Below are 115,343 nucleotides of genomic sequence, written 5' to 3'. Positions count from 1 at the left end.
GCAGCCTATCGCACCAGGCAAGGATAGCGGTGTGCTGTCTGTGGCTATTCAGCCGGACGGCAAAATTCTCGCAGCCGGCAACGTTGTTGTGAATGATACTGGCGGTACGAATTTCAGCCTCGCTCGCTATAACACGGATGGCAGCCTGGATAACGGTTTTGCGGGTGATGGTACAGTGATCACAGCGGTAGGCGCAAATAGCTCTGCTGCGGCGTTCGCTGTTGTTGTCCAGGGGGATGGCAAGATCCTTGCCGCAGGGGTGGCCTCAAATGGTAAGAACGGTGATTTTGCCATGGTTCGCTATCGCGCGAATGGCTCGCCGGATAACAGTTTTGGATTGGGGGGAGGGGTGATTGCGCCCGTGGGTTCCGGGGAGGACATGGCATTTGCGATAGCGATCCAGCCAACACCAGATAACAAGATCATTATGGCGGGCAGAAGCATGAATGCCACCACTGGATTTTATGACTTCGCCTTGGTCCGTTATTGGCCTTGAACGCGCCAGTTGACTGCTTTTTTGGGCGGTTAAAGTGCTGCTGGAGTCAGGGTCGCTGGGGGCAAGTCTTGCGTTTTGCCATTCCCAGCCCGATAGTTTCCTATCCCTGATGAATTATTAGGGTCTGTTGTACCCGCCGGTTTTTTGTGGCGGGTGATGCTTATAAGTACACTTGTTTTGAGATGCCGCTCCACCCTACTGTCTACTGCACTATTAGGCATAATATCGGCGAGGGTCTTTTTATCGAGCACGGCAATGAAGGCGTGTTGCGCTTCGTATAACACGACTTTCAGGCTGCACGCTGCAGCGATCGGACAGGTGTTTCGCTCCAGATCAAAACACTCTGCCAGATTGAAATTCATCTCGGTGTGCCGCACCACGTTGCCAACGACGATTTCCTCGGGTGGCCGCGACAGCGCAATCCCACCACCGCGACCACGGGTGGTCTGGATGAAACCATGGATGGAAAGATTGTGCACCACCTTCACCAGATGATTACGCGAGATTTGATAGACGTCGGCGATTTCGGCGATGGTCGCAGTGCGCCCCGGTACCCGCCCGAGATAGAGCAAGACGCGTAACGAATAATCGGTGTAAAGTGTCAGTTGCATGAAATATTCCCCACATGCTGGCGCTCGATCAGGGGGCGTGGCGCGCGCACTATGCACGAATCATTGACAGCGACGATGCCCATGATGAAAGCCCTTGACCATGTTCCAGCGCAGTGGCCGTTCACGCAGCGTTACTCTTGTTATCGTTTTTCTCATCATCAGTAACTTCCTCTGGAATAGATAACCAAGGACGAGCGCAGCTCTTGGCCTTGAAGTAATCACCTCCCTTGTACAGATCATCATCAGTTCCCCAATGGATTTCCCTATCAAGTTTTTTAAGCAGAGGAATATGCTTGGAAGAATGAATATAGGCTTCTTCAACATGGATGAATACCCAGCGCTCTGGTTTTTGTCTGTCAGGTAAATGAATGGTTTGCTTCATCGCATCCGGCAATGTCTCTTGCCGACAAAGATCGTCATTTTCAACAATCCGGGCTGTTCCGTTGATATGCAGGCCGACAGTGCTGCGGAAGAAATCGATAAAGACCATCCCGATGTGTGGATTCTCAGAGATGTTGCCCAAACTGGCCAAAACACTATTGCCACGGTATTCCGGATACGCTAAGAGATTGTTTTCTATCACGTGAATGAAGCCGGGCAGGCCGGCCCGGAACGAGCAGTCACATTCACCTTTTGCGTCAGAGCTTGCAATAAAAACCATTTCCTGTTGAGTGATGAATTCGCACATAGATGGATTCAGGTAATTCAGCATCTGTTTTTTGTAGAATGCTGCAGCCTTCTTACTGGTGCCGTATATTTCTTGTAACGTGTGCTCGGCATGGGAGCCTGGAATGGTCATGGCGGATTCCTTGTCTTTTTCAAGATCAAGATAGCGGCCACGATCTTACAGATGGCTTACATAATCGTAATAAAATCCCTGTTTCCCCGGTGATGACGTCATCGTGCGAGAAACAGCAAGCCCGGATGCAGCGTAGCGAAATCCGGGGAACAACCGCCATAACATCAGTGACCAGTCCAACAGCCGTGTTTATCTGACACCGTGATCCCGGTATGCTAGCTGCATTTCACGTTATGAAGCAGGATCGATAATATTCCAGTGTCCGCTCTGGTAAGCCTCCAGCGGGCGGTACTGGCTTTTATAGCGCATTTTGGGCGATTCCTTGATCCAATAACCCAGATAGACCCATGACAGGCCGAGGCGTTGGGCTTCCGCGATCTGCCACAATACGGCATACACCCCCAGGCTGCGCGCAGTGTGGTCCGGGTCGAAGAAGGTATAGACCGCCGACAGTCCCTGTTCGAGATGGTCGACTACGGCCACGGCTAGCAACTGGTCATGCACGCGGAACTCATAAAAGGCGGTGTCGATCCGGGGATGTGTGAAAAAAGACAGATAATTCTCCGGGTCGGGGTCGTCCATGCCACCGCCAGGGTGGCGGGTGGCGAGATAGCGCCGGTAGAGCGCGAAGTGCTCCTCACTGCGCGTGGCCGCCACACGACTTACTTGAAGGTCTTCATTGCGTCGCCAGGTGCGTTTCTGTGCGCGGCTGGGTTGAAATGCGGTGACGGGAACCCGCACCGGGATGCAGGCGTTGCAACTTTGGCAGTGGGGGCGGTAGATGTGCTCGCCGCTACGCCGGAAGCCGTGATCAATAAGCTGGCTGTATAGGTGTGCATCAACAGCCACGCGCGGATCGGGAAACAGTGTCGTTGCCGTGTACCCTGGCAAGTAGCTGCAAGGGTGTGGCGTGCCGCTGTATAAGGCCAACGTGCGGGTAGTCATGTCATAGGGGCTCGCATTCAATTCGCCATGGCGCAGCATGGCCCGTTACGTCGCGCCATTGTTTCAATAGCGTGTTGAAATCGGCACGGCTGATATCTTCGGCCCCCAGACTCTGCAAATGGCTGGAGCCTACCTGGCAGTCAATCACGGCATAGCCCCAGCGCTCCAGCTGGCGCACCAGGTGGACAAATGCCACTTTGGAGGCATCCGTGACACGGCTGAACATGGATTCGCCGAAAAATACCCTGCCGATGGCGACACCATAGAGTCCGCCCACCAGCTCATCTCCGCGCCAGGCCTCCACGGAGTGGGCGATACCCAGTTCATGCAAACGGCAATAGGCATCGAGCATCTCATCGGTGATCCATGTGCCCCCGTCGACCGCCATGGATGGCGGAAGTGCCGGAAACGCAGGAGCGGTTTTCCGGCCATGGGTGCGCGGTGCGGCGCAGGCTTGCATCACTTGGCGGAAGGCGGTATCCAGCGTTACATTGAATTCTCTCTTTTTGAGCGTCTTGCGCAGGCTGCGCGATACTTTCAGGTGCGATGGGAAAAGCACAACGCGGGGGTCGGGGGACCACCAGAGGATGGGTTGCCCTTCGTTGTACCAAGGGAAAATGCCGCTGCGGTAGGCAGTGATCAGGCGCGCTGGCGCGAGATCGCCCCCCGCCGCGAGCAGGCCGTTCGGTTCGCGGAAGGCATATTCGACGGGAGGGAATGAATGCGTGCCGTCAGCTGGATTTATCCAGAATAACGTGCTCATGCCAGAATGCCGGTTCGTGGGGCACATTCCCAACCATATGAAGTTAATGTAATTATTTCAATCAACTGGATTTGATCCCGATATCTTGAGACAATTGTAAAAGATGTCATCCCAATCCTCTCAAAAAAATCCCTCCCCCCCTCTTGGTCGTAGCTGGTTTGCTCGCGGCTGGGGCAGCCCTGCAGTCAGGTATGCGCTGCTCATGGTGCTGCTGGCGGTGGTGGGCTATATCGCCTATCTTGATCATACCGTGCGCAGCCAGTTCGAGGGTAATCGGTGGGCGCTGCCGGCGCAGGTTTATGCACGCCCGCTCGAACTTGTCCCTGATGCCCGACTAAGCAGCGCGCAATTCGCGGAAGAGTTGCAGATGCTGGGGTATCGCCAGACCGGGGGTGAAAGGCTCACAGGCAGTTATGCGCGCAATGGGGACGAATTTCGGGTGGTGACGCGCCCCTTTACCTTCGGCGACGGCAGGGAAAATTCGGTTGCCTTGCGGGCGGTATTTTCCGGTGGCCGTCTGGTGAGTCTGCAACACCTGGGCAGCGGCAAGCCCCTGTCGCTGGTGCGTTTCGATCCTGTGCTGATCGGCAAAATCTATCCGGCGCACAACGAGGATCGAGTTTTTGTGCGCCTTAAAGAGGTGCCCGCGCCCCTCATCAAGGGCCTGCTTGCAGTGGAAGACCGCAATTTCCGTGAACATCACGGCGTTGACCCCCTCGCCGTGGCGCGCGCCCTGTGGGTCGATGTGCGGGCGCGGGAGATGGTGCAGGGCGGTAGCACCCTGACCCAGCAGTTGGTGAAGAACTTTTTCCTCAGCAATGAGCGTACCATGACGCGCAAGCTCAAAGAGGCCATCATGTCATGGCAGCTTGAGTGGCATTATGAGAAAGAAGAGATCCTTGAAGCATATTGCAATGAAATCTATCTTGGGCAGTCCGGTAAGCACGCAATACACGGTTTTGGGCGCGCTAGCTGGTTCTATTTCCGCCGCCCGCTGAGCGATCTGCAACTGCCTGAGTTGGCCCTGTTGGTGGGATTGGTGCGCGGGCCGTCTTATTATGACCCGCGCCGTCATCCCGAACGTGCTCTTGCCCGGCGCAATCAGGTGCTGCAAATATTGGCAGGGCAGGGCGGCATTACCGAAGCCCAGGCACGCACCGCGCAGGCCGCACCGCTGGGTGTGACAGCCAAGGCGGCAAGCAGCGCAGCGCTTTCTCCGGCTTTCATAGATCTGGTGCGCCGCCAGTTGCGGCGCGATTATCAGGAGCAAGACCTGAATTCGGCCGGTTTGCAAATCCTTACCACGCTCGACCCGCTGGTGCAAAACGCTGTAACCAGCGCGATTAAAGGCCGTGTTGAAAGTTTGGAAAAACAGCAGCGTTTGCCTGCGGGCAGCCTTGAAGGGGCGGCGATTGTCACCAGCAGTGACGGTGGAGAAGTACTGGCGGTGGCGGGTGGGCGCGATGCCGACTCCACCGGTTTTAACCGGGTGCTGGATGCCCGGCGTCCTATCGGATCGCTGGTCAAACCCGCCGTCTATCTCACTGCACTGGCCGATCCCAAGAAATACACGCTGATCAGCCTGCTCGACGATGGTCCGCTGACGCTCAAGAATCCGGGTGGGAAGCCCTGGAGGCCGTACAATTACGATCGGCAGTTTCATGGCTGGGTGCCTCTCAAAACCGCGTTGGCACGCTCCTACAACCTCGCCACCGTGCGGCTGGGCATGGGCGTTGGCGTAAAAAATGTGCTGCATACGATGGCAAGCCTCGGCGTGAAGGAGAAGCTCAAACCTTATCCATCCGTGTTACTTGGGGCCGCCGAACTGACGCCTTTTGAGGTCACTCAAATGTATCAGACGCTGGCCAGTGGTGGCTTCAACACCCCGTTGCGCGCTATCCGCGAGGTATTGAGCGTGGATGGCAAACCATTGCGGAGCTATGATGTGACCGTCAAGCAGGCCTTCGATCCCGCCCCGGTCTACTTGCTTAATCGCGCACTGCAGGATGTCATGCATAGCGGCACCGGGGTGTCCCTGTACTCGCGCGTGCCGTGGTCATGGTCAGTGGCGGGAAAAACTGGCACCACCGATGATATGCGTGACAGCTGGTTCGCGGGGTTTACCGGCGACCGTCTGGCGGTGGTATGGATGGGTCGTGATGATAACCGTTCGACGGGACTGAGCGGCGCCACCGGCGCATTACAGGCGTGGGGTGATGTCATGGTGCGCATCGGAGCGCAACCGTTGCGCCTGGAGGCGCCAAAAGGCATTGAGTGGGTCTGGATTGATCAGCAGACGCGCTTGCGCAGTATGCAGGGATGTGCGGGCGCTACGCAGATGCCGTTTATGCGCGGCTCGGCCCCTGTAGCGATGGCGCCTTGCTTTGAGAATCCCGCTGCTCCTGCCGATGTTATTGGCGATACACTAAACAATGCGGTAGACAAAGCTGTTGACTGGCTCGACGAGGTATTGCAATGAAAATGAATATGAGTAATCAGATCAAGTCTGCCATGACTGGGGTAGCCGCCGCGTTGTTGCTGGCAGGTTGTGCCTCGCAGATGAGCAAGGATAAGCCCGCCGCTGTTCCCAAAGAGCCGTCTCCCGTTGCCAGGGAGCAGAAAGTCACGCCCACACCTAAAGAAGAAAACGCTAGCCCACCTCCTGCCGCGTCATCCCCTCCGGCATCACACGCGGTTGCGCCGGCAGCCTCTCAGGCGACCAGTCCGGCCGTCGCCGATATGCTCAAGAAGGCGGAACGGCTAGTAAAAGCAAAGAAATTAGGCGCAGCCGTCGCCACGCTGGAAAGGGCGCTGCGCCTGGAACCGAAAAACCCTGTGGTTTGGCATCGCCTGGCATTAGTTCGCCAGCAGCAGGGACGTCTGGCGCAGGCGGCGGATCTGGCGGCCAAATCCAATGCCTTGCTGGGGGAGAACGACCCCCTGCGCGCCCAAAATGATAGCCTTGTCGCCAAAGTGCTCAAGAAATAGTCCAAAATGTCAGGGCGCTGTATGCGCCTTGATGTGTTGCTGTATTTTCTAAATAAATCGTGGCACATGTAGAGTGCGCCCCACGCACTCTACATGTGCGCGCGGCAGCTTTTGGATTCCTCAGAGACCCGCCAACAGGTTATAATATCCCGCTTTGCCTTATTTCCATATAACCGAAAGAAATCATCCATGAGTGACAAAGAACTGCGGGAGCGCGTCAGGCTGTTTGGCAATCTGTTGGGCAATATTCTCCATGCCCAGGCCGGAGAGCGGGTGTTTGTTGCTGTGGAAACCTTGCGTAAAGGCTACCTTACCCTGCACGGCAAGGAAAATGTGCGCAAAAGGCAGCAGCTTGCTGAATTTATCAGTGAACTGGACCCGGAGACGCTGACGCATGTGGTGCGCGCCTTCAGCACCTATTTTAGTCTGGTGAATATCGCAGAAGAGGCTTATCAGCATCGTCAGCGCCGCCTTCAGGTGCGCGCGGGTGGGCCGCTGTGGACGGGGTCGTTTGATGCGACGCTGCGCGAGTTTTACGACCAGGACATCACTGCATCGCAGTTGCAGGCGGTCCTCGAGCGGCTTGCCTATATCCCCGTGATTACCGCACATCCCACGGAATCGAAGCGCCGCACCATCATGGAGGCGTTGCGGCGCATCTTTGTTACCAGTGAACGTCTGGATGACCCGCGTGTAGGCCCCAACGAGCGTGACGAAATCATCGAATTGCTGGAGGACCAGATCCAGATCCTGTGGAAGACCGATGAGGTGCGTATCCATCGGCCTACGGTGCCTGACGAAATCAAAAACGGCATTTACTATTTTCAGGAATGCCTGTTCCAGGCGGTGCCGATTACTTATCGTTACCTGGAAAAGGCCATCAAAAAGACCTATGGCGCCGATCCATCCAATGGCAGGGCGATTGCCGCGCCGAGCTTGCTGCGCTTTGGGTCGTGGATCGGCGGTGATCGGGACGGAAATCCCAACGTCACCCCGGAGACAACGGTGCTTGCGCTACGCCTTCAGGCGCGCGCCATACTGCTGGAATATATCAGCCGGGTAACACAGCTTAGCTATGTTCTGACGCACTCCGTGCTGTTGTGTCAGCCGTCCCTGGCGTTTCTGGCCAGCCTGAAGCGGGATGATCACTTCCTGGACAAGGCCTTGCGCGATGCGCCTACCCGGTTCGCCAATGAGCCTTACCGGCGCAAGCTGTACGTGATGCGTTATCGTCTGGAGGCCAACCTCCTGCTGGTCAAAAAGCGTATCGACAATAAAGAGGCGAATGATCCAGGGACGGGTTATGACTCCGAGGAGGAATTACTCACCGATCTTTATTTGATGCACGATTCTTTGGTCAGTCACGGTGATGCCAGTGTCGCCGAAGGCGATCTTAAGGATTTGATACGGTTGGTGGAGACCTTTGGCTTTTTCCTGATGCATCTGGATGTGCGTCAGGAATCATCGCGCCATACTGCGGCTGTTGCGGAATTGCTGGCTCAGCAGCCGGAAACTGTTAATTATTTTGCGTTGTCCGAAGTGGAACGCATGGCGCTGTTATCTGCGGTTATCGCTGAAGATCGTCCGCTGATGGCCGATGCGAGTGTGTTGAGCCCCGCCACGCTTGAAACCCTGGAGGTGTTCACGGTAATGGCGCGTATGCGCCGTGAAATCAGCCCCAAGGCCTTCGGCAGCTATGTTATTTCAATGACCCATGCCGCCAGCCACATCATGGAAGTGATGCTGCTGGCGCGTCAGGCGGGGCTGGCCGGTTGCAATGATGAGGGGTGGTTCTGCAATATTCATGTCGCACCCCTGTTTGAAACTATCAACGATCTGGCGCATATCGATCAGGTGTTGACGGCGCTACTCGATAATCCCACCTATGCCGCACTGCTCAAGGTATCGGGCAACAAGCAGGAGGTGATGCTGGGATACTCCGATTCCTGCAAGGACGGCGGGATTATAACCTCTTCGTGGTATCTCTACGAGGCGCAGAAAAAGATCACCGCCATCACTGCCTCACGCGGTATCGAGTGCCGCCTTTTCCATGGGCGGGGTGGTACGGTGGGGCGCGGCGGTGGTCCTACGCACGAGTCCATTCTTTCTCAGCCCGCGGGCACGGTGTTCGGCCAGATCAAATTCACCGAGCAGGGCGAGATGATCTCGTACAAGTATAGCAACACGGAAACGGCGGTCTATGAACTTTCCATGGGCATCACCGGTCTCCTCAAGGCGAGCCGCGGACTGATCCAGACGCCTGCTGCAGAGCAACGTGAGCATCTTGATACTATGGCTCAGTTGTCACAGGCCGGAGAGGCAGCCTACCGGAACTTGACGAACCATACCGCCGGTTTTCTCGACTATTTTTATGAGGCCACGCCCGTTAGCGAAATCGGCTTGCTCAACATCGGCTCCCGCCCGTCACACCGTAACAAGGCGGATCGCTCGAAGAATTCAGTGCGCGCGATTGCCTGGGTATTTGGCTGGGGCCAGTCGCGTCACACACTGCCGGCATGGTACGGCATCGGCACTGCGCTGGCGAGCTGGCGAAAAAAAACGCCGGAGCGCTTTTCCCAGCTCCAGTCCATGTACAAGGAATGGCCGTTTTTCCGCGCTATGTTGAGCAATACCCAGATGGCACTGTTCAAGGCGGATATGTCGATCGCACAGGAATATGCAGAGCTGTGCAATGATGAGGATGCGCGGCAGTGCGTCTATAACCTGATCCGCGATGAATATGAACAGACAGTGAGCCAGATTCTGGATGTGGCTGGAATAGAGTCGCTGGTCGAGGAAAATCCTCTACTGGCACTCTCCATGCGCCGCCGCAATCCTTACCTGGATCCGCTTAATCATATCCAGGTGACCCTGCTCAAACGCTACCGCGACACCTCTCTCAGCGACGCGGAACGCGCAGCCTGGCTGGACCCGTTATTGCGTTCCATCAACGCGATTGCTGCGGGTATGCGGAATACGGGGTAAGGCTGCTGGCTATTTCAGAGCGTCAATAGTTATGTAGGGCGCGCCCCACGCACCACAATCATAGGTGCGTGGGGCGCACCCTACGATTCCACTAAGGAACGGAAACGGAAAAATCAAAAGAACGCGGAGGGAAAGTCAGGGACAGGATGGGTGATTGCGCATATGTAGAATACGTGAGTCGCATAGTTATGGGGCGGTCCATCCCATAGATAGGCATTTAAGATAACTGAAAGGAGTTCTTTGGCGTAATTTTTTCCCATGACGGGCGGGGCAGGATGGAATGAAGCAATTTCCATGGCGTGCTCGACAGGAACATCGAGCCGTGCATTGATCACGGAATCAAACCCAATCATGGCTTCGGCAAAGCAATGCTCTTCTATCGTCTGAATAGTGGGCACCTCGTCAGCGAGTGATATAGTGGCAACATGCAGCAAGAATGCACCCGTACCAAGCATAGCGATTCGAGACTTCATGGCTCGCTCCTTCCGCGCCGCTTGTGCGCGAATTTACTGTTTCGCCATCCCTATTTTTTCTAGAATGCTATTGTGTCCGCGCGCTTTTTCATGTCCTTCGAAACCATTTTCACCACGTGACTAATGAACCATATTCAGAACATTTCTTCTGTGACAAAGTTACACAAGACTGGCGCTGGCTACAGTCTTACATCAGCCTGTCATCAAACAGTGATTAAGGTGATATAGGGGAAGGCATGCTCTGGGCTGAGCTTGCCTCCGGCGGGAGGGGAGATATGGTTTTAAATATAATAGGTTGTTAGGTCGCAGCCTGTGTCGCTGCAAGTCAGCACACTTCCTTGATGATACCAATCGCCAAGCACGGTGCGCTGCGCGGTTTTGCCGTCTACCGTAATTTTATGCGTGGCTGGGCGGTGAGTGTGGCCGTGGATCATGCTAATCACACCGTGTTCGCGCAAGGTGTTTTCCACCGCCTGTGGATTTACATCCATGATTTCCTGCGCCTTCTGGCTGGATTTCTCGCGGCTCTGCGCGCGATAATCCATGGCGATGGCGGCGCGCTGTTGCGGGGGTAATGAGAGAAATTGCTGCTGCCGCGCTGGATCACGTACTTGGCTGCGGAAACGCTGGTATTCGATGTCATCGGTACACAGCGTATCGCCGTGCATGAGCAGTGTTGGTTCGCCATACAGATCGATAATGGTGGGGTCGGGAATGATGCGACTGCCGCTGGCCTCCTCAAAACCCTTTGCCATCAAGAAATCCCGGTTACCGTGCATCACATAGACAGGGGTGCCGCTGCCCACCAGATGCCGCAGACCTTCAATGACCGTGCGATATTCGGATACGGAGGCATCATCGCCTATCCACACTTCGAACAAATCGCCGAGAATATACAGCGCATCGGCCTGGGCAGCCTCATTGCGCAGAAACTCTAAAAAAAGGTGGGTAATTTCGGGCCGCTCGGTGCTTAGATGCAGGTCGGAAATAAATAGCGTGCTCATAAAATTGAAGAGGCCTTTTCAGCTATACAGGGAAGGGTGGCCTGCTTTTCTCGGGAAATAAGCAGGGGCGGGATGGAGATCCGCCCCTGCTCAGCCTGACCGGCAACGGCTGTCCCGTCAGGTGATTATTTTGCTTTAGCGGCGCCGACCAGCGAGACCTTTTTGATAACTACGGAAACTTTGGGGACATCGGTAGGGAAGGGGCCGCCAGAACCGGTAGAAACGGCGCGAATCTTGTCCACCACTTCCATACCCTCGACCACTTTGCCGAATACCGCATAACCCCAGCCGCGCGGGTTGGGTGCGCTGTGATTCAGAAAGTCATTATCGACGGTGTTGATGAAAAACTGCGCGGTGGCCGAATGGGGGTCGCCGGTGCGTGCCATGGCAATGGTGCCGCGCATGTTCTGGAGGCCATTGTCGGCTTCGTTGTTAATGGGCGCGCGGACTGGTTTTTGCGCATAGTCTGAGGTGAATCCGCCGCCCTGAATCATGAAGTTGCTGATGACGCGGTGAAAGATGGTGCCGTCGTAAAAGCCGTCCTGCACGTACTTGATGAAATTCTCCACCGATTTTGGGGCCTTGGCGCGGTCCAGTTCCAGCACGATATTGCCCAGGCTGGTTTCCATGAGTACATGTGGATGAGCGTCGGCAACCGGCGCAGCAGTCGTCTGTGCGCTAACCACCATAAGGGTGCCAAGGGTCAGGGATTTCAGCAGGTATTTCATTGCGATATTGATTCCATTGTTGGTTGTAAACAGTGTGCTGCAAGTGTAAATGAGACGCGCGGCAAAACCAAGCCATCAATACCTACTATCAACGATTGTTCCTATGTCCTTTGTTTTTAATCGCATCTTCATAAAGCGGCATAACAATCGGCATCAGTGCTTCGATATCCTGAATCCGCGATTCAGGGGCGGGGTGGGTGCTCAGGAACTGAGGCGGGCCGGAGCCATCCGCCGCCAGCATCTTTTTCCACACACTGATGCCAGCACGCGGGTTAAAGCCGGCGCGGGCAGCCAGCTCAAGGCCGATACGGTCAGCTTCCCGTTCATCTTTTCGTGAATGCGGTAAAGTTAGCCCAACCTCTGAGGCTTGTTGCAACACATTGAGCTGCGTGGCATTCATCCCAGTGAAAATAGACAGCCCTGCGAATATGGCTTGTTGCCCGAGTGCCTGGGACATCTGTTCACGCGAGTGTTCACGCAGCGCATGAGCGATTTCATGCCCCATCACGACGGCTATCTCATCGTCCGTAAGTTTGAGTTTGTTGATCAGGCCGCTATAAACCCCAATTTTTCCACCCGGCATGCAAAAAGCGTTGATCTCATCGCTATTGAACAGGCTGATTTCCCATTTCCAGCTTAGTGCGTCGGAACGGAATACGGCAGTTTGAGGTATGATGTTGTTGGCTATTGCAACCAGGCGGTCATATTGTTTTTTATCGCTGTTGAGTGCGCCGCGTGCCGTGGCCTGCTGCTTTAACTGCGCGTATTGGGCGCTTCCGGCACGCTGTGCATCTTCTTCTGAAACGATCATAAACTGTTTGCGGTCAGCGCCCACCGCCCCGGACTGTGTCGTGCTTTCTATGGCGCAGCCGGTCATCATGGCGGCGCCCATGCAGGCGATCAGTAATGTCTTTATATGCATGGTTTGTTTTGTCGTCACTGTATGAAATTCCTTCATATCTATATACCGCATATGCCATGGTGGTTACGATTATAATGGCAATCAGAAGTGTCCGGTAATTTAATTGAATAGATTCAATTGGTTATTGTCTTTCTGCATGCTCATTTGCGTCTCCGCATTTTTAAGTAATTGATCGAGTGGCGTTTTCTCGAAAAGAGTCAGGCTCAAAATCTGTAGGATTGTGTAAAGCGAAGCCTCGGTATTGAGCCGCTTTTTCACGATGGCGACCACGACGTAAACCGCGATGGCGATCCATATTTGCGTCTTGACTGCATTCTCGGTGGTGCCATAGAACCGCTTGATTCGAAGATGCTGTTTGATCCACTTGAAGAATAGCTCGACCTGCCAGCGGCAACGATAAAGCTGAGCGATGGTCAGCGCAGGCAGGTCGAAGTTGTTGGTCAGAAAGACCAGAAACCTGTCGTGTTCGGCATCGTAGAACTTGATGCGTCGCAGGTGCTGCGGGTAATCCTTGCTGGCCTTGCGAGCAGTCAATGCAATGGTCTGGTCGCAGCGCAGTCCAGTGGACTTGTCCACGGTGCGAGAGTAGACGCGACGAAAGAGCAGATTGGATTTGCCACGGATGACAAAGAACGCCTGTGCTTGATGCAGGGTGAACCAGCGAGCGAAGTCGGTGAAGCCACGATCCATGATGTAAAAGCTGCCGGCTTCGGGTATCAGGATATCGAGCACATTGACCTCGTGCATCTTGCCATCGCTGATGTGGATGAAGGTTGGAATGTTGCCGCGCAGGTCGAGCAGCGTATGCATCTTGACGGCAGCTTTGGTGGAGCGGAAGCGTGCCCACGGAAAGACGCTCAAGCACAGGTCGATGGTCGTGGTATCGAGTGCGTAGACCGTCTGTTCCAGTTCGACCGCAAAGCTGTCGCTGGCGTAAAGCTTTCTGGCGGTCTGGATTAAGCTCATCGCGAAATCCGCGTAGATGCGACGGTCGCGTTGCTCGTTGGCATCGGCCAGCGTGCTCTTGGCGATGTTGCCTCGTATGCCCAAGTGATAGAGCTTGGCTTGGTGGGCGCGCAGACAGGTTTCGATGTCGCGCAGGCTTTCGCGGTAAGTCAGCTGCGCGAACGCCATGCAGAGAAATTGATCGAGATGCGAAAAAGTCTTGGTGGGATATTTGGAAGGGTAGCGCTGCACGCAGCGACGGAATGTGTGAAGGGGCAAATGCTCCATGAGTTGTGCGAACACCAACTGGCCTGAATACATGACGGAAACTCCTGGGGGGAAAGCCCCAGTTTCCCAAAAAATTCACGTTCAAGTCGGTGACACCCCTAAACACACACTTTCCTATTCAACATCATCATGTTATATAGCCGTCTTTGCGAAATTGCCGGACACTTCTGAATGGCAATTATAACTTAGAACCCGTTCATGTATGCGCTGCCTGCCCAGATGCAGCGTCGAATCCACGGCAACATTAAAAGTGACCTATGGCCCTTAAAGCAACTATTTTTAAAGCCGAATTGCAAATCGTCGACATGGATCGTAACTATTACCATGATCACGTTCTTACCATCGCCCAGCATTCATCGGAAACCGACGAGCGCATGATGGTGCGCTTATTGGCCTTTGTGCAGCACGCTCACGAGGCATTGGCGTTTGGCAAGGGGTTAAGCGCTGATGATGAGCCCGATCTCTGGCAGAAGGATTTAACCGGCGCCATCGAAACCTGGATAGACGTGGGTTTGCCCGACGAAAAACGGGTTCGCAAAGCCTGTGGCCGCGCCCGGCACGTATTCATTTATAATTATGGCGGGCGTAGCGCCGATATCTGGTGGGATCAAAACAGCAGCAATCTTGGAAGGCTGAAAAATCTCACAGTGATAAACCTGTCAATGGCCGTAAGCCAAGCCTTGGCGAAGTTGGCGCAGCGCAATATGCAGTTGCTATGTACCGTTCAGGATGGGCAGATTTGGCTGGCCGATAAGGACGACACAGTGCAGGTAGACTTGGTTATGTTAAAAACCCCGTAGTCCCATTGACATTGATAAACCGAAAAGATTATGACAAATATTATTGTTGCCGCCTTATACAAATTCGCCAAGCTGCCTGACTACCGGGACATGCAACCTGGCATGCTCGATTTTTGCGTTGCGCAAGGGCTAAAGGGAACGCTTTTGCTTGCCGCGGAAGGCATTAACGGTACCGTCGCGGGCACGCGCTCAGGGATTGATGCCCTGATCTCATTTCTGCGTGCGGATGCACGACTTGCGGACCTGGAACACAAAGAGTCTTATGCCGATGAAATGCCTTTTTACCGGATGAAGGTTCGCCTGAAAAAGGAAATCGTCACGCTGGGTGTGCCGGGCGTTGATCCAAACGAAAAGGTAGGTATCCGCGTCGCCCCGGAAGATTGGAATGCCCTGATCTCCGATTCGGATGTGGTGCTGATTGATACACGCAATGGCTATGAATACGATATTGGCACTTTTCGCGGTGCGATTGACCCCGGCACGGATACGTTCCGTGAGTTTCCGGACTACGTCAGCAAAAACCTCGACCCCGCAAAACATAAAAAAGTCGCCATGTTTTGCACCGGCGGCATTCGCTGTGAAAAAGCCACATCTTTCATGTTGGAGCAGGGATTCGAGGAGGTCTACCACCTGCAAGGCGGTATTCTAAAATATTTGGAAAAGATCCCCGCTGAAAAAAGCCTGTGGCAAGGCGAATGTTTCGTATTTGACCAGCGGGTGGCTGTCGGGCATGGCCTGGCATTGGGTGAATACGAACAATGCCACGCCTGCCGTTATGCCATATCACCCCAAGACAAAGCCTCGCCAAAATACCAGGAGGGCATATCCTGTCCGCACTGTTTCGACTCTCTGACGGAAGAAAAGCGTGTCAGCTCGGCGGAGCGGCAAAAGCAAGTCGAATTGGCACTCAAGCGGGGTACGGTACACATAGGGTCACCGCAGAAAAAGCGAGACCCTTTATTAGGATGAGCAATTTACTGTAATGTGGCGCGCCCATTCCGGCGGTGTTGCGGCATAATCCTCCATCTCCGGTTGTTCGTTAAAAGGATGTTGGAGCAATCTCAACAAGCGGTCTACTTCTGAAAAATCGCGCCCCTGTTCGGCCTTGTTGATGGCAGTCTGCGCCAAATGATTGCGTAAAATGTACTTTGGATTGACCTTGTTCATGCGTGTTTTGCGTTCCGCATCCGAGCCTTGCTCCCTTTGTAAGCGGTCGCGATAAGATGCGCTCCAGGTGTCGAACGCTGTGCGGTCGATGAATTGATCGCGCAACGCAGCGTTTTTCTCTCCGGGTGCCGACTTGAAATGGCTTAAACTGCGGAACAGGTTGGTGTAGTCGGCGTGGCTGGTGTGCATCATGTCCAATAGCGTATTAACCAGCGAAGCATCGTCTTTGCTTGCGTGAGTCAGGCCCAGTTTCTGTCCCATTAATGCCGTATAGCGCTCGGCGTAGGTCGAACGATAGCTTTGAAGGGCTGCTTCCGCATCTTCCGTCGAGATGATCGGCGTCAAGGCCTGTGCCAGGCAGGCGAGATTCCATAGGCCGATTTGTGGCTGCTGATTATAGGCGTAGCGCCCGGCAGGGTCGGAATGGTTACAAATCAGAAGTGTCCGGCAATTTCGCAAAGACGGCTATATAACATGATGATGTTGAATAGGAAAGTGTGTGTTTAGGGGTGTCACCGACTTGAACGTGAATTTTTTGGGAAACTGGGGCTTTCCCCCCAGGAGTTTCCGTCATGTATTCAGGCCAGTTGGTGTTCGCACAACTCATGGAGCATTTGCCCCTTCACACATTCCGTCGCTGCGTGCAGCGCTACCCTTCCAAATATCCCACCAAGACTTTTTCGCATCTCGATCAATTTCTCTGCATGGCGTTCGCGCAGCTGACTTACCGCGAAAGCCTGCGCGACATCGAAACCTGTCTGCGCGCCCACCAAGCCAAGCTCTATCACTTGGGCATACGAGGCAACATCGCCAAGAGCACGCTGGCCGATGCCAACGAGCAACGCGACTGTCGCATCTACGCGGATTTCGCGATGAGCTTAATCCAGACCGCCAGAAAGCTTTACGCCAGCGACAGCTTTGCGGTCGAACTGGAACAGACGGTCTACGCACTCGATACCACGACCATCGACCTGTGCTTGAGCGTCTTTCCGTGGGCACGCTTCCGCTCCACCAAAGCTGCCGTCAAGATGCATACGCTGCTCGACCTGCGCGGCAACATTCCAACCTTCATCCACATCAGCGATGGCAAGATGCACGAGGTCAATGTGCTCGATATCCTGATACCCGAAGCCGGCAGCTTTTACATCATGGATCGTGGCTTCACCGACTTCGCTCGCTGGTTCACCCTGCATCAAGCACAGGCGTTCTTTGTCATCCGTGGCAAATCCAATCTGCTCTTTCGTCGCGTCTACTCTCGCACCGTGGACAAGTCCACTGGACTGCGCTGCGACCAGACCATTGCATTGACTGCTCGCAAGGCCAGCAAGGATTACCCGCAGCACCTGCGACGCATCAAGTTCTACGATGCCGAACACGACAGGTTTCTGGTCTTTCTGACCAACAACTTCGACCTGCCTGCGCTGACCATCGCTCAGCTTTATCGTTGCCGCTGGCAGGTCGAGCTATTCTTCAAGTGGATCAAACAGCATCTTCGAATCAAGCGGTTCTATGGCACCACCGAGAATGCAGTCAAGACGCAAATATGGATCGCCATCGCGGTTTACGTCGTGGTCGCCATCGTGAAAAAGCGGCTCAATACCGAGGCTTCGCTTTACACAATCCTACAGATTTTGAGCCTGACTCTTTTCGAGAAAACGCCACTCGATCAATTACTTAAAAATGCGGAGACGCAAATGAGCATGCAGAAAGACAATAACCAATTGAATCTATTCAATTAAATTACCGGACACTTCTGGTTACAAATATAACCGGGATCGTAATTTTCCATAAAGCCGAACGGGCCATAATCAAAGGTGAGGCCCAGGATAGATATGTTGTCGGTGTTCATGACACCGTGGGAAAATCCCACCGCTTGCCATTGGGCCATCAGGGTTGCGGTGCGTGTTACGACTTCGTTGAGAAAACGTGGGTATTTGTCCGGTGCTTCAGTCAAGCGCGGAAAATGCCTGGCGATGACGTAATCGGCAAGCATGGCAAGAGGCTGGTTCTGTCCGCGATAGAAAAACACTTCAAACGAGCCAAAACGCACGTGCGAGGGCGCGATGCGTGTAACTACCGCAGCGGTTTCAACCTGCTCGCGGTAAACCCTGTGATCGCTGCCCACGATACACAAGGCGCGCGACGTAGGTATGCCCAGACCATGCATGGCCTCCGAACACAAATATTCGCGGATGCTGGAACGCAGCACGGCACGGCCATCGCCATTGCGTGAGTAAGGGGTGCGCCCGGCGCCTTTGAGCTGGACATCCCAGTATTCCCCCGCGCTATTCTTGACTTCACCAAGCAATACCGCGCGCCCATCCCCCAGTTGCGGCACATAGTGGCCAAACTGGTGCCCGGCATAGAGCATCGCCAGTGGCTCGCAACCGGGCAGCAAACGGTTGCCAATGAAATATTCAGCGAAGTCAGCGCGCTGGGTTTCGGCACTGTCCAAGTCAATCAATGGGGCGGCGTTCGCGTTGAAGCTGACCAGATAAGGCTCAGGTAGCGGGGTAGGGTGGAGACGGCTGTGAAATATGTCCGGCAGGCGGGCAAACGTATTGTCAAAATCAAGCTGTTCAAGTTTTCGCATTGCGCAATTGTAACAGGAGAATTATTGTTGAAAGCATCAAATATTTTTTGATGCTTTCGAGAATAATTGAAAACGTTGAAGAAATTAAGACAATGGAGCGGTGAGGTGTTGGCGTTCACTTCATCCAGTACAGCCTTGGCGGGTTAGGCTCGTTGTATTGACGATGGGATGAAGATGCACTGGAATTTTACAATCAGCGCACACTTTGTTTATCTGATCCATTTCGGATGGGTCGGTCTGGCCATCCGCCTTGGCCAGCTGCAACATTGTTTGCACAAACCCCGCCGCCTCTTCGTCCGTTTTGAAGAGATCGGAAAAACGGATCACTTCGCGGATTTTTTTCCATATCTCGCTCAGCAGGGTGGGTGGTGGCTCCTCAAGCTCCCGCCCCAATGAGACCTTCAAATCGGCAGGCAGGTGAGGACACAAGAGTATGTAGCGATATAGAAAAAGCTTCTCCTCCGCATGGAACGAGCCGTCGCGGTGGGCCAGCGCCTTCAAGATGGCGATCTTCTTAACCGCTCTCTCCTGCGCCTCATCGTCAACGTCGCCTAGCCTCTCTTCAAGGCGCTTGATCTTACCGCCCGTTGTTATTTTGTGATAAACATGCGCCGCGCCAGCGCCGACGAGCGCGCCTCCCGCCGCAGCGGCAGCAGTGACGGTTTTATCTAAACCAAGAAAGCCGAACATCGCCATTTCAAATCACCCATCCTACGAACTTAATCTTACCTTAATCTGGGTCTATCCCACATATGACTAATTGCGTCAATTTGTTCCTGCTCTTCGAGATTCTCTACGGAAAGGTCTTTAACAAAGTAATGATCAGCGAGGTTATGTATTTTCACTAGACGTTCCGCTGGTCGCACCACTTCAAACACAACAGACGTAAATAGTTTTTGTAGGTATACGGCTTGTTTCTCGATTCGCTCCGTGTAGGTCTTATGGTGCAGATTGTAGGAAGCCACTAGAAAATCTAATGCAATGTTTCGATACCCGCGGTACGCAGGGGGCTTTTCTGCGCCATAGCCATCAGGGTCTATGTTTGGAAAATAGAATCGGCCTTGCTCAATTAACGCAGATAACCGTACCAGCAATGAGCGCCTTTCTTCGTCCTTATTGTTCTTGGCGCTGTTACGTAGCGCGACTAATAGCTCAACGACAGTCGCATGCCATGCCAACAACTGATTTGCATGCTCGCTTTCGATGGAAAACTTCACATGCCTCCTATCTCTGATGTAGAAGACCGCAAGTGCGATTGAAACAATTAGCGAAATGCACGCCATGACGTTCGAGAACGCGTCAGCCCCTAAGTTCATTTCTCTCCTCCTGTCACAATTTCGATGTACGCAACGTTTTAATTAAGGAACACACCAACGATGAGGCCAGAGCAACAAATTATGGTGTCAAGCAACAAACTATTTTGTCAGGTCTTGCAATGCAACACTCTTTGTGAAATTAACAACAGCAAGAGCAGGGGCTATGCGTTAACGCAAGACCTGACACCAAGCTTTCTGACACCAAGCTTTCTTTGCAGCCATTGTAGCGGAAACCGCCGGATTTCTTCGGCAGGCCTTTCCAGATCATTTTTTCCATCGTACTTCATATCGGCACTCCGTGTGATGTGAAGTACGATGGCGCTTGGTGCCCCCAGAACACTTTATCAACATGCCAATAAAGTCCGTATGTTCGAATCATAGTCTTTGAATCCCATAACCTCGGATCAATCAGTACAGGTACACCGCGCCAGCGCCGCTCGCCGAATTGTCCGCCTGGTTGCCGTTGATGCCAGTGGCGTTGCTGTCCTCATCGACGGCACCCACAGCCAGGGTGTTGCCATCGCCGCTGAGGGCAACGGCGGTTCCGAACAGGTCAGATGCGTTTGTGTTCGAGGCCTTCACATAGGCCTGCTGTGACCAGACCCCAGCGCTGCGCGTGTATACGTACACCGCGCCGGCGTGGATCGCCAAACTGGACCACAGCTGGTTGCCGTTGATGCCGGTGGCGTTGCTGGACTCCCGGTGGGCACCCACCGCCAGGGCGTTGCCATCACTGCTGAGGGCAACGGCAAAGCCGAACTCGCCACCAGTTGGGCTTGTGATCGATGCCTTCACATAGGCCTGCTGTGACCAAGCCCCGGCGCTGCGTGTGTAAACGTACACCGCGCCCGCATCGCTCGCCGAATTGTCCAAATGGTTACCGTTGATGCCGGTGGCGTTGCTGTCCTCCCGGTGGGCACCCACAGCCAGGGTGTTGCCATCGCCGCTGAGGGCAACAGCGAAGCCGAACATATCGCCGAGCACGGTATATGCGTTTGTGTCCGAGGCCTTCACATAGGCCTGCTGTGACCAAATCCCAGCGCTGCGCGTGTAGACATACACCGCACCGGCTTCGCTCACCGAATTGTCAGCCTGGTTGCCATTGATGCCGGTGGCGTTGCTGTCCTCAAAGGGGGCACCCACCGCCAGGGTGTTGCCATCGCCACTGAGGGCAACGGCGCGTCCGAAATCGTCACCTGCGTTTGTGTTCGATGCCTTCACATAGGCCTGCTGTGGCCAGACCCCGGCGCTGCGCGTGTAGACATACACCGCGCCGGCGTCAGTCGCCGAATTATCCGCTTGGTTGCCATTGATGCCGGTGGCGTTGCTGTCCTCAAAGGGGGCACCCACCGCCAGGGTGTTGCCATCACTGCTGAGGGCAACGGCGGTTTCGAACCAGTCAGTTAAGTTTGCGTTCGATGCCTGCGCATAGCCCGAAGATGACCAAACCCCAGCGCTGCGCGTGTATACGTTCACCTGGCCGCTGGATCCCGCCGCAGGGGCACCCACCGCCAAGGTGTTGCCATCGCTGCTGAGGGCAACGGCGTATCCGAAGAAGCTAACACTTGTACCCGAGCCCTTCACATAGGCCTGCTGTAACCAGACCCCCGCACTGCGCGTGTATACGTACACCGCGCCGGCGAAGCTCGCCGAATTATCCGCCTGGTTGCCGTTGATGAGTTCGGCGTTGCTGTCCTCACGGTAGGCAGCCACCGCCAGGGTGTTGCCATCGATGCTGAGGGCAACGGCGGTTCCGAACCAGTCACCTGCGTTTGTGTTCGAGGCTTTGAAATAACCGATGGACTGGGTCAGGCCGACGGACACATATACCGCAGGGGAGGCCGTGCAGCCCGCGCTGTTGCAGGCCTGCACAAAGTAAGAGGCATTGACGCGGCGATACAGCACGATGCCGTGGTTATAACTGGTGGCGGTCAGGTCAGCGCCGACCTGGCTATAGCCAGAGACACCGTCGGGGTTCTCGAACACGCGATAATAGGTAGTGCCGCTGATAGCGGACCACGCGAACTGGAGTTGTTTGATGCCGAACCCGAGCGTGACGGTGGGTGCCGCCGGTGCCGCGAGCACGCAGCTCACGCTGACATTGGTGACATTCGCCGCAAGTGTGCCGGCGCCATTCAATACGGTGCAGCTCTGACTAACTGGCTGGGTCGCAACCGTCACGTTATACGCAGTGCCAGCGGCGAAGGCCGTACTAAAGATGAAGGCGCCATTGGAGCTGAGAGCGAGATCGTTACCGCCGTTGTTGCGCAGCACGAGCGAACCTTGCAGGCCAGACACACTGCCGCCGACGGTGGTGGGGTTGCTGGTGTCGACCACTCCTACCGCAATGGTCGTAAAGCTCCAGGAATAGTTCGCCGCCAACGCATTACCGGCCGCATCCTGCGCGCCGGTGGTGATCGTCGCGGTATAGGTCGCGCTATTGGCAAGTGCGGCCGTGGGTGAGAAGATGGCGGTGTTGCCGGTGTAACTGACTGTGCCGGAGACGGCCCCGCTGGGGCCGGTGAGCGTGAAGGTGCTGGTGCTGATGGTCGAGGCATTCATGGCCTCGGAGAAGGTGGCGGATACAGTGGGGTTTACGGTGATCTCCGTCGCGCCGTTGGTCGGGGTTATGGAAGCCAGGGTGGGTGGTGTGATGTCACCGCCGCCACCATTGCCGCCAGGATCAGACCCTCCACCCCCCGCCCCCGCAAGCGGCCAAGGCGAGTATCGAGGCCAGCGTGAGCGCGGGGGTGAGGGAGCGAAAGAGTAAGCGGATCATGGGCGGGCCTTTCTCAGTTGTTTGTGCCGGGGGGCATTGGGTGTGCCTGGTGTTCGGCAAAGACCGCATACATCGCGCCGGCCGGGATTTACGCATCACCCGTGCGCTATGTGTATCGGCCCGCAGGGCGGGAACTTTAGAGAGGTGTTGTTTTTTTGAAGGTGAGACTGGCGGAAGCGTTATAGCGAACAGCCGCTGGGTTCCACCCACCATCTGCTCATCCTGCAAACGGGTGCGGGAATTATCCTAAGCCGGAACCAAGAACCAAGCAGGTGATGAGCGAATTTGAGGCAACAGAAAACACTCGGTTGTGCGAGTAAATTTGGACGATCCACCGATTCACGTCCGCCCAATTTGTTCCTGCGCAATGCAGGTGTATTTGATGAAACCCTTGTGGGTTCAGGCCATAGCGGCAATGTTAATGTTGGCGTGTCTGGATGGCTGTCGCACTAAATTCTGCTCAAAAAATGCTCTATAATGCCCATCAATCTTGAGGTGAACGCGAATCGAGGAAATGCATATGCCGACGAAGAAATCACAACCCAACAACGATAAGCTGGACCGGATTGTAGCCGAGGCCCAGCGCAACAAGACACAGCGGGAGTTGGGCTATCGGGAGAAATCGCTCAAGCTTTACCCTTGGATATGTGGGCGGTGCATGCGCGAGTTCAGCCGGGAAAATCTTCGTGAGCTCACTGTCCATCACCGGGATCACAACCACGACAATAATCCATCCGATGGCAGTAACTGGGAGTTGCTGTGCATTTATTGTCACGACAATGAACACTCGCGGTATCTGGAAGCCGCTGGGCAGGGGGCGGTGACCCCAGGAGGAATGCAAGAGACCTCAGCCCAATTCAAGCCGTTCGCCGATCTCAAGGCGCTGTTGAAGAAGTAAAGGGTGGCCGTTCGCAGTACCTGCTATGCCACTCTGCCGTAGGGCGGGGAGGGTGGCTGATCGTGGTCGGCAGCTCTGCCTGTTTGGATCATCCGCAGCATGTGCAAGGCCTCCCGTGCGCTGTGTGACACATTCATTGGGTTTGTGGAAACCCCGGCGACTTGCCCGCTGGGGTCGATAATGAAGGTGGCATACTCGGCCATGCCCTCTTCCCCGGAGAGCACCCCAAAGCGTCTGGCGAGCTGGCGCGTGGCATCGCCGATGAGGGGGAAGCCGATTTTTCCCAGGCCGTTGGTGGTCCAGGCGCGATGCGCATAAACGCTGTCCACGCTTGCGCCGAGCAATATTGCGTCGCTTTCCGTGAATTGCCTGACCAGATCGTGGTAGGCGCGGATGTTCATAAGGCAGGTGAAGGTGAAGTCCCACTGCCAGAAAAACAGCACCTTCCATCGGCTGCGCTGTTCGCCCAGGTTGATGATGCGATAGTCGCCATGGGGCGTAAGGGCTTCGACGTCGATGGCAGGGATGGTTTGTCCGATGGTTAGCATGGCCGTGTCTCCTTCGTGGCGGTTTAATAATGGGCTTCGTCAGAATCAATTTTCCGTTGCTGGTGAGGCGCAGGTGGTGTTCCTTGCTTGCTTGTTCGATTTAGCTACCATCAATTGAGAATGATTATCATTTGCAATTGATGGTAATGTCAAGTAGCCGGGATGGATTTTTCTGATTTTGTCTTTCTTGATGGGGTGAATTAGACTCTGATTGCGAGCGCGAGGGTGTTGCTGGTGATTGATCTGTTTGTTGAACGCGGGCAGTTAAAACGGAGAGTGGGATGATCCGCTTACGTTCCTGCCGCCAGACTGAAGTGAGGTGAGGCATGAATGCGATTGTAATTGAGCATGTAAAGGTGGACGATCTGCCCCAGGATTGGCGCGAGCGGTTGCACGCAAAGAGCAATGCGCGGGTGACTGTGCGCATCGAGGAAGAGGCGGAGCAGACTGCCGCGAATCAGGCAGAACCCTTTGTCACCAACGATCCTGCATTCGGCATTTGGCGTGATCGCGAAGACATGGCGGACGTGGACGCTTATCTGCACAAGCTGCGCGCGCCACGCTTCTCACGCGAACAGGAGCCGTAAATGCTGGTGGATACCGATGTATTGATCTGGCATCTGCGCGGCCTACCACAAGCAACACGGCGGCTCGATCAGTTGCCGAACCTGACCATTTCAGCGGTCACGTGGCTTGAGTTGTTGCAGGGCTTTCGCAGCAAAGCGGAGATGGCCGCAGTGCAAAAAAGTTTCGAGATGCGCAGAACGCAACGCCTGCCGCTGACACCTGCAATTACCGAACGCGCGACCGCCTTGATGGAGGCATTGTCTTTGAGTGACGGATTGCAGTTGGGTGATGCGCTCATCGCCGCCACCGCGTTGGAACATAATCTCATCTTACTCACCGGCAACATCAAGCATTTCGTGCCTATCGAGTCACTCAAAATCGAGCGCTTTGAACGGTGAGCGAGCGCAGCGTTGTATGTGCGAACAACCCACAAGAGCGGTTATCGTCGCCAACACATGGCCAATCCACCAGATGGGTGCCCACGAGTCCGTGCAAAAGTCGCTTGCTCTAATCCCAATATTACAATGTGATTTTTCCGCTTTTGCCTTTCCCGGTTGGGTGAATTAGACTCTCAAATCAACTAAAAACACCGACATAGCTTTAAAAGAGGAATTCATGATCAAAGTAGCCATTACCGGCGCGGCAGGGCGTATGGGGCGCAGTCTTATCGAGGCCTGCCAGCAGAATTCCGGGTTTTGTTTGGCGGTAGCGCTTGAGCGCCCTGGCAGCTCAGTGATCGGGGTGGATGCGGGTGAGATGGCGGGTATCGGTAAGCTGGGGGTGCCGGTGACTGATGATTTAAACGCGTCGACAGGTGATTTCGATGTGTTGATCGATTTTACCCGGCCCGAGGTTACGCTGGCTAATCTCAAGATATGCCGCACCGCAGGGCGGCGCATGGTGATCGGTACCACTGGATTTACTCCCGAGCAGCGTCAGCAGATACTCGATGCGGCTAATGATGTCGCGATTGTTATGGCGCCGAACATGAGTGTGGGTGTTAATCTGTGCTTCAAACTGCTGGAAATGGCGGCGCAGGTGCTGGGCGATGAGGTGGATATCGAAATCATCGAGGCTCATCATCGTCATAAAGTGGATGCCCCCTCCGGTACAGCATTGCGCATGGGTGAGGTGGTGGCCAATGCATTAGGCCGTGATCTCAAATCGTGTGCAGTTTACGGGCGCGAGGGCGTTACTGGTGAGCGCGATCGCAAGACCATCGGATTTGCCACCGTGCGAGCGGGGGATATTGTAGGTGATCACACCGTGCTGTTCGCCGGGCTGGGCGAGCGGGTGGAGATTACACATAAGGCCTCCAGCCGCATGACCTTCGCCAATGGCGCCGTCCGTGCCGCAGGCTGGTTGGTGCAGCAGGAGCGCGGACTGTTTGATATGCAGGATGTATTGGGATTGAGATAGTCCTACTGTGTCACAAAGCGCTGAGGGGCGCATTGCGGCGTTAAAATCAGGCTCAAAATGCTCATTTACTCCGTGTAAACTCCGCTTTTTCGCCCGATTTTGCCTTGCACTGCATCCCCTGATCGCGTTGTGACACAGTAGGATAGTTGATGGCCATGTTGTGAGGCGGGAAAAACGCGATGAAGCAAGAAGGCGGCAATCAGCAGGATTTCGAGCAGTGGCGTCAGAAGTATTATGATTCCCTGGAGAAGCTTGAGCAAAAGCAGGAGCAGTGGGAAGGTTTGGAAAAAACCCTGCGCCGCTGCATCTCCCGTTTGGCACTGGCGGCTGACGGTATCCATCCCGAGATTGATGTTCAGCTGGAGAGTCTACGCAAGGCGATCCGGGATGGCGTGGGTGCCGTGGGATTACAGGATCGTATCGAAGGGATCTCCCAAGCGTTGCTAAAGCTGGATCAGCGACCGGCGCCAAAGCCAGCACCCACGGAAACGGCGGCTGTGGAAAACCGCGCTGAAACGGCGCCGGGATTTTTGGGGAAATTGCTGGGTGGGCTTTCCTCAAAGGGCGCCCGCGAGACGCCGGTGGTTGCGGAAGTTGCTCAACCAAGAGGCATTCCCTCCGATGTTCACGAAGCCCTTGCCCAGCTATTGGAGCGTTTGGCCCTGCAACCCGAGATGACCGAGCAGGTGGAAGTGCTCAAGCAGCAGCTTGGCGAGGACACTGATCCGAGCGCACTTTCGTCATCATTGCAATCAATTGCGGTGCTGGTGGCCGATGCCCTGGATAAGATCCGTAGCGAAAAAAGCGATCTTGAGGCCTTCCTGCTTCAGCTCACCGAGCGTTTGCAGGAAATAGATCAGCGCTTGTCTGATAATGCGATAACGCAGCAGGCGTCGCAGCAAAACCAGCACCAGTTGGATATTGCGGTGCATGCCCAGGTCGAGGGTATCGAGACCACCATGAAAGAGGTCTCCGATATCGGCCAGTTAAAGCAGGTGATTCAGCGGCGTCTGGATGGCATACGCGAGCATATGGACACCTTCCGGCAGGATGAAACGCAGCGTCAGGTTGATTCAAAGCATCAGGTTGATGTGTTGACATCCCGTCTGCGTGACATGGAAAAAGAAATCAGCCGGTTGCACAGCAGGGTGCGCAAGGAGCAGGAAAACGCCCTGCAGGACGCCTTGACGGGCATTCCCAACCGGATGGCCTATGAGAAGCGCGTCGCAGATGAGTACGCACGCTGGCGACGCTACCATGCGCCGCTGTCGATGATCGTTATCGACATTGATCATTTCAAACGCGTTAACGATCTGTATGGGCACCAGGCGGGGGATAAGGTGATCAGGGTCATTGCTCAGGAGCTGTGCAAACACCTGCGTGACGTGGATTTCATGGCCCGCTATGGCGGGGAGGAATTCGTCATCTTGTTGCCGGAGACCAATATTCAAAGCGCCGGTATCGTGGCGGATAAGCTTTGCGCGGGTGTGCGCGGCTGTGAATTCCAGCACAGCGGATCACGCGTGCCCATTACCGTGAGCGGTGGCGTCGCCCAGTTTGGAGGCGTCGACACAGTGGCCCAGGTATTCGAGCGCGCCGATGCAGCGCTGTATCGCAGCAAACATAAAGGGAGAGACCAATGGAGCGTCGAGGAGTAGGGCGCGCCATCGCACTGTGGTTGTTGTCGGCTGTTTTGTTGCTGGCTGTAGGGCTGCACCCTGCGGTGGCCGGTGCGAATGACCAACACCAGTTGGCTTTTAATTTTTTTGGTGATAACGCAGCCAAGCCGCAAGGTTTGGGCGTTATTGTCGCCAGCGATCTTCCTCCTGAAGCGCGCGAGACGCTGAAACTCATCCAGCAGGGTGGGCCATTCCCCTATGGCAAGGACGGCTCGACCTTCGGTAACCGGGAAAGGCGCCTGCCCTCGCGTGAGCGCGGCTATTACAAGGAATATACTGTCAAGACGCCCGGTTCCCGCGACCGTGGCGCCCGGCGCATTATCGCCGGGATGGGTGGTGAGCTTTACTATACAAGTGATCACTACAGCACTTTCAGGCGGATCAAGGAGTAGTTTATGAACGGCTTGTCATTGTTTTTGCGTGATAGTGAAGCTGCCGGGATGTATTTGCTTGATACGGCGATAGCTGTGGTGGATATTGAAAAAGAAGTTGAGCGTTGTGGCTACGCTTTTTTTTACCTGGAAGGAGAGGGCGTCCTTGGCAAAGAGCAATTTCTGGGTCAGATTGCCCGCGCCATGGATTTCCCTGATTATTTCGGCGGTAACTGGGACGCGCTGGAAGACTGTCTCACCGACCTTTCCTGGCGTGAAGCGCCAGGTTACGTGATTTTGTACGATCATTTCGATGTTTTTGCCGAACAGGTCCCGGATCAGTTCGAGACCGCTCTGGAAATTCTGGATGCGTCTGTGGAGTTCTGGCGCACACAGGGCAGGCCGCTGTTTGTAATGTTGCGCGGAAAGGGTGGGCCGGAGTGGGGGTTGAAGCTGCTCAGCTTCTGAGAAGACTGGGTGAATGTCATAGACAGCAAGGGGCCTGGTAAAGTAGAATTCATCCGATTAATAATAGTAATTATTGCAGCGGTGGGAGGGGTTTTAGCCTGGTCTCCCCCCGTTTCGCGCGTCTGATGTGGAGGTAGTTTTGCGGCATCAAGCCCTGTTAGCCCTGGAAGATGGCAGCCTGTTTTGGGGTGAGTCCATTGGTATTGAGGGGCAGTCGACGGGGGAGGTGGTATTCAATACCGCCATCACCGGCTATCAGGAAATTCTCACCGATCCCTCTTATTGTAAACAGATCGTCACTCTCACCTATCCGCACATTGGCAACACCGGCGCCAACAGTGAGGATGAAGAGTCCTCGAAAGTGATGGCCAGCGGCCTGGTAATACGCGATCTGCCGCTGCTGGCGAGCAGTTGGCGCTCTCAGGAGGCACTGGATGCCTACCTGCGCAGACAGCAGGTGGTTGGCATTGCGGGTATCGACACCCGGCGTTTGACGCGCTTGCTTCGTGAAAAGGGCGCCTTGAGCGGCTGCATCATGGCGGGGGATGCCAACGAAGCGGCAGCGCTCGATGCCGCGCGCGCTTTCCCGGGAATGAACGGCCTGGATTTGGCCAAGGTGGTCACTACCGAGGTGCCTTATCGCTGGGAGCGTGGAAGCTGGACTCTAGGCGGCGCATCCGCTATTCCCGAGGCGCGTTTCCATGTGGTGGCCTATGATTATGGCGTCAAGTACAACATACTGCGCATGCTGGTGGATCGCGGATGCCGTGTCACAGTGGTGCCGGCACAGACCCCCGCGTTTGAAGTGCTGGCCATGAAGCCGGACGGTGTGTTTCTCTCCAACGGGCCGGGCGATCCGGCGCCGTGCGATTACGCCATTGCTGCGATTCAGGTGATTGTCGAAACAGGTGTGCCGGTATTTGGTATCTGTCTCGGGCACCAACTGCTGGCCCTGGCCTGCGGCGCAAAAACCCTGAAAATGAAATTTGGCCACCATGGCGCCAACCACCCGGTGCAGGATCTGGCTACCGGGCGGGTGATGATCACCAGCCAGAATCACGGTTTCGCAGTGGACGACGCCAGCCTGCCCCCCACGTTGCGCGCTACGCACCGCTCGCTGTTCGATGGCTCTCTACAGGGCATCCATCACACCGACAGGCCCGTCTTCAGTTTTCAAGGACACCCCGAGGCAAGTCCTGGCCCGCACGATGCTGCACCGCTGTTCGACTACTTTATTGATCTCATGAGAGGTAACAAGTGACAAGTTTCAAGTTGCAAGTTACAAGTAAAAACCACATCGTTTTCCTCTTGCTACTCGTTACTTGACCTTGTAACTGATTTTCTATGCCAAAACGTACTGACATCAAGACGATTTTAATCATCGGCGCCGGACCCATCGTGATCGGTCAGGCTTGCGAGTTCGATTATTCCGGCGCTCAGGCCTGCAAGGCATTGCGCGAGGAAGGTTACCGCGTGGTGTTGATCAACTCCAACCCGGCCACCATCATGACCGATCCGGAGACGGCCGACGCCACCTATATCGAGCCCATCACCTGGCAGGTGGTTGCCCGCATCATTGAAAAGGAACGCCCCGACGCGCTATTGCCCACCATGGGCGGGCAGACTGCTCTCAACTGCGCACTCGACCTAGTGCGCGAGGGCGTGCTGGAAAAATACGGCGTGGAGATGATCGGCGCCTCACGCGACGCCATTGATATGGCCGAAGACCGCGACCGCTTCCGCCACGCCATGCGCGACATCGGCCTCAACAGTGCGCGTGCTGCGATTGCTCACAGCATGGAAGAGGCATTGCAGGTGCAAGCGCAGATCGGCTTCCCCACCATCATCCGTCCCTCGTTCACGATGGGTGGTAGTGGCGGCGGCATCGCCTATAACCGCGAGGAATTTGTCGAGATCTGCGAGCGTGGGCTGGACCTTTCACCGACCAAAGAGCTGCTCATCGAGGAATCGCTGCTCGGCTGGAAGGAGTTCGAGATGGAGGTGGTGCGTGACCGCAAGGACAACTGCATCATCATCTGTTCCATCGAGAACTTCGATCCGATGGGTGTGCATACGGGTGATTCCATCACCGTTGCCCCCGCCCAGACCTTGACTGACAAGGAATATCAGCTGCTGCGCGATGCCTCCATCGCCGTGCTGCGCAAGATCGGCGTCGATACCGGTGGTTCCAATGTGCAGTTCGCCATTAATCCCCACGACGGGCGCATGATCGTCATCGAGATGAACCCGCGCGTATCGCGTTCCTCGGCGCTGGCCTCCAAGGCCACCGGTTTCCCTATCGCCAAGGTGGCAGCCAAGCTCGCGGTGGGTTACACCCTGGATGAGTTGCGCAATGAGATCACTGGCGGCGCCACCCCGGCGTCGTTCGAGCCATCCATCGACTATGTTGTAACCAAAGTGCCGCGTTTCACCTTCGAAAAATTTCCCAAGGCCGACCAGCGCCTCACCACCCAGATGAAGTCGGTGGGCGAGGTGATGGCGATAGGCCGCACCTTCCAGGAATCGCTGCAAAAGGCGCTACGCGGACTGGAGACCGGGGCGGACGGGTTGAACGAAAAACTTGATCTTACCTTTCCGGAGTCCATTGACCGCATCCGTAACGAGCTGCGCACGCCGGGACCGGATCGCATCTGGTTTGTGGGTGACGCCTTCCGTGCCGGCTTGTCCTCTGAGGAGATCCATGAGCTGAGCCAGATTGACCCCTGGTTCCTTGCGCAGATTGAGGATCTAATCAAGGCCGAGGCGGAGGTGCGTGCTTCGGGGCAATCAAGGCTTGATAAGGCGCGTGTCTTCGCGCTCAAGCGCAAGGGTTTTTCCGACCGCCGTCTGGCTGCGCTGCTGGGTGTCAGCGAGAACGAGTTCCGCGCGCGGCGTCATGCGCTGGGCGTGCGTCCGGTATACAAACGTGTGGATTCCTGCGCTGCTGAATTTGCCTCGGCCACGGCGTACATGTATTCCACTTATGAGGAAGAGTGCGAGGCCGCACCCACTTCCCGAGACAAGATCATGGTGCTCGGTGGCGGACCCAACCGCATCGGGCAGGGCATCGAATTTGACTATTGTTGCGTCCACGCCGCGTTCGCCCTGCGCGAGGATGGCTATGAAACCATCATGGTGAACTGCAACCCCGAGACCGTCTCTACCGATTACGACACCTCGGACCGCCTGTACTTCGAGCCGCTTACCTTAGAAGATGTGCTTGAAATCATCGCCGTGGAAAAGCCCAAGGGCGTGATCGTGCAATACGGCGGGCAGACGCCGCTCAAGCTGGCGCGCGCCCTGGAGGCTGCCGGCGCCCCAATAATCGGCACCACGCCGGATTGCATCGACATTGCCGAAGATCGTGAGCGCTTCCAGCAGATGATCAACACGCTGGGGCTGCGCCAGCCGCCGAACCGCACTGCTCGCCATCCCGAGGCGGCAGTGGAGTTGGCAAAGCAGATCGGCTATCCGCTGGTGGTGCGGCCTTCCTATGTATTGGGCGGACGCGCCATGGAGATTGTCTACAACGAAGACGACCTGCGCCGGTACATGCGCGACGCCGTGAAGGTCTCCAACGATTCCCCCGTGCTGCTCGACCGCTTCCTGGATGATGCCACTGAGGTGGATGTGGATGCCATCAGCGACGGGGTGGACGTGCTGATCGGCGGCATCATGGAGCATATCGAGCAGGCCGGCGTGCATTCCGGTGACTCGGCGTGCTCGCTGCCACCCTATAGCCTGGGTGCCGAAATTCAGGATGAGCTGCGCGAACAGATCCGCCAGATGGCCTCCGCGCTCGGCGTGGTGGGTCTGATGAATGTTCAATTCGCCATTCAGGGAGGCAAGGTTTTCGTCCTCGAGGTTAACCCGCGCGCTTCCCGTACCGTCCCTTATGTCTCCAAGGCGACAGGTTTGCCCCTGGCCAAAATCGCAGCGCGCTGTATGGTAGGGCGCAGTCTGGTCAGCCAAGGGGTTACCAAGGAAGTGATTCCAGATTACTATTCCGTCAAAGAGGCGGTGTTCCCATTCATCAAATTCCCTGGCGTCGATCCGATTCTGGGGCCGGAAATGAAATCCACGGGCGAGGTGATGGGCATAGGACGCAGTTTCGCCGAAGCGTTCGCCAAGTCACAGGAGGCGGCGGGCATTACCCTGCCGCGCGGTGGCCGTGCTTTTATCAGCGTGCGTGAGGCCGACAAGCCTCGCGTGGCGGCAGTGGCGCGCGACCTCGTGGCGCTTGGTTTCAAGGTGCTCGCTACCCGCGGCACAGCGAAGATCCTGGAAGGCGAGGGCGTACCTTGCATTAAAGTAAACAAGGTTGCCGAGGGTCGACCTCACATTGTCGATATGATTAAAAACGACGAAATCAGCCTTATTATCAACACTACTGAAGGCAAGCAGGCGATTGCGGATTCCTATGAAATTCGCCGCGCCGCGTTGCAGCACAAGGTCACCCACAGCACCACGCTGGCCGGTGCCTGGGCGACTTGTCTGGCCTTGCAACAGCCGGATGATCGAGCGGTGAATCGTTTACAGGATCTGCATCAGGAATTACTCGGGAGAAATATAACAGCATGAGCAAAGTACCGATGACAGCGAAAGGCGCGCAGCAATTGCGCGAAGAGCTGCAGGAATTGAAGAGCGTTGCAAGGCCGCGCGTTATCCAGGCCATCGCCGAGGCCCGCGCGCACGGTGACCTGAAGGAAAACGCCGAATATGCCGCCGCCAAGGAGCAGCAAAGTTTTATTGAAGGGCGCATCTCCGAAATTGACGGCCAGCTTTCCAACGCCCAGATCATTGATGTTGCGACAGTGAATGCCAATGGCAGGATCGTTTTCGGCACCACGGTGGGCCTGGTGAATGTCAAAACCAGCGACGAAGTGACTTACCAGATTGTGGGTGATCTGGAGGCCGACATCAAGCAAGGCAAGATATCGATCAGCTCTCCCATCGCCCGCGCCCTGATTGGCAAGGAAGAGGGCGACATCGCCGTGGTGCGTGCGCCCGGCGGTGAAATCGAGTATGAGATTGCGGCCGTAAAATATATATGAGCCGCGCGGCGCGTTTTGCACTCGTCGGTGAAAAAATTATGCTGACCCTGTGGGTCGGCGGCCTGTGGGCCATCGGTTACCTGGCCGTGCCGGTGTTGTTTAACATGTTGAATGACCGGCAGCTGGCAGGTGAGCTTGCCGGAAAAATGTTCAGCATCATCAGCATGATAGGTTTGGTGCTCGGTGTTTTATTGCTGATCGGTGCAGTGTACCGGGCGGGTGACAAATGGCTGCGTGCCTGGCGGGTGTGGATGTTGTCCGCCATGCTGGTGTTTATTGCCGTGAGCTTCTTTGTTCTGCAGCCGATGATGCAGGATCTCAAAGCCCATGGTCTGGTTGAAGGCAGCGCCCAGACAGCGAGCTTTGGGCGATTGCACGGCATTTCATCAATACTGTATATGGCGACCAGCCTGCTGGGGTTGGGGCTGGTGATCGCAGGTCCAGGTGGCAGGCGGCCCTCCAGGTATACCCTTTAACGTGATACGGCGAAGAGTAAGCCAAAATGCCCGGTGGGTTTGCGCAATCCACCAGGCACCCTATCTTCAGGTGACGGTGATAAGCGGCTTGTCTTTATTGCGCAGATAAATCAGTGCAATATGGCCGATGCGTTGAATCAGCGTGGCGTGTGTGCTGCTACAGATTTCATCTATCATATGGTCACGGGCGGCGCGGTCGGCAGCGTTCACCCGGATCTTGATTAGCTCATGATGGTTCAGAGCCAGCCCGGTTTCCTTGAGCACGGCCTCCGTCAGACCGGCATTTCCAATGATAATCACCGGCTTTAATTTATGGCCGAGTGTCCGCAAATAACGTTTGTTTTTCTCAGTAAGTGACATATAAAGTATCGATGGCCAAAGATAATAATAAGCGGAGCAGTATATCACAACGCAGAAGCGGCTTCATGGTGGCGCCCAGCCCGATGAATGCCGTAAAGCTTGAGTTGGCAGTCATATGCTGCGTCGGTGTGCTACTGTGGCTGGCGCAGGGGCGAATCACGGCCAACCCGATGGCCCAGCTCCTTCTGATGGGTGGGTATGGGTGCGTAGGGATGGTGTGGATTGTTTTCCGCACGCGGCGTGTGCTGACCAGGGTGCAATCCAATCAATATAATGAACGCCGGAATTATGGCCAGGAGTAAAAGCAGCAGCCGCTGGCTGAAAGAGCATTTTGTTGACGCCTACGTCAAGAAATCGTGGCAGGATGGCTATCGTTCCCGAGCAGCTTATAAGCTGCTCGAAATCAACGAGCGCGACCACATACTGCGGCCAGGGATGACGGTAGTCGACCTGGGAGCGGCGCCGGGGGGCTGGTCGCAAATAGCCGTGAAAGCTGTAGGGGATAAGGGCAAGGTGATTGCCACGGACATCCTGTTGATGGAAGCCCTAGCTGGCGTTGATTTTCTGCAAGGTGATTTTCGTGAGCAGGAGGTATTTGACAAGCTGCTCGAAATGGTCGAAGGCCGTAACGTGGGGCTTGTAATTTCCGATATGGCGCCTAATATAACTGGTATGGCTTCGGTTGATCAGCCGCGTGCGATGTATCTTGCCGAGCTGGCATTGGATATGGCGCGTAAAGTTCTGGCCCCAGGGGGGGATTTCTTGGTGAAGGTGTTTCAGGGCAGCGGTTTTGATGCCTTCCATAAGGAGATTCAGCCCTTGTTTCAAAAAGTGCTGATCCGCAAACCCAAAGCGTCGCGGCCCGGTAGCCGCGAAGTGTATGTGCTGGCGAGGAACTATCTTGGCTGAAATGGTTCTTATAAAAAGGCATAACAGATCGCCAGATTAGTGGCGAAAAACGCATGGTCTGATAAATGCATTATGGCCAGTGTTAGGTTGATATATACTGTATTTCTCTTAAAGCAGAGGCGCACACGTGAGTGATATGGCAAAGAATATAATCTTATGGGTGGTGATTGCCGTCATCCTGGTGTCGGTGTTTAACAATTTTGGCCCACCTCAGGTTGCCTCGGCGCAGCTTGCCTATTCGCAGTTTATCGCGGATGTAAAGCAGGGTAATGTCCAGAAGGTCGTGATCGAAGGGCGCACTATCCAGGGTATATATCAGAGTGGCGAGAAATTCGTCACCTATAGCCCCGGCGACCCCGGCCTGGTTGGTGATTTGCTCAACAAGGGCGTAGTCATCCAGGCCCGTCCGCAAGAGCAGCAGGGTGTGCTCATGCAGATGTTTATCTCCTGGTTCCCGATGTTGCTGCTGATTGGCGTGTGGATTTTCTTTATGCGCCAGATGCAGGGTGGCGGCGGTGGCGGCCGTGGCGCCATGTCATTCGGTCGCAGCCGCGCTCGGATGATGGGTGAAGATCAGGTCAAAGTAACCTTCGCGGATGTCGCGGGCGTGGAAGAGGCCAAGGAAGAAGTGGCTGAGCTGGTCGAGTTTTTGCGCGACCCCAGCAAGTTCCAGAAGCTCGGTGGAAAGATCCCACGCGGCGTGTTGATGGTAGGTTCGCCCGGTACTGGTAAGACGCTGCTGGCCAAGGCTATCGCAGGCGAGGCCAAGGTGCCGTTCTTCTCGATTTCCGGTTCGGACTTCGTGGAGATGTTCGTCGGTGTCGGCGCGGCGCGAGTGCGCGACATGTTCGAGCAGGGCAAGAAACATGCGCCGTGCATCATCTTCATCGACGAAATTGATGCTGTGGGCCGTCATCGCGGCGCCGGTTTGGGTGGCGGGCATGACGAGCGCGAGCAGACCCTTAATCAGTTGTTGGTTGAAATGGATGGTTTCGAAGGCAGTGAGGGCGTGATCGTGATCGCTGCCACCAACCGCCCAGACGTGCTGGATCCCGCTTTGCTGCGTCCCGGCCGCTTCGACCGCCAGGTGGTGGTGCCGTTGCCCGATGTGCGTGGCCGCGAGCAGGTGCTTAAAGTGCATATGCGCAAGGTGCCGATTGATGATGATGTCAAACCGGCGATCATTGCGCGTGGCACGCCGGGCTTCTCCGGCGCCGATCTTGCCAACCTGGTGAATGAGGCTGCTCTGTTTGCGGCGCGCTCCAATCGCCGCACCGTGGGTATGAACGACTTCGAGAAGGCCAAAGACAAAATCATGATGGGTGCGGAACGCCGCTCCATGGTGATGAACGACGAAGAGAAAAAGCTCACTGCCTATCACGAGGCAGGCCATGCCATCGTGGGCTTGAGTGTGCCCGCCCATGACCCCGTGCATAAAGTGAGCATCATTCCACGCGGCCGGGCTTTGGGTGTAACCATGTTCCTGCCGACCGAGGATCGTTACAGCTATAGCAAACAACGCCTGGAAAGTCAGATTTCCAGCATGTTCGGCGGGCGGGTTGCCGAGGAATTGATCTTCGGGTCGGAGGCGGTTACGACCGGCGCCAGCAATGATATTCAGCGTACTACCGAACTTGCCCGCAGCATGGTGACCAAGTGGGGCCTGTCCGAGAAGCTTGGTCCGTTGACGTATGCCGAGGAAGAAGGCGAGGTGTTCTTGGGTCGTTCCGTAACGCAGCACAAAGGGGTCTCGGATGAAACCGCGCATACCATCGACGGGGAAATTCGCATGATTGTCGACCGCAACTACGAGCGTGCCAGACGGATACTCACCGAAAATATGGACAAGCTGCATGCCATGGCTGCCGCGCTGATCAAGTACGAGACCATTGATGCCGAGCAGATTGGCGATATCATGGCAGGCAAAGAGCCGCGTGCGCCGAAGGACTGGGGTGAAGACTCCGGGTCTAGTTCCGGGCGTGGTGCCAGTGCGGAAGCTTCCAGCGAGGGTGGCAAGCCCGCGGATGGCACGATAGGCGGGCCGGCAGGCCAACATTAGTCTCAGTGTGGGGGCAGGTTTGAAACTTGCCCCCGCGCCAAAGCCTGTTTATACAATGGATTTTACCGGGAAGCTGCTCGATCTCAATCAGCCCCAGGTGATGGGAATACTCAATGTCACCCCCGATTCCTTCTCGGACGGGGGTATTTTTTTGTCCGCGCAAACTGCACTCGCCGGGGCGCGGCGGATGGTCGAAGAGGGTGCGGCGATTATCGACGTGGGCGGCGAATCGACCCGTCCTGGTGCTGCTCCCGTTTCTGTTCAGGAAGAGTTGGATCGGGTTATTCCTGTCATTGAAATTATTTCACGAGAACTCCCGATTATTGTATCCATAGATACCAGCAAGCCCGAAGTTATGCGTGCGGCGGTGGCCGCAGGGGCCGGTTTGATCAATGATGTCCGAGCGCTTAGAGAAGAAGGTGCGCTACAGGCTGCGGCGCAAGCCTGCGTGCCGGTATGCCTGATGCATATGCAGGGCGAGCCGCGCGTCATGCAGCACTGCCCTCACTATAACGATGTGGTCGCAGAGGTGGGGTCCTTTTTGGTCGAACGGATCCATGCCTGTGTGGCGGCGGGTATTCCCCGCGCGCGGCTTTTGGTCGATCCGGGTTTTGGGTTTGGCAAGGCTTTGGGGCATAATCTGCGCCTGTTTAAACATTTGGACGCTCTCCGTGATCTGGCGTTGCCCCTGGTTGTGGGTGTATCGCGAAAATCCATGATTGGAGCGGTGCTAGGCAAGCCGGTGGAGCAACGTCTCCATGGCAGTGTTGCCCTGGCGGCGCTTGCGGTTTGGCAGGGGGCCTCTATTATCCGTACCCATGATGTGCAGGCCACTGCGGATGCTATAAAAATGGTGTGGGCTGTCAAGCAGGCGTAGGCGTGTGTTCAGAATAGATGGGCCAACCGCCCCTGCTATCGGAAGAAACATGGACTTAAAAGGGTGATAACAATGAGCAAGGGCCAGCAGAGAAAATATTTTGGCACGGACGGTATTCGCGGGCTGGTCGGGGAAACACCGATCACTGCGGAATTCGTTCTTAAGCTGGGCTGGGCGGCCGGGCGCGTGCTGACCAAGGGCGGGCGCGGCAAGGTGCTGATCGGTAAAGACACCCGCATCTCAGGTTATATGCTTGAATCCGCGCTTCAGGCAGGATTGTCTTCCGCAGGCGTCGATATTCACCTGCTTGGTCCTATGCCGACACCTGCCATAGCGTATTTGACCCGCACGCTGCATGCACAGGCGGGCATTGTCATCAGCGCGTCACACAATCCTTTCCAGGATAACGGCATCAAGTTTTTTTCCGCGCGCGGGGAGAAGCTCCCTGACGAGGTCGAGCTGGCCATAGAAGCGGAGCTTGATAAACCCATGCACACAGTGGATTCCTCGTTGCTGGGCAAGGCTGAGCGTGTGCGCGATGCCGCAGGGCGGTACATTGAGTTTTGTAAAAGCACCATACCGGGCAATGTCGAGCTGCGTGGCATGAAGCTGGTGGTGGATTGCGCACATGGTGCGACATACCATGTCGCGCCGCATGTGTTCGAGGAGCTGGGCGCAGAAGTTATCCGGCTGGGCGTGCAGCCCAATGGGCTGAATATCAACAAAGGCTGTGGTTCCACGCATCCGGAAGCTGTGCAGGCCGCCGTGCTTGAACACAAGGCGGACTTGGGGATTGCGCTGGACGGCGACGGTGACCGGCTGATTATGGTGGATCACAAGGGCGAACTGGTGGACGGCGATGAACTGCTGTTTATCATCGCCCAATCGCGGCGCGAAGCCGGTAATCTCAAGGGCGCGGTGATAGGTACGGTAATGAGTAACTTGGGTCTGGAACACGCGTTGTGCGCCATTGGGGTGGACTTCCGGCGCGCGGCGGTGGGTGATCGTTACGTGATGGACCTGCTCCGCAAGGAAGGCGGGACATTGGGCGGGGAGTCGTCTGGCCATATCATCTGCCTGGACTGCACTACCACCGGCGACGGTATTGTGTCGGCATTGCAGGTATTGGCGGCGCTTATGCAGTCCGGGCGTTCCTTGCATGAATTGAAATCAGGGATGGCAAAGTACCCGCAGTGCCTGGTCAATGTGCGCACCGATAAAAAATTCGATTTTGCCGCATCCAGCCATGTGCAGGATGCGCTGCGCGAAGTGGAGTCGCAGTTGGCGAGCAAAGGCCGGGTGTTGCTGCGTGCCTCTGGCACTGAGCCCTTGATACGTGTGATGATCGAAGGCGTTGACGCGCAACAGGTCGAGTCGCTGGCAAATTATTTGGCGGCAGCGGTTCGTCAGGCTTACGAAATCGCAAACTGATTTTTCCGCAGTGCTAAAAATGTTTAGTGGCGCAATCCCACAGCCAACCAAAAAATGCGCCAGATGTTAGCGTATAATGGCGAATTTATACACTTTACCAAGGCGCAAGGTCGGTTGTGAGTGAATTTTGGCGGAAGGTTGAGAAAACACTAGCTTATCATAGCCGCAGGACATTAAACGCTGCGCGAAGCGTGGCCTGGGAGGTGAGGCGCCATGTGGCGCAACGCCCCATTTTTATTTTGGGGTGCAGCCGTGCGGGCACTACCTTGGTGTACAAAACATTCTCCGAATCCCTGGAAATTGGCTCCTTGCAGCGCGAAACCCATGACTTTTGGGTTGATTTACATCCTTTACAGGAAAAAAACTGGGATACCCATGCGTTGGACGCCCAGGATGCCAGCCCGCAAGACCGTGACGCCGTTTCGCGCTATTTCTATAGCAACACAGGAAAACACCGTTTTGTAGACAAAAACAATCAGAACGGATTGTGTGTGCCCTACCTTTATGCTCTTTTCCCTGATGCGCATTTTGTTTATGTCAAGCGCAGCCCCGGCGACAACATCAACTCGCTGATAGAGGGGTGGGGTAAGGCGGACGAATTCGCCACTTGGTCAAACGATCTGCCCGAAACCGTTGCTGTTGATGATGGCCGCTATGCGCGCTGGTGTTTTTTTCTTGCCGAAGGATGGCGAAATTATCTGCGCGCCCCTGTTGAAGAAGTCTGCGCATTTCAATATAGAGCTATTAACCAGGCGATCATCGAGGGGCGCAAGCTCGTCCCCCCCGCGCAGTGGAATGAAATATTTTACGAAGACTTGGTCAAGGATCCGGTCGCGGGATTTCGACGATCTTTTGAATCATGTCGCCTTGCATTCACGCCAGCGCTGGAAAGACATTGCGCGGAGGTGCTGGATATCCCTTACAACGCCTTTTCCGAAATCCGCCTCGACAAATGGCGGGATGGACGCAATCATGAGCGCATCGAGCGTATTATGCCCTCGGTTACCGATGTGGCGCGCGCGATGGGGTATGACTTTTAAAGCCTATCCAAAATAATGCAGCTTTTAGTCGCAATATTGCTTTTATGGTTCACGGCAGGGGCAGCGCTGGTTTGGCGCTATCGTCGCGAGTTGCTGTCTTTATGGCGCGAGCCGGTGTTGCGCCGTCCTGTGCTGATTATCGAAAGCGATGACTGGGGGCCTGGACCCAAGGCGGATGCGCAGCAATTGCATCGCATTGCCAAGGTGTTGTCGCGCTATAAGGATAGCGAGGGACACCCTCCCGTGATGACGCTGGGGGTGGTGTTGGCTGTGCCTGATGCAGAGCTTATGCGACAGGAAGGCTGCCAGCGCTATCACCGCGTTTTGCTTTCCCACTCTCAGTACCCGGCGATGCGCGACGTTATTCAGCGTGGTGTTGCATCCGGTGTGTTCGCGCTGCAATTACATGGCATGGAACATTTCTGGCCTCCTGCGTTGATGACTGCTGCGGGCCTCGATGCCGGTATCAGGCGCTGGCTTACCAGCGATGATTCAAGAACGGAAGGTCTGCCATCACACCTGCAAAGCCGCTGGATTGATGCCTCAAGCCTGCCTTCCAGTCCGATTCCGGAAAGCCAAATCAAGGCCGCCGTGACCGAAGAAGTTGAAGCATTCATTGCAATTTTTGGCTGCCCTCCGCGTGTTGTGGTGCCGCCCACTTTTGTATGGAATCCAGTGGTTGAGAAGGCGTGGGCCGACGCGGGTGTGCATGTCATCGTCACGCCAGGGCAGTGCTATGAGGCGCGCGATCATGTGGGAGCCTTGATCGCCTCTGGCGGCCCCATCCTGAATGGCCAAACGGGCGCCGGTGGTGTGATGTACGTGGTGCGCGACGATTATTTTGAACCGGCACTCGGCCACATGGCCGAAAAAGGGCTGGCAGCGATGCAAATAAAGTCCCGCATGGGCCGGCCAACCCTGCTGGAGACGCATCGCTTTAACTTTGTTGATGACCCGGATGTGGCGGATGCCGCGATCAGCGAACTTGATGGGTTACTCGCCGGAGCATTGCAGCGTTTCCCGGATGTAATCTTTACGTCTACGGAGCATCTTGCGCACCGTATGGGCATTGCTGACGCAAGCCTGGTGGAAATTAATACGATGCGCCGCATAGCCGTGTGGCTGCTGCGGTTGCGCGAAGTGCCCCGGTTGTGGAAGCTGGCGTGGCTGACGGGCGCCATAGTCCCTGCTGCGCTGTTATTTTTCACGGCGCGTCTTTTTTGCGGGGGCGTGAAGGACAATGGGTAAGCCCGCTTTTTCCGTTATTATCGCCGTATACAATGGTGCAAACACTATTCGCCGCGCCATTGAATCGGTATTGTCGCAAACCTATCCCGCGCTTGAATTGATTGTGGTGGATGACGGCTCCACTGATACAACAGCCGCGGAGGTGGCGCAATTTGGCGGGCATGTGCGTTATGTGCATCAATCGAACGCCGGGGTTTCCGCCGCGCGTAATGCTGGGGCACAGCTTGCGACAGGCGAGTGGCTGGCATTTCTCGACGCGGATGATTGGTATTATCCTGATCGGTTGCGGCTGCATGCAGAATGGATAGAGCGTGATCCCGCACTGGATTTTCTAACTGGTGATTACGATTATATTCGCTCCGACGGCAGCCGGATCAGCCGGTCCATGGAAAAAACCGAGGCAGGCTCCATGATTTTGAGAAGGGCCGCAGGGCGCCGCGAAGTCCTCATGGAAGAGGACGAAATCAGCCTCTTTATTGAAAATCATTTTGGGGACACACACACCTTGAGTGTGCCACGCAAAACCTTTCTGGAGTTGGGTGGTTACCCGCTGGGCCGCAGGGTATGCGAGGACGTCAATTTTCTGATCCGCCTCTGCGCCCAGAGCAAGCGTATCGGGGTGGTGTGTGAGCCGATGGCCGTCTATTTTATACACGGCAACAGCGTGACGCGCTCGGATCCGTTGCGTGCCCAGCAGCTTACCGTGGAGGCGCTGCTTCCCCTGAAAAATACGTTGGCCAACGCCCCCACGTTGATAAAACGCGGCTGGCGAGGCCGCTTGCGGCGCGCCCGGTTGAATCTGGCCTACGTACTGCTTCGGCAGGGCAGGCAGGGCGAGGCGATCCGCGCTGTTCTCCCTTCTCTCGTTGCAAGCCCCGGTTTTACAACCCTGCGTGATTTGCTCTCGATAATGCGCGGTGTCAGTAAGGGAAAAAACCATGGATAAGCCGCATCGCTATCTGGTAATTACAGAGTTGTTCCTGCCTACCAAAGGAGGGACGGCGGTGTGGTTTGACGAGGTTTACAAACGCATTGGCGGCAAGGAGATTCATATTGTAACGGCGGATGTAAACGGTGCCGGAGCGTATGACGCGCATCATCCGAACAGCATTCATCGCATCTCATTGCGCCGCCATTGGTGGCTGAGGCCGGAATCCCTGGCAATGTATGGCAAGCTATTAGCTAAGTCACTGAAACTTGCGCTGCAGAATAAATTCGATGCCATTCATGCCGGGCGCGTACTGCCAGAAGGTTTAGTGGGTTTGGTGGTGGCGCGGCTGGTTCGCCGTCCGTTGGTGGTTTATGCCCACGGCGAAGAAATCACTACCTGGCGTCAGCCAGGGAAATTCCAGGCAATGGTGTTTACCTATAAGCACGCGGATCGAGTTATTGCCAACAGCGATTTCACTCGTGACGAGTTACTCAAGCTTGGCGTTCGGGCGGATAAAATCTCGCTTATTTCTCCTGGTGTGGATATTGATCGCTTCCATCCCGGTTTGGCGGTTGCGGATTTGCGTGCATCCATCGGGCTGGCGGAAAATCAAAAGTTGATCCTGTCCGTGGGCCGCTTGAGCCGCCGCAAGGGGTTTGACCAGGTCATCAAGGCGCTGCCGATCTTGTCGACGCAGGGCATCGACGTTCATTATGCGATTGTTGGCGTCGGTGAAGATCGTGATTATCTGATCTCTTTGGCGCGCGATGCCGGCGTATCAGAGCGGGTGCATTTATTGGGGCATGTTATCCCGGATGATCTCCCTCGCTGGTATAATGCCGCAGATGTATTCGCCATGCCCAATCGTGAAATAAACGGTGATAATGAAGGGTTTGGCATGGTATTTTTGGAAGCATCGGCGTGTGGCAAGCCTGTTTTGGCGGGGCAGGCGGGTGGTACCGGCGCGGCGGTGCTTGATGGTGTGACCGGCGTGAGAGTTGATGGGGCGTCAACCGAGGCTGTTGCCACGGGAATGATCAGCTTGCTCGGCTCCCCGGAATTCGCCCGTCAGCTTGGCGCGCAAGGCTGCAACAGAGCGTTCGCCGAATTCGCCTGGGAAAAGGTGGCTGAAAAAACGCTGAGCATTGCATAACTTTTAATGCAGACTTGATTTTCGTAAAGGGTCCATATGGAAAAATTTATTCGATTGACAGGTATTGCGGCGCCCTTGGACCGTCCCAACGTGGACACGGATGCGATCATTCCCAAGCAATTCCTGAAATCCATCAAACGTACCGGTTTTGGGCCGAACCTGTTTGACGAGTGGCGTTATCTGGATCATGGCGAGCCAGACCAAGATAACAGCGCGCGCCCATTGAACCCCGATTTCGTGCTCAACCAGCCGCGTTATCAGGGCGCGAGGATCTTGCTGGCACGCGCCAATTTCGGCTGCGGTTCGTCGCGTGAACATGCCCCTTGGGCGCTGCAGGATTATGGTTTCCGTGTGATTATCGCCCCCAGTTTCGCTGACATCTTTTACAATAACTGTTTTAAAAATGGTTTGTTGCCTCTTGTGCTCGATGCCGGCAGCGTAGACAGGCTGTTCAATGAAGTTGAAGCGCAGCCGGGGTATATGCTGACGGTGGATCTGGAGCAGCAAACGGTGGCAACACCTGGCGGCGAACTGTTTACGTTTGAAGTCGATGCGTTCCGCAAGCATTGCCTGCTCAATGGGCTGGACGATATCGGCCTGACGCTGCAATATGTGGACGACATCAAGACTTATGAAAAGAAGCGCGGCGCTGAGGCACCTTGGTTGTTTGGCAGGCAGGATTAGGATCGATGACTAAAAAAATTGCGGTATTGCCCGGTGATGGCATTGGTACTGAGATCGTTGCAGAGGCGGTGAAGGTGCTGGAAGCATTGCGTCGGGACTTTGGGTTGGATGTCGAGATGGAGCAGGCGCTGGTGGGCGGCGCGGCCTATGACGCCGCCGGCCATCCACTGCCGGAGCAGACCTTGACCCTGGCCAAAGCGGCCGATGCGGTGTTGTTGGGGGCCGTGGGCGGTTACAAGTGGGAGTCGCTCGATATTGCGCTGCGCCCCGAAAAGGGTCTGCTGGGATTGCGTTCGGAGCTGGGGCTGTTTTCCAATCTCCGCCCAGCTATCTTGTACCCCCAGTTGGCGAATGCCTCGACGCTTAAGCCCGAAGTTGTCTCTGGTCTGGATATCATGATCGTTCGCGAGCTGACTGGCGATATCTATTTTGGCAAGCCGCGCGGCATCCGCGTCCTGGAAAACGGCGAGCGCGAAGGCTTTAATACCATGGTGTACCGCGAATCAGAGATTGAGCGCATTGGCCGCTCCGCGTTTGACATCGCCATGCGCCGCGATAGACGCGTGTGTTCGGTGGACAAGGCCAATGTTCTGGAATGCACAGAGCTATGGCGCGAGGTGATGACTCGTGTCGCCAAGGACTACCCGGAAGTGACACTGAGCCATATGTATGTGGATAACGCCGCCATGCAGTTGGTGCGCGCGCCCAAGCAGTTTGATGTAATGGTTACCGGCAATATGTTTGGTGATATCCTGTCCGATTGTGCGGCAATGCTGACAGGCTCGATTGGCATGTTGCCTTCGGCGTCGCTGGATGCCTCCGGCAAGGGTATGTATGAGCCGATACATGGTTCGGCACCGGATATCGCCGGTAAAGGCATCGCCAATCCAGTGGCGACCATCCTGTCGGTGGCGATGATGCTGCGCTACTCACTGAGCCAGCCGGAATTGGCCGGGCGCGTCGAATCGGCAGTCAACAAGGTGCTGGATCAAGGGCTGCGCACTGCGGACATTTACACGCCGGGCATGCATAAGGCAGGCACGGCTGAAATGGGTGATGCGGTGGTGAATGCGCTAAGGTAGGGTGCGCTGTGCGCACCGGAATTTGGCGCATAAACGCATCCTGCATAGGAGCTAGAAACCGAATGTTCAATTTCAAGGTATGACATGAGCAAAAAGTACGATGTAGCGGTAGTGGGTGCCACCGGCGCGGTGGGTGAGACTATAATATCCATCCTTGAGGAGCGTAACTTTCCTGTCGGTACGCTTTATCCTCTGGCGAGCAGTCGCTCTGCGGGTAGCCGGGTGCAGTTCAGGGGTGAGTATCTGAGGGTGCAGGATCTCGCGGAATTCGATTTCTCCAAGGTGCAGATTGGCCTGTTTTCGGCGGGTGGTGAGGTTTCCGCGATATACGCTCCCAAGGCGGCAGAGGCGGGGTGTGTGGTCATCGACAACACCGCGCATTTTCGTTACGAGGCGGATATTCCCCTGGTCGTGCCTGAGGTTAACCCTCACGCGATTGCGCAGTACCGTGTGCGCAACATCATTGCCAATCCCAACTGTTCTACCATCCAGATGCTGGTAGCGCTAAAGCCTATCTACGACGCGGTAGGAATAGAACGCATCAATGTCTGCACCTATCAATCGGTGTCGGGCACCGGCAAGGAGGCTATCGAGGAACTGGCGGGGCAGACGGCCGCGCTACTTAACGTCCAGCCGATAGCGCCGCGTGTCTATCCCAAGCAGATTGCGTTTAATGTGTTGCCGCATATTGATGTCTTCCTGGAGAATGGCTACACCAAGGAAGAGATGAAGATGGTGTGGGAAACACGCAAAATATTTGAGGATGATGCCATTCAGGTTAATCCCACTGCTGCGCGGGTGCCGGTGTTTTATGGTCACTCCGAGGCGGTGCATATCGAGACCCGCGACAAAATCAGTGCGGAGCAGGCGCGTGCGCTGCTGGAAAAGGCGCCGGGTGTCGTGGTGCTTGATGAGCGTAAGCCGGGCGGTTATCCAACCGCCGTCACCGAGGCCGTGGGTACGGATCCTGTCTATGTCGGGCGCATCCGCGAAGACATCTCGCACCCCCGGGGTTTAGATTTGTGGATAGTGGCCGATAACGTTCGCAAGGGTGCGGCCTTGAATAGTGTTCAGATAGCCGAGATTTTGATAAAAGACTATTTGGATTGATAGCTTGCCTGCCGCGGGATAATACGCTGGCCGCCCCTGCGTTTTTAATATACCGCGATGCTTGGCAGTAAGGACGTAGCGAAGACTGGAGAAATAGATGCGCAAGCTGGCTCTGACGTTGGTTCCGCTGGTGTTGTTGCAAGCCTCGGGCGCTTATGCGCTGGGGGTAGGGGATATCGAACTGCATTCGGCGCTCAATCAGCCGCTGAATGCCGAGATCAGGCTGCTGTCTGCGACACCCGCCGAGTTGCAAGGTCTGACCGTGGCACTTGCTCCCGAGGCGGCCTTTGCTGGCGCGGGGGTGGAGCGGCTGGGGTTGTTGACCCAGCTCAGATTCAATGTTATCCAGAAGTCGGATGGCTCTCACGTCATCAAGGTGACATCCAGCCAGCCAATCCGCGAACCTTTTCTCGATTTTCTCGTTGAGGTCAACTGGTCGAGCGGGCGCTTTGTGCGCGAATATACCGTGCTGCTCGATTTTCCGGTATCGGATGGTGGCAAGCCTGCCCCGATAGAGGTACCTGTTTCCACGCCTTCTCCCCCCGTTGCTCCACGTCTTGAAGCCTCTCCGGCAGCGCATCCTCAATCCCAGGTCGAACCCTCAGCGCCATCCCCATCTCCCATGGCTGGCAACGGCACCAGGAAAGTAGCCGTGCGTGAAAGATCCTCCACTGCCGGATCGAGTTATGGACCTACAACAAGAACCGATACTTTATGGAAAGTCGCAAAGGAGATGCGCCCGGATAATTCCGTCAGTATTTCACAGGTGATGCTGGCATTGGCGAAGAACAATCCGCACGCGTTTTCCACGAGTAATGTGAATACTCTGATGGCGGGTTATATCCTGCGCCTGCCTCCCATGGACGCAATCCACGCCGTTCCCCAGCAGGAAGCCGCACACGAAGTCGCCATGCAATATCAGCAGTGGTTAGGCGGGCAAAAGGGTGAGGTTTCCCCCGTGCGCACTGAGAGTACGCCCGCAGTGGAAAAGGGCGGCGGTGGCGCGCAATTGAAGTTGATTACGCCTGATGGCGGCAAAACGGCCGTGACTACAGGCGGTGGCGCAAAGGCCGGCGCACCGGATGCCAACGACCTGGCATCATTGCGTAAGGACTTGGCTGTGGCGCTAGAGTCGGTGGATACCACTCGCCAGGAAAATGAGGAGCTGCGTACCCGCCTGACGATGCTGGAGCAGCAAATCTCCTCCATGCAGCGCCTGATGAATCTCAAGAGCGGCGATCTTGCGGCCTTGCAAAATAAGGCGGGTTCAGCAACCGCCACTGAGGCAGCGGCTGCGAAATCTGTAGTATCGGCGCCGGCGGTAAGCAGCAAGCCTTCCGTCAAACCGCAGCCTGTTAAGGCTCCAGAAGCAGAGCAACCGGTTGCAACGGATGCAATAACTGAAATCACCAATAATCCCCAGCAATTGGGCATGATCCTGGGTGGATTTTTGCTTGTATCAGCATTGTTGTGGACCCTTGTGCGTCGGCGTCGGCAAGCCGCGATAGATATCCAGGAAGGGGCTTTTGCACCACAAGGACGTGATAAGTTCGCCTCTAGAGCGGCAAGTGCGTCTACCCCGGCAATTGCTCCCGCGAGCGTCGAAGGTGATGATAAAGCAGTACCGGAAGCGGCCATGGGTCTGGGTGATGCCCATGTCATCCATGCTGATGAGGACGTGATTGATCCCCTTGCCGAGGCTGATGTGTACTTGGCCTACAGGCGGTACGATCAGGCCGAATCGTTAATCAAAGAGGCCATGCGTCAAGACCCCGGTAGGCATGAACTTGCGCTGAAGCTGCTGGAGATTTATCACGCGACCAAAAATGCCGATGCCTTTGAGACGCAGGCCGAGACACTGTATGCCACTCTGGGTGGCGAGGGTCATCCCCTGTGGCACAAAGTGGTGGAAATGGGTAAACAGGTCTGCCCCGGGCATCCTTTGTTTGGTAAAGCAGCGCCCGAGGATATGCCGGATGGGGCAGTGATTGCCGGAATCGCTGGTGTCGGCGCGGCTGCCATAGCTGGCGCGGATGCGTTCTATCCAGATCAAAATGCTTCGGCTCAGCATCTAAGCGATTTTTCGCTGCCCGACGCGCAAGCCGAAGGGTCATACGATAGTTCCGCTGCCGGCGAGATGGATTTTTCTGAGTTAGAGCTAGGCATGCCCGCCGGGCAGGACGCAGTTCTGGAGGCTGCGGTGCAACCCGCCAGTGCCGATAATTCCATCGATTTTGATTTTGGATTTAGTGAGCAGGCAAGTGTTGATGCGGCGCCGAGTCAGATGGAAGAGCACCTGCCTGCTGACGCGCTGCTGGATAACTCCCTGGACTTCGATCTTAGCCTGAGCGGGGCGATCAACAACCTGAGCCAAGAGGTCAACAGCAATTCCGTGGTTGACGATGTTCAGGAGGTGGCGGAAAACGCTTCGAGTGTATTCCTGCTTGATGAGCAGGATACGAGCGAAGCGAGTAATACCATTACAAGCATGGGGATGGAAGAAAACCTTGACGCTGAGCTTGAAGCTATACAGCTCGCTACCGCTGAAGAACCAGCGTCTATCCTGGAAACCGCATCGGATCTCGCCTTTAATCTTGAAGGCAACAGCTCGGTCGATCATGACTTTGGCCTTCTGGCCCAGGAAACCGGTGAAGCAGCGGAGGCGGTGGTTTCCAAAGAGCCCGCCGATGATTGGGATCTGGAGGCCGCGTTATCTGCTTTTGACGGCACCGCCCCCGAGGATGTGCCGACGCAAGAAGCTGATGATGACCTGTTTGCCGGGATCGACATGGTAGGCACCAAGCTGGATCTCGCCAAGGCATATATCGACATGGAAGATCAGGAAGGCGCGAGAGTGCTGCTGAACGAAGTGCTGGATGAAGGAGATGATTCGCAAAAGCAGGAAGCTCAGGAGCTAATGCAACAGATTGCTTGATCGGCAATGATGGCAATCCATCCAGTCATCCGCGTTGTGAGTTTTATTGTCATGGCAGGGTTTCTTTCACTCGGTGATTTGAATCCCCTGCTGATGGCCGCTACGGTCCTCGTGATTCTCTATGGCATGGCTGGTGGCGTTCATCTTAAGCCAGCTATGTTAATGCTGCGGCGTATGCGCTGGCTGTTTCTTTCCCTGGTGATCATTTACTTCTGGTTCACCCCCGGCGAACCGCCTCTCTTATTATCGCCCGCATTGTCCGTCTGGCTGCCCACCCTCGAAGGAATGGAGGAGGGGGCGATACGTATCGTTTCTCTGATTGCATTAGTGCTGGCGGTTAATCTCCTGTTGCAAACCACATCCCGCGAGCAATTGTTGAGCGCCATTCACTGGCTGGCCAGGCCATTACGGCTGCTGGGTGTTTCCCATGACAGATTGGCGGTGCGCATGGCCCTGGTGCTTGAGACGGTGCCCAAGGTGCAGGCGTTAACCCTGAAGGGCACAAGTACCCTGAAGGGCAGCGCGCAGCCTCCCCTCCGGGGGGCAAGGGCGGCCCAACCTGTCACTGCCACACCACAGAGCCGGACTGTTGACCGGATAGGCGATGCCGCTGCGGTGCTGTACCAGCAGGTATTAGTGCGCGCTGATGACGAGATCTGCCATGCTGTCGAAATCCCTGAGAATGGACGCCCTGCTGTCAGGCAATGGCTGTACCCGGCGGCGCTGGGTGTGGCGCTTTGGCTGGCTCATCTACCCTGAAGGCATTGCGCCCTTGCGGGTGGCACAAGATGCGGGCCAAGTTGGCGCGTAGGGGAGCGCTTCGCGCAACCTGACCTGTCACCTGCTAATACGGGAGGGGTAGGATCATCCAGAGCATCCCGGCCCCTTTGGTTGCGGCGCCATCGTACAGAAACCCTGTGCTTCCACACCCAGGGCCGCGTTAAACTTGCTCGACATGTTCTGAAATGCGATGAGCCCGGTCAGCTCGACGATCGCGTCGTCATCGAAGTGGCGGCGCAGGCGCGCGAAATGCTCGGCCGTGGACTGCCGGTCCGAATGGGTGATCGCCTCGGCATAGGCGAGCGCCGCCTTCTCGCGCTCGCTGAACAGCGTACTGGTTTCGAAGCGGTGCAGCTCGGCCAGTTTGTCCAGATTGCCACCGCGCTTCAGCGCCAGCGCCGAGTTGATGTCCACGCAAAAGGCGCACCAGTTGATCTGCGAAACACGCACCGTAATGAAAGAACGCAGCGTGGACTCGATGGGCGATGAGCGCCGGTCGAGGGCGCCAAACAGCAGCGCCAGCGCGGCGAATACCTTGGGGCTACGGCCCCACAGCCGGGCCGGTTCGAGCACCTTACCGTAACGGCGTCGCTGGTTCCAGAAGAACAGGCGCACATACCACGGGAAGCGATAATTCGCAGGAGTGGCAATGATGGGCATGGGTGTTACCTCGTTGTTGTTTTATCGTCTTCGCGGCGTGGTGCGCGTCTTGGAAACACGCACCATCCTAAAGCCGCACGCGGTTGAGGCGCAGTGCATTGGTAATCACTGATACGGAACTGAAACTCATCGCCGCCGCCGCGATGATGGGCGAGAGCAGCAGTCCGAAGAACGGGTACAGCACGCCCGCCGCAACGGGGATGCCGAGCACGTTGTAGATGAAGGCAAAAAACAGGTTTTGCCGGATGTTGCGCATGGTGGCGCGGCTCAAACGCACGGTGCGCACGATGCCGTGCAGGTCACCCTTGACCAGGGTAATGCCCGCGCTTTCCATCGCTACGTCGGTGCCAGTACCCATGGCGATGCCTACCTGGGCCTGGGCCAGCGCCGGTGCATCGTTGATGCCGTCGCCCGCCATCGCAACGAAGCGGCCCTGCGCTTGCAGTTGTTTTACGATGGATGCCTTCTGTTCGGGCAGCACTTCCGCCTCGACACGGTCTATTCCCAGCTTGCGCGCCACCGCCTCGGCCGTGGTGCGGTTGTCGCCGGTGAGCATGATCACTTGCACGCCTTCCTCATGGAGGGCGCGGATCGCATCCAGTGTGGAATCTTTGATCGGATCAGCCACGCCGATCAGTCCCGCCGCTCTGCCGTCAATCGCCAGCAACATCACTGTCTGACCGTCACCGCGGAGCGCTTCGGCACGGACGGGCAATTCGCCTGCGGCTATGCGCAATTCTTCGAACAACTTGAGGTTGCCCAGCGCGACCGCGCGCCCCTCGACCATTCCCGCCACGCCCTTGCCGGGGTATGAACGGAAATCGTTGACTGCCGCGAGTGTTAACCCTTTTTCTTGCGCGCCGTTCACGATCGCCGCCGCCAGCGGATGCTCGCTGGCGCGCTCCAGACTGGCGCCTAGCCGCAGCACTTCGCCTTCGTCGAATCCGGCGAGCGGCATGACCGACATCAGCTTAGGTTTGCCTTCAGTCAGCGTGCCGGTCTTGTCCACCACAAGCGTGTCCACCTTCTCCATGGTTTCCAGTGCCTCGGCATTCTTGATCAGCACGCCGACCAGCGCGCCGCGCCCGGTGCCGACCATGATCGACATCGGTGTGGCCAGTCCCAGCGCGCAAGGGCAGGCGATGATGAGCACCGCCACGGCGTTGACGATGGCATGTGCCAGGCGCGGCTCCGGTCCCCAGAGGCTCCACACCACCAGCGTGGCGAGCGCAACTAGCACTACCGCCGGCACGAAATAACCCGCAGTGACATCGGCCAGGCGTTGGATCGGCGCGCGTGAACGCTGCGCCTCGCTCACCATGTGCACGATCTGCGCGAGAAGCGTGTCGGAGCCGACGCGCTCGGCGCGCATCACCAAGCTGCCGGTGCCGTTCACCGTGGCACCGATCAGGCGCGCGCCGGCGATTTTTTCCACTGGAATGGATTCGCCGGTGACCATGGATTCATCCAGTGCGCTCGTGCCTTCCAGCACCACGCCATCCACCGGCACCTTCTCGCCGGGACGTACGCGCAGTACATCGCCCGGTTGTACCTGCTCCAGCGGGATGTCTTCCTCGCTGCCGTTAGCGCGGATGATGCGCGCAGTCTTGGGCGCAAGACCCAACAGCAGTTTGATCGCGGCGCTGGTCTGGCTGCGTGCGCGCAGTTCCATCACCTGGCCGAGCAGCACTAGCGCCATGATCACTGCTGCAGCTTCAAAATACACCGGCACCGTGTCACCCATGCTACGCATCGTGGGCGGGAAGATGCCCGGAAGCAGCATCGCTATCACGCTATAGCTCCAAGCCACGCCGACGCCGAGCGAGATCAGGCTGAACATATTGAGGCTGCGATTGACCATGGATGCCCAGCCACGCTGGAAGACCGGCCAGCCGCCCCACAGTACCACTGGCGTAGCTAGGACGAATTCCAGCCATTGCAGCAACACTGGCGTGAGCGCATCCGGTATTGCGGACGGGAGAAGATCGGACACTGTCGCCACCAAAAAGACCGGCAACGCCAGCGCCGCGCTCATCCGAAATCGGCGCGTCATGTCGCGCAACTCCGCGTTGTCTTCCGCCGGGGCGTTGCGCGGCTCTAGAGCCATGCCGCATATTGGGCAGTTTCCAGGTTTGCTGCGCACTACCTCGGGATGCATGGGGCAGGTGTATTCGACCGTTCCCAGAACTCCCGGAGATTCAGGCTCCAAGGCCATGCCGCACTTCGGACAATTGCCTGGTGCAGGTTGGCGGATTTCCGGGTGCATCGGACAGGTGTACCACCCGGTAACTTGGGCTGATTGGGTGGCCTGAGCTGCGGCCGCTACATCCGGCTTGACATATCCGGCGGGATTTGCAAAGAATTTTTCCTGGCAGCGTTGTGAACAGAAATAATACCGTTCGCCCGCATGCTCCGCGTAATGTTGTGAATCGATACCGACCTTCATGCCGCATACCGGATCAGTGCTGGCGTTCATGAACTATTCCTTTCAAGTGCGTGAATCAAGTGGTTCGTTCCACCGGGAATATCAAGATTGTTCGGTTGCATGCACTTAGCTGCTACCATTTCGCGTGGTGCCGGAGATGCCGGTGACGAGAGCACCCAGCAGCAACCCCATGACGAGGTTCTTCTTGTCGTTGATTTTGAGTGCAAATATTTTTTCTTCTCCTTGCCGGACAATACTGCAACCCGTGACCGGACTGGTGATGACATGGTTTGGTGAGAATGCACGGATGCCAAGAATGCAACGTGGCAATGCCTGGAGCCGCACGGCGACACAGGCACGCGCCGAGGTGAGAATCCGGGTATCAGCCGCTCAGGTGGGAGAAGAGAGTGGAGGTCGGAGTTTGGGAGGGATGGGCGTGCCGACGAGACGGCAGGGAACCTCTGCGCCCGGCATGTCCGGCGCCGGCAAGGCGAGGGTGAAGCCGGGCATGAGGGCCATGCAGCAATTCGCTCCACCAGCGCAGTGACTGGCGTCGCAACCGCAGGGCTTGGCCTTCTTGGCAAGGTCATGTGCCGCGACATCATGGGACTTGTCGGCGTGCTGCACACCATGCGCATCCATATGATGTGCATGAGCGGGAGAGGTATGGGTATGTCCCGCATGAGCCGCACAGGCCTTGATGCACGCAAGCTGGGCATGGGCCGGCATCGTCACGAGATGCAGCACAACAAATAGCAACAGAGACTGTCTTGCGAGTCGGCGCATGATAATTTGGCCATTAAAGGTCACGTGAGTTTATTAAGAGCGTGTTCGAGTCATTTGTCAAGCCGAAGAATTTTGAATGTGCTGCTGACTTTATCACTTACCGAAATCGTATTGTAATTGGCCACGTAAATTTGGACAGTCTCTTAGGTTCTGTTGACGTTTCGCGGTTTTGGTAGAATCCGCCGTTTTAGGTTGGGCGGTTTCAATGACCAAGTGCAAAAAGCGCAGCGTGATGCTGCCTGAAATCGAAAGAGTCTGGTGTAAACAACTCGGCTGGGCATTTGAAGCCCAGTGACTTGCGTGGTCGGGTATTGAGTTGCCAGGCAATCGCATCCAGCTCCTCCTGCGTGAAACCACTCAAGTCACTCCCCTTGGGCAGGTACTGCCGCAACAGACCATTGGTATTCTCGTTGATGCCGCGCTGCCAGGGGCTGTGTGGATCGGCAAAATATACTTTCACCCCTGTGGTTTCTGTCAGCCGTTGGTGTGCCGCCATTTCCCTGCCTTGATCGTACGTCAACGAGAGGCGCTTTTGCGCATCAATGCGGTTGAGCACATGACTGAAGCCGGTCAACGTCGCCTCAGCAGTGGCATTTTCCATTTTTGCCAGTACCGTGAACAGCGTGGTCCGTTCCACCAGCGTACCGACAGATGAGCGATTATGCGCGCCCTTGATGAAGTCACCCTCCCAGTGGCCCGGGATCAACCGCTCTTCAATCTCAGGCGGACGGTCATGAATGCTGACCATGTCAGGAATCCGTCCGCGCCGGTCTTCGCCACGCGCACGGGGACGGCGCTTGGCATGGCCGAAACGCAACCAGCCAATCACTTCCGTGCGCAGTTCGCCACGCGGCATGGCGTAGATGGCGGTGTAGATGGTCTCATGGGAAACCTGCAAGGTAGGGGTATCTGGATGCACAAGCGCCAGTGTGCCAGCAATCTGCTCCGGTGAGTAGCCTGCTTTCAGGTGGCGCATGACTGAATCCCACAGCGTGGTTCCCAGTCGCAGGCGACCCTCAACACGCGGCTTGATCGTGCAGCCATGCGCACGTTTGTGGGCTGCCTCGGCACGATAGCCTCCCGCCACAGCCGGTCGTCCAGGGCCGCGAGGCGTTTTCGGGCGGCTCCAGCCATTGCGCCGAAGTTCACGTGAGACGGTAGAGGCTGACCGGGTTATGGACTTGGCAATTGCGGCAGGTTTGACCCCCATCTCCAGTTGCGTTTGTATCATTGCCCGCTCTTCAATACTCAATTGATCGTAGTTTTTTCCCATGCAACATTATCCCCTAAAAATGTTGCACTTGGTTTTTGAGCGCGCCTTGGCATGGACAGAACCAAAATAAGCGATAGTGAGTGGGTGCGTATATTGTCACACTTAACTAAATTGACGGGCGTGCATCTCGGATCGCCCGATAAATGCAGGCGATTTATGGGCGCATCATTGTGGATACTGCGCACCGGCGCGCAGTGGCGGACGCTGCCGCCAGAGCATGGCAAATGGAATAGCGTCTTCAAGCGATACTCACGTTGGTGTGCGAATGGCGCATGGGATAGATTGCTCACTTATTTTTCCGAAGATGCTGATTTACAAGATGTTTCTATTGATGGAACGGTGACAAGAGCGCACGCCTGTGCCGCAGGCGCGGCGGGCAGTTCGGCTGAAAAAGAAGCGCTGGGGCGCTCCAAAGGTGGGTTTAGCTGTAAGATTCATGCGGCCTGTGATGCACTTGGCATGCCGATTGAATTCATTCTGACGGGTGGCCAAACGGCGGAGTGCACGGTCGCAATACCGCTGCTGGAAGGCATCCAAACATCAGCACTTCTGGCGGATAAAGGCTACGACACAAACGAGCTGCGCGCGTGGTTAAAGGCGCGTGGGATAGAGGTTGTGATTCCGCCGAAGTCGAACCGAAAAGAGAAAATTGACTGTGATTATTGGCTTTATAAGGAGCGACATGCCGTCGAATGCATGTTTGGCAAGCTCAAGCATTATCGCCGGATTGCTACTCGATATGAGAAAAAAGCTGTTAATTACATGGGAATGCTATCTTTTGCGGCGGTACTTTTGTGGCTGAGATGAAACGTCAACAGAACCTAAGACGTATTTAAAAACTCTCATCCATTAGCCCCAGAAATCCCCCGCCATATTTTCGGCAGAGTCTCCCCCTTTTCCTGTCAATTTGCTGACATCATTTCTTGATCAAATCATAACCGCATGATTGTTTAATGATAAATTCTTTTTCCGTGTATGGCATGGCGCTTGCTTTGATCATATCAAGAAATACTTGGTTGATCAGAAAGGGCCCAGCGCAATGGCGGTCGAAAAATTGGACAAAGACGATAGTGCGGATGATAAGAAACCGGCGAAGAAAAAATCTCCGGTTGTGAAAATTGTCCTTATTGTTGTCGGTGCACTGGTTCTAGCAGGAGGTGGCGCCGGGGCTGCAATATTCATGAGCGGAGGGGGTGGCCACGGCAAAAGTGCATCAGAAGGGCACAAGGAAGCCGGTGGCGATAAACATAACAAAGCGCCGGCAGTTTATTTCGCCCTTGATCCGGCATTTGTTGTGAATTTCCAGGATGAATCTTCCGTGCGATTTTTGCAGATTACCGTGGAGGTAATGGCGCGTGATCCGCTCGTGATCGAGGCCGTCAAAACACATACGCCATTGATACGCAACAATCTCGTTATGTTGTTTGGCACCCAGACGCCCGAAAGCGTCAGCACACGTCAAGGAAAGGAAAAGATTCGCGCCGATGCCTTGAAGGAAATCCAGAAGATCATGAAAGAGCAAACAGGATCCACCGGTGTGGAAGCAGTTTATTTCACCAGTTTTGTGATGCAATAACGGCCATGTCAGTCACAGATATTCTTTCCCAGGATGAAATTGATGCGCTGTTGCATGGTGTCGATAGCGGGGACGTCGAGACCGATGGAGGCGATCTTGCGTCGGATGGGACGGCGCGCAACTATAATTTTGCCAGCCAGGATCGCATTGTGCGTGGGCGACTTCCCACTCTGGAGATGATCAATGAAAGATTTGCCCGTCACTTTCGCATCAGCCTTTTCAACATGCTGCGCCGCTCTCCTGAAATTTCCGTAAGCGGTGTGCAAATGCTCAAGTTTGCGGAATATGTACACAGCTTGTTTGTTCCTACCAGCTTGAACCTTGTTCGCGTTAACCCGCTGAGGGGGACAGCGCTATTCATCTTTGATCCAAAATTGGTTTTTATTGTAGTAGACAATTTTTTTGGGGGAGAGGGGCGGTTTTACACGAGGATCGAGGGGAGAGAATTCACGCCAACCGAGATGCGCGTCATTCAGATGGTTCTGCAGCAGGTATTCAAGGATCTCAAAGAAGCCTGGATGCCGGTGATGCCCGTTGATTTTGAATATATCAACTCGGAAGTGAATCCGCAGTTTGCCAATATTGTTAGTCCTACTGAGGTGGTTGTTGTCAGCACCTTCCATATTGAGCTTGATGGAGGAGGGGGAGATCTGCACGTAACATTTCCCTATTCGATGATCGAGCCTATCCGTGATGTGCTCGATGCGGGAATGCAAAGTGACCGCTCCGATGTTGACGAGCGCTGGTTGGTTGCGCTACGGGATGAAATAAAGGAAGCCAAGGTGGAGATCAGCAGCGTTCTGACAGAAACCAATATTAGTTTGAGAGATTTGCTTAAAATGAAAGCAGGCGATGTGATCCCCGTGGAGATTCCTGAAACGGTAATGTTGCGTGCTGAAGATATTCCAGTGTTCCGTGGCAGGTTTGGAGTATCAGAAGGGTACAGTGCGATCAAGATAGTGGAGTCTATAAAACATCAAGGGTCATCCCAGTCGGGTCAAAGTAAATAGACCAGGAGAATGTTATGAGCGAGGACGGTGGCACGATGGATGTTGATATAGCGGATGAATGGGCCGCAGCGCTGGCGGAACAGGAGGCCACGCCAATCCCGGCGCAGTCCAATGGTGGAGGAGCGTCCGGCTCCGGAAATACGGACTATTCCCGTGCGCAATTCCATGAGTTGCAGCCGGAGACCTCCTTTTCGGGGTCGCCGGGAGAAGTGAACATGGATGTGATTTTGGATGTTCCTGTTACCCTTTCGATGGAGATTGGACGCACCCTGATCAGTATCCGCCACTTGTTGCAGCTCAATCAGGGTTCTGTCGTTGAGCTCGACCGTTTAGCGGGTGAACCGATGGATGTTATGGTCAATGGGACATTGATTGCACACGGCGAGGTGGTCGTGGTCAATGAGAAATTCGGGATACGTTTAACTGATGTTATTAGCCCCGCTGAACGCGTAAAAAAGTTGAGATAATGAAGAGTAAATATCTTGCGTGTGGCGGTTTTCTTCTGGCTGGGAGTTTGTTATGGCCAGCCATGTCCTTCGCCGTGGAAAAGGTGGGTCCTGCCGGCGGTGGATCCGTTCCGGCAGGTGTTTCCACCGGGAGTTTATTGCAAGTAACACTGGGATTGCTGGTGGTTTTGCTGGTTATTGTTGGCATTGCATGGATGCTGCGTCGCTATGGCCGTTTTCAATCCTCGGCGAGTGGATCTCTAAAAATTCTGGGCGGCCTGTCTGTTGGCCCCCGTGAGCGGGTCGTGTTGTTGCAGGTGGGAGAAGAGCAATTGTTGATCGGGGTGGCTCCGGGACGGGTGCAAGCGCTGCATCGCCTGGAGCATCCAGTGCGATTGACGCCATCCTCACCAAATGAATCGCCAGATAATCTGTTCGGAAAACTGGTGGCGGGTGATGCAAGAGGCTTTGCCGAACGGCTGAGCCTGGCAATCAAGCAGCGAAAACAGTCATGAAGCACGGCCTGTTCGTGATTCTTGCCATGCTCGTGCCGCTGGGATCAGCCATGGCGGCACCAGGGCTGGATGTGGCTACAGTAACGGCTGGTGCCAACGGTGCGCAGACCTATACCGTGAGCATCCAGACACTGTTGTTCATGACGCTGCTGTCCATGTTGCCGGCAGCATTACTCATGATGACATCGTTTACGCGCATCATCATTGTGCTGGCAATTCTGCGCCAGGCATTAGGTACGGGCGCGACACCGACCAATCAAACCCTGCTTGGCCTGGCATTGTTTCTGACATTTTTCATCATGGCGCCGGTATTCGACAAGGTGAATCAGGAAGCGCTGACTCCCTATATGGATGAAAAAATATCCGCCCAGGAGGCGATTAACATCGCCAGGGCACCTTTCCGGGACTTCATGCTTGGGCAAACCCGCGATAGCGACCTTGAATTGTTTACACACATTTCAGGCCGGGATGGCATTGAATCACCCGAGGCTGTGCCGTTTTCCCTGCTTGTGCCGGCATTCGTTACCAGCGAATTAAAGACGGCCTTCCAGATTGGATTTCTGATTTTTATTCCATTTTTGATTATTGATCTGGTGGTTGCCAGTGTGTTGATGGCAATGGGTATGATGATGTTATCGCCGATGGTGATCTCCTTGCCGTTCAAAATCATGTTGTTTGTGCTTGTCGATGGCTGGGCGTTGATTATCGGGACGCTGGCGGCAAGCTTTAATTAATCGGAATTGTGTCATGACCCCAGAAACAGTTGTCACCGTAGGAAAGGAGGCTCTGGAAGTCTGTGTGCTGTTGCTTGCGGTTTTGCTGCTTCCCGCACTGGCGGTTGGTTTGCTGGTGAGCATGTTCCAGGCGGCAACCCAAATCAACGAAGTCACGCTCAGCTTTGTGCCGAAACTTCTTGTCACATTGCTGACATTCGTAATAGCCGGGCCATGGCTGTTGGAGCGATTGGTGGATTATATGCGGCGCTTGATAGAGAGTATTCCTGTATTGATAGGCTGAGTAGGGACGGGTTTGAATCCCGCTCCGCGCCCCCCACGAGTGGTTTCTTACCATGCAATTTACCAGCGCTGAAATCGCCTCATGGATCGGCATGTATCTCTGGCCCTTGTTCCGCGTTATGGCATTGGTGGCAATGGCTCCGGTGTTTGGAGCGCAAAGCGTGCCGGTGCGCATCCGCGTGGGATTTTCCGTAGCGTTGACACTGGTGATCGCCCCAGTGCTGCCTCCTGTTCCGGTGGTTGATCCTCTCAGCTCTGCGGGATTGATGATTGTGATTCAGCAGGTGTTGATTGGCCTGGCAATGGGGTTTTCCTTGAAGCTGGTTTTTGGTGCTTTTGTATTGGCCGGGCAGTTGATCGGGCAATCCATGGGGTTGGGCTTTGCTTCAATGGTGGATCCACTGAATGGCGTCCAGGTGCCGGTAGTGAGCCAGTTTTACCAGGTGTTGGTGACACTGATATTTCTTGGCTTCAACGGCCATTTGGTATTGCTTGAAGTGCTCGCCGATAGTTTTCGTACCTTGCCTGTCGGTCCGACTGGATTGGCGATGAGTGGCGTGTGGGATCTCGTCATCTGGGGTGGTCATATGTTTTCCGGCGCAGTGCTTATTTCCCTGCCTGCTGTTACCGCGTTGCTGGTGGCGAACATTGCCTTCGGCGTCATGACGCGCGCTTCTCCTCAACTGAATATTTTTTCGATTGGATTCCCGATCACGCTATTGCTGGGCATCGTTGTCATGCTTGTGACGTTGCCGGTTATTTCTCCTCAATTAAATAATCTCATGAGCGATGTCTTTGCCCTGATGCAGAAAATGGTAGCGGGAGGTACGTAAGTCATGGCAGAGAAAGACAGCGGCCAGGAACGCACTGAACAGGCGACTCCCAAGCGCCTCCAGGAGGCGCGAGAAAAGGGGCAAATCGCCCGTTCCCTGGATCTCAACTCGACGGTAATGTTACTGGCCTCCGCCGGTGGATTCCTGGTGCTGGGTGGCCGGATAACATCGGGGCTGCTGGACTCCATGCGCCACAATTTCCATATCAGCCGGGAAAATGTATTTAACCCTGGCGCCATGTTGCAGCTTCTTGAGCAATCCGTGGCGGACGCCCTGACTGCTTTGGCGCCTTTCCTTGTTCTGATGATAGTGGCCGCATTGCTTGCACCGCTGGCACTGGGCGGCTGGTCATTCAGCAGCGAGGCCTTGGGGTTTAAATGGGAAAAACTTAGTCCGCTATCCGGCCTGAAACGTATCTTTGGGCCGCATGGTTTGATGGAGCTGGTGAAGGCGTTTGCGAAGTTCATAGTGTTGGGCGCTGCTGCCGTAGTGCTGTTATGGAACATGGCGGGGGATTTTGTCGGTCTGGGTGATGAGCCTTTGCCTAATGCCCTGGGCCATGTAGCGAGCTTGCTGGGATGGTCATTTCTTGCGTTAAGCGGCACGATGGTGCTGATAGCTGCGGTTGATGTGCCGTTCCAGATTTGGGATCACTCCCGAAAGCTCAAGATGACCCATCAGGAAATCAAGGAAGAATTCAAGGAAACGGACGGAAATCCAGAGGTCAAGGGACGCATTCGTAGTCAGCAGCGCGAGATGGCGCGCCGCCGCATGATGGCGGAAATTCCAAAAGCCGATGTAATCGTTACCAACCCGACTCACTATGCCGTGGCGTTGCGTTATGACCCGGATAAAATGCGCTCACCGGTGGTGGTGGCCAAAGGCGCTGATCTCATCGCTCTGCAGATACGTACGGTCGCCGTCACGCATCGTATCCCAATACTCTCCGCCCCTCCTCTGGCACGGGCACTGCATCACAGTACGGAATTGAATCATGCCATTCCCGCCGGGCTGTATTTGGCGGTGGCGCAAGTGCTGGCGTATGTTTATCAGCTGAAACAGCGTCAACACTCTGGCGCTCAATATGATGAAACACCGCTAACGATGGCGGAATTACCAATACCGGATGAATTGCGGCGTGATGAGTAAGGCCGTTGCCTCATGCCGCCATTTTGAGGCTTAACAACGGATAAGTAATAGATGAACCAAACCATGATTTTACAAAGCTTGCGTGACTTTAGCCGTCGCGGTTTAGGCGTTCCACTGTTCCTGATGATGCTTCTGGCTATGATGGTGGTGCCCCTCCCACCACTGATGCTAGATACATTTTTCACCTTCAGCATCGCTCTTTCACTGGTCGTGTTGCTGACTGGGGTGTATGTGCAGAAACCGCTGGATTTCGCGGCATTTCCCACAGTATTGCTGCTGGCTACGTTATTGAGGCTTGCGCTGAATATTGCCTCCACTCGTGTGATATTGATGGAAGGACACACCGGGACCGGCGCGGCGGGTCACGTCATTGAAGCATTCGGCGACTTCGTGGTGGGGGGTAATTACGCGGTTGGCCTGGTTGTGTTTGCAATTTTGGTGATCATTAATTTTATTGTTGTCACCAAGGGCGCCGGACGTATTTCAGAAGTAAGCGCACGCTTTACCCTGGATGCCATGCCGGGAAAGCAAATGGCGATAGATGCCGATCTCAATGCTGGTTTGATCACGCAGGATGAAGCCAGGGCACGCCGTGCCGAAGGAGTTCAGGAGGCGGATTTTTATGGCTCTATGGATGGCGCCAGCAAGTTTGTGCGCGGTGATGCCATCGCCGGAATATTGATTCTCTTCGTGAATGTTATTGGTGGATTTGTGATCGGCGTGCTTCAGCATGGTATGCCATTAAGCGAGGCATTGCACAACTATACCCTGCTGACCATCGGCGATGGCTTGGTAACACAAATTCCCGCGCTGCTATTGTCCGTTGCCGCCGCGATCATGGTGACGCGTGTCTCCAGTGCCCAGGATATGGGCAAGCAGATTCTGAAGCAGTTGTTTGATAGTCCACGTGCATTGGCTGTAACTGCGGCTGTCATAGGATCCATAGGCTTGGTGCCTGGGATGCCCAATGTTGCGTTTCTGTCATTGGCGGCGGCGGCGGGAGCGATGTCTTATATGATTGCGCAGCGCCAAAAAACTGCGCAAGCGCTGCCTGTGGTAGCGGAAAGGCTGACCGAAAGCGCACCCGAATCACGAGATTTGAGTTGGGATGATATCGTCCCCGTCGACCCCATCGGCCTTGAAGTAGGTTATCGCTTGATTCCCATGGTGGACAAGAATCAGGGCGGGCAACTCATGGGGCGCATCAAGGGTGTGCGCAAGAAGTTGACCCAGGATCTCGGTTTTCTCGTGCCACCGGTACATATTCGCGACAATCTCGACCTGGCGCCGAATGCTTATCGCATCACTTTGCTGGGAGCCACCATCGGCGAGGCGGAGATTCACCCGGAGCGCGATCTTGCGATCAATCCAGGGCAAGTTTTCGGCACATTGCAGGGGATGCCCGGCAAAGATCCAGCCTTTGGGCTGGAGGCTGTATGGATAGATCCATCGCAACGTGATCATGCCCAGACGCTGGGATATACCGTCGTTGATTCCGGCACCGTCGTGGCAACGCATCTCAGTCAAATTTTGCAAGGTCACGCGCAGGAGTTGCTGGGGCGCGAAGAGGTACAGCAGCTCCTCAATAGCCTTGCCAAAACCGCTCCCAAACTGGTTGAGGATTTGGTGCCGAATACGGTGTCTCTGGGTGTGGTTCTGAAAGTATTGCAAAACCTTTTGGAAGAGCGCATTCCGATCCGAGATATTCGAACGATTGCCGAAACATTGGCAGGGCACACGCCAAAAAGTCAGGATCCCGCCGTATTGACTGCCGCCGCACGCGTCGCACTGAGCAGGTTAATTGTTCAACAAATCAATGGGGTGGCTCCAGAGCTTGCGGTTATTACGTTGGATCCGGATTTGGAACAGATATTGCAAAACTCATTACAAGCACCGGGCTCAGCAGGAATGGGTTTAGAGCCGGGTCTGGCAGAAAGGATGCATTCTGCGCTGGAGCAAAGCGCGCAACGTCAGGAGCTTGCAGGACAGCCTGCGGTGTTGTTGGTGTCAATGCCATTGCGACTGCCTCTGTCTCGCTTGGTGAGGCATTCGATTCCAGGCTTGCATGTGTTGTCGTACAACGAAATTCCCGACAGCAAGCAGATCAGGGTCGTGGCGAGTGTGGGCAAGTAATGCAGGGCCGAATTGATTTTCGCCCTACAACTATACGGCTGGTTAGTGCGAAAGAATTTGCACCCACCGATCTTATAATAAAAGGCATGTGGAATGAAAATGAAACGCTTTTTCGCTCCTGACATACGCCAGGCGATACGCAAAGTACGCGATGAGCTTGGGCCGGATGCAGTGATACTTTCCAATCGGCGGGTCGAAGGTGGGGTGGAAATAGTCTCTGCCATCGACTACGACGAAGCCATGGTGAGCAATGCCGATCTGTTTTCCACAGGGTCAAATGTGTCGAAGAATGTTGAGCGGTCTCATCCTGTTGTAGGGCCGCATCGTGGCACTTCACGGTCAGCACAATCACAAAAAACATTTTATGAAGCCGCTGCCGCTTTGTCCTCGGAGAAAGATGATGAAAATGAAGAGATAAGCCTGGATTTTATGCAAGAACAGGCTGTTAAGGAATCTTACGAAAAAGATCACAAAAGTGATGTTTATTCATCCATTGCCCCAAGGCCAGCACTGGATGACATGTGGGCTGAGCTCAGGAACTTGCGAGGCTTGCTGGAAAACCAATTATCCGGTCTGGCGTGGGGCGATCTTGAGCGACGTCATCCTCAGCAGGCTGCATTATTTCAACGTCTGATGAGGCTGGGTCTAAGCGCGACACTGTGTCGCCAGGTGGTCGATGAAATCCCCCTGGAAATCGCACAGGCACCGCAGATTGAGTTGTTATGGCGACGGGCGCTGGGAGTTCTGGCTCACCAAGTGAAGGTAACAGATGATGACATTCTTACCCAGGGTGGCATCGTTGCATTGGTCGGTCCCACCGGAGTCGGTAAGACCACAACAGTGGCCAAGCTGGCGGCGCATTATGCCTTGCGGCATGGATCGCGCCATGTTGCACTGGTGACAACCGATAACTACCGTATCGGCGCACATGAGCATCTTAAGTCTTACGGAAGGATATTGAATATTCCTGTGCGTGTGGCCGGCGATAGAGCCGAGTTGCAACAGATATTAGCGGAGCTGAGTGACAGGCGCCTCATACTGATCGATACCGCCGGGATGGGCCAGCGTGATGTGCGGCTATCCGCGCAATTTGCTGTTCTCAATGGCAGTGGTGGCCGTATGCCACTCATTAAAAAATATCTGGTGCTGTCTACCACGACACGATTGTCGGGATTGGATGAAACCATTCGCGCATTTCAAGGGATGGCTCTGGATGGCTGCATTTTCACAAAGCTGGATGAAGCCACCAGCCTTGGCAGCGCATTGAGTGTCACCATTCAGCACGACCTTCCCGTTTCCTACATCAGCGATGGTCAGCGTGTTCCGGAAGATTTGCATAATGCTCGTGCGCATACCTTGGTGAGCCGCAGTGTGGCCATCATGCAACAGGCTGCTTCTTCTCTTGAGGATGAGGCGTTATCAGTGCCGGTCGAAAAGGTGGCAGCACATGCTCATGTCTGACGTGCATCGTGATTTGATCGGGGATCAGGCCGAGGGGTTGCGCCGTATGGCACATCACAGGCCCGTGCGTGTTATCGCAGTTACCAGTGGAAAAGGCGGCGTCGGAAAAACCAATGTGTCCGTGAATCTCGGCCTTGCGATGGCCAATGAAGGAAAGTCAGTGCTGCTGATGGATGCGGATATGGGGCTGGCAAACGTTGATGTATTGCTGGGATTGCACCCCATTTACAATCTTTCCCATGTCATTAGTGGCGAACGTACCCTGGAAGAAGTCATTCTTCCAGCATCTAACGGACTATCAATTGTTCCCGCGTCTTCCGGCCTGAAAAGCATGGCGGAACTCAGTGCCACACAACATGCCGGTGTCATACGCGCTTTCAGCGAGTTGAGCCAAACCCTGGATGTATTGCTGATCGACACCGCTGCCGGTATTTCAGAAAGTGTGGTCAGCTTCAGCCGGGCTGCGCAGGAAGTCATCGTGGTAGTGTGTGACGAACCGGCGTCCCTGACCGACGCTTATGCCTTGATAAAACTTCTTAATCGCGATTATGGGATGCATCGTTTTCGTATCCTGGCCAACATGGTGCATAGTCTTCAGGAGGGGCGTGATGTGTATAACAAAATAGTCAAGGTTGTGGATCGTTATCTCGATGCTACAGTGGATTTCATGGGCGTAGTTCCCTACGACGACTATTTGCGCAAAGCAGTCCAAAAGCAGCGTCCGGTAGTCGATGCATATCCGCGCAGTAAGTCTGCAATGGCATTCAAGAAACTGGCGCAGAAGGCCGATAATTGGCCTGTGACGGTAGCAGCTGGAGGGCATCTCGAATTTTTCGTCGAGCGGCTGATTCAGACCAACCAAAACTATAGGATGATGTCGCTATGAATGGACTCGCTATGTATGCCCGTACTAACGCCGATGACAGAGATGATACCGTTGCGCAACACGCTCCTCTGGTGAAGAGGATCGCTTATCACCTGATGAGCCGACTACCACCCAGTGTCCAGGCCGATGATCTGATACAGGCCGGCATGATCGGTCTTTTGGAGGCATCACGTAACTATGATGCGACACAGGGAGCAAGCTTTGAAACATATGCTGGTATTCGCATTCGTGGTGCAATGCTAGATGAGATCCGAAAAAATGACTGGGCACCACGCTCCGTGCATCGCAAGGCAAGAAAAGTGGCGGAAGCCGTGCGCATGATAGAAAACATCAAGGGACGTGATGCTCGCGACAGCGAGGTGGCGGAGATTCTGGAAATGTCCCTCGATGAATATCACCAGATGCTTCAGGATGCGAGCGGCTATTTGGTAATGAGTTTCGAGGATATGGGGGTGGATGATGAGGCCGTAGCTTCACAGTTTGCTGATAAAAACTCGGGAATACTCGAAGGTTTGCAAAGAGATGATTTCAAAAAGAGCCTATCAGAGGCGGTTTCTGGATTGCCGGAAAGGGAGCGTCTTGTTATGGCACTTTATTATGACGAAGAACTCAATTTGCGTGAGATTGGGGCTGTTCTTGGTGTAAGCGAGTCGAGAGTGAGTCAGATTCATAGCCAGGCTCTGATACGTTTACAGGCCCGTCTCAGCCAATGGAGAGCGGAAAACTAAGGAAGATCTATGGTTGGCGAAATCATTAATCTCTCTTTGAGCTAGGATTGGAGGTTGCTTTGGACAAGAATATGAAAATTCTCATTGTGGATGATTTCTCCACAATGAGGCGCATCATTAAAAATTTGATGCGTGATCTTGGCTTTAATAATACCAGTGAAGCCGATGATGGTAAAACGGCTCTTCCTATGTTGCAGGCGGGCGGGTTTGATTTCCTTATTACAGACTGGAACATGCCTGGAATGCAGGGGATCGACCTTCTTAAGGCGGTGCGCGCCGATCCAAAGCTGACAACGCTTCCAGTGCTGATGGTTACTGCCGAAGCAAAGCGCGAACAAATAATCGAGGCAGCACAGGCTGGAGTTAATGGTTATGTTGTAAAGCCATTCACGGCAGCAACCCTGAAAGAAAAGATAGACAAGATATTTGAGAGAATAGAATCGGCAAAATGAATCGATCTGTTGATTTCATAATAACACCAGCAAGGATTAGTAATGAGCGAAATGATCAATAATACGGACAAATGCCTATCTATGGCTAGAGCTCTTGCCGAATCAATCGAGGATGGCAATGAAGAAGAAGTTGATCGTCTTATTGATGAAATCACAAAATTACGTGAGTCATCTCTCTTTCAGGAGGTCGGCAAGCTGACAAGGCAGCTTCATGAGACATTAAACAGCTTCCAGGTTGATTCTCGCATTTTGTCGTTGGCTGAGAGTGATATTCCTGACGCCAAGGAAAGACTTAACTATGTCATAACGATGACTGAGCAATCCGCGAATAGAACGCTTAATGCAGTTGAAAAAGCCCTTCCAATCTCTGAGCAATTGAAGGAGAAGTCATCAACCTTAGAGATGAAGTGGGACCGTTTCAGGCAGCGCCAAATGCCGGTCAATGAGTTTAGAGAATTGAGTGGAGAAATCGGAGAATTTATGGTTTGGACGGCGCGCAACGCCGAGCATCTCCATGAGCATTTGTCAGATGTGATGATGGCCCAGGATTTTCAGGATCTGACAGGTCAAATCATTCGCCGGGTTATTAATATGGTACAGGAGGTTGAGAGCGGTCTGGTTGAGCTTATTCGCATCTCAGGTCAAAGAATGATTACGGTGGAAAAAACGGGTGTAAATAAAAACACTGTTGAAGGTGATGGACCACGCATTCCTGGCTGTGAAAGTCACAAGGACAGAGTGTCCGGCCAGGATGACGTTGATGACTTGCTCTCCAGTCTTGGATTCTGAGGTTTTCAAAGATGGCGATTGACACAGACGATGACATTCTTCAGGATTTTCTGGTAGAGGCCGGCGAAATTATTGAGAAACTGGGCGAGCAACTAGTTGATCTTGAGAGGCGCCCACGTGACAGTGATCTTCTTAACGCGGTGTTTAGAGGGTTTCATACGGTCAAAGGCGGTGCCGGATTTCTAAATCTGACTGCATTAGTTGCCGTGTGTCATCGTGCTGAGGATGTTTTTAATACTCTCCGGCAGGGAAAGCGGCTGGTTGATGCCCAGCTCATGGATGTTATTTTAACTGTCCTTGACCTTGTTAAGGTCATGATGGAGCAAGTGCGATCTGGTGAGGATCCCTCGCCAGCCGATCCCTCATTGCTCAAGAATTTGGATGTTCTGGCACAGCCTCAGAGCGAGAACGAAGCTGTAAGCGTCATGCCAGGCGCATTTCCTGAGCCTGTTGCGGAGCCAATCGTTGAAGTCATGATGGATGATGCCGTTGAAGCCGCCTTACCCGTACATGCGCCGGGGAAAACGCCAGTAGCCGCCGGCAGTGATGATATTACTGATGACGAATTCGAGGCTCTTCTCGATCAATTGCATGGGCAGGCTGCTCATGCCGGCTCACCATCAAAGAATGTCACGGAGACTCCAGCTTCATTGCCTTCATCCGACATGATTACGGACGAAGAATTCGAAGCGTTACTAGATAATATCAATGCCACCTCGGGAAAGGCACAGGATAAACCAGTAGCCTCCCTGATTTCTGAACCTCCTCCTATAGAGGCTCAAAAAACCAAGACGGAAGACAAACCAGCGGCAAGTCAGCCATCCGCTACCGGCAAGGATGCAGCGCAGCCGCCTGCGGATACGACAGTGCGTGTTGATACGAAACGCCTGGATGACATCATGAACCTGGTGGGAGAGCTGGTGCTGGTGCGCAATCGGCTTGCCACCCTCAAGTCATCCATGATTAATGAGGAAATGGCCCAAGTCGTAGGGAACCTCGATCTGGTGACATCGGATTTGCAGAATGCTGTCATGAAGACACGCATGCAGCCGATAAAGAAGGTATTTGGCCGTTTTCCGAGGGTTGTCCGTGATTTGGCACGCAGCCTGAATAAAGAAGTGATATTAGAGCTGCATGGTGAGGAGACTGATCTAGACAAGAATCTGGTAGAGGCACTCGCCGATCCGCTGGTCCATCTTGTGCGAAATGCCGTTGATCACGGCATTGAAACCCCTGATGTACGGTTAGCGGCTGGAAAGCCGCGTGCCGGCACCGTGACTCTTTCTGCCCAACAGGAAGGGGATCATATCCTGCTGTCAATAGAAGAGGACGGAGCCGGCATGGATGCCGAAGTGTTGCGTCGCAAGGCGGTAGAAAAAGGATTGCTGGATACCGAGGCTGCGGCTCGCCTTGATGATACCGGTTGTTACAACCTGATTTTTCTACCAGGATTTTCCACCAAGACGCAGATTTCGGATGTTTCCGGGCGTGGTGTGGGAATGGATGTGGTGAAAACCCGCATTGCGCAACTTAACGGTGTTGTTGAAATTGAATCAAAGTTAGGGAAAGGGAGCCGTTTCATTATCAAGGTGCCATTGACGCTGGCGATTATGCCGACATTGATGGTAATGCTTGGCCAGCAAATATTTGCAATGCCTCTGGTTAATGTCAGTGAGATATTCAACCTTGATGAGGCGCGTACCAATATAGTTGATGGTCGATTGGTTGTGATCGTGCGAAACAAGGCAATCCCGTTATTTTATCTGCACGACTGGCTAGTGAAAGACGCTGATTCTTATAATCATCGTTCAGCAGGATATGTTGTTGTAGTCAGCGTTGGGTCGCAGCGCATTGGGTGTGTTGTTGAGAATCTCATTGGGCAAGAAGAAGTGGTAATAAAGCCCTTAGGGTCATTGCTGCATGGTACGCGGGGATTATCAGGGGCAACAATTACCGGAAACGGCCGCATTGCGCTTATTCTCGACTTCCCCGGACTTATGGATGCCTACGGTCATAGGTAAGACACCTCGTTGATAGGAGTTCATGATGAAGGTTCGTGTGTTGGTTGTCGATGACTCCGGTTTTTTCCGCAGGCGGGTGACAGAGATTTTAGGTGGTGACGCTCATCTTGAAGTTGTTGGAACAGCATCAAACGGGGTGGAGGCGATTGAAAAGACCGTCCAGCTCAAGCCCGATGTTATTACCATGGATATAGAGATGCCGGTGATGGATGGTATTACTGCTGTGCGTCGCATCATGGCTTCTAATCCTACTCCAGTGCTGATGTTTTCATCACTTACTACCGATGGGGCACAAGCTACTCTGGATGCTCTGGATGCGGGTGCCGTGGATTTCCTCCCCAAGCGATTTGAAGATCTCTCTCAAGATCGTGAAGAAGCAAAGCGTTTGTTGTGTTCCCGTGTGCGTACAGTTGGAACGAAAGGAATGGCTCTGCGCCAAGGAGCATTAAAGAAAGCACCTGTTTTATCCGAGGCGCCAAAAACTGCTCGAGTTAAAGAAGAAAATTTTTCATCCAGAGAGGCCATAGGTGCTTCTGTAAAAAAATACCCTGGAAACTGCAAATTGGTTGCTATAGGAACTTCGACGGGAGGGCCAGTCGCCCTTCAGCAAGTATTGTCAAAATTACCTGCCAATTTTCCGTTTCCATTATTGCTTGTCCAGCATATGCCCGCCAGCTTCACGCCTGCATTTGCTCAACGTTTGGATAAATTGTGTGCCATAAAGGTGAAAGAGGCCGAGGACGGTGATTTTCTGGAAGCGGGGGTTGCATTATTGGCTCCCGGAGGGAGACAGATGCTTCTTGAGCAGCGCTCCGGGAAGGTGTACGTTCGTATTCATGATGGTGAGCAAGGTCAAATTTACAAGCCGAGCGTCGACATCACGTTTTCATCCGCCGCCAAGATATTTCCTGGACAGGTATTGTCTGTGGTTATGACCGGCATGGGTGCGGATGGTCGTGAGGGTGCGCGTCTTCTGAAGCAGGGAGGATCGGTCGTATGGGTTCAGGACGAGCAGAGTTGTGTGGTCTATGGTATGCCCATGGCCATTGTGGAAGCGGGTCTGGCTGATCAGGTTATGTCACTCCAGGACATCGGCAACAATCTTGCCCATAGGAATTAGCGTGTGGACATTCTGACGGTTGTGGGCATTGTGTTGGCCTTTGGATCCATTCTGGGCGGAAATGCCCTGGAAGGCGGGCACATTGGGTCATTGCTCCAGATGACTGCATTCATAATAGTCTTTGGCGGCACGGTAGGGGCCGTCATGATTCAAACACCGATGCCTACATTCATGAGGTCTCTCAAGATCGCGTTATGGGTTTTCTTTCCTCCAAAAATTGCTCAAAAAGAGATTATTGAAAAAATCGTTGGGTGGAGCAATGTTGCCCGAAAAGAGGGTTTATTGGGTCTTGAACCTTTAATTGAGGCGGAAACCGATGCGTTTGCAAAGAAAGGGATGCAATTGCTTGTTGATGGAAGCGAACCGGATGCGATAAGAGGAATACTGGAAGTAGAGCTTTCCTCAAAGGAGCATAACGATACTCAGGCCGCAAAAGTATATGAAGGCATGGGTGGATATTGTCCCACGGTTGGCATCATTGGAGCTGTTATGGGTCTGATTCACGTAATGAATAATCTTTCCGATCCAAGCAAGCTGGGCGGGGGTATTGCCACGGCGTTTGTTGCAACAATCTATGGCGTAGGATTGGCAAATCTTTTTATGCTGCCCATGGCAAGCAAGTTGAAGGCAATTATTCACGACCAGACACAATTCAGGGAAATGATCATAGAAGGAATTATATCTATTGCGGAAGGTGAGAACCCGAGAAATATCGAGACAAAACTCCATGGTTATCTACACTAGAATGTAATTTATTTATATGGCAAGGAAGAAAAAACATGAGGAACACGAAAATCACGAGAGATGGTTGGTTTCTTATGCTGATTTCATCACGCTGCTTTTTGCATTCTTTGTCGTCATGTACTCAATATCCTCTGTGAATGAGGGAAAGTACCGCGTATTGTCTGATTCAATGGTTGCGGCATTCAGGGCTGCCCCGAAAAGTATTGAACCTGTTCAAGTGGGGAGGGAGGCTAAATCCCCGCGTGATACGACACTGGAGCAAAGAACGGACCCAAATGTTATCCGTAGACCCCCGATGCCTATCCCGCGCAAGACGATGGACCAACAGGATAAAATTAACAGTGAGCGTGCCAGTTCCCCGGCCGCATTAAAAGCCATTGCCGATAAGATTGAGCGGGCGATGGCAGGCCTTATTGTCAAGAATATGGTCTCTATCCGGCGAAGTGATTTTTGGCTTGAAGTTGAGATCAACACCAACATTTTGTTTCCAAGTGGCGTTTCCCGTTTACAAGAACAAGCCATACCTACATTAAGTGAAATTGCAAAGATATTGCGAGATTTCCCGAACCCGATCAGGGTTGAGGGGTTTACCGATAATCTCCCTATCAACACATTAGCCTTCCCGTCAAACTGGGAACTGTCTGCCGCACGTTCCGCGAGTGTCGTCCACGTATTTATGGATTCAGGTGTCAGTCCTGAGAGAATGTCTGCTGTTGGTTATGGAGAGTATAGGCCTGTTGCGGACAACTCAACGGAGGATGGTCGAAACAAAAACAGGAAGGTCGTTATTGTGATACTGAATGATGAATCTTCCGGGCGAGTTTACGATAGAAGAAAATTATCATCAGGAGATGGCAGTGATTCCTTAACAACGCGTGAAGTCGCGCCCCAGATTCCATCAGGGAAGCATGATGCACCAAACAAGAACCCACATGAGCCGGTTGATGTTACAGGGAAGGAGGTAACAGACAGGGGCTCTTTCACTGTGATAGATCATCCTGTTAAAAGTTCATCAACAACCACCGGCGCACAACCGAGTGATGCCCGTTTGAGTCAAGGAGGCGCGAAATGAAAGTATGGGCGGTGGCGAATCAGAAGGGTGGTGTTGGTAAAACAACGACAACAATTACTCTTGCCGGATTATTGTCGTTGCGTGGCTATAGAACATTGATGATTGATATGGATCCGCATGGTTCCCTGACATCCTATTCCGGATATGATCCTGATACGATTGAAGACAGTGTTTATTCCCTGTTCCAGAATCCTGATGTAATGATCGCGTCCGTGATAAAACGGACAAAATTTGATCGTCTCTTTCTATTGCCGTCGTCTACCGCAATTGCAACCCTTGACCGCCAGCTTGGAGCGCAGGGAGGTATGGGGTTGATATTGTCACGCACGTTAAAGCGTATCAGCTCACGGTTTGATTATGTGCTGATTGATTGTCCGCCTATGTTGGGTGTTCTGATGGTGAATGCGTTGGCCGCATGCGATCACCTTGTTATCCCTGTGCAAACTGAGTTTTTGGCATTGAAGGGTCTGGAGCGTATGATGCGTACATTAAAAATGATTATGCGGTCACGCAACATTCCTGTTCCTCATACCATTTTACCTACAATGTTTGACCGTAGGACCCGCGCGTCTCAACAGAGTCTACAGTTTCTCCAGGAGCGTTATTCCGTTGAATTATCTGAGGCCATTATTCCCATTGACACCCAATTTCGTGAGGCAAGCCGCGCAGGGCTGCCATTACCCATGATGGCGCCGGATGCGCGAGGTGTCGGCGCCTATACTTCTTTGTTGGACAGTCTTATGGGACATAATCCAACGGGAGTAGTGGTGCGAGAACAGGCGCTACGCATGGTGGGGTCGTTATGAATAATCCGATGAAAAAAGGACGTTTAGCGGTTGTTCTCGAACAAGACACAGCCCTTACGGTCTATCTTGATGCCCTGTTGCAGGACGTCCCGGATTTTGAGCCAGATGTATCTTCTACATACAGTCTCCCGGCGGTTTTGTCCTCAGCGGATATTGTTATTGCGGAGCAGAGTGGAAGCATTGCGCCGGATCAACCCGATCAGGAACAAGTGCAACTGGAAAGCGGTGACTTCCCGGTGTGGGCATCCCCAACTTTTAAGGGTCTCTTGTTTAAAGTGGATGGGGTAGCTCTGGTGGCCCCCTTGAGCAGGTTGAGCAGTATTGTCGATGGGGTTGATTCCATTGCGGCTGTGCCTGGATATTCAAAACGGCTTTTGGGATTGCTTCCTTATCGTGGAGCCAATGTCAAAATAATTGACATTGGCTATTTAATGGCGCCTGAAAACCGTCACCCACATGCTGAGATTGTTGAAAAAAAAACCTCCCGGCGTGTTGTGCTGGTTGATGATGCATCATGGGGGTTTATCTGCGATGAGGTCATTCAGGCGCTCACTCTGGACCGCAAAAAAGTGCGCTGGCGCGCAGATAGCACGCACCGCCCCTGGATGGTAGGGACTGTGATTGAACACATGTGTGTGTTGCTTGACGTGGATAAATTTTCTCAGGAATTGGTTGGTTAGCTTGCGGGTTGTTGATACTTATTTGTTGGGCATGATTAATGCTTGCGGGTTAAGTGCGGCGTTCCAGATTAACATATGGGGAATGATTTAATGAGGCAAGCTGAACAAACTGAAAGTGACGCTATTTCGCAATGGGTTACGTTTCGCCTAGAGGGTGAAATGTACGGAGTGAATGTCTTGCAGGTGCAGGAAGTCCTTCGCGTCAACGAAATCGCGCCTGTACCGGGGGCATCTGATAGTGTTCTTGGTATTATCAATTTACGTGGTAATGTAGTGACAGTGATGGATACCCGCAGGCGCTTTGGTTTAAGGCCCAAGGAATTGGATGACTCCAGCCGCATTGTGATTATTGAGGTTATGGAGAATGTGATAGGTATCCTCGTTGACAGCGTGGCGGAGGTCGTTTACCTGCGCACATCGGAGATTGAGGCTGCGCCAAATATCGGTAATGAGGAAAGCTCGCGTTATATTCAGGGTGTTTCCAATCGCGGCGACCAATTGCTGATACTTGTCGATCTTAATAAATTGTTGAGCGACGAAGAGTGGAAGGATATGTCGATGGTCTGATGCGGCAGACCGTCTGTCAGGAGGCTCGGCGATGGCCAAGGTAGGTGATGTCAATCCGTTGTATCCTGTCTGGCCAACACGGCCTGTGGAGAAGGTCGATCCCAGGAAGCACCCGACTGATCGCCCCTCTGATCGTTCAGGCCGCGACAGGAAAATGCCTGATGAAAAAGAAAAGGATGAGGGTCATCCCCCTTACATTGATGACTATGCGTAGTCCTTTCTATTGCTTTAAAGCCCTGTCCCCGCGCATCCCCGCGCGAGCTGATTTGCCATGAACAGTGACGTGACGATTCTGATTTTGGCTGGTGTGTTGGCATTGATCATGCAGATTCCCGTATGGTTAAAAATACGTCGCCTGGATCTGCGCATTAAGCAGCGTGACGCCGAGGTGCTGATACTGCAAGATGATTTGCGTGCCTTATGTGCCGGGGCGGCGGGGGTTGGTGGGAATGTGGAACGTATGGAACAGCAATTGCGCCGACTGGCCGAACGACAGGACCAAGTGGATTTGCGCGATCCTGCTGCACAAACTTATGGACATGCCATTCGACTTGTTCAGAAAGGCGCCAGTGTTGACGAACTGATGTCATCCTGTGGTCTGGTGAGAGGTGAGGCGGAGTTGCTGATGAGGTTGCATCGACTTAGCTCGTGAAGCCAATCAATGTAGGGTACGCCGTATAGTGGACTCCCCAGTCAAGACATTCGGCTATACCGTTCAGCACGGCTGAAATCATAAATGAAGAAAAAATCATCTCCCGCCTTGCGGGAGATGAGGTGAAAATACGCGGTTGAATTGGAAATGGAGTTAACTCAACGCAATCGCCAGATAGGTAATATATAAACTGCCATTGACCAGCACATGCCAGACCTTTAGCTGTCCTCGCGTGACCATGAGGCGTAGCCATAGCGCGCCTAAAAATGCGATCACGATGCCTGCCAGCACTTCCGGGCGCGGTGACCAGGGGGTGAGCATGATACCGATGGCCGGCAGCAGCGTCCCTTGAAAGACCATGGCGCCAGTAATGTTGCCGAAGGCCATGGTGTCTTTGTGGCGGCGAATCCAGAGGATGCTGTTGAATTTTTCCGGCAGCTCAGTGGCGATGGGGATAATCATCAGTGACAGCATCAGGGCTGATATGCCGAGGATAGTCGAAGCCTCTTCCACGCCGCTGATGAAGCCCTTGGCGCCCGCGACTAACAGGCCCAGGCCCATGCCAAGTTGCAGCACGATGGTGGTCATGTTGGTGGGCAGGCCGATGCGGCTGAGAAGCATGGGTGAGTGGGCCTCGGTAGCGTGGCCGTCCTCTACCAGTTTTGCAGAGGCGCGCAAGGTCATCATGATGTAGACAAAGTAGGTCAGCACCAGCGACACGCCGATAAAGGCGCGCAGATAATTCATGTCGTGTGGAATGTACATCGCAATCGCGGCCAGCGCGAACGCGAACAGGAAAAAGTCCAGGTCGCGTTTAAAGCCGGTTCTTTCCGGTGTGAAATGCCCGCTAATGCCGCGTTTGCGGAAGGTGAAGAACGCCAGTAATGAAACGGACAGCGTAGCCAGCATCAGCGGCGCGCCGAGGATTGCGCCCACACCGATTTCCTCATTCACGTGTTGATTGTCGGTGCCTGCGAAAATGGCCAACAGCGGCACCATGGTCTCCGGCATTGCAGTGCCAACGGCAGCAAATAATGAACCGGTGACGCCCTCGGAAATTTTCAATTTTTCGCCTAGGTGTTCCAGCGCATTGGTGAATATTTCGGCGGCAATCAGTATGACGATGAGCATCAAAAACAGCGTTACAAATACACTCATTAAAAATTCTTCCTCAATAATATTTGTTGATCGTTATCCGGAAACGGTGGTTTTTCCCCAGCATTTTTCTGCAGGGAGGGATGAGTGCTTTATATTCCCTCACCCCAACCCACTCTCGCAGGGCGGGAGTGGGGGTAGTTGCAACCGTTGAATTGAATTGGGATTGAATTATCCTGTCAGTTTCTTATACTTGATACGCTGCGGCTGATCGGCGGCGATGCCAAGGCGGCGGTGTCTGTCGGCCTCGTAATCGGCATAATTGCCCTCGAACCACACGGTCTGGCTGTCGCCCTCGAAGGCGAGGATGTGTGTTGCGACGCGATCCAGGAACCAGCGGTCATGGGAGATGACCACGGCGCAGCCGGGGAACTCCAGCAGCGCATCTTCCAGGGCGCGCAGGGTTTCCACGTCGAGGTCGTTGGTCGGCTCATCGAGCAGCAGTACATTGCCGCCGCTTTTGAGCAGTTTTGCGAGATGGATGCGGTTGCGCTCGCCGCCGGAGAGATCCTTGACCAGTTTTTGCTGGTCGGTGCCTTTGAAGTTGAAGCGTCCCAGGTAGGCGCGCGACGGCATTTCGAATTTGCCGACAGTGATCACGTCCAACCCGTCCGAGATCTCTTCCCAGGCGGTCTTGCTGCCATTGAGCGTGTCACGCGACTGATCCACATAGGCTAAATGCACGGTGTCGCCGATACGCAGTTCACCCGCGTCGGGCTTTTCCTGGCCGGTCATCATGCGGAACAGGGTGGTCTTGCCGGCACCGTTGGGGCCGATAATGCCGACGATGCCGCCGCGTGGCAGGTTGAAGCTGAGGTTGTCGATGAGCAGGCGGTCACCGAAGGCCTTGCGCAGGCCCTGGGCCTCTATCACCAGATCACCCAGGCGTGGCCCTGGCGGGATATACAGCTCCTTGGTCTCGTTGCGTTTCTGGTATTCCTGCGAGGCCATTTCCTCGTAACGGGCCAGGCGCGCCTTGCTCTTGGCGTGGCGTCCCTTGGCATTGCTGCGCACCCATTCCAGCTCGTCTTTCATGGCGCGCTGGCGGGCGGATTCCTGTTTCTCTTCGACCTCCAGACGTTGTTCTTTCTGCTCCAGCCAGGAGGAATAATTACCCTCCCAGGGTATGCCATGGCCGCGGTCGAGCTCCAGTATCCAGCCCGCGACGTTATCCAGGAAGTAGCGGTCGTGAGTGATGGCGACCACGGTGCCGGGGTATTCCTGGAGAAAACGCTCCAGCCAAGCCACTGATTCGGCGTCCAGGTGGTTAGTGGGCTCGTCGAGCAGCAGCATGTCGGGGGACGATAACAGCAGCTTGCACAGGGCGACACGGCGCCGCTCACCGCCGGACAGCTTGGTGACATCGGCATCCCACGGAGGCAGGCGCAGTGCGTCGGCGGCCACTTCGAGTGTGCGGTCCAGATTGTGTCCATCGGCAACCTGAATGAGCGCCTCCAGCTCGGCTTGTTCCTTGGCCAGGGCGTCGAAGTCGGCTTCGGGCTCGGCGTAGGCGGCATAGACCGCGCTCAGTCGGTCAAGCGCATCCTTGACGGGCTGTATGGCCTCTTCCACATTGCCACGCACATCCTTGGCGGAATTGAGTTGCGGTTCTTGCGGCAGATAACCGATGCGGATGCCCGGTTGGGGACGGGCTTCGCCCAGGTGCTCTTTATCCACGCCTGCCATGATGCGCAGCAGGGTGGACTTTCCCGAGCCGTTCAGGCCCAGTACGCCGATCTTGGCGCCAGGGAAAAACGACAGGGATATGTCTTTTAGGATTTCGCGTTTGGGTGGCACGACCTTGCCGACGCGGTTCATGGTATAGATGTATTGGGCCATATACGTAACTTCCGGGGGTTGCGGCAGAGAGGTTTGCCAGTCTGTATGCAAATGAGGGATTATACCAGTCAATCGCTGATAGAGAAGGTGTGTGTTTAGCCGTTCGCGGGTTAGAAGTTAACGTAAAAAAACTTGACAAACAAAATAAATGGGAATAAGTTCCCAATCATGCCAAACAGAAAATTTACCAAAACTCTTTCTTCCGCCGTCGCCAGGTTGTTGCGCCCGTTGGTGCGCATCCTGCTGCGCAATGGTGTGCCCTATGGCGTGTTTGAGGATATTGCGCGCTGGGTGTATGCGGACGTCGCGTTGCGCGAGTTCAGTATAGCAGGCCGTAAGCAGTCCGTGTCACGGGCGGCGGTGATTACAGGCTTGTCGCGCAAGGAAATTACGCGATTGCAGGAGCTGGGCGCTCCCTATGATGATGCCGCTGAAGAGCGCTATAACCGTGCTGCACGGGTGATCAGTGGCTGGGTGCGGGAAGCGCGCTTTGCCGACAAGCAGGGCAACCCCGCCGATCTTCCCTTGAGTGGCGAGGGAGCGACGTTTGAAGGGCTGGTCAAAGAGTTCAGCCGCGATGTCCCCGCGCGCGCCATGCTCGACGAGCTGGTTCGTGTCGGCACAGTCGAACGTCTCGATGATGACCGTATCCGGCTGCTCAACCGTGCTTATCTACCCCAAACCGATGACATTGCCAGGCTCGAAATACTGGGCACCGACGTGCGATTGCTCATTGCCACCATTGACCACAATCTCCGCCACACTGCCGATGAGCGTTTATTTCAGCGTAAGGTGGCCTACGACAATCTGCCGGAAAATATTCTGCCGCAGTTGCGCGCGCTGAGTGCTACGCGCGCGCAGGCATTGCTGGAGGAGCTGGATCGTTATCTCGCCGGGCATGACCGTGATGTGAACCCCTCCGCCAGCGGGACGGGGCGCAAAAATGCGGGCGTTGGTATTTATTATTTTGAAGAAGATTTTGATGCGTCGTCAGAAGGAGAACTAAAATGAAAGCCGGATTATTTGGTAGGGGTCTGTTGGTGTCTTTCATCCTATCGGGGCTGGTCTCCTGTGGCGGTGGTGCAGGAGGGGGACTCGCGGGCGGCGGAATCGGCGGCACGGGCATGAGCCAGGGGCCGGTAACCGGGTTTGGCAGTGTGTTTGTCAACGGTATCGAATTTGCCACCGAAGGGGCGGAGATTGAGGTGGAGGGCCAGACCGGCGTCACGCAGGCCAAACTGGGCGTCGGCATGGTGGTGCGCGTGGAGTGGGAGAAAGACGCCAGCGGCAAGTTCATCGCGAAGCGTATCAAGTATGCCGATGATGTGCAGGGGCCGGTGGCGGGCATTATTCCAGCGACGACAGGTACGGGTGGCACCTTCACCGTGCTGGGGCAGACTATCAAGGTGGATGCCCTGACGGTGTTTTCGGGAACAACGGGGTTTGCTGGATTGGCTGGAGGCCAGATCGTCGAAGTGAGCGGGTTGCGCGACGCCAACGGGGATATTCGCGCCACGCGTGTTGAGGTTAAGACGGGGACTACCGAAGTCGAGTTGAAGGGCGTTGTCAGCAGCCTCGGCAACCCATCTGGGACATTCAGCATAGGCGCAACTACTGTGAATTACATCAGCCTTCCCGGCGGTGTGATTAACGGCGTGTGTGTGGAAGTCAAAGGCACGGCAAGCGGCGCTGTGATCACGGCAACCAGTATCGAGTTCGATGACAGTTGTTCGTTGGGCGGCACCAAGAATGGCGAAGAGGTCGAAATCGAAGGCTTTGTTACGGGCCTGTCCGGTGATACTTTCAGCGTCAATGGCGTGGCGGTGAGCGTCGCCAGTCTGCCCAGTTCCGGCTACGAGAATGGTACCAATGCCAACCTGGTTAATAACGTCAGGGTCGAGGTGGAAGGTAAGATCACCAATGGCGTGCTGATAGCGCAGAAGGTGAAATTCAAGCTAGGCGGCGACGATGGTGCGAGTGGTGGTGGCAGCGGTGGTGATGGCAGTGGCGGCGGGATTGTTTTCGGTGAGATCAAGGGTCAGGTCACCTCGGTCACGTCCCCCAATACCCTCTCCATATTCGATGGCGCGAAGACAGTGATAGTCACCGTTAACAACGACACCCTGTTCGAAGACGGCATCCAGCGCAACCTGGGAAATGTCACCACATCGAATTTCCTGAAGATCAACTTCTACACAAAAGACGGTACGAGCACGAACATCGCCACCAAGGTCGAGCGAGAGGGTGACGACTGATCGCGCCAGTCCGTAGCGGGAACGAGAAAAAAGGGGCCTTCGGGTCCCTTTTTTTATTGCCGGGTAAATTATGTGTGAATATATTCCTGAGCCAACATTCGAACATAAGCATGCAGTGCATGATCGCTGGCCACGCATTATGAGTGGCTAAATGGCAGGATAAGCCGAGCCAACAGTAATAATCAGGCCGCTGATTTCCGCGACACCTTCTCGTTTCAGATGACTATCCGTTTTTAAGATTGTTGTGTGGCTCGATGTAAGCCCTTGTCAGAAGTGCGTCTATCCGTTGTAATAGGTCAAGGCGCTGCTGAGTCGACGGCGGAGCAACGGGAGGGGTTCAGGGAATGAGGGGATGACCGAATACGACGTGTTTATCAGCTACCGCCGCCTCGACATGCCACGCGTGGACTTGCTCGTAGAGGCCTTGCGCGCGCAGGGGCTCAGCGTTTGGCTCGACCGTGCCGACATCGCGGACTATGCCGCCATCACCCGCGCGATCACAGAAGGCCTCGCGCACAGCAAGGCGGTGCTCGCCTGGTACTCGAAGCACTATCCGCTCTCCCGCCCCTGCCAATGGGAGCTCACCGCTGCCTACCTGGCCGCGCAGCAAGCCGGTGATCCACGCCAGCGGGTGCTTATCGTCAATCCCGAAACCAGCCCGGACCACATTGCCCTGCCTGAGCTGAAAGATCAGCAATACCTCAGCGCACCTGCCATGGATGATCGCGTCGGCTATGACGACCTCGCCAAGCGCATCGCAGCGCAAGTGCAGGGGCTGACGGGCACCCTCGGTGATATCCGCCCGCTTGTTATCCCCTCCTGGTTTCCCTACACCGCCACCGGCTCGGCGCGTTTTGTCGGGCGGTTGCGGCACATGTGGCAGATGCACGATCAACTCTGGTGCGGCCAGACCGTCATCGGCCAGCTCAAACTGGGCACGGCCTTGGCGCAGCTCGTGGGTGGCGGTGGCATGGGCAAGTCGCTGCTGGCGGAGGAGTACGCCTTGCGTTATGGCGCCGCGTATCCCGGTGGTGTGTTCTGGCTCAGTGCGCGCACCGCTGGCGAAAATGGCGTTACGGCAGATACGCTCAACCAACAGCGCGAGCAGCAGTGGCGTAACGTGGCTGCCTGGTTGGGCATAGAGATCAAGGATAAATCCCAGGTGCAGATCGAAGGGGAGTTGCACAAACATTTCGCAGACAAAAACCAGCCCTTCCTCTGGGTGATCGACGACGTGCCAGCGGATGTTCCGATACAGGATTTGCGCGGCTGGGTCGCCCCCCATGCCCATGGCAAGACCCTGCTCACCACTCGCAGCCACGAATACCAAGCGTTGGGTGGCAGGGTGGAGGTGGGCGTGCTGGCTGAGGCCGAAGCACGCAGCCTGCTCACCCAGCAACGCCCGCCCGCCGATGAAGCCGAGGCCGCCGCAGTGGCTGAGATCCTCCGCGAGCTGGGCTATCACGCCCTGGCCGTGGATGTGACGGCGGCACGCCTCAAAAGCAAACCCTATCTCGAGTTTCTCAACGATCTTCGTCATCCAGACAAAGATGCCTTGGAGTTGGCGAAGCACTTCTCTGGCCAGTTGCCCAACGGTCACGAAGCCAGCATCGCCACTATGCTGCTGCAGAGCATCGCCGCCGTGAGCGAAGAGACGCGCAACTTTCTGCGCCTGGCCGCTGTGCTGGCCATCGCGCCCATCCCCAGGCGCCTAGTCGCTCGGGTATTTGCAGTTGCCGATGGCTTGAGTGATTCGGATGCGCTAGACCGCGCCGACCTCGCCCTGCACGAGGCCCAGGAACAATCCCTGGCTGAGGCCACCGGCGATACCGATTTCTCGGTGACTGTGCATGTCCTGGTAACCCGCACGATGCGTTTTCACGGTGCTAACTCCGATCGCAGTATCGCCCTGTGCGTGGCTGCCAAGCGGGCGCTCACGGACGAACTTGCCGAGCACGCCGACGATATTCGTAACCATGCGGCGCTGGCGCACTGGATTGAGCATGCCAGCAGCCTCGTTGTGGGCACGTATGACGATCTTGCGACTATTGAGCTTTGCACTTGGGTTGCGCGTTATGACCCCGTGCGCAGGGAGCGTGCCGCCGCCCGTGCGTTTCTGGGAATGGTGCTGACGGGCACCCGTGCGCTTGAGGAAGGGGTGTTGGAGGTTAACCGCCGGGTGCTGGGCGAGGAACACCCGGACACGCTGGCGAGCATGAACAGCCTGGCCAGCACACTTTGGAACCAGGGCGATCTGGAGGGTGCCCGTACGCTTGAGGAAGAGGTGTTGGAGGTTAGCCGCCGGGTGCTGGGCGAGGAACACCCGGACACGCTGGCGAGCATGAGCAACCTGGCCATCACACTTTTCAACCAGGGTGATCTGGAGGGCGCCCGTGTGCTTGAGGAAGAGATGTTGGCGGTTGGCCGCCGGGTGCTGGGCGGGGAACACCCGGACACGCTGGCGAGCATGAGCAACCTGGTCAGCACACTTTTCAACCAGGGTAATCTGATGGGCGCCCGTGTGCTTGAGGAAGAGGTATTGGCGGTTAGCCGCCGGGTGCTGGGCGAGGAACACCCGGACACGCTGGTGAGCATGAGCAACCTGGCCACCATACTTTTCAACCAGGGTGATCTGGCGGGTGCTTGTGCGCTTGGGGAAGAGGTGCTGGAGGTTAGCCACAGGGTGTTGGGCGAGGAAGGCCCTGGCACGCTGGCGAGCATGAGCAACCTGGCCAGCATACTTTTCAACCAGGGTGATCTGGCGGGTGCTCGTGCACTTGAGGAAAAGGTGCTGGTGGTTCGCTGCCGAGTGCTGGGCGAGGAGCACCCAGACACACTGATCAGCATGAACAATCTGGCCAGCACACGCGGGAACCAGGGCGACTTGGCGGGTGCCCGTGCGCTTCAGGGAAAGGTGTTGGCAGTTCTCAGCCGGATGCTGGGCGAGGAGCATCCAAACACACTGACCAGCATGAATAACCTGGCCCTCACACTTAGGGATCAGGGTGACCTGGCGGGCGCCCGTGTGCTTGAAGAAAAGGTGCTGGAGGTTCGTCGCCGGGTGCTGGGCGAGAAGCACCCGGATACAACGGCCGCGGCGTGGAATCATTTACTGACGTTGAGGCAGGCAGGTCTGCACGATCAGGCCGCTCTCCTGGCACATGAGCATCTCGCCTGGCTGATGGACAGTGCCCCCGAAACCCTCAGCGCAAATCAGCGCCAAATACGAGATAGTCTTGGAGAAATAGCGACAGAGGAAATTACAGTATCACAAACCGACTCACCCACAACCACCCAACTAAGGAACAAGCCATGACCAAACGCGCAGTGTTAATCGGCATCAATCGTTACAGTATCCCCGGCGCGGATCTGCGGGGCTGTGTCAATGACGTGAAGAACATGAAAGGTGTACTCACCAAGTATTACGGTTTCAAGGCGGGCGACATCGCTGTGCTTACCGATTTGGCGGCGACCAAGAAGGCGATGCAGGCGGCCATCGTCGATTTGGTGAGTAAGGCGCGCGCGGGTGATGTGGTGTTGTTGCATTACTCCGGTCACGGCGCCAACGTGCCGGACGATGATGGCGACGAGGCCGATCACCGTGACGAGATCCTGTGCCCGACGGATCTCGACTGGAAGGACCCGCTCAGGGACGACTGGTTGCGAACTACCTTCGACAAGCTGCGCGCGGGCGTGAGCCTGACCGTCATCATGGACTGTTGCCACTCAGGCACCAACACCCGTGCCTTCCTGCCGCCGGACGCGCCGATAATCCCGCGTTATCTGCCCAATCCCTGGGACATGATGGCCGAGGAGTCCGGTCGCAAACTGCGTGGCAAGTTGCGTGGTGAACTGCGTGCCTCCCCACGGGCGAAACGCAAAAAGAGCGATGTGGTAGTGGCTGATATCCCCGAGCTGCTCGTCACCGGCTGCCGTGATACCCAGACTTCGGCCGACGCCTATATCGGCAACAGTTATAACGGCGCGTTGACCTACAATCTCGTTGCAGCAATCAACGAAGCCAAGGGTAAACTCAGCTATCGCGAGCTGCACAGCAAGACACTGGCCAACCTCAAGCAGGGCGATTATGACCAGACCCCGCAACTCGAAGGGCGCAAGGATCAGTTCGATCGGCCGTTCCTCACGCCCATGCCATGAGCAATGGCTGAAAGCTCGCCGAGTGGCCGCGCGGGCAGGGGGGTACAACAATAACGCGCCTGAGGCGCACAGAGGGAGAGGACGCAATGACCATCCAACTCATCATCCCGGGGCGAGACGAGCCACTGGAGCCCTTTCGCGTGGGGCTGCGCGGCACAGCGGAGGTGCCACCCACCACCGACCTGCTGAACAACATCGAGGTGGTGCATGCCTTTGACCTCTCCCCACCGGCCCGAGCGGCGGCCAAAGGCGCGCCAGCCCGGGTGGTGGAGGTGGAGGATGATGACATCCTCGAGATTGAGGTTGAGGGCGGGTTGACCCTGTGGACCTCGGCAAAGCGATATCAGGAACGTGTGGCGCTCTGGCATCCTGAGGCTATCACCGAGCGCGGCCTGGAACTGACGGGCTTGCCGGGCCCCAGTGTTGCGGAACGCGGCGTAAAGGATTGGTTCGCCGGCGCACTGCGGGTGTTGCGCCTCAAGGGCGATGACCTCGTCGAGCAGCTAAAGGATCCCAAAAACTGGGCGGATTGTGTCAAGGATCTCGCGCTTGAGCAGGTGGAAAAGGCCGGTGCCTGGGCCACCGCCAAGCTGCTCATGTATCTGATCGAAAAACGCCTCACGCCCGCCCCCGGGCTATACCGCTGGGCCGCGGTGGACGCCGGTGCGCCGTTGGACCTCAGCCAGGCCGCATCACTGAATGCGAACGATCTGCCCAAGGACAAACCCATCCTGGTGTTCATCCATGGCACGGCCTCGCGCACCCTCGGCAGCTTCGGGGCCTTTTGTGAAGGTGATGCCAGCCAGGAATGGCGCACATTGCGGGCTACGTTCGGCGAGCATATTTATGCCTTCGAGCACCGCACCATGAGTGAGAGCCCCATCGATAATGCCGTTGCTCTCGTCGAGTGCTTGCCGGAAGGGGCGCAGATCTCTCTGGTCACCCATTCGCGTGGCGGCCAGGTGGGCGATTTGGTCTGCCTTGGCGTGCCCGATTTGGACGACGCCCATATCGATCGTTTTCAACGCCCCGCTTCGGCGCTCGGTGAGGCCGACCGACATGACAAGAAGCAGCTCAAACGCCTGCGCGACCTGTTACAACAGAAGCGTCTGCGTATGATGCGCATTGCGCGCGTGGCCTCCCCGGCGCGCGGCACGCTGCTTGCCTCAGACAACATCGACGAATTTCTTTCGCTGCTGACCAATCTCATTGGCTTCATTCCGGTAGTCGGTCAATCGCCCATTTACGAAGTCATCAAGCGCGTGACCTTGCAGGTAGTGCGGGACCGCACCGACCCGGCGCTGATTCCGGGCATCGAGGCGATGATGCCGGAGTCACCATTAGTGGCCTTGCTGAATTCTGCCGCCGCATCGGGGGGAGAACTGGGCGTGATCGCCGGCGATATCGAGGGCGGCAACTGGTTCAAGCGCATGGCCGTGTTCATCACCGACCGCTTTATCTATGAGAAGCGCGATAACGATCTCGTGGTCAACACCGACTCGATGTTCTACGGTGCGCAGCGCGCGCAGGAGTATTACATCTTCGACCAGGGGGCGGACGTCAGCCACTTCAACTATTTCAAGAACGCGCGCACGCGCATCAAGCTCGCCCAGTGGTTGCTGGCGCCTGCCGGACAGTTCCCGCAGGGATTCACAGCATTCGAGCGCGCGCATATTGAGCCGGTGCCCATGCTGCGCGCGTTACAGACCCGCGCGGGCGTGCCACAGCCGGTGGTGTTTGTGCTGCCAGGGATCATGGGGTCACAGCTAGAGCGTAAGGGCGAGTGCATCTGGCTGGATTTCCCGAATCTGATGATGGGTGGGTTAGCGAAGATCAAGGACATTCACGACAGCAACGTCAAGGCCACTGGTTTGCTGGGTGAGTACTATGACAGTCTGTGTAAGTACCTTGCTGACTCCCATGAGGTGTTGCCCTTCGCCTACGATTGGCGCAAGTCCATCCGCGAGGCCGCTGCCGACCTGGGTCAAGAGGTCGGCAAGGTGCTCGAGCGCACTTCCCAGCCGGTGCGCTTCATCGCACACGGCATGGGCGGTCTGGTGGTGCGCCGCTTCATTGCTGACCATGCGGACGTGTGGGAGCAGATCTGTGCTCATCCGGGTAGCCGTTTCGTTATGCTGGGTACGCCGAATCGCGGCTCTTATTCCATGGTCGAGACCTTGCTTGGGGCTGCATCAACTGTGCGCCAGCTTGCGTTGCTTGATCTGGCGCACGACCTCCAGGGGGTAGTGGACATCATTGGTGGTTTCCAGGGCGCATTGGAACTGCTGCCTCAGCCAGGCGAGGGCGCGGCGTTCGATTGGTACACCGAGAAGGCGTGGCAAGCGCTCAAGAAGAGCAACGAAAATGGTGGGGCCGTGCCTGCGGCAAAGTTGCTGACGGATGCACAGGATGCCGTGGCCACGCTGCCAGTGAATATCCCTCATCCTGACCGCGTGGTCTATGTGGCGGGCAGCGCACCCATGACGCCCTGTGGCGCAGACATCGACAAGTGGGACCGGATTGTCCTGTCCGCTACCGATGCAGGCGATGGGCGCGTCACGTACGAGGCAGGAAAACTCCCTGGCGTCGCGACGTGGTACATGCCCGCTGAACACGGTGAACTCGCCGATTACAAACCGGCGTTCCCGGCGCTCCTCGAGCTGCTTGAACAAGGCAAGACCACGGCCTTGCCGACCACGCCACCCAGTCTGGCGCGCGGTGAGACGATGGTGTTGCCTTATGTGCCGCAGCCAGTGCTCTATCCCACGCGCGGTGAACTCATTGCCGGGTTCATGGGCAAGCCCGTTCGCGCCTACCGGCGGCGTGAGCCGGTAAGCCTCAGCGTCTGCGTGGTGCATGGCGATCTGCGCTATGCCAGTTACCCTGTCATGGTCGGCCATTACCTCGGCGATACCATCACCGCTGCCGAGGCCCATCTGGACCGCCAACTCGGCCATGCCCTATCGCAACGTTATCAGCTTGGCGTCTATCCTGGGGCGCCGGGGACAACCGCTATCGTGCGGCGCCCGCCGAGCGAGCTGGACATGCGCCTGGGCATTCCGCGCGGCGCCATCGTGATCGGCCTCGGGCGCATGGGTGATCTAGGCACAGGTACGCTGGCAAACGCGGTGCGTGAAGGGGCATTGCAGTACGCACTGCAAACCTGTGACAACAGACCTCGCAGTGCAGATGCAACAGGCATCCAAACGATCGGCCTGAGTGCCCTGTTGATTGGGGCCAATTCGGCGGCGGCCATCACCGTGGAAGACTCGGTCGCCACCCTGATGCGTGCGGTTGCCCAGGCAAACGCAGAAATGGAACGGGCCCATATCCCTGTTCGCATTCACCGCCTCGAAATCATCGAGCTGTTCAGTGACGCGGCGACACAAGCGGCGCATGCCGCCTGCAAGCTGGCGCCCGCGATCGCCCAGTCATTGGAAGTGCATATCGACGCGCAGCCGGAGCTTGTCATTGGCCGTAACGGTCGCTTGCGGCGTTCGCAAATGCCCACGCCAGGCCAGTGGCGCCGCTGGGCAGTCACAGCAGTAGCCGCCACACATGCCAGAACGCCCCTGCCTCTATTACCCAAGGCGGTGGCCGTGCATCTCAAGGCCAGTCTTGCCGATGCCAGTCAGGTCGATCCGGCGACCTGGCGCGCCGTGCTGGACTGCGCCTTTGACGATGCGCAGAATCGCGCGGAACCACCTCGCGCCTTGCGTTACGTTGCCATTGCAGACCGGGCCCGCACCGAAGTACGCGTACAGCAACTCCAGCCCGAACTTATAGAAAAATATGTGCAACTCTCCAGGCGCGACAGTCAATTCCGCGCCGGTATCGCGCGCACCTTGTGGGAGCTGCTGCTGCCCAACGAACTCAAGGACGGTATCGGACAGATTACCCGTCTGGTGCTCGAGGTCGACGCCGAGACCGCCAACTACCCTTGGGAGCTGATGGTCGATGATGTGGAGCCGCTGTGCGTGAAACTGGGTTTCGTACGGCAACTGGAAACGGCGAATTTTCGTACCCAGATTCGCGCCGCCACCTCCAACTCGGCCTACGTCGTCGGCGATCCCGTCACCTCAGACACCATCCCGTCGTTACCGGGCGCACGCGCGGAGGCGAAGCTCGTCGCCTCCTTGCTGGCGCACAAGGGATTTGCGGTGGAGCACAACCCCGAGCGCCCCGGTGGCCTCGACGTATTCAACCGGCTCTACGCCCAGCCTTATCGTGTGCTGCATTTGGCCGGTCACGGCTACTACGAGGCCACACCGACGCTAGATGGAAAGGCACGCAGCGGCATGGTGCTGGAAGGCGGCCTGTATCTCACCGCGGTGGAAATTGCCAAGATGCGCCATGTCCCCGACCTGGTGTTTGTTAACTGCTGCCATCTCGGACAAATCGGGCCCGAGGCCAAAGACAGCCCGTCGGTCGCCTATAACAAACTCGCCGCCAGCATCTCGCGCGAGCTCATTGAAATGGGTGTGCGTGCCGTGGTTGCGGCCGGCTGGGCGGTGCGTGACGATGCGGCGAACAGTTTTGCCAAGGTCTTTTACACCGCCATGCTCGATGGCGCGACCTTCGGCGCTGCGTTGCAACAAGCACGCACCGAAACCTGGACGCAGTTCCGCGACTGCAATACCTGGGGCGCCTACCAGGCCTACGGCGATCCCGATTTCCGCCTGAATACCACTGATGACACTAGCACCACGTCTCGGGCACGGCAGTATGCGTCAGTGGAGGAGGTGCTCTATGAGTTGGGGTCGATATGGATCGAGACACAAGACCTTTCAAATGACAACATCTTTACGCCTCAGGAGATCGAAGAGAAGAAAAAGGATTTGAATGCGCGGCTCACGGCATTACAAAAAGATTGCCCGGCCGCATGGCAAACACAAGGTGCACTGCTGTACCGGTTCGCACGTGCCTACAGCGAGCTGGGCGAATTCAAAACCGCTATCGACTACTATCGGGGTGCCCTGGCTGCAGATGAGACGGATAGCGACGTAGACATCTCGGCCGCCGAACAACTTGCTAACCTCGAGGCGCGATTCGGGCAAAAAACCAATGACATTGCCATGATTCACAGTGCCATCGAGCGCCTCGGTCATCTCATCGCGTTGGGCAAGACCCGCGAGCGTCTGGCCCTGTTGGGCAGTGCCTACAAGCGTCTCGCTCAGGTCGACACTGAGAGCAAACACATGCTCAAGGCCCTGAAACAAGCAGCCCATTATTACCATGAGGCGGCCGAGACTGGTGCCCAGCTTGACCCTTATCACGCCCTCAACTGGATCACCCTCGAGGCGCTGCTGGGTCACAAGCTGCCCCATGCCGAGTCGTGGTTTACGCGCTGCGAAGCGGCCGCCGTCGAGCGTTACGCCACCTCGCGCACACTGTGGGACGCCGTCGCCTTGCCGGATGCCGACATTGCTCGCCGCCTGATGCAGGGTGGGCTGAAGGCCGACGCCGTAGATAGCATCATCGCCCGTTATCGCGAGGTGTTCACCGCTGTCCAGGCCACGCCGCGCGAACAGGACTCGGTGGTGAGCCAGTTGAAGTTTATTAGGCAGATGTTAGAAAGGCTTGGCGGTGATGGCGTTACTGTCGAAACGATCAAAGCGATTCTGAAGGGGCTGACGGGAGAGGATGAGCCGAAACCCACGGCCGCAGTCCAGGCGCTGCAGTCGAAATCGAAAGGAGGGGGTACTGGCAAGGGTGGGCGGAAGAAGCCGACTCGACAGAAGCCTGATCAATAGCTTGATCAATCATGGGACGAATCTTGTCGGGTGCCCCGCGACCACAAATGTCGTAGCATCTGAGAGAAGGAGTTGGTAGGCAAGGCGGCTAATTCGAGTAATTAGTTTCTGGGCAGGCGTGGGTAGATTGCATGACCTACCCCAATGCTTCATGTATTGTGGTGATAACCAAGCACCAATAACCGCCCCAACAAAAACAGAGGATACTCATTGATCATGAAGATCTTCCTCTCCGCCGTATCTGCACAGCTCAAGGATTGCCGCGATGCCTTGGCCAGCGACTTGCGCGCGGTAGGGGCGGAGGTGGTGGTGCAGGAGGATTTTCAGCAGCATGGCCGTTCGTTGCTGGAGAAGCTGGAGCAGTACATCGCCACCTGTGATCGGGTGATTGCGCTGGTGGGGGATGCCTACGGCTGGGAGCCGGATGAGGTGGCGCGTCCTGCCGGATTTCCGCGCCGTTCCTATTCGCAGTGGGAGTATTACCTTGCCAGGGGTGAGCGGCTCGATGGCTCGCGCCAGCCGGTGAAGGAGCTTTACCTCTATTTCGCGTCGCCCGAGTTTATCGCGGCCCATGCGGTTCAACAATCAGACGATGCCGCGCAGTTGCAGCAGGCGTTCCTCACGGAGTTGCGCAGCAGCGGCAAGGACTGGAACCCGTTCAGCTCACTCGACCAGCTGCGCGCGCTGGTGCTGCGTGACGGCTTTCGGCTACAACAGCGCGGCCCGCAGCCGCGCAATCTGCCTTATCTCACCATCGGCGATCTGTTCAAGGGGCGCGAGGCCGCGCTCGAAGACCTCACTGCAGGCTTCGGTCCCGTTCCCGCCCTCGCCCCCGTCCCAGCCCCCGTTTCAAAAAGCGCCGCCACGCCCGTCGTTGCGCGGGTAGTCAACGGCATGGGCGGCATCGGCAAGACGCGGCTGGCTTTGGAGTACGCCTGGCGGCGCGCCGACGACTATACGGCGCTGCTGTTCGTCGGCGCCGACAGCGCCGATAGCACTGGGGCGCTGCAACGCAACCTGGCGGCGCTGTGTGGGCACGCCATCCTCGACCTGCCCGAACAGCGGGAGACGGACGAAGCCAGGCAGCGCGACGCGGTAGTGGTGTGGCTGCGGCAGCACCCCGGCTGGCTGCTCATTCTCGACAACATCGATACGGAAGATGACGCTGCGGCCGTCGAAGCCCTGCTGCCGCAACTCTGCGGCGGCCACGCCCTGCTCACCAGCCGGCTCGCCAACTGGAGCGGCAGCATCGCGGCGCTGCCGCTCGGCGTGCTCTCGCCCGAGGCCGCCACAGAATTCCTGCTGGCGCGCACCGCAGCCCAGCGCCGCAAGCAGGCCGACGACCCCGCCGTGGCGCGAACCCTGGCCAAAGAACTCGGCCGCCTCGCCCTCGCCCTGGAACAGGCGGGCGCCTACATCGCCCAGCGCCGCCTCGGCTTCGCCCGCTATCTCGAAGAATGGCAGGAGCAGCGCGACAAGGTGCTGGCGTGGTTCGACCCGCGCCTGATGCAGTACCCCAAAAGTGTCGCCGTCACCTGGCAGACCTCCTTCGAGCGCCTTGGTGAGCCCGCCCGGCGGCTGTTGCAGCGCCTGGCCTGGTTGGCGCCGGAGCCGATTCCCGAATCCCTGCTTGACGTGCCCGTTCCGGAGCTCGATGCCGCCGCAGCCGATACCTTCGCCGCCTTGGCCGAGCTGGAGTCCTACTCCCTGATCACCCGCGCCGCCGACACGCCCACCTTCAGCGTCCACCGGCTGGTGCAGGAGGTCACCCGCCGCAGCCAGCGCGACGACCCGGCGCACACCGCCCTCGCCGAAGCACTGCGCTGGGTCGACGCCGCTTTCGTGGGCGATCCCCAGGACGTGCGCAACTGGCCGGTGCTCGACCCGCTGGCGCCCCATGCGCGGGCGGTCGCGGCCCACGCCGATGCGGCCGGACTCGCTGATCCCACCACCCGGCTGCTGAACCAGACCGGGCTGCTGCTCCTCGCGAAGGCCCAGTACGCCGAGGCCGAGCCGCTGACGCGCCGGGCGCTGGCCATCGACGAGGCGAGCTTCGGCGCGGATCACCCCAGGGTCGCTATCGAGCTCAACAAGCCTGGCCTCACTGCTCCAGGCTACCAACCGCCTGCCTGATGCCGAGCCACTGATGCGCCGGGCGCTGGCCATCGACGAGGCGAGCTTCGGCGCGGATCACCCCAGGGTCGCTATCGAGCTCAACAACCTGGCCTCACTGCTCCAGGCTACCAACCGCCTGCCTGATGCCGAGCCACTGATGCGCCGGGCGCTGGCCATCGACGAGGCGAGCTTCGGCGCGGATCACCCCAGGGTCGCTATCGAGCTCAACAACCTGGCCCAACTGCTCCAGGCCACCAACCGTCTGGCGGAGGCCGAGCCGCTGATGCGCCGCGCACTGGCCATCGACGAGGCGAGCTTCGGCGCGGATCACCCGAAGGTCGCCATCCGCCTCAACAACCTGGCCCTACTGCTCCAGGCCACCAACCGCCTGCCGGAGGCCGAGCCGCTGATGCGCCGGGCGCTGGCCATCGACGAGGCGAGCTTCGGCGCGGATCACCCCGATGTCGCCCGCGACCTCAACAACCTGGCCGGACTGCTCAAGGCCACCCACCGCCTGGTGGAGGCCGAGCCGCTGATGCGCCGGGCGCTGGCCATCGACGAGGCGAGCTTCGGCGCGGATCACCCCGAGGTCGCTACCGACCTCAACAACCTGGCCCAACTGCTCCAGGACACCAATCCCCTGCCTGAGGCCGAGCCGCTGATGCGCCGGGCGCTGGCCATCGACGAGGCGAGCTTCGGCGCGGATCACCCCAGCGTTGCCCGTGACCTCAATAATCTGGCCCAACTGCTCCAAGCCACCCACCGCTGGGTGGAGGCCGAGCCGCTGATGCGCCGTGCGCTGGAGGTCTTTATCGTAAGCCTGGGGACGGAGCACCCGAACTCGCTCACCGTCGCGAAGAACTACGTCGGCCTTCTGCAGGCAATGGGCAGGACGGAAGATGAAATCAAGTTGCACCTCACCGAATTGGGGGCAGCCATCCAATGAGTGACAAGCCGACGCCGCTCCGCCGGCCGCAGAATCGTGCTGCCCGTCGACGGCTGCCATGCCGGTGCATGGCGATTCGTAGGCTGCGGCGTTCAGAGAGAAGCTCAAATAAATCGCCAGACTCTAGTATGCTGCTATGATAAAAAACATTGACGAATGAATCACTATCCGCGCGGCGTTGTTGTCGATCATAGCGCCTAAGTGGAGAATGGGCTGCGCGCTAGGCGCGCCAGAAACCAAAGGGAGAGCAGGGTGAAACTGCACGCGTTTGTCGCCATGCCTTTCGGCACGAAGAAGGATAGCCAGGGCAGCGATATCGATTTCAATCGTGTCTATGCCGAGCTGATCAAGCCTGCGCTTGAGGCGGCCGGGCTGGATGTTTTTCGTGCGGATGAAGAACGGCAAGCCGGTGACATTCGCACCGACATGTTTCAGGAATTACTGATCGCCGATCTGGTGGTGGCTGACCTCACACTCGCCAATCCCAATGTCTGGTACGAACTCGGCGTGCGCCATGCGTTGCGCGCGCGCGGCGTGGTCATCGTGTGCGGCGGACAGGTCACGACCGCCTTCGACCTCTACACCGACCGCAAGCTGCGCTACAACATCAAGGACGGCGGGCCAGACCCGGCAACACTGGAGAGCGACATGCGCCAGCTTACTGCGATGGTGCAGGCGACGATGGAATCCTGGCACGGCCGCAAGGTGAGCCCGGTGTATCAACTGCTGCCCAACCTGCAGGAGCCGGACTGGAAGTCGCTGCGCATTGGCGATGTGCGCGAGTTCTGGGAGCAGCACGATGCCTGGCAAGATCGCGTCGAGTTGGCGCGCAAGGCAGGGCGTATCGGCGATGTACTGGTGCTCGCGGACGAAGCCCCCGTCGCCGCCTTTCGCGCCGAGGCCTGGATCCGGGCGGGTGAGGCCTTGCGCAAGGCCGAGCGCTTTGATTTCGCGCTGGAACAGCTCGAACGCGGACTGGAGATCGAGCCGGGCAACCTCAAGGGGTTGCAGGGGAAGGGCATCTGCCTGCAACGGCTGGCCTGTGCTGGCTGTCCCGGCCATTCGTTGGACAGGGCACGCGAACACTATCGAAACGTTTTAGACACCTACCCCACTGACCCGGAAACCTGGGCGCTGCTGGGCCGCGTCGACAAGGACGCCTGGACCGCCGCTTGGCGCCAGAGCGGCAAGACCCCGGCGCAGATGCGCGATGAGGCCGCTTACGAAGACGCCCTGCTGCGCGCCGCTATCGACAGCTACACCAAGGGCTACCGCCGCAACCCCAGCCATTACTACTCCGGCATCAACGCGCTCACGCTGATGCATCTCTATCGCCACCTCACCAATGACACCCGCTACGACAGTGAGATGTATACCATGGCCGGTGCAGTGCGCTTCGCCGCAGAGTGCGAGCCGGACGACAGTCAGCGCTTCTGGTCCCTGGCGGCCCTCGGCGATCTCGAGGTGCTGGTCGGCACGCCGGAGACGGTCAAGGAGGCCTACAAGGAAGCCATCGCCAAAAACGACAAGGACTGGTTCGCGCTCAACTCCAGCCGCGCGCAACTGCAACTGCTCAAGGACCTCGGCTTTCACCCGGAGCATGTCGACGCCGGCATCGCCACCTTCGACCGTGCCCTGCAAAAACTCACCCCACCCGAGGAGCGCTGGCAGCCGCGCCAAGTGTTCCTGTTCAGCGGCCACATGATCGACACGCCAGACCGCGCCACGCCGCGCTTTCCGGCCGACAAGGAATCCATTGCCGCGCAGAAAATCGCCGAAGCGCTGGACCAACTCGGCGCCGGCCCCGATGACCTCGCCCTCACCCAAGGCGCCTGCGGTGGCGATCTGTTGTTTACCGAGGCCTGCCAGCAGCGCGGGGTAAAAGTGCATTGGCTGCAACCGTTTCACGAACCCGATTTCATTCAGAAATCTGTGGTACGCGTCGGCGAGACCTGGCGCAACCGCTACCTCGACGCCAAGGCCAAACTCGCTGCCCCCATTCGCTCCGCGCCGGATGCACTGGGTGAGCCACCACCGCATGCCGAACCCGGCTACCCCTACGAACGCTGCAACCTCTGGCTGCTCTATACCGCACTCGCCTGCGGTGTGGACAAGGTGCGGTTCGTTTGTCTGTGGAATGGTGAAGGGGGTGACGGGCCGGGCGGGACGGCGCATATGTATAACGAGGTGAATGAACGAACGGGGCAGGTAACGTGGCTGGATACGCGGAAGCTTTGGTGAGCCACAGAAACTATCAAGGGGTTGTGAATGGCTAGAGTGTATGTCTCATCCACCTTGAAGGACCTGGAGGATGAGCGTAAGGCGGTGTTCGACTGGCTCGTGGCGGCGAATCATCAGCCGGTGCATAGCTATCGTCCAGACAGCGAGACAGTGCGTGACAGTTGCCTGGCGGATATAGACGGCTGCGACTTGTATGTGCTGATATTGGGCCACCGTTATGGGTTTCAGCCCGGCGACGGCAACCCGGACAATCTCTCGATTACACATCTGGAGTACCGTCGCGGCAAAGGCAAGCCTCACATCGCCTTGCTACGCACCAGCATTCCCGATGTCGCGCTGTCTGATATCGGCCACTCGCATCTGTTCAATTGCGTCCAGGCCTTTCGCGAGGAAGTACAGCGCGACGCCCGCCCCGCAGAATTCAGCGATATTAAAGACCTGATTCAGGCCTTGAGCACCGGGGTACAGAACGAAATTCAGAAGCTGCAAGGGGTCACATCCCAGGTCTCCCCAAACTCCCCGGAAGTGATGCAGATCATCGCTACACTGACGCGACAGCTTGATAGCAAAGATACCGAAAACACCACATTGCGTAACAGCGTTATTGAGATGAGTAATCGCGTCACTGAATTGGAAACGCAATTGCAAATGGCCGTGGCGCGCACACTGACTGCTGCTGCCCAACCCGACGCGAGCACGGCGCAGATCGCCGCCGCAGTGGCGTTGCAAGAAGGCGATACCCAACCGGCTGAAGCCCTGATGCGCGCCGAAGAACGCGCCGCAGACGAAGAAGCCCAATCACCACAAGTCACCGGTGAGGATGAAATCGCCGCTCGCCGACGCGCGGCGGCGCTCGCACGCGAACAAGGTGCACTGGCTTTTTCACACGATGTACGCGCTGCGTTAGCAGCTTATCAACGGGCGGCAGAACACGATCCCGAGGACATCGAAACCCATTTTTATGTCGGCGATCTGCACGTGGCCTTGGGTGACTTGGCGGCGGCCCGACGCAGCTATGATATTGCACAGTCAGTGGCTGAACAGCGTGTGGCATCAGACGCCGACAATGATGAGGCTCAGCGCGACCTGTCGGTGAGTCACAACAGAATTGGCGACGTACTGGTGGCGCAGGGCGACCTGGCGGCGGCGCTGGCGGCCTACCGCAACAGCCTCGCTATTGCCGAGGCGCTGGCCGCGCGCGATGCGGCCAACACGCAGTGGCAGCGCGACCTGGCGGTCGGTCACGACGGCATCGGCGATGTGCTGGTGGCGCAGGGCGGCCTGGCGGGTGCGCTGGCGGCCTACCGCAACAGCCTCGACATCCACGAGACGCTGGCCGCGCGCGATCCAGCCAACACCGAGTGGCAGCGCGACCTGTCGGTCAGCCACAACAGGATCGGCGACGTGAGGGTGGCGCAGGGCGACTTGGCGGGGGCGCTGGCAGCCTACTGCAAGAACCATGAAATTTGCGAGACGCTGGTCGCGCGCGATGCCGCCAACACCGGGTGGCAGCGCGACCTGGCGGTCGGTCACGACGGCATCGGCGATGTGCTGGTGGCACAGGGCGACCTAGCGGGGGCGCTGGCAGCCTACCGCAAGAGCCATGAAATTTGCGAGACGTTGGCCGCACTCGATGCCGCCAACACTGAGTGGCAGCGCAACCTGTCGATCAGTCACAACAAGATTGGCGACGTGCGGGTGGCGCAGGGCGATCTGGCGGGTGCGCTGGCGGCCTACCGCAACAGCCTCGACATCCGCGAAACGCTGGCCGCGCGCGATGCGGCCAATGTGCAGTGGCAAATCGATATCGTCATGTCCTGCGGGAAACTCGGTATGCACGCTGGCCTGTCGGCAGACGAGCGGCGCGGCTATCTGCGGCGTGGCCTTGATATTCAGCAAGGTTTGAAGACTCGCGGCCAACTGCCGCCCAATCAGGATTGGATCGGCTGGTTCGAGGCACAATTGCATAAACTTGATGGCGATTAATTTCCAATCACCTAAACACAGGAGAGGCCGAGGGGGCGACATTGATTTGTTGAATATCTAGGGATTTGAAGCACGAAACCCGCATAAGCGGGTGTTTATCTAAATAAGGGGGAATTCAAATGGCGGGTGTATTCATTAACTACAGGCGTGGCGATGCACGGTCGGAGGCAGGGAGGCTCTTCGACTGGCTGAGCCAGTATTTTGGCAAGGATCAAGTGTTCATGGACGTCTCGGGCAGTATCGAGCCAGGCCTTGAGTTCGATAGGGTCATTGAGAAGGCAGTATCTTCGTGCAAAGTCCTGATTGTGGTGATCGGCAAACAGTGGCTCACGGTGGTGGACGAAAAGGGCAATCGCCGGTTGGAGGATGCCAACGATTTTGTCCGCATGGAGATTTCCGCAGCCCTCAAGCGCGACATCCGGGTGGTCCCGGTGCTTGTAGAGGGAGCGACCATGCCCGAAGAGGGCAGCCTGCCGGAAGACCTTAAGCGGCTGTGCAAGCGGCAGGCTTTAGAGGTAAGTGACAACCGCTGGGAGTTCGATACGCAGCAACTGGTAAAGGTGCTGGAAAAAGCCGGGGTGACGCCGGTCGGGCCGCGCCCGCCCGAACCCCCCAAACCGACTCCGCATGTTACGAAAAAAACCAGTTGGAAGCCCATCGCCAGCCTGGTCTTGGGTGTGCTGCTGATGATCTCGTACTCAGAGTTAAGTGTCGATGATCAAGACACGAAAATAGGCGCATTGGTATTCGCGCTTATTGCGCTGGGTCTGGGTATCGCTGCGTTTTACGATGTGAAGCGCAGCCCCGATGCAGGCGGCGCAAAAGGGAAGGTACTGGCCATCAGCGGCATGGTTTTAGGCGGTATCCTGACCCTCGCCTTTATCGGAACACTGACAACATCCGATCCGTCCGCGCCGCCGGTTGTTGACCCCCAACCTTCATCGGAAAATCTCCCCATATCGGCGCCTGCAGTGCCTGCGTCCTCCGTTCCGGCATCGCCCGCGTCGGCGTTTATTGACATCAGCGGTTCATGGCGCGGCCCAGATGGTATTTACATTTTTCAGCAGTCGGGAAGCAACGTCAACGTCCAATTGTTTAACTGGAACCAACTACTGATTGCCCAGGGAGCGGGGACGATCGTGCAGGGCGTGGTGACGATTGAGTATGCCCGCCTTGACAACACCGGTGGTGAGGCAAGGCTTCAGGTTTCCGCCAACAGCAGGCAGATGACGGGTAATTACCGCAATCTTGTCACGGGTGAAGCAGGCCCGATGACCTTGGTGCGATAGGCAACATGGAGTGGAAATCATGAACGAACAACTCATAGCCCGCATCCAAGCCCCGGCCCCAAGAAAGTCCTCGCCCTCGGCGGCGGCATACGCGGCATGATGACGGTGGAAGTGCTGGCCGAACTCGAAAGTCTGCTGCGCCAGCAGCCGACTGCCGCCCAATCATCAGGACTGGATCGGCTGGTTCGAGGAGCAACTTGCCGCATTGGATCAAGAAGGATAAATGCAGGGGGCCGATTTCGGCCTGATCAATCAGACAGACAGGAGGTCTACATCATGAACATCGACAACACCACCCACGCGCAACTGGAACGTAGCCTTACCGACATCAACTGGACTACCCTGCGGCGCCCAAAATACCGGGCTTCCCCTCCAGCCTGGGAGGATCAGGTGCTCTACTTCCTGATGCTCGACCGTTTTTCCGACGGACGGGAAAAAGACTATCGCGACCTTGCCGGCAATCCCGTTGCCAGCGGTACCACGCTCCCGTTCCGCTTTCCCGACGATGCCTACAAGGCGGATCGGGCCACCTGGGCCGATGCCGGTGATGAGTGGCTGGGCGGCACACTGAAAGGACTGGAGAGCAAGATCGGCTACCTGCAACGCATGGGCGTGAGTACGTTGTGGATCAGCCCGGTGTTCAAGCAGGTGGAGTCAGACAAGCACTCCTACCACGGTTACGGCATCCAGAACTTCCTCGATGTAGACCCCCATTTCGGCACCCGCCAGGACCTCATCGACCTGGTGAACACGGCCCATGCCCATGGCATCTGTGTGATCCTGGACATCATTCTCAACCACACCGGCGACGTGTTCGGTTACCAGAATAATCCGAACCGTTATCCCGCCAAGGACGATAAGGGGAATACCTACATTGATCCGCGCTGGGATGGCAGACCCTATCCGGTGGCGGGCTGGCGCAACGCCTTTGGCGAGGCCAATATCCCTTTCACTGCCATCGACCCCACCACCCACGGCAACGCCTGGCCCAACGACGCTGTGTGGCCATCGGAACTGCAAGACGCAGCCACATTTACCGCCAAGGGCCGCATCAATAGCTGGGACTATGATCCCGAATACTATGAGGGCGACTTCGTCACCCTGAAGGATGTTCACCACGGCGAGCACGACCGGGACGCGCAGAACAGGCGCATTGTAGACGCCTTCCACAATACTCCGGCTCTAGACACCCTGTGCGATGTCTACAAGTTCTGGATCGCCCTGGCCGACATCGACGGCTTTCGCATTGACACCGTCAAACACATGGAACCGGGCGCGACGCGCTACTTCGCTGCAGTCATCAAGGAATTCGCCCAGACCCTGGGCAAGGAAAACTTCTTCCTGGTGGGCGAGATCACTGGTGGGCGCGAGAATGCCTATAACACCCTGGAGCTAACCGGCCTGGACGCGGCCCTGGGGATAGACGACATCCCCGACCGCATGGACTACCTGGCCAAGGGCTGGCGCGAGCCCACCGATTACTTCAACCTGTTCCGCAACTCGGCGCTGGTGAACAAATCCTCCCACGTCTGGTTCGGCAAGCACGTCGTCACCCTGTTCGACGATCACGACCAGGTGCGCAAGGGCGAAAACAAGGGCCGTTTCTGCAGCGACAAAATCAACAATGGTTATGCCCACCTCAAGGCCGTGCTGGGCCTCAACCTCACCTCCATGGGCATCCCCTGCCTTTACTATGGCACCGAGCAGGGCTTCGACGGGGCGGGAGACAACGACCGGTTCCTGCGTGAGTGTATGTTCGGCGGTGACTTCGGCTCACTGCAGAGCATTGACCGCCACTTCTTTAACGAAGACCACGAGATCTACCGCTTCATCGCCGAGGTGACGACACTGCGCCGCGATCTTCTCCCCCTGCGGCGCGGCCGCCAGTACCTGCGCGAGATCTCCGACAGCGGCGAGCCGGGCACCTTCGGCCTGCCCCGCATGATCGGAGGCCGAATCCTCTCGCTGGTGCCCTGGTCGCGCCTCTTCAACAACCAGGAGATCCTGCTGGCCATCAACACCGACGCGGACAGCGAGCGGTCGGCTTGGGTGACCATCGACGCCGCCCTGCACGCCGCACCGGGGGCGCTGACCTGCCTCTACTCGACCAACCCCGCGCAGATCGGCGCCATGGCGTCCATCGAGCCGCGCAACGGCAGAGCGGTAAGGGTCAGTGTGCCGGCGGGGGGATTCGTGGTCTATGGTTAACGGCAGGCAATTTCCACTATGGAAGGGAGCGCACCCCGATGGTATTCGGGGTGTGAATTAACAGCGATGACTGCAAAGGAGTCTCCATGTCCCGCATCTTCCTAAGCCACTCCAGCATCGACGAACTTGAGGCCGTTGCACTCAAGGAGTGGCTGGCCGCGAACGGTTGGGATGACGTCTTTCTCGACATCGATCCCCAGCGCGGTCTGGCGGCGGGCGAGCGCTGGCAGGAGACGTTGCGGCGCGCGGCCGACCGTTGCGAGGCGGTGGTGTTTGTCGTCACGCCCGCGTGGGCGAAATCCAAGTGGTGCCTGGCTGAGTTTCTGCTCGCCAAGAGCCTCAACAAACGCATCTTCGGCGCCATTCTCAAGCCTGTGGAGATCGGCGAACTGCCCACCGAGCTGACCGCGGAATGGCAGCTCTGCCATCTGGTGGGCGGTGGCCCAAAGACGGCGCTTACTTTCAGCCACAAAGGAGAGCCGCAGCAGATCGAATTTCTCACCGACGGACTCACGCGCTTGCGCATGGGGCTGGAAAACGCCGGCCTGGACGCGCGCTATTTTCCCTGGCCACCGCCAGACGATCCCCAGCGTCCGCCCTATCGCGGCTTGTCCGCCCTGGAGGAAAACGATGCGGCGATCTTCTTCGGCCGGGATGCCCAGATCGTCCGTGGCCTGGACGCCTTGCGTGGCATGCGTGCCACCGGAGTAGAAACCCTGTTCGTTATTCTCGGCCCCTCCGGCACCGGCAAGTCCTCGTTCCTGCGGGCTGGCCTGCTGCCCCGGCTGAAGCGAGACGACCGGCATTTCCTGCCGCTGGAAGTGATCCGGCCCGAGCGCCAACCCCTTACCGGCGAATATGGTTTGGCGATGGCCATCCACAAGGCACACACCACCTTGGGTCTGAGTGGTCAGACTTTTGGCGCCATCAAGGCGGCCCTGCTGACAGAGGTCAACTCGTTACCGCGCCTGCTCACCGATATCCAGCGTGCCGCCCATAACCGGCTGATCGCGAACGGCCAGGACATCCCGCCGCCGACCCTGCTGCTGTCAGTCGATCAGGCCGAGGAGCTGTTCAACCCGGACGCCACCGACGAGGCGCGTCGCTTCCTGGCCCTCATCGGCGAGACCCTGCGCGATGTCGGACCGGATCAGCCGTCGCTGATCGTTGCCTTCACCATCCGCTCGGACCGCTACGAACCCTTGCAGACCGCCCCCGAACTGGCCGGGTTGAACGCCCGAGTGTTCGACGATCTCAAACCCATGCCGCCGTCGCAGTTCAAGGAAATCATCACCGGCCCGGCACACCGTGCCACGGTGGCGGGCAATCGGCTGGAAGTAAAACCGGACCTGGTAGAACGCATGCTCAGTGACTGCGCCCACGGCGCAGACACGCTGCCGCTGCTCTCCCTGACCCTGGCGCGGCTGTACCGGGATTACGGCAGCGACGGCGTAAGCGTCCAGCCGCCCCATCTATACAGCTCAGCCTGATGCCTGCACAGACCGCAACGGCAACAGCTCATCAATGCGGCTGTTAGGCCAGGTCGGCAGTTTCTCCAGCGTATCCTTCAGCCAGGCAGCCGGCTCGATGCCGTTGAGTTTCGCCGTTGCGAACAGGCTCTGGATGGCGGCGGCGCGGCGGCCCGCGCGTTCACTGCCGGTGAACAGCCAATTCTTTTTACCAAGCGCAATAGGACGGATAGCATTTTCCACCGGGTTGTTATCGATGGGGTAACGGCCATCCCCGAGGTAGCGCTTGATTGCATCCCAGCGTTTGAGGCTGTAGTCGATGGCCTTGGCGGTGCCGCTACCCGTGGCGGTGGTGAGCCGTGTGTTCTGGAGCCAGGCGTGGAATTCGTCCAGCTTCGGCTTGGCGTGTTGCTGGCGTAATGCATGACGATCTTCGATGCCCAGGGTCTTGCCCTGATCTTCGATGGCGTAGAGTCCGGCAATGCGCTTCAATGCCTCGGCCGCAATCGGGCTCTGATGGGCGGCATGCAGATCGTAGAATTTCCGCCGCGCATGGGCCAGGCACGCCAGTTCCACCACGGCGCGGGCGAACAGGCCTTTGTAGCAGGCATAATCATCGACCATAAGGGCACCCTTCCAGCCTTGCAGGAAGTTCCTGGCATGTTTGCCGCGCCGGTCGGTCTGGTAGTCGAAGAGGACGAGGGGGTCTCCCTGTTCGAGATCGCAACTTCGGTAGGCCCAGAGGAAGGCGCGTAGCGTTTTTCCCCGTCCGGGGTCGAGTTGCTGCACCGGGGTCTCGTCGGCGTGCAGGACGGTGCGCTGGCGAAGTATCTCGGCCAGCCGGTCGGCCAGCGGCTGGAGTGCCACGCCAATGCGACCTACCCATTCGGCCAAGGTGGAGCGTGACAGGACGACCCCGCTGCGCGCGGCGATCTGCTCCAGCCGGTAGAGAGGCAGGTGATCCATGAATTTGCTGACCATCACCCAGGTGAGCAAGCCCGGCGCCGCCATGCCGCCGTCGATGACCGCCGGCGGAATCGGCGCCGCACTGACGGTCTCACAAGCACGGCAAGCATACTGCGGACGAATGTGGCGATGCACGAAGAAGCGGGCGGGCTCGACATCCAGTTGCTCGCTGATGTCTTCGCCGATCTTGACCAGATCCTTGCCGCACTGGCCGCAGGTGCAACCCTCAGGTTCGTGGCGATGCTCGATGCGCGGGACGACTGCATGGATGCAGGAGGTAGAGCAACGCATGGAGCGGTTGCCGAGATGATTCGGCAACGGCTGGCGACCGGCGCGTTCGCGCTTGGGTTGCTGGGTAGATGCCAGCTGTTCCACTTCGGCTTCCAGCGCACTGGTGTCGGTATTCCAGCTTTCCTCGAACAACTCGCGCTGCTCCAAGGAGAATTGTTCGCTCTTGTTGGCAAAGCGAATGCGCTTGTAGTAGGCGAGTTCGAAGGTCAGGGCCTGGATTTTGAGGTCGGCGTGTTTGAGCTGCTGGTCGCGCAGTGACAGTTGATCGCTTAACTGTTGTACTTTGTTACTCTTTTCGTCGAGCTGCTGCATCGCCAGCACAGCCCAGTTTTTGAGAGCGGCAGGAGCGTCTTGCAGGGCTGCTTCGGCAACGTTTTTCATGACAAAATTATACCATGAAACACCGCAGAAAGCCGCATAAATACAGGTTTTTATTCACCATTTTTCATGGCGGCTTCAATCGTCACAAACGCCAGTCGGCCGCCGGTTGGGCCGACATCCGCTGCCAGTCGACACCAGCAATCAGCCACTGCCATTGGGCAAGTTCCAATGACCAGACCGGACTGTCCGCCTGCGGCCAGACGAAGCGCCCCCGATGCAACCGGCGCTGGCACAACCACACGCCATTGCCATCCCACAGCAACACCTTGAGCCGATCACCGCGACGGTTACGAAACACATAGGCCGAGCCATCGCAGGGGGCCTTGCCCAGCGCCTGCTGCACCCGCAGCGACAGACCATCGATGCCCACCCGCATGTCCATCGGCGCGACCGCCACCCAGATCGTATGCGGCTGCGCAATCATGACAAGCCCCGCAGCAAGGTTGCCAGCCAGCTTGCCGAAACACCGGACGGCAGCGTGAGCTGCCACCCCCCCGCGTTCTGCAACACCAACCCAGCACCGTTGACCTCCTCGATCTGCACGGGCACCAGCGTGACCGCATCCGTGCCGCTCACGCAAACGTCGTTTCGACGGTCTTTGGCGATCCGGTAGCGAAGCTGCTTCGGCACCAGTCCATGCTGCCTGCAATAATCAATCTGCTTCAGGCCACTACACCGCCAGGCCGCGACGTGCTGCTGCCAGTAGTGGCGACTTGCCTCCAACGATTTCATATTCATGTGCCGCTCTCCTGTGAAAACCACAGGGTGGCGCAAGGGTAACTATAAAAACAGGTGGGACGGCTGGACGCTTACGCGACGGCGACCTGCGCCTCGACGAATACGACGTCATGGGCGGCATGCGCAGCGTGGTGAACGATGAAGCGGAGTCCGTGCTCGCCCGCGACCCGGCCGAGCGTCAGACCCAACTGGAAACTCTGCGGGCCGCCTTCATTCCCTGGCTCGCCACGATCAATCCGCAAAACGACGAGCCCATGCGCCGCACAGCGCGGCTGTCCGATCTACCACCCGAGAGCCATAAGCTCATTGATGCCCTGGCGGATAAACGACTGCTGCTCACCGACCAGCGCGAAGGCGAGAAAATCGTCGAGGTAGCCCATGAAGCGCTGTTGCGCCGCTGGGACGTACTCGCCAACTGGCTGCACGCCGAGCGCGAAGACCTGAAGGTCGCCGATGCAGTTGAACAGGCTGCGCAAGACTGGGAGAAGAACGGCCGCAAGGACCCCTGGCTGATGGTGGGTGAACGGCTGGCCATCGCCGAGGCGCTCGCCGCCAGACCTGCCTATCGTAGACGACTTGAACCCGTCAGCGAGTTCATGTTGGCTTCGCGCCAGAGAGAGACACAAAAGCAGGTGGAAGAAGAACGCCGGCGTCAGGCGGAACTCGATGCCGCACGGGAGAAGCAGGCTGCCGCAGAAGCACTCACGGCCGAACAGAAGCGTGCCACTGAGCAGGCACAGGCCGATGCCGCGAGGCTTAAAAAAAGCCGCAAACTATTAAGATACCTGCTTTTCGCGGCTATCGCGGTTGCATTCCTGGCTGTGTGGCTCGCCTGGAAAGCGGATCAGGAATCCAAGCAGGCAACAGCGCTGCAGCTTAATGCTGAAGCGCAAGCCATGCTGTCGGGCGCACGCCCAGGTGGCACGGTGCTCGGATTGTTGAAACTGCTTGCAGCACACCGGATTGCGCCGCATAGCGAGATCGAGAATACAATAGGTGTCTCACTATTTGGCCACTCACATTTGTTGAAGGTCATTGATGCGGATTCTCGAGTCTTAGCAGTCGCCGTCAGCCCCGACGGCCCCCTGTGTCAGGCTAGTTGTCGCCTCTAAATTTTAATTTTCTAAAATAGAGGCAACGATGAAAATAACGTATTCTGGGGCATTTATAGAACAAGCGCTGGTCAAGGTATTTTCTCGTGGAGATCGGACAATCCGGTCGGTGGCGGAAGACCTGAACGTTAGTTTCCATACGTTAAAGAATTGGATGAAAAGGAAATCGATGGGCAAGCTCAGTATATCGGTGACAAAAGAGAAACGGCCCCAGGACTGGAGCGCGGAGGAGCAGCTGGTGGCATTGCATGAAACCCATGGCTTGTCAGGCGAGACCTTGCATGCGTGGTGTCGTGAAAAAGGTTTATTTGCCCATCATCTGGCAAGCTGGAAAACGGCTTTTTGTACCGAGGTGAAAGCGGTGCAAGGCATCCGTGAATTTCGGACATTGAAAGATGAAAATGAGAAACTCAAGCGTGAGTTAGTGCGCAAAGAGAAGGCATTGGCGGAGGCGGCAGCCTTGCTGATCCTGCAAAAAAAGTTCCGCGCGCTCTGGGAGGACGAGGTCAAATGACCTCCCTCGCAGAGCGCGGCCAAGTCATGACACTGGTGGCGGAAGCAATCGCTGCGGGTGCGCACCAGGATCGCGCCTGTGCGGCGATCTCTCTCAGCGAACGCACTTTGCAACGCTGGCAGCTCGACCCATTACGCGGCGATCAGCGACCCATGCGGTTGCAGGCACCCAAAAACAAGCTCAGTGTGCCGGAACGCGAGCGCCTGCTGGCAGTCGTGAATTCAGACGAATTTGGGGATCTTCCGCCAGGTCAAATCGTTCCTCGGCTGGCCGACCGTGGGCAATATATCGCTTCTGAGTCAACCATTTACCGCGCTCTGAGAGAAGCACATCAGCTCAGGCATCGTGGCGCAGAACGACCCGCGCAACAGCGCCACAAGCCGCGTGCGCTCTGTGCAACGGCGCCCAATGCGTTATTTAGCTGGGACATCACTTATCTGCCAACGCAGGTGAAGGGAATCTATTTTTACCTGTATTTGTTCATGGATATTTTTAGCCGAAAAATCGTTGGCTGGCAGATCTATGATGCAGAAAGTAGTGACCTGGCAAGCGAAGTTATGCGCGATATTTGCAAGCGGGAAAACATCGCACTGAATCAGGTGGTGTTGCATTCTGACAATGGCAGCCCGATGAAAGGCGCCACGATGCTGGCCACCCTGCAAGCGCTGGGCGTGATGCCATCGTTCAGTCGCCCGGCGGTCAGCAATGACAATCCTTTTTCGGAGTCGCTATTCAAGACGTTGAAATACCGGCCAGTCTATCCCTTCCGACCGTTTGAAAGTCTCATTGCCGCCAGGCAGTGGGTCAGCACATTTGTTCATTGGTACAACCATGAACATCGTCACAGTGCCATCAGATTCGTTACCCCCGCAGAGCGCCATGCGGGCCTGGACACCGCGTTGCTACAGAAGCGCGTCGACGTCTATGAAGCAGCGAAGAAAAGGCATCCAGAGCGTTGGAGTGGCGTTACTCGAAACTGGCGGCCAGTCCGCGTAGTTCACTTGAATCCCGATCAACAAGTCGCCGAAAAAACCGATCCAAAGGAGGAAAATTTAGAACTCAAAAAGGCAGCATAAATTCAAGCATTCAGGCGACAACTAGCTTGACAACTACCGACGGCGCACGCATCGTCTCGGGCAGTGGGGACAAGACCCTGCGCCTGTGGGACGCGAAAACCGGGTCGCCGATCGGCGCGCCCCTGCAGGGGCATCAGGACGCGGTGTCGAGCGTGGCCTTCAGCCCCGACGGCACGCGCATCGTCTCGGGCAGTGGGGACAAAGACCCTGCGCCTGTGGGACGCGAACAGCGGGTCGCCCATCGGCGTGCCGCTGCGGGGGCATCAGGACACGGTGTGGAGCGTGGCCTTCAGCCCCGACGGCACGCGCATCGTCTCGGGCAGTGGGGACAAGACCCTGCGCCTGTGGGACGCGAACACCGGATCGCCCATCGGTGCGCCGCTGCAGGGGCATCAGGACGCGGTGTCGAGCGTGGCCTTCAGCCCCAACGGCACGCGCATCGTCTCGGGCAGTCGGGATAAGACCCTGCGCCTGTGGGACGCGAACACCGGATCGCCCATCGGTGCGCCGCTGCAGGGGCATCAGGACGCGGTGTCGAGCGTGGCCTTCAGCCCCAACGGCACGCGCATCGTCTCGGGCAGTCGGGATAAGACCCTGCGCCTGTGGGATGCGAAAACCGGCCAGCCTATCGGCGCTCCGCTGCAGGGGCATCAGGGCCTCGTGTCGAGAGTGGCCTTCAGCCCCGACGGCACGCGCATCGTCTCCGGTAGTTTTGACAAGACCCTGCGCCTGTGGGACGCGAAAACCGGGTCGCCCATCGGCGCGCCGCTGCAGGGGCATCAGGAGTGGGTGACGAGCGTGGCCTTCAGCCCCGACGGCACGCGCATCGTCTCGGGCAGTGGGGACAAGACCCTGCGCCTGTGGGACGCGAACACCGGATCGCCGATCGGTGCGCCGCTGCAGGGGCATCAGGACGCAGTGTCGAGCGTGGCCTTCAGCCCCAACGGCACGCGCATCGTCTCGGGCAGTTGGGATAAGACCCTGCGCCTGTGGGATGCGAAAACCGGCCAGCAAATCGGCGCGCCGCTGCAGGGGCATCAGGACACGGTGTGGAGCGTGGCCTTCAGCCCCGACGGCACGCGCATCGTCTCGGGCAGTGAAGACAAGACCCTGCGCCTGTGGGATGCGAAAACCGGCCAGCCCATCGGCGCGCCGCTGCAGGGGCATCAGGACACGGTGTGGAGCGTGGCCTTCAGCCCCGACGGCACGCGCATCGTCTCGGGCAGTGGGGACAAGACCCTGCGGCTGTGGGACGCGCAAACCGGCCAGCCTATCGGCGCTCCGCTGCAGGGGCATCAGGGCCTCGTGTCGAGAGTGGCCTTCAGCCCCGACGGCACACGCATCGTCTCCGGTAGTTGGGACAAGACCCTGCGCCTGTGGGACGCGAAAACCGGCCAGCCCATCGGCGCGCCGCTGCAGGGGCATCAGGAGTGGGTGACGAGCGTGGCCTTCAGCCCCGACGGCACGCGCATCGTCTCGGGCAGTGGGGACAAGACCCTGCGCCTGTGGTACGCGAAAACCGGGTCGCCCATCGGCGCGCCGCTGCAGGGGCATCAGGACTACGTGTCGAGCGTCGCCTTCAGCCCCGACGGCACACGCATCGTCTCGGGCAGTGGGGACAAGACCCTGCGGCTGTGGGACGCGCAAACCGGCCAGCCTATCGGCGCTCCGCTGCAGGGGCATCAGGGCCTCGTGTCGAGAGTGGCCTTCAGCCCCGACGGCACGCGCATCGTCTCGGGCAGCTATGACAAGACCCTGCGGCTGTGGCCCGCCCCCAAGATATGGCCCGACGAACTTTGCAAGAAACTCACCCGTAACATGAGCCAGAAGGAATGGCGCGAGTGGGTGTCTCCGGATATCAATTACATCGAGCAGTGCCCCGGCCTGCCGATTCCGCCGGACAAGCCAGTTCCGCAGCAAACCAGCAAGACCGCAAATGGGGTGAGCTAAACAGCCTTTCCGCTCACCAGAAGAAAACTGACAACACTTAAGGAAAACACCATGAACGAGCAACTGAAAAAACGCATCCAAACCCCCGGCCCCAAGAAAATCCTCGCCCTCGACGGCGGCGGCATACGCGGGATGATGACGGTGGAAGTGCTGGCCGAAATTGAAAACATGCTGCGCCAGAAGCTGGGGCGCGGCGACGATTTTGTGTTGGCCGATTATTTCGATTTTGTCGCGGGCACCAGCACCGGCGCCATCATCGCGGCGTGCATCTCGCTCGGCATGAAGGTGTCCGATATCCGCTCGTTCTACATCAGCAGCGGCACCGACATGTTCGACAAGGCATCCCTGCTCAAACGCTTCCGTTACAAATTCGAAGACGATAAGCTGGCGACGAAAATGCAGGAGGTATTCGGCAAGGACACGGCCCTGGGCAGCGACAAGCTGAAGACGGTGCTGATGATGGTGATGCGCAACGCCACCACCGACTCGCCCTGGCCGGTTTCGAACAATCCGTACGCTAAATACAACCAGCCGGAACGGAAGGATTGCAACCTCAAGTTGCCGCTGTGGCAGTTGGTGCGCGCAAGCACGGCGGCACCGGTGTATTTTCCACCCGAGGTTGTGACCTTCGACCCAGGTACGCAGAACGAATACCAGTTCGTCTTTGTCGATGGCGGCATCACCACCTACAACAACCCGGCGTTCCAGGCCTTCCTGATGGCAACGGTGGAGCCCTACAAGATGGGTTGGTCCGCCGGTGAAGACAAGATGCTGGTGGTGTCGATCGGCACGGGCACCAGCCCGCAGGCCAATGCCGACCTCGATCCCAACGAAATGAATCTGCTCTACAACGCAGGCTCTATTCCCTCCGCGCTGATGTACGCGGCGCTCAACGAGCAGGACACGCTCTGCCGTGTGTTTGGCAAATGTCTCTCCGGCGATGAGCTTGATCGGGAGGTGGGTAACATGATCGGCGCGAAGGGCCCGGTGGGGCCGGGTAAACTCTTTACTTACATGCGCTACAACGCCGAGCTGTCCCCGAAGGGACTGTCAGCCCTGGAGCTGGCGGATATCAAACCGGAAGACGTGCAGAAGCTCGATTCCGTGGCGCATATCGCCGAGTTGCAGCGGGTGGGGCAGGCGGTGGCGAAGAAAGTGAAGGCAGAGCACTTCGCGGGCTTCTGACCCATGGCCCGAATCTTCCTTTCTTACCGCCGCGACGACAGTGCCGGCTTTGCAGGCCGGCTGGCCGACGCCCTGGAGGCGGAATTCGGCGTCGGCAGTGTGTTCCGCGATGTCGATGATATCCAGCCGGGCGAGGATTTTGCGCAGGCCATCCAGTCCCAGTTGCGTGAAGCGGGCGCGGTGCTGGTGATGATGGGACCTTTCTGGCTGAAGGCCGACGCGGATGGCCGGCGACGGCTGGATGACCCAGGCGATTTTGTGCGCCAGGAGATCGAGGCTGCGCTTGACTCAGGCAAGCCACTCATCCCACTGCTGGTGGGCGGAGCGAAGATGCCCACCGCGGATGAACTGCCGCCATCCCTTGCCGCGCTGGCGCGGCGCCAGGCCGTGGTGCTGTCCGACGTCAGTTGGCGGGGGGATTTGGTGCAGTTGATGGCGAGTCTGCGGGGCTTGTTGCCTGCTGAGGGTGGCGGCCGGACCGATCCGCGCCGTCGCTGGATGATCCTGGGCGGCGCAATCGCTGTTGTCCTGCTGGGCATATACGCCGCACTTCGTTTTATCCCGGACACGTCTGTCCCCGAGACCTCTGCGCTGCCCTCCGTCAAGCAACCCGCCGTCGATGTCACCGGACGCTGGGCGGCGCGTGTGAAGTACGACTGGGGTGACCAGCATGACGAGATCTTCGAGTTTAAGTACCTGGATAAAGCCCTGCATGGCACCGCCACTTATCTTGCCGGCCGACTGACCATCGAGCAGGCGAAGGTGGAGGGCAACTGGGTGAGCTTTGTCACTCACAGCCAGCAGATGCTGGGCAGCGATAGCCCCTGGAAGGAGGTCACCCACCGCTACACGGGCCAAATCACCCCCGATGGTATCCGCTTCACCCTGGAAGATAGCGGTGGCTATACGCCTCATGTCCCGGTGGAGTTCGTCGCTCGGCGGGAGGCTGTGAAACAAGGAGACGGGAAATCAGGGGCTGCAGAATAGGGCTATCATGAATACCATGAGGGATTGGATGAATGGCTTGGCGTGGCGGCGCATGGAAAACCTAAAATAGTTTTTCGAGAGGGAAGTGCAATGAAAGTGTTTGTCAGTTGGTCAGGCGAGGCCAGTCACGATGTCGCCAAAGCCCTCAAGGATTGGCTGCCGAATGTGATTCAAGCGGTCGATGTTTTTCTTTCTTCGGAGGATATTGCAAAAGGAAGCGAATGGTTTCATGAGCTGGGCACAGTACTCGACGAGTCGTCCTTTGGAATTCTGTGCCTGACACGAGATAACCTGTCAGCTCCCTGGATACTTTACGAAGCAGGTGCCTTGGGTAAACGCTTTGAACAAAGCCGAGTCGTACCCCTGCTGATCGATATCACGGTTCCCGATCTTGCGGGACCACTCGCTCACTTCAATGCCGCCTTACTCGATAAGGGCGAAATTACCAAGCTCATCACCGCGATCAATGCTCAGTTGGGCGAGAACCAGCTCACCGAAAAACAGCTCGATAAAGTATTTCAGACATGGTGGCCTGATCTCGAAAAAGCACTGCAGCAGGCCGCGATGAAGGCCAAGTCAAACTCTGGAAAATTTACTTACGACGTATTTCTTTCCACGCCCATGGCCGCCTTTCCCACCGATGCGGAATATCAGGCCGGCCGCGCGCAATTCAAGAAACTGTTCGATTCCCTAAAACAGGACTGTGGCCTTTCTGTGTACTGGGCAGCGGAAAAAATCGAAAGCATGTCGGATTTCGATACTCTCGATGTTTCCGTGCTGGATGATCTGAAAGCGTTGCAGCAAAGCCATCGATTCGTTCTCGTCTATCCACAGAAACTGGTTACCAGCGCGCTGTTTGAGGCCGGCTATGCCTTGGCACTCGGCCGCTTCTCCCACTACTTTGTGCGCGATCGCGAGGATCTCCCCTTTCTCATGCGCGAGCTGGCCGGGCCGAATTCGAACGTGCGCATCCACGCCGACCAGGACTGGAAAGATTACGATGATCTTGCGGAGAAAATGGCAAAATATAAGGACAAGTGGTTCGGACAATAGGGGGTCGACATAAGATCACGACGGTTGTTTATGCCGCCGTCGCCGCGAACAAACGCGTCAGCAAGGGCCGCAGCGCCTTGCTGCTGTCTTCGACTTGAAACAGATGCAGCACGGGTTTCGCCAAGTCGCGATTGGGCGAGGATGAGGGCAGCTTGTCCCACACCGAACCCAGCAACGCCTTGAGATCCTCGGTGCGAGTTGTGCGGTCCACCAGCAGCACGACACGCGCCAGCGGCACCTCGCCGAGCAGTAAGGCAAGCTCGAATTCGCAGCCGCGATTTTCCTTCCCGAAGCCGCGCAGATCCATCAGCACCACCGCGCTATGCTGGGTGAGCGCGCGCACAGTGGCGCGCCAGGTGTTGTCGTGGCAGAAAAACTCATTAATGCGGTAGCGCCCATCCGGGTCGGGCTTTTCGTCCAGATTATCCAGCCGCTTTTGTAGATCAGCCGGGCCGACAACGAAGCCTTGGCGCAGCTTTCCACTCCAGAATGCCATCAGTTCGTCCGGCTCCAGCAGCGCCGTTGCCAAGTCGGTGCCGCCGATCATGTTGATCGGCCCCGCATGGCGCCAGGTTTGCCCAACCTGATCGGTTAGCATACGTACGCGCTTGGAGTGGCCGAATACACGCAGGAGCAGCATGGGTTGCGGTTTTTCCGGTAGGTCGGCCCGACCAAGACGCCGCAAGCTCACACGCAACGCGAGCTTGTAGCCGACGAATGCCAACAGGAACGAGAAGCTCGCGACACCCGAGCTCCCCATCTGGAACAGGACTCCGAGAGCGGTTACGAGCAGCCACCAGCTATCCAGCGTAAACATCTGGTCGCTCGCATGCTTGGTCTGGTAGCGACGCGCGGCGCGCCACAGGAGCAGCCAGGCCAGCACGCCGCAACCGAGAACGATCGCAAATTGCAGATAGGCCATCGACGCGAGCAGCAACCCGCTCCTGGTTGTCAGAAGCATGCAGCCCAAGAGCTGGAAGCCCAGCAGATAAGCCGCCACCAGAACAATGGAGACAAACAGAGCGATCAACCCCACCGAGCGCCAGGCGCGGTTTGCCAGCAGCACGATGACCGCTGTTGGCGGCCCCATGATAATCGCCCACAACATGAACAATTCACCGAAGGCTGGCTGGTCACGCAAGTGAAATACTTCGGCAACGATCTCCAGCATTAGCAGGAGCGCGAAGTAGGCGCC

100 protein-coding genes and 3 pseudogenes (2 of these 103 running past the window's edge) are annotated in these 115,343 nt (G+C 56.7%); 76 read left to right on the top strand and 27 right to left on the bottom strand.

What is annotated here, in order from left to right:
- Together M3A44_11070 and M3A44_11065 are read left to right on the top strand one after the other, a co-directional pair.
- Window positions 1-92, top strand: the 3' portion of a protein-coding gene (locus M3A44_11070; GenBank protein MEQ6342167.1) for an Ig-like domain-containing protein. Its footprint begins 1,213 nt before the window's first position; 92 of the gene's 1,305 nt are visible here — the last part of the coding sequence; its start codon lies off the left edge, out of view; it ends in the stop codon at window positions 90-92.
- A complete protein-coding gene (locus M3A44_11065; protein MEQ6342166.1) occupies window positions 89-496 on the top strand; it encodes a hypothetical protein in 408 nt (135 codons plus the stop codon). The genes M3A44_11070 and M3A44_11065 overlap by 4 nt, the downstream gene beginning before the upstream one ends.
- A gap of 212 nt (window positions 497-708) precedes the next feature.
- Here the strand turns inward: M3A44_11065 and M3A44_11060 are convergent.
- The 4 genes and pseudogenes from M3A44_11060 to aat form a co-directional block, all read right to left on the bottom strand.
- Window positions 709-1,107, bottom strand: a pseudogene (locus M3A44_11060) (Rrf2 family transcriptional regulator).
- Window positions 1,108-1,228: 121 nt separating this feature from the next.
- Window positions 1,229-1,906 carry a pyridoxamine 5'-phosphate oxidase family protein gene (locus tag M3A44_11055; GenBank protein MEQ6342165.1) on the bottom strand — a complete coding sequence of 226 codons (678 nt, stop codon included), beginning with the start codon at window positions 1,904-1,906 and terminating at the stop codon, window positions 1,229-1,231.
- A gap of 231 nt (window positions 1,907-2,137) precedes the next feature.
- Complete coding sequence (locus tag M3A44_11050) at window positions 2,138-2,851, bottom strand: arginyltransferase (GenBank protein MEQ6342164.1); 714 nt, start codon at window positions 2,849-2,851, stop codon at window positions 2,138-2,140.
- Between the two features lies 1 nt (window position 2,852).
- Window positions 2,853-3,614 carry a leucyl/phenylalanyl-tRNA--protein transferase gene (aat, locus tag M3A44_11045; protein ID MEQ6342163.1) on the bottom strand — a complete coding sequence of 254 codons (762 nt, stop codon included), beginning with the start codon at window positions 3,612-3,614 and terminating at the stop codon, window positions 2,853-2,855.
- 103 nt (window positions 3,615-3,717) lie between these two features.
- Here aat and mrcB point away from each other — a divergent pair, with 103 nt between their 5' ends.
- From mrcB to ppc, 3 genes are all read left to right on the top strand, one after another.
- Window positions 3,718-6,093 (top strand): penicillin-binding protein 1B, encoded by a 2,376-nt coding sequence (gene mrcB, locus M3A44_11040; GenBank protein MEQ6342162.1) that lies wholly within the window; start codon window positions 3,718-3,720, stop codon window positions 6,091-6,093.
- A complete protein-coding gene (locus M3A44_11035) occupies window positions 6,090-6,602 on the top strand; it encodes a hypothetical protein (GenBank protein ID MEQ6342161.1) in 513 nt (170 codons plus the stop codon). Before mrcB ends, M3A44_11035 begins: the two co-directional genes overlap by 4 nt.
- Window positions 6,603-6,791: 189 nt before the next feature.
- Complete coding sequence (ppc, locus tag M3A44_11030; GenBank protein MEQ6342160.1) at window positions 6,792-9,587, top strand: phosphoenolpyruvate carboxylase; 2,796 nt, start codon at window positions 6,792-6,794, stop codon at window positions 9,585-9,587.
- Between the two features lie 113 nt (window positions 9,588-9,700).
- Here ppc and M3A44_11025 read toward each other — a convergent pair whose 3' ends face one another.
- From M3A44_11025 to M3A44_11005, 5 genes are all read right to left on the bottom strand, one after another.
- Window positions 9,701-10,060, bottom strand: coding sequence for a hypothetical protein (locus tag M3A44_11025; protein ID MEQ6342159.1), 360 nt, complete (start codon window positions 10,058-10,060; stop codon window positions 9,701-9,703).
- A gap of 281 nt (window positions 10,061-10,341) precedes the next feature.
- Window positions 10,342-11,064, bottom strand: a complete 723-nt coding sequence (locus tag M3A44_11020) for a UDP-2,3-diacylglucosamine diphosphatase (protein MEQ6342158.1) — start codon at window positions 11,062-11,064, stop codon at window positions 10,342-10,344.
- A 125-nt stretch (window positions 11,065-11,189) separates the two neighbouring features.
- Entirely contained in the window at window positions 11,190-11,753 is a 564-nt protein-coding gene (locus M3A44_11015) for a peptidylprolyl isomerase (GenBank protein ID MEQ6342157.1), read from the bottom strand.
- Between the two features lie 127 nt (window positions 11,754-11,880).
- A complete protein-coding gene (locus tag M3A44_11010) occupies window positions 11,881-12,714 on the bottom strand; it encodes a M48 family metallopeptidase (protein ID MEQ6342156.1) in 834 nt (277 codons plus the stop codon).
- Window positions 12,715-12,813: 99 nt separating this feature from the next.
- Complete coding sequence (locus tag M3A44_11005) at window positions 12,814-13,980, bottom strand: IS4 family transposase (GenBank protein MEQ6342155.1); 1,167 nt, start codon at window positions 13,978-13,980, stop codon at window positions 12,814-12,816.
- Window positions 13,981-14,204: 224 nt separating this feature from the next.
- Between M3A44_11005 and M3A44_11000 the strand changes: the two genes are divergently transcribed.
- Window positions 14,205-14,747: a YaeQ family protein gene (locus M3A44_11000; protein ID MEQ6342154.1), complete on the top strand. Its 543-nt coding sequence runs from the start codon at window positions 14,205-14,207 to the stop codon at window positions 14,745-14,747.
- 30 nt (window positions 14,748-14,777) lie between these two features.
- Window positions 14,778-15,716 (top strand): rhodanese-related sulfurtransferase, encoded by a 939-nt coding sequence (locus M3A44_10995; protein MEQ6342153.1) that lies wholly within the window; start codon window positions 14,778-14,780, stop codon window positions 15,714-15,716.
- On the opposite strand, the gene M3A44_10990 is transcribed toward M3A44_10995, so the two are convergent.
- Window positions 15,708-16,373, bottom strand: a complete 666-nt coding sequence (locus M3A44_10990; GenBank protein MEQ6342152.1) for a protein adenylyltransferase SelO family protein — start codon at window positions 16,371-16,373, stop codon at window positions 15,708-15,710. The two genes, M3A44_10995 and M3A44_10990, sit on opposite strands and share 9 nt — an antisense overlap.
- Window positions 16,374-16,486: 113 nt before the next feature.
- Between M3A44_10990 and M3A44_10985 the strand changes: the two genes are divergently transcribed.
- Complete coding sequence (locus tag M3A44_10985; GenBank protein ID MEQ6342151.1) at window positions 16,487-17,653, top strand: IS4 family transposase; 1,167 nt, start codon at window positions 16,487-16,489, stop codon at window positions 17,651-17,653.
- A gap of 17 nt (window positions 17,654-17,670) precedes the next feature.
- Here M3A44_10985 and M3A44_10980 read toward each other — a convergent pair.
- From M3A44_10980 to M3A44_10965, 4 genes and pseudogenes are all read right to left on the bottom strand, one after another.
- Window positions 17,671-18,507: pseudogene (locus M3A44_10980) on the bottom strand (YdiU family protein).
- A 120-nt stretch (window positions 18,508-18,627) separates the two neighbouring features.
- Window positions 18,628-19,203, bottom strand: coding sequence for a TerB family tellurite resistance protein (locus M3A44_10975; GenBank protein ID MEQ6342150.1), 576 nt, complete (start codon window positions 19,201-19,203; stop codon window positions 18,628-18,630).
- A gap of 29 nt (window positions 19,204-19,232) precedes the next feature.
- Window positions 19,233-19,724: a hypothetical protein gene (locus M3A44_10970; GenBank protein ID MEQ6342149.1), complete on the bottom strand. Its 492-nt coding sequence runs from the start codon at window positions 19,722-19,724 to the stop codon at window positions 19,233-19,235.
- A 507-nt stretch (window positions 19,725-20,231) separates the two neighbouring features.
- The gene (locus M3A44_10965; protein MEQ6342148.1) at window positions 20,232-22,427 is read right to left on the bottom strand and encodes an Ig-like domain-containing protein; all 2,196 of its coding nucleotides are present in this window, start codon (window positions 22,425-22,427) and stop codon (window positions 20,232-20,234) included.
- On the opposite strand from M3A44_10965, the gene M3A44_10960 reads away from it, so the two are divergent.
- Both M3A44_10960 and M3A44_10955 read left to right on the top strand, forming a co-directional pair.
- Entirely contained in the window at window positions 22,369-22,593 is a 225-nt protein-coding gene (locus M3A44_10960) for a hypothetical protein (GenBank protein ID MEQ6342147.1), read from the top strand. The two genes, M3A44_10965 and M3A44_10960, sit on opposite strands and share 59 nt — an antisense overlap.
- A 529-nt stretch (window positions 22,594-23,122) precedes the next feature.
- Window positions 23,123-23,500, top strand: a complete 378-nt coding sequence (locus M3A44_10955; GenBank protein MEQ6342146.1) for a YajD family HNH nuclease — start codon at window positions 23,123-23,125, stop codon at window positions 23,498-23,500.
- 23 nt (window positions 23,501-23,523) lie between these two features.
- Here the strand turns inward: M3A44_10955 and M3A44_10950 are convergent, their stop codons facing one another.
- Entirely contained in the window at window positions 23,524-24,048 is a 525-nt protein-coding gene (locus M3A44_10950; protein ID MEQ6342145.1) for a redoxin domain-containing protein, read from the bottom strand.
- Between the two features lie 326 nt (window positions 24,049-24,374).
- Here M3A44_10950 and M3A44_10945 point away from each other — a divergent pair, with 326 nt between their 5' ends.
- The 10 genes from M3A44_10945 (at window position 24,375) to M3A44_10900 (ending at window position 34,082) form a co-directional block, all read left to right on the top strand.
- On the top strand, window positions 24,375-24,635 hold the full coding sequence (locus M3A44_10945; protein MEQ6342144.1) for a hypothetical protein: 261 nt from the start codon (window positions 24,375-24,377) through the stop codon (window positions 24,633-24,635).
- Window positions 24,636-25,013: a type II toxin-antitoxin system VapC family toxin gene (locus M3A44_10940; protein MEQ6342143.1), complete on the top strand. Its 378-nt coding sequence runs from the start codon at window positions 24,636-24,638 to the stop codon at window positions 25,011-25,013.
- A 217-nt stretch (window positions 25,014-25,230) separates the two neighbouring features.
- Window positions 25,231-26,034, top strand: coding sequence for a 4-hydroxy-tetrahydrodipicolinate reductase (dapB, locus tag M3A44_10935; GenBank protein ID MEQ6342142.1), 804 nt, complete (start codon window positions 25,231-25,233; stop codon window positions 26,032-26,034).
- A gap of 179 nt (window positions 26,035-26,213) precedes the next feature.
- On the top strand, window positions 26,214-27,692 hold the full coding sequence (locus M3A44_10930) for a diguanylate cyclase (GenBank protein ID MEQ6342141.1): 1,479 nt from the start codon (window positions 26,214-26,216) through the stop codon (window positions 27,690-27,692).
- The gene (locus M3A44_10925) at window positions 27,674-28,105 is read left to right on the top strand and encodes a ribonuclease N (GenBank protein ID MEQ6342140.1); all 432 of its coding nucleotides are present in this window, start codon (window positions 27,674-27,676) and stop codon (window positions 28,103-28,105) included. Before M3A44_10930 ends, M3A44_10925 begins: the two co-directional genes overlap by 19 nt.
- 3 nt (window positions 28,106-28,108) lie before the next feature.
- On the top strand, window positions 28,109-28,552 hold the full coding sequence (locus M3A44_10920) for a barstar family protein (protein MEQ6342139.1): 444 nt from the start codon (window positions 28,109-28,111) through the stop codon (window positions 28,550-28,552).
- A 139-nt stretch (window positions 28,553-28,691) separates the two neighbouring features.
- Entirely contained in the window at window positions 28,692-29,813 is a 1,122-nt protein-coding gene (gene carA, locus M3A44_10915; GenBank protein MEQ6342138.1) for a glutamine-hydrolyzing carbamoyl-phosphate synthase small subunit, read from the top strand.
- A gap of 83 nt (window positions 29,814-29,896) precedes the next feature.
- Window positions 29,897-33,133: a carbamoyl-phosphate synthase large subunit gene (carB, locus tag M3A44_10910; protein ID MEQ6342137.1), complete on the top strand. Its 3,237-nt coding sequence runs from the start codon at window positions 29,897-29,899 to the stop codon at window positions 33,131-33,133.
- Window positions 33,130-33,606, top strand: coding sequence for a transcription elongation factor GreA (gene greA, locus M3A44_10905; protein MEQ6342136.1), 477 nt, complete (start codon window positions 33,130-33,132; stop codon window positions 33,604-33,606). Before carB ends, greA begins: the two co-directional genes overlap by 4 nt.
- Before the next feature lie 38 nt (window positions 33,607-33,644).
- A complete protein-coding gene (locus tag M3A44_10900) occupies window positions 33,645-34,082 on the top strand; it encodes a DUF4149 domain-containing protein (GenBank protein ID MEQ6342135.1) in 438 nt (145 codons plus the stop codon).
- Between the two features lie 66 nt (window positions 34,083-34,148).
- On the opposite strand, the gene M3A44_10895 is transcribed toward M3A44_10900, so the two are convergent.
- Window positions 34,149-34,442: a YhbY family RNA-binding protein gene (locus M3A44_10895; protein ID MEQ6342134.1), complete on the bottom strand. Its 294-nt coding sequence runs from the start codon at window positions 34,440-34,442 to the stop codon at window positions 34,149-34,151.
- A gap of 288 nt (window positions 34,443-34,730) precedes the next feature.
- On the opposite strand from M3A44_10895, the gene rlmE reads away from it, so the two are divergent.
- From rlmE to M3A44_10830, 13 genes are all read left to right on the top strand, one after another.
- Window positions 34,731-35,351, top strand: coding sequence for a 23S rRNA (uridine(2552)-2'-O)-methyltransferase RlmE (gene rlmE, locus M3A44_10890; GenBank protein MEQ6342133.1), 621 nt, complete (start codon window positions 34,731-34,733; stop codon window positions 35,349-35,351).
- 136 nt (window positions 35,352-35,487) lie between these two features.
- Window positions 35,488-37,410 carry an ATP-dependent zinc metalloprotease FtsH gene (gene ftsH / locus M3A44_10885; protein MEQ6342132.1) on the top strand — a complete coding sequence of 641 codons (1,923 nt, stop codon included), beginning with the start codon at window positions 35,488-35,490 and terminating at the stop codon, window positions 37,408-37,410.
- 55 nt (window positions 37,411-37,465) lie between these two features.
- Complete coding sequence (gene folP / locus M3A44_10880) at window positions 37,466-38,287, top strand: dihydropteroate synthase (protein MEQ6342131.1); 822 nt, start codon at window positions 37,466-37,468, stop codon at window positions 38,285-38,287.
- A 72-nt stretch (window positions 38,288-38,359) separates the two neighbouring features.
- Window positions 38,360-39,718 (top strand): phosphoglucosamine mutase, encoded by a 1,359-nt coding sequence (gene glmM / locus M3A44_10875; GenBank protein MEQ6342130.1) that lies wholly within the window; start codon window positions 38,360-38,362, stop codon window positions 39,716-39,718.
- Window positions 39,719-39,834: 116 nt separating this feature from the next.
- A complete protein-coding gene (locus M3A44_10870; protein ID MEQ6342129.1) occupies window positions 39,835-40,758 on the top strand; it encodes a sulfotransferase in 924 nt (307 codons plus the stop codon).
- 15 nt (window positions 40,759-40,773) lie between these two features.
- Window positions 40,774-42,006 (top strand): glycosyl hydrolase, encoded by a 1,233-nt coding sequence (locus tag M3A44_10865; GenBank protein ID MEQ6342128.1) that lies wholly within the window; start codon window positions 40,774-40,776, stop codon window positions 42,004-42,006.
- Entirely contained in the window at window positions 41,999-42,952 is a 954-nt protein-coding gene (locus M3A44_10860) for a glycosyltransferase (protein ID MEQ6342127.1), read from the top strand. The genes M3A44_10865 and M3A44_10860 overlap by 8 nt, the downstream gene beginning before the upstream one ends.
- Window positions 42,945-44,090: a glycosyltransferase family 4 protein gene (locus tag M3A44_10855; GenBank protein ID MEQ6342126.1), complete on the top strand. Its 1,146-nt coding sequence runs from the start codon at window positions 42,945-42,947 to the stop codon at window positions 44,088-44,090. The genes M3A44_10860 and M3A44_10855 overlap by 8 nt, the downstream gene beginning before the upstream one ends.
- 36 nt (window positions 44,091-44,126) lie before the next feature.
- Window positions 44,127-44,774 (top strand): 3-isopropylmalate dehydratase small subunit, encoded by a 648-nt coding sequence (leuD, locus tag M3A44_10850; protein ID MEQ6342125.1) that lies wholly within the window; start codon window positions 44,127-44,129, stop codon window positions 44,772-44,774.
- 5 nt (window positions 44,775-44,779) lie between these two features.
- Complete coding sequence (gene leuB / locus M3A44_10845) at window positions 44,780-45,856, top strand: 3-isopropylmalate dehydrogenase (GenBank protein MEQ6342124.1); 1,077 nt, start codon at window positions 44,780-44,782, stop codon at window positions 45,854-45,856.
- 84 nt (window positions 45,857-45,940) lie between these two features.
- Window positions 45,941-46,966: an aspartate-semialdehyde dehydrogenase gene (locus M3A44_10840; GenBank protein ID MEQ6342123.1), complete on the top strand. Its 1,026-nt coding sequence runs from the start codon at window positions 45,941-45,943 to the stop codon at window positions 46,964-46,966.
- A gap of 97 nt (window positions 46,967-47,063) precedes the next feature.
- Window positions 47,064-49,901: a hypothetical protein gene (locus M3A44_10835; protein ID MEQ6342122.1), complete on the top strand. Its 2,838-nt coding sequence runs from the start codon at window positions 47,064-47,066 to the stop codon at window positions 49,899-49,901.
- Window positions 49,902-49,907: 6 nt separating this feature from the next.
- A complete protein-coding gene (locus tag M3A44_10830) occupies window positions 49,908-50,660 on the top strand; it encodes a hypothetical protein (protein ID MEQ6342121.1) in 753 nt (250 codons plus the stop codon).
- Between the two features lie 105 nt (window positions 50,661-50,765).
- Here M3A44_10830 and M3A44_10825 read toward each other — a convergent pair whose 3' ends face one another.
- The 5 genes from M3A44_10825 to M3A44_10805 all read right to left on the bottom strand — a co-directional run bounded on the left by M3A44_10825 (window position 50,766) and on the right by M3A44_10805 (window position 55,825).
- Window positions 50,766-51,341 (bottom strand): carboxymuconolactone decarboxylase family protein, encoded by a 576-nt coding sequence (locus tag M3A44_10825; GenBank protein MEQ6342120.1) that lies wholly within the window; start codon window positions 51,339-51,341, stop codon window positions 50,766-50,768.
- Window positions 51,342-51,408: 67 nt separating this feature from the next.
- Complete coding sequence (locus tag M3A44_10820; protein ID MEQ6342119.1) at window positions 51,409-53,817, bottom strand: heavy metal translocating P-type ATPase; 2,409 nt, start codon at window positions 53,815-53,817, stop codon at window positions 51,409-51,411.
- A gap of 75 nt (window positions 53,818-53,892) precedes the next feature.
- Complete coding sequence (locus M3A44_10815; protein MEQ6342118.1) at window positions 53,893-54,111, bottom strand: hypothetical protein; 219 nt, start codon at window positions 54,109-54,111, stop codon at window positions 53,893-53,895.
- Between the two features lie 45 nt (window positions 54,112-54,156).
- Entirely contained in the window at window positions 54,157-54,552 is a 396-nt protein-coding gene (locus tag M3A44_10810) for a hypothetical protein (protein ID MEQ6342117.1), read from the bottom strand.
- Window positions 54,553-54,754: 202 nt separating this feature from the next.
- Window positions 54,755-55,825, bottom strand: a complete 1,071-nt coding sequence (locus tag M3A44_10805; protein ID MEQ6342116.1) for an IS30 family transposase — start codon at window positions 55,823-55,825, stop codon at window positions 54,755-54,757.
- Between the two features lie 51 nt (window positions 55,826-55,876).
- Between M3A44_10805 and M3A44_10800 the strand changes: the two genes are divergently transcribed.
- The 24 genes from M3A44_10800 (at window position 55,877) to M3A44_10685 (ending at window position 76,481) form a co-directional block, all read left to right on the top strand.
- Window positions 55,877-56,632, top strand: coding sequence for an IS5 family transposase (locus M3A44_10800; protein MEQ6342115.1), 756 nt, complete (start codon window positions 55,877-55,879; stop codon window positions 56,630-56,632).
- A 139-nt stretch (window positions 56,633-56,771) separates the two neighbouring features.
- Window positions 56,772-57,401 carry a flagellar basal body-associated FliL family protein gene (locus tag M3A44_10795; GenBank protein MEQ6342114.1) on the top strand — a complete coding sequence of 210 codons (630 nt, stop codon included), beginning with the start codon at window positions 56,772-56,774 and terminating at the stop codon, window positions 57,399-57,401.
- 5 nt (window positions 57,402-57,406) lie between these two features.
- Complete coding sequence (gene fliM / locus M3A44_10790; protein ID MEQ6342113.1) at window positions 57,407-58,411, top strand: flagellar motor switch protein FliM; 1,005 nt, start codon at window positions 57,407-57,409, stop codon at window positions 58,409-58,411.
- A gap of 14 nt (window positions 58,412-58,425) precedes the next feature.
- The gene (gene fliN, locus M3A44_10785; GenBank protein ID MEQ6342112.1) at window positions 58,426-58,878 is read left to right on the top strand and encodes a flagellar motor switch protein FliN; all 453 of its coding nucleotides are present in this window, start codon (window positions 58,426-58,428) and stop codon (window positions 58,876-58,878) included.
- The gene (fliO, locus tag M3A44_10780; protein MEQ6342111.1) at window positions 58,878-59,372 is read left to right on the top strand and encodes a flagellar biosynthetic protein FliO; all 495 of its coding nucleotides are present in this window, start codon (window positions 58,878-58,880) and stop codon (window positions 59,370-59,372) included. Before fliN ends, fliO begins: the two co-directional genes overlap by 1 nt.
- Complete coding sequence (gene fliP / locus M3A44_10775) at window positions 59,369-60,106, top strand: flagellar type III secretion system pore protein FliP (protein MEQ6342110.1); 738 nt, start codon at window positions 59,369-59,371, stop codon at window positions 60,104-60,106. The genes fliO and fliP overlap by 4 nt, the downstream gene beginning before the upstream one ends.
- A gap of 13 nt (window positions 60,107-60,119) precedes the next feature.
- Entirely contained in the window at window positions 60,120-60,389 is a 270-nt protein-coding gene (gene fliQ / locus M3A44_10770) for a flagellar biosynthesis protein FliQ (protein ID MEQ6342109.1), read from the top strand.
- Between the two features lie 52 nt (window positions 60,390-60,441).
- On the top strand, window positions 60,442-61,221 hold the full coding sequence (fliR, locus tag M3A44_10765) for a flagellar type III secretion system protein FliR (protein MEQ6342108.1): 780 nt from the start codon (window positions 60,442-60,444) through the stop codon (window positions 61,219-61,221).
- A gap of 3 nt (window positions 61,222-61,224) precedes the next feature.
- A complete protein-coding gene (gene flhB / locus M3A44_10760) occupies window positions 61,225-62,370 on the top strand; it encodes a flagellar biosynthesis protein FlhB (protein ID MEQ6342107.1) in 1,146 nt (381 codons plus the stop codon).
- A 51-nt stretch (window positions 62,371-62,421) separates the two neighbouring features.
- Complete coding sequence (gene flhA / locus M3A44_10755) at window positions 62,422-64,503, top strand: flagellar biosynthesis protein FlhA (protein ID MEQ6342106.1); 2,082 nt, start codon at window positions 62,422-62,424, stop codon at window positions 64,501-64,503.
- A 93-nt stretch (window positions 64,504-64,596) separates the two neighbouring features.
- Window positions 64,597-65,964: a flagellar biosynthesis protein FlhF gene (flhF, locus tag M3A44_10750; GenBank protein ID MEQ6342105.1), complete on the top strand. Its 1,368-nt coding sequence runs from the start codon at window positions 64,597-64,599 to the stop codon at window positions 65,962-65,964.
- A 37-nt stretch (window positions 65,965-66,001) separates the two neighbouring features.
- The gene (locus M3A44_10745) at window positions 66,002-66,850 is read left to right on the top strand and encodes a MinD/ParA family protein (GenBank protein ID MEQ6342104.1); all 849 of its coding nucleotides are present in this window, start codon (window positions 66,002-66,004) and stop codon (window positions 66,848-66,850) included.
- Complete coding sequence (locus tag M3A44_10740) at window positions 66,847-67,578, top strand: RNA polymerase sigma factor FliA (protein ID MEQ6342103.1); 732 nt, start codon at window positions 66,847-66,849, stop codon at window positions 67,576-67,578. The genes M3A44_10745 and M3A44_10740 overlap by 4 nt, the downstream gene beginning before the upstream one ends.
- A gap of 59 nt (window positions 67,579-67,637) precedes the next feature.
- On the top strand, window positions 67,638-68,030 hold the full coding sequence (gene cheY, locus M3A44_10735) for a chemotaxis response regulator CheY (protein MEQ6342102.1): 393 nt from the start codon (window positions 67,638-67,640) through the stop codon (window positions 68,028-68,030).
- 42 nt (window positions 68,031-68,072) lie between these two features.
- Entirely contained in the window at window positions 68,073-68,819 is a 747-nt protein-coding gene (locus tag M3A44_10730) for a protein phosphatase CheZ (protein MEQ6342101.1), read from the top strand.
- Between the two features lie 11 nt (window positions 68,820-68,830).
- Window positions 68,831-70,840 (top strand): chemotaxis protein CheA, encoded by a 2,010-nt coding sequence (locus tag M3A44_10725; GenBank protein MEQ6342100.1) that lies wholly within the window; start codon window positions 68,831-68,833, stop codon window positions 70,838-70,840.
- Window positions 70,841-70,865: 25 nt separating this feature from the next.
- Complete coding sequence (locus M3A44_10720; protein ID MEQ6342099.1) at window positions 70,866-71,960, top strand: chemotaxis response regulator protein-glutamate methylesterase; 1,095 nt, start codon at window positions 70,866-70,868, stop codon at window positions 71,958-71,960.
- Between the two features lie 3 nt (window positions 71,961-71,963).
- Window positions 71,964-72,704 (top strand): flagellar motor protein, encoded by a 741-nt coding sequence (locus M3A44_10715; protein ID MEQ6342098.1) that lies wholly within the window; start codon window positions 71,964-71,966, stop codon window positions 72,702-72,704.
- Between the two features lie 16 nt (window positions 72,705-72,720).
- Window positions 72,721-73,776: a flagellar motor protein MotD gene (gene motD, locus M3A44_10710; GenBank protein ID MEQ6342097.1), complete on the top strand. Its 1,056-nt coding sequence runs from the start codon at window positions 72,721-72,723 to the stop codon at window positions 73,774-73,776.
- Complete coding sequence (locus M3A44_10705) at window positions 73,773-74,582, top strand: ParA family protein (GenBank protein ID MEQ6342096.1); 810 nt, start codon at window positions 73,773-73,775, stop codon at window positions 74,580-74,582. The genes motD and M3A44_10705 overlap by 4 nt, the downstream gene beginning before the upstream one ends.
- On the top strand, window positions 74,579-75,262 hold the full coding sequence (locus M3A44_10700) for a chemotaxis protein CheW (protein MEQ6342095.1): 684 nt from the start codon (window positions 74,579-74,581) through the stop codon (window positions 75,260-75,262). Before M3A44_10705 ends, M3A44_10700 begins: the two co-directional genes overlap by 4 nt.
- 90 nt (window positions 75,263-75,352) lie before the next feature.
- A complete protein-coding gene (locus M3A44_10695; GenBank protein MEQ6342094.1) occupies window positions 75,353-75,829 on the top strand; it encodes a chemotaxis protein CheW in 477 nt (158 codons plus the stop codon).
- A gap of 31 nt (window positions 75,830-75,860) precedes the next feature.
- Window positions 75,861-76,043: a hypothetical protein gene (locus M3A44_10690; GenBank protein ID MEQ6342093.1), complete on the top strand. Its 183-nt coding sequence runs from the start codon at window positions 75,861-75,863 to the stop codon at window positions 76,041-76,043.
- 57 nt (window positions 76,044-76,100) lie between these two features.
- Window positions 76,101-76,481 carry a DUF2802 domain-containing protein gene (locus M3A44_10685; GenBank protein MEQ6342092.1) on the top strand — a complete coding sequence of 127 codons (381 nt, stop codon included), beginning with the start codon at window positions 76,101-76,103 and terminating at the stop codon, window positions 76,479-76,481.
- A 153-nt stretch (window positions 76,482-76,634) separates the two neighbouring features.
- Here the strand turns inward: M3A44_10685 and M3A44_10680 are convergent, their stop codons facing one another.
- Window positions 76,635-77,639 (bottom strand): sodium:calcium antiporter, encoded by a 1,005-nt coding sequence (locus M3A44_10680; GenBank protein ID MEQ6342091.1) that lies wholly within the window; start codon window positions 77,637-77,639, stop codon window positions 76,635-76,637.
- Between the two features lie 168 nt (window positions 77,640-77,807).
- The gene (gene ettA / locus M3A44_10675; GenBank protein ID MEQ6342090.1) at window positions 77,808-79,475 is read right to left on the bottom strand and encodes an energy-dependent translational throttle protein EttA; all 1,668 of its coding nucleotides are present in this window, start codon (window positions 79,473-79,475) and stop codon (window positions 77,808-77,810) included.
- A gap of 168 nt (window positions 79,476-79,643) precedes the next feature.
- Between ettA and M3A44_10670 the strand changes: the two genes are divergently transcribed.
- The 13 genes and pseudogenes from M3A44_10670 (at window position 79,644) to M3A44_10610 (ending at window position 103,916) form a co-directional block, all read left to right on the top strand.
- Window positions 79,644-80,486, top strand: coding sequence for a DUF6502 family protein (locus M3A44_10670; GenBank protein MEQ6342089.1), 843 nt, complete (start codon window positions 79,644-79,646; stop codon window positions 80,484-80,486).
- Window positions 80,483-81,730, top strand: a complete 1,248-nt coding sequence (locus tag M3A44_10665) for a DUF5666 domain-containing protein (GenBank protein MEQ6342088.1) — start codon at window positions 80,483-80,485, stop codon at window positions 81,728-81,730. The genes M3A44_10670 and M3A44_10665 overlap by 4 nt, the downstream gene beginning before the upstream one ends.
- Window positions 81,731-82,082: 352 nt before the next feature.
- Entirely contained in the window at window positions 82,083-85,046 is a 2,964-nt protein-coding gene (locus M3A44_10660; protein ID MEQ6342087.1) for a tetratricopeptide repeat protein, read from the top strand.
- The gene (locus tag M3A44_10655) at window positions 85,043-85,888 is read left to right on the top strand and encodes a caspase family protein (GenBank protein MEQ6342086.1); all 846 of its coding nucleotides are present in this window, start codon (window positions 85,043-85,045) and stop codon (window positions 85,886-85,888) included. Before M3A44_10660 ends, M3A44_10655 begins: the two co-directional genes overlap by 4 nt.
- Window positions 85,889-85,974: 86 nt before the next feature.
- The gene (locus tag M3A44_10650; GenBank protein MEQ6342085.1) at window positions 85,975-91,641 is read left to right on the top strand and encodes a CHAT domain-containing protein; all 5,667 of its coding nucleotides are present in this window, start codon (window positions 85,975-85,977) and stop codon (window positions 91,639-91,641) included.
- Between the two features lie 216 nt (window positions 91,642-91,857).
- Window positions 91,858-93,774 (top strand): DUF4062 domain-containing protein, encoded by a 1,917-nt coding sequence (locus tag M3A44_10645; GenBank protein MEQ6342084.1) that lies wholly within the window; start codon window positions 91,858-91,860, stop codon window positions 93,772-93,774.
- Window positions 93,767-94,132 (top strand): annotated as a pseudogene (locus M3A44_10640) (tetratricopeptide repeat protein). The gene M3A44_10645 and the pseudogene M3A44_10640 overlap by 8 nt, the downstream one beginning before the upstream one ends.
- Window positions 94,133-94,165: 33 nt before the next feature.
- Complete coding sequence (locus tag M3A44_10635) at window positions 94,166-94,702, top strand: tetratricopeptide repeat protein (protein ID MEQ6342083.1); 537 nt, start codon at window positions 94,166-94,168, stop codon at window positions 94,700-94,702.
- A 252-nt stretch (window positions 94,703-94,954) separates the two neighbouring features.
- Window positions 94,955-96,943, top strand: coding sequence for a DUF4071 domain-containing protein (locus M3A44_10630; GenBank protein ID MEQ6342082.1), 1,989 nt, complete (start codon window positions 94,955-94,957; stop codon window positions 96,941-96,943).
- A gap of 27 nt (window positions 96,944-96,970) precedes the next feature.
- Window positions 96,971-98,929 carry a DUF4062 domain-containing protein gene (locus M3A44_10625; protein MEQ6342081.1) on the top strand — a complete coding sequence of 653 codons (1,959 nt, stop codon included), beginning with the start codon at window positions 96,971-96,973 and terminating at the stop codon, window positions 98,927-98,929.
- Between the two features lie 119 nt (window positions 98,930-99,048).
- Window positions 99,049-100,218, top strand: a complete 1,170-nt coding sequence (locus M3A44_10620; GenBank protein ID MEQ6342080.1) for a TIR domain-containing protein — start codon at window positions 99,049-99,051, stop codon at window positions 100,216-100,218.
- 276 nt (window positions 100,219-100,494) lie between these two features.
- The gene (locus tag M3A44_10615; protein MEQ6342079.1) at window positions 100,495-102,426 is read left to right on the top strand and encodes an alpha-amylase family glycosyl hydrolase; all 1,932 of its coding nucleotides are present in this window, start codon (window positions 100,495-100,497) and stop codon (window positions 102,424-102,426) included.
- Window positions 102,427-102,512: 86 nt separating this feature from the next.
- Complete coding sequence (locus M3A44_10610) at window positions 102,513-103,916, top strand: toll/interleukin-1 receptor domain-containing protein (GenBank protein ID MEQ6342078.1); 1,404 nt, start codon at window positions 102,513-102,515, stop codon at window positions 103,914-103,916.
- Here M3A44_10610 and M3A44_10605 read toward each other — a convergent pair.
- From M3A44_10605 to M3A44_10595, 3 genes are all read right to left on the bottom strand, one after another.
- Entirely contained in the window at window positions 103,908-105,464 is a 1,557-nt protein-coding gene (locus tag M3A44_10605; GenBank protein MEQ6342077.1) for an IS66 family transposase, read from the bottom strand. The two genes, M3A44_10610 and M3A44_10605, sit on opposite strands and share 9 nt — an antisense overlap.
- A gap of 151 nt (window positions 105,465-105,615) precedes the next feature.
- Window positions 105,616-105,957: an IS66 family insertion sequence element accessory protein TnpB gene (gene tnpB / locus M3A44_10600; GenBank protein ID MEQ6342076.1), complete on the bottom strand. Its 342-nt coding sequence runs from the start codon at window positions 105,955-105,957 to the stop codon at window positions 105,616-105,618.
- A complete protein-coding gene (locus M3A44_10595; protein ID MEQ6342075.1) occupies window positions 105,954-106,271 on the bottom strand; it encodes an IS66 family insertion sequence element accessory protein TnpB in 318 nt (105 codons plus the stop codon). The genes tnpB and M3A44_10595 overlap by 4 nt, the downstream gene beginning before the upstream one ends.
- A 128-nt stretch (window positions 106,272-106,399) precedes the next feature.
- Here M3A44_10595 and M3A44_10590 point away from each other — a divergent pair, with 128 nt between their 5' ends.
- The 6 genes from M3A44_10590 (at window position 106,400) to M3A44_10565 (ending at window position 114,148) form a co-directional block, all read left to right on the top strand.
- Window positions 106,400-107,383 (top strand): hypothetical protein, encoded by a 984-nt coding sequence (locus tag M3A44_10590; GenBank protein MEQ6342074.1) that lies wholly within the window; start codon window positions 106,400-106,402, stop codon window positions 107,381-107,383.
- A gap of 28 nt (window positions 107,384-107,411) precedes the next feature.
- Window positions 107,412-108,973 (top strand): IS3 family transposase gene (locus M3A44_10585; GenBank protein MEQ6342073.1). Its coding sequence is split into 2 segments (ribosomal slippage): window positions 107,412-107,865 and window positions 107,865-108,973, totalling 1,563 coding nucleotides; the frame shifts between segments, so codons are not numbered across the junction.
- A 192-nt stretch (window positions 108,974-109,165) separates the two neighbouring features.
- Window positions 109,166-110,923 carry a WD40 repeat domain-containing protein gene (locus M3A44_10580; protein MEQ6342072.1) on the top strand — a complete coding sequence of 586 codons (1,758 nt, stop codon included), beginning with the start codon at window positions 109,166-109,168 and terminating at the stop codon, window positions 110,921-110,923.
- A gap of 51 nt (window positions 110,924-110,974) precedes the next feature.
- Window positions 110,975-112,108 (top strand): patatin-like phospholipase family protein, encoded by a 1,134-nt coding sequence (locus M3A44_10575; protein MEQ6342071.1) that lies wholly within the window; start codon window positions 110,975-110,977, stop codon window positions 112,106-112,108.
- Between the two features lie 3 nt (window positions 112,109-112,111).
- Window positions 112,112-113,095, top strand: a complete 984-nt coding sequence (locus M3A44_10570; GenBank protein ID MEQ6342070.1) for a toll/interleukin-1 receptor domain-containing protein — start codon at window positions 112,112-112,114, stop codon at window positions 113,093-113,095.
- A 90-nt stretch (window positions 113,096-113,185) separates the two neighbouring features.
- Window positions 113,186-114,148, top strand: a complete 963-nt coding sequence (locus M3A44_10565) for a toll/interleukin-1 receptor domain-containing protein (GenBank protein MEQ6342069.1) — start codon at window positions 113,186-113,188, stop codon at window positions 114,146-114,148.
- 28 nt (window positions 114,149-114,176) lie between these two features.
- Here the strand turns inward: M3A44_10565 and M3A44_10560 are convergent, their stop codons facing one another.
- On the bottom strand, window positions 114,177-115,343 hold the 3' portion of the coding sequence (locus M3A44_10560; GenBank protein ID MEQ6342068.1) for a hypothetical protein. It continues 474 nt past the right edge of the window; only the last 1,167 of its 1,641 coding nucleotides appear in the window; its start codon lies off the right edge, out of view; it ends in the stop codon at window positions 114,177-114,179.

The organism is Gammaproteobacteria bacterium, assembly GCA_040183005.1.
GTDB lineage: Bacteria > Pseudomonadota > Gammaproteobacteria.
This window is presented reverse-complemented; position numbering and strand designations above follow the sequence as displayed.

Coding starts and splice junctions, on each gene's coding strand:
- M3A44_11055 (MEQ6342165.1), bottom strand. CDS start 1,906: ATGACCATTCCAGGCTCCCATGCCGAGCACACGTTACAAGAAATATAC.
- M3A44_11050 (MEQ6342164.1), bottom strand. CDS start 2,851: ATGACTACCCGCACGTTGGCCTTATACAGCGGCACGCCACACCCTTGC.
- aat (MEQ6342163.1), bottom strand. CDS start 3,614: ATGAGCACGTTATTCTGGATAAATCCAGCTGACGGCACGCATTCATTC.
- mrcB (MEQ6342162.1), top strand. CDS start 3,718: ATGTCATCCCAATCCTCTCAAAAAAATCCCTCCCCCCCTCTTGGTCGT.
- M3A44_11035 (MEQ6342161.1), top strand. CDS start 6,090: ATGAAAATGAATATGAGTAATCAGATCAAGTCTGCCATGACTGGGGTA.
- ppc (MEQ6342160.1), top strand. CDS start 6,792: ATGAGTGACAAAGAACTGCGGGAGCGCGTCAGGCTGTTTGGCAATCTG.
- M3A44_11025 (MEQ6342159.1), bottom strand. CDS start 10,060: ATGAAGTCTCGAATCGCTATGCTTGGTACGGGTGCATTCTTGCTGCAT.
- M3A44_11020 (MEQ6342158.1), bottom strand. CDS start 11,064: ATGAGCACGCTATTTATTTCCGACCTGCATCTAAGCACCGAGCGGCCC.
- M3A44_11015 (MEQ6342157.1), bottom strand. CDS start 11,753: ATGGTGGTTAGCGCACAGACGACTGCTGCGCCGGTTGCCGACGCTCAT.
- M3A44_11010 (MEQ6342156.1), bottom strand. CDS start 12,714: ATGCATATAAAGACATTACTGATCGCCTGCATGGGCGCCGCCATGATG.
- M3A44_11005 (MEQ6342155.1), bottom strand. CDS start 13,980: ATGTATTCAGGCCAGTTGGTGTTCGCACAACTCATGGAGCATTTGCCC.
- M3A44_11000 (MEQ6342154.1), top strand. CDS start 14,205: ATGGCCCTTAAAGCAACTATTTTTAAAGCCGAATTGCAAATCGTCGAC.
- M3A44_10995 (MEQ6342153.1), top strand. CDS start 14,778: ATGACAAATATTATTGTTGCCGCCTTATACAAATTCGCCAAGCTGCCT.
- M3A44_10985 (MEQ6342151.1), top strand. CDS start 16,487: ATGTATTCAGGCCAGTTGGTGTTCGCACAACTCATGGAGCATTTGCCC.
- M3A44_10975 (MEQ6342150.1), bottom strand. CDS start 19,203: ATGGCGATGTTCGGCTTTCTTGGTTTAGATAAAACCGTCACTGCTGCC.
- M3A44_10960 (MEQ6342147.1), top strand. CDS start 22,369: ATGGTCGAGGCATTCATGGCCTCGGAGAAGGTGGCGGATACAGTGGGG.
- M3A44_10955 (MEQ6342146.1), top strand. CDS start 23,123: ATGCCGACGAAGAAATCACAACCCAACAACGATAAGCTGGACCGGATT.
- M3A44_10950 (MEQ6342145.1), bottom strand. CDS start 24,048: ATGCTAACCATCGGACAAACCATCCCTGCCATCGACGTCGAAGCCCTT.
- M3A44_10945 (MEQ6342144.1), top strand. CDS start 24,375: ATGAATGCGATTGTAATTGAGCATGTAAAGGTGGACGATCTGCCCCAG.
- M3A44_10940 (MEQ6342143.1), top strand. CDS start 24,636: ATGCTGGTGGATACCGATGTATTGATCTGGCATCTGCGCGGCCTACCA.
- dapB (MEQ6342142.1), top strand. CDS start 25,231: ATGATCAAAGTAGCCATTACCGGCGCGGCAGGGCGTATGGGGCGCAGT.
- M3A44_10930 (MEQ6342141.1), top strand. CDS start 26,214: ATGAAGCAAGAAGGCGGCAATCAGCAGGATTTCGAGCAGTGGCGTCAG.
- M3A44_10925 (MEQ6342140.1), top strand. CDS start 27,674: ATGGAGCGTCGAGGAGTAGGGCGCGCCATCGCACTGTGGTTGTTGTCG.
- M3A44_10920 (MEQ6342139.1), top strand. CDS start 28,109: ATGAACGGCTTGTCATTGTTTTTGCGTGATAGTGAAGCTGCCGGGATG.
- carB (MEQ6342137.1), top strand. CDS start 29,897: ATGCCAAAACGTACTGACATCAAGACGATTTTAATCATCGGCGCCGGA.
- greA (MEQ6342136.1), top strand. CDS start 33,130: ATGAGCAAAGTACCGATGACAGCGAAAGGCGCGCAGCAATTGCGCGAA.
- M3A44_10900 (MEQ6342135.1), top strand. CDS start 33,645: ATGCTGACCCTGTGGGTCGGCGGCCTGTGGGCCATCGGTTACCTGGCC.
- M3A44_10895 (MEQ6342134.1), bottom strand. CDS start 34,442: ATGTCACTTACTGAGAAAAACAAACGTTATTTGCGGACACTCGGCCAT.
- rlmE (MEQ6342133.1), top strand. CDS start 34,731: ATGGCCAGGAGTAAAAGCAGCAGCCGCTGGCTGAAAGAGCATTTTGTT.
- ftsH (MEQ6342132.1), top strand. CDS start 35,488: ATGGCAAAGAATATAATCTTATGGGTGGTGATTGCCGTCATCCTGGTG.
- folP (MEQ6342131.1), top strand. CDS start 37,466: ATGGATTTTACCGGGAAGCTGCTCGATCTCAATCAGCCCCAGGTGATG.
- glmM (MEQ6342130.1), top strand. CDS start 38,360: ATGAGCAAGGGCCAGCAGAGAAAATATTTTGGCACGGACGGTATTCGC.
- M3A44_10865 (MEQ6342128.1), top strand. CDS start 40,774: ATGCAGCTTTTAGTCGCAATATTGCTTTTATGGTTCACGGCAGGGGCA.
- M3A44_10860 (MEQ6342127.1), top strand. CDS start 41,999: ATGGGTAAGCCCGCTTTTTCCGTTATTATCGCCGTATACAATGGTGCA.
- M3A44_10855 (MEQ6342126.1), top strand. CDS start 42,945: ATGGATAAGCCGCATCGCTATCTGGTAATTACAGAGTTGTTCCTGCCT.
- leuD (MEQ6342125.1), top strand. CDS start 44,127: ATGGAAAAATTTATTCGATTGACAGGTATTGCGGCGCCCTTGGACCGT.
- leuB (MEQ6342124.1), top strand. CDS start 44,780: ATGACTAAAAAAATTGCGGTATTGCCCGGTGATGGCATTGGTACTGAG.
- M3A44_10840 (MEQ6342123.1), top strand. CDS start 45,941: ATGAGCAAAAAGTACGATGTAGCGGTAGTGGGTGCCACCGGCGCGGTG.
- M3A44_10835 (MEQ6342122.1), top strand. CDS start 47,064: ATGCGCAAGCTGGCTCTGACGTTGGTTCCGCTGGTGTTGTTGCAAGCC.
- M3A44_10830 (MEQ6342121.1), top strand. CDS start 49,908: ATGATGGCAATCCATCCAGTCATCCGCGTTGTGAGTTTTATTGTCATG.
- M3A44_10825 (MEQ6342120.1), bottom strand. CDS start 51,341: ATGCCCATCATTGCCACTCCTGCGAATTATCGCTTCCCGTGGTATGTG.
- M3A44_10820 (MEQ6342119.1), bottom strand. CDS start 53,817: ATGAACGCCAGCACTGATCCGGTATGCGGCATGAAGGTCGGTATCGAT.
- M3A44_10810 (MEQ6342117.1), bottom strand. CDS start 54,552: ATGCGCCGACTCGCAAGACAGTCTCTGTTGCTATTTGTTGTGCTGCAT.
- M3A44_10805 (MEQ6342116.1), bottom strand. CDS start 55,825: ATGGGAAAAAACTACGATCAATTGAGTATTGAAGAGCGGGCAATGATA.
- M3A44_10800 (MEQ6342115.1), top strand. CDS start 55,877: ATGGACAGAACCAAAATAAGCGATAGTGAGTGGGTGCGTATATTGTCA.
- fliM (MEQ6342113.1), top strand. CDS start 57,407: ATGTCAGTCACAGATATTCTTTCCCAGGATGAAATTGATGCGCTGTTG.
- fliN (MEQ6342112.1), top strand. CDS start 58,426: ATGAGCGAGGACGGTGGCACGATGGATGTTGATATAGCGGATGAATGG.
- fliO (MEQ6342111.1), top strand. CDS start 58,878: ATGAAGAGTAAATATCTTGCGTGTGGCGGTTTTCTTCTGGCTGGGAGT.
- fliP (MEQ6342110.1), top strand. CDS start 59,369: ATGAAGCACGGCCTGTTCGTGATTCTTGCCATGCTCGTGCCGCTGGGA.
- fliQ (MEQ6342109.1), top strand. CDS start 60,120: ATGACCCCAGAAACAGTTGTCACCGTAGGAAAGGAGGCTCTGGAAGTC.
- fliR (MEQ6342108.1), top strand. CDS start 60,442: ATGCAATTTACCAGCGCTGAAATCGCCTCATGGATCGGCATGTATCTC.
- flhB (MEQ6342107.1), top strand. CDS start 61,225: ATGGCAGAGAAAGACAGCGGCCAGGAACGCACTGAACAGGCGACTCCC.
- flhA (MEQ6342106.1), top strand. CDS start 62,422: ATGAACCAAACCATGATTTTACAAAGCTTGCGTGACTTTAGCCGTCGC.
- flhF (MEQ6342105.1), top strand. CDS start 64,597: ATGAAAATGAAACGCTTTTTCGCTCCTGACATACGCCAGGCGATACGC.
- M3A44_10740 (MEQ6342103.1), top strand. CDS start 66,847: ATGAATGGACTCGCTATGTATGCCCGTACTAACGCCGATGACAGAGAT.
- M3A44_10730 (MEQ6342101.1), top strand. CDS start 68,073: ATGAGCGAAATGATCAATAATACGGACAAATGCCTATCTATGGCTAGA.
- M3A44_10725 (MEQ6342100.1), top strand. CDS start 68,831: ATGGCGATTGACACAGACGATGACATTCTTCAGGATTTTCTGGTAGAG.
- M3A44_10720 (MEQ6342099.1), top strand. CDS start 70,866: ATGAAGGTTCGTGTGTTGGTTGTCGATGACTCCGGTTTTTTCCGCAGG.
- motD (MEQ6342097.1), top strand. CDS start 72,721: ATGGCAAGGAAGAAAAAACATGAGGAACACGAAAATCACGAGAGATGG.
- M3A44_10705 (MEQ6342096.1), top strand. CDS start 73,773: ATGAAAGTATGGGCGGTGGCGAATCAGAAGGGTGGTGTTGGTAAAACA.
- M3A44_10700 (MEQ6342095.1), top strand. CDS start 74,579: ATGAATAATCCGATGAAAAAAGGACGTTTAGCGGTTGTTCTCGAACAA.
- M3A44_10695 (MEQ6342094.1), top strand. CDS start 75,353: ATGAGGCAAGCTGAACAAACTGAAAGTGACGCTATTTCGCAATGGGTT.
- M3A44_10690 (MEQ6342093.1), top strand. CDS start 75,861: ATGGCCAAGGTAGGTGATGTCAATCCGTTGTATCCTGTCTGGCCAACA.
- M3A44_10685 (MEQ6342092.1), top strand. CDS start 76,101: ATGAACAGTGACGTGACGATTCTGATTTTGGCTGGTGTGTTGGCATTG.
- M3A44_10680 (MEQ6342091.1), bottom strand. CDS start 77,639: ATGAGTGTATTTGTAACGCTGTTTTTGATGCTCATCGTCATACTGATT.
- ettA (MEQ6342090.1), bottom strand. CDS start 79,475: ATGGCCCAATACATCTATACCATGAACCGCGTCGGCAAGGTCGTGCCA.
- M3A44_10670 (MEQ6342089.1), top strand. CDS start 79,644: ATGCCAAACAGAAAATTTACCAAAACTCTTTCTTCCGCCGTCGCCAGG.
- M3A44_10665 (MEQ6342088.1), top strand. CDS start 80,483: ATGAAAGCCGGATTATTTGGTAGGGGTCTGTTGGTGTCTTTCATCCTA.
- M3A44_10660 (MEQ6342087.1), top strand. CDS start 82,083: ATGACCGAATACGACGTGTTTATCAGCTACCGCCGCCTCGACATGCCA.
- M3A44_10655 (MEQ6342086.1), top strand. CDS start 85,043: ATGACCAAACGCGCAGTGTTAATCGGCATCAATCGTTACAGTATCCCC.
- M3A44_10650 (MEQ6342085.1), top strand. CDS start 85,975: ATGACCATCCAACTCATCATCCCGGGGCGAGACGAGCCACTGGAGCCC.
- M3A44_10645 (MEQ6342084.1), top strand. CDS start 91,858: ATGAAGATCTTCCTCTCCGCCGTATCTGCACAGCTCAAGGATTGCCGC.
- M3A44_10635 (MEQ6342083.1), top strand. CDS start 94,166: ATGCGCCGGGCGCTGGCCATCGACGAGGCGAGCTTCGGCGCGGATCAC.
- M3A44_10625 (MEQ6342081.1), top strand. CDS start 96,971: ATGGCTAGAGTGTATGTCTCATCCACCTTGAAGGACCTGGAGGATGAG.
- M3A44_10620 (MEQ6342080.1), top strand. CDS start 99,049: ATGGCGGGTGTATTCATTAACTACAGGCGTGGCGATGCACGGTCGGAG.
- M3A44_10615 (MEQ6342079.1), top strand. CDS start 100,495: ATGAACATCGACAACACCACCCACGCGCAACTGGAACGTAGCCTTACC.
- M3A44_10610 (MEQ6342078.1), top strand. CDS start 102,513: ATGTCCCGCATCTTCCTAAGCCACTCCAGCATCGACGAACTTGAGGCC.
- M3A44_10605 (MEQ6342077.1), bottom strand. CDS start 105,464: ATGCAGCAGCTCGACGAAAAGAGTAACAAAGTACAACAGTTAAGCGAT.
- tnpB (MEQ6342076.1), bottom strand. CDS start 105,957: ATGATTGCGCAGCCGCATACGATCTGGGTGGCGGTCGCGCCGATGGAC.
- M3A44_10595 (MEQ6342075.1), bottom strand. CDS start 106,271: ATGAATATGAAATCGTTGGAGGCAAGTCGCCACTACTGGCAGCAGCAC.
- M3A44_10575 (MEQ6342071.1), top strand. CDS start 110,975: ATGAACGAGCAACTGAAAAAACGCATCCAAACCCCCGGCCCCAAGAAA.
- M3A44_10570 (MEQ6342070.1), top strand. CDS start 112,112: ATGGCCCGAATCTTCCTTTCTTACCGCCGCGACGACAGTGCCGGCTTT.
- M3A44_10565 (MEQ6342069.1), top strand. CDS start 113,186: ATGAAAGTGTTTGTCAGTTGGTCAGGCGAGGCCAGTCACGATGTCGCC.